This is a genomic window from Kiloniella antarctica, assembly GCF_042682825.1.
GTDB classification, from domain to species: Bacteria; Pseudomonadota; Alphaproteobacteria; order Kiloniellales; family Kiloniellaceae; genus Kiloniella; species Kiloniella antarctica.
The window spans coordinates 57,672-173,014 of the sequence record NZ_JBHUII010000007.1 but is presented as its reverse complement, the minus strand read 5'-3'; the positions used below and the strand labels follow the sequence as shown (position 1 = coordinate 173,014).

Sequence of the window (115,343 nt, the reverse complement as noted above, 5' to 3'; positions counted from 1 at the left end):
GTGCAGCCATGACTGAATCTCAAGCATTTACCCATCGGCCTTATTGGTGGGCAGACTCTCAATTTGAACCTGACTTTTTTTCTCAAACTGATGCTCCTCCTGAAAAGGCGGATGTTGTCATTGTAGGTGCTGGGTATACTGGTTTATCAGCGGCAATTACCCTGGCGAGAGCGGGTCGTGATGTTGTTGTGCTGGATGCAGAAAGACCCGGGTGGGGGTGTTCTGCTCGAAATGGAGGTTTGCTCGGGCCCAGCTTTCACAAGCTAGGTCTCAAAGGGCTTTCTCAAGCTTATGGCAAGGAAAAGGCCGGAGCAATTATGCGCGAAAGTCTGGATTGTATGCGCTCGCTCGTTACCTTTATCCACGAGGAAAAAATTGACTGCAAGCTTACAATGCGAGGACGCTTTAGAGGTGCTGCACACGCTAAACATTATGAGAAACTGGCCCGTCAAAACGAGCAGATGCAAAAAGAGCTTGGTTTAAAAACATATATGGTTTCAAGGGCCGATCAATATAAAGAGATAGGCTCCGAATTCTACCATGGAGGTGCTGTCTATGAAGAAGATGGGACATTACAACCAGCACTTTTGTTACAGGGGCTATTGGCAAAAGCAACAGAGGCCGGTGCGCGGATTTATGGTGGACAAAATGTTCTAGATATTTCCGGTTCGGATGGGAACCTCATGGTTTACACCGGAGTATCTGTACTGAGGGCAAAGAATGTTATCGTTGCCACGAATGGATATACCCCAAAACATCTCAAATGGTTTAGACGCCGTTTGATCCCCATTCGATCGGCAATAATATCGACTGAAGAACTATCAAAATCAAAAATTTTAGAATTATCACCTAAACTTCGCGGTCATGGTGATACGCACAGACTGGTGTTTTACTATCGCCCCTCTCCAGATGGTAAGAGGATGGTATTTGGTGGCCGGGCCGAAAGTCTGAAAGAAAACCCTGCTCAATATGTCAAGCATCTGGGGACTGCAATGCGCCGTATTTTTCCACAGCTTGAAACCACCAAAATCGAATATGGCTGGTCAGGTGTTGTGGCTTATACTTTTGATCATGCGCCCCATGTCGGTAAAGTAGAAGGTGTTCATTATGCAATGGGGTATTGTGGCTCAGGTGTAGGACGGGCGGTTTATTTTGGCCGGAAAACGGCGCTCAAGGTCATAGGTGATCCCGACGGACACACTGAACTGGACAACTTGTCTTTTGACAGCCGGCCTTTTTATAACGGCAATCCATGGTTTATGCCCACGATGATCCGTTGGCACGATTTTGCAGATCGAATGGGGTGGTAGATGGGCTGTGTGGCATTATTGTGATTGTTCTTGGCGTAATTATCGTTGAGCGGAAGCCAATAGAGCGCCAAAGCCGACAAAGGTTGCGCCAAGAACACGACGTACAATACGAATGCGTCTGATATCACTCATGAAATTACGAAGTCGTCCTCCCATAAGTGCAATTACCAGATGGTTCAGGAAACAAAGTGCTGCGTAGGTAATTGAAAGAACTGTGGCCTGGAGCAGAGCATTCCCTTCTGGTGATATAAAAGGTGGAAACAGAGCAAGGATAACGACGATTGCTTTGGGGTTAGTCACAGATACGAATAAGGCTGTTGAAAACAGTTTGTATTTTTTCGGAGCACTATCTGATCCATTGTTTTGAACCATCGTACTTTTGTCGCGCCAGGTTTTTATACCAAGCCAGATCAGATAACCCGCACCGATAAATTTCAAAACAGTAAAGGCCATTGCTGAAGTGGCCATGAGTGCGCCGAGCCCAACCGCTGACGCTAAGCCTATTATCATAAGGCCTATGGCATTCCCGGCTGCAGACCAGATCGTGGCTTTGCCTCCGTACTTAATCGTATTGGATAGTGCAAGAAATACCGCTGGGCCAGGACTGATCGCAGGCACAAAACTGATCGCAACAAAAAGAAGCCAAGTTTCTATAGGCATATGAGGGTTTCCAAAATGAGGCGTGATTGAGAAAAAATATTCTGCACTTGCCTTGGTTGCATTACAAGTGGTTGAATTGATATAAATATTCTAGGCGCTGTTTTGAAATTGCAGAAAAAGCATTGTTGATTGAGACTCTAAAGGATGAAATTGGCATATATTTTATCAATTAATTTTCAACCTAAGTTACTTTTTGGAAAGAGAATTACTCTGAAATAGTATTTTTTATATCGAATTTTCACAAAGCAATACTATTAAGCTGATTCACCTTCTAGGTATGATTGAAGTCAAGGGTACGTGAATGCGAAAGTATGGAGTTATTGAGAGAAGAGTGGCTTTTGCATTAGCGATGTCATTCTTTTTAGCATCTATTGCCGGCGGGCTATTGATAACATCTGTATTTTCTTTACGTGATTTTGAGGAGTCTGGTTATCAGAATACCGGATGGGATATTTATAATGTTCAATCAGAATATTATCGACTTCTGAATAACCTTTATGACGCGGATCCCCATAGTGACGGTACGCGAAAAGCGATAGACAATCGCTATGGCGTCTTTGTGATCAAAGTTGAGGCCATCAAAAAGGGAATAACTCGCCAAACTTTGGAGGGTGAAGCTTTTTTCTCAAATGGTATCACGCGGTTAGATCGGCTTACCGCGCGGTTAAATCAGTTCTCTGAGAATCAGGAAATTCCCACGGACCGTTATATAACAACGATGATCAGTGAGTTGAGCTCCTTTGACAGTGTTCTTCGAAATTTTGTCTCTGATAGCCGTAAGGTCCTGAAGCAGAATAATTATAAAGGGCGGGCAAAAGTTGCGCAACTTTATGGTTGGGTGCTGGTCTCCATCGTTTTGTTATTTGGTGTTTTGGCCATTATGTTTTTCCTGATGTTCCGACAGATGCAAACCATTCAGGGATCGAAGGAAGTTGCTGAACGGGCTAACTTGGCCATGAGTGAATTCTTGGCAACCATGAGCCATGAAATACGTACGCCTATGAATGGGATCTTGGGAATGACCCACGTTCTCTTGGCCGAGGAACCGGATACACGCTTGCGAGAACAATTGGAGATTATTCGGGAATCTGGAACAGTTCTTATGGGACTGCTGAACGATATCTTGGATATTTCCAAGATTGAAGCAAAACTTTTGAAAGTTGAAGAACGGGATTTCGATTTTTTGGCTCTGGTTGAAGCCGCATACACCTTATGGAAGCCAAAGGCTGCGAGTAAATCTTTAGAACTTGAGTTCTCAATCGTGGATGATATGCCTCGTCTGCTCCATGCTGATCCTCTGCGACTGAGGCAAATTCTGTATAACTTGGTGAGTAATGCCATAAACTATACAGAAGAGGGGAGTGTAAAGATTGCGGTGTCCTATCAACCAAGAGACGATGGGCGCATAGATTTAATGATGTCAGTACATGACACTGGCCCCGGTATTGCTAAAGAAGAGGTGTCGCGGCTATTTAACAAGTTCACACAAGGGCATGCGCAACATGCGCGGAGATTTGGCGGCACGGGGCTTGGTCTGGCGATTTGTAAAGAGTTGGCAAAACTGATGGGCGGAGACATTTTGGTCGAAAGTAATTTGGGGCAAGGGAGTACCTTCACTCTCGTTTTGCCTTGTGCTCGCGGTGATCGGAATGCAGTGATTATAGATAAAGAAGAGAACCTAAATGTCATATTGCAGCCAGAAGTGAATCAACCTTCTTTGCGTGTTTTGGTGGTTGAGGACAATGAGATCAATCGATTTGTTTTAAGTACAATGCTTAATAAAGCAGGTCATGATGTGGATTTGGTCGTTAACGGTGTTGAGGCTGTAACCGCCGTACAAAATCGTAGTTATGATATGATTTTCATGGACATTCAAATGCCAGAAATGGATGGCATTGAAGCGACTGAGAAAATACGGAGTATGGAGCTAAATTCGACGGGTGTATTTATCGTCGCACTTACCGCAAACGCCATGCAAGGTGATAGAGAGAATTATTTGGCTGCAGGCATGGATGATTATCTTTCTAAACCTATATCTCCAGGGGATTTGCGCAAAGTTTTACGTGCTGCAACAGATAAAAATCGAAATTACTATGCTACAGATGAAGTTGCTGCAGGGTAAAAAAGCGATTGCGATTTAAAGGGCGGATTATTTTTCGATGGGGCGCCTGTCATGGTCATAGATGTAAAAATAGACGCTGGTTCTTTGATTTTATTGCCTTCTTTTCATTATTTTAGCGCTCACGGCACAATTCCTAATCCGACTTTGAGCTTTTTGATCAAGTCACTTCAGCGTAATCTTTTCCTCAAATTTATTAGTTATAATCGATTGAGGGGTTCTATTCATGGCTGGTCGTAATTCTCTTTTCATTCCAGGTCCAACGAACATGCCAGAGCATATTCGCTTGGCAATGGATGTTAATACTGAAGATCATCGGGCATCTTCCGCACCGGAATTCATGGTGCCACTCTTTGAAGATCTGAAAAAAGTCTTCCGTACAGAGAAGGGTGAAGTGGTTGTCTTCCCTTCATCGGGTACCGGAGGATGGGAAGCGGCGATTACAAATACTTTGTCCCCAGGTGATAAAGTTTTGACTGCCCGATTTGGCCAATTTTCAAGCCTTTGGATTGATTCCTGTCGTGCGTTGGGCATTGAAGTAGAAGATATTGATGTGCCGTGGGGGGAAGGTGCTCCTGTCGGAGCTATTGCGGCGCGTTTGGCCGCAGACACTGATCATGAAATCAAAGGCGTTGTCGTTTGCCATAACGAAACAGCGACGGGTGTCACATCTGATGTTAAAGGAGTGCGCCAAGCGATGGATGCTTCAAACCATCCAGCGTTACTTTATGTTGATGGTATCAGCTCTATCGGTGCGATTGAATTTGAGATGGATGCCTGGGGTGTTGATCTCGCAGTTGCCGGTTCACAAAAAGGTTTTATGCTGCCCACAGGTCTAGGCATTGTTGGGGTGAGCCAAAAGGCATTAGCGGCGGGTGAAAATTCTACATGCCCGCGGTTTTATTTCGATTTCAAAATGATGATTAATCAAACCCGTACGGGGTTTGGCCCTTATACACCTGCCATGGGACTTCTCAGAGGGCTAAGAGCTTCTGTTGATACGCTCCTCGCCGAAGGCATGGAGAACGTCTGGAATCGCCACAAACGGCTGGCGGAAGGCGTGCGTCGTGCGGTGACTGCTTGGGGGTTGAGCACCTGTGCCAAAACACCTGAGTGGCAGTCTGATACCGTGACGGGAGTAATGGTGCCAGATCATATCGATGGGCAAGAGATCGTTAAACGCGCGTACGCAGATTACAATCTGTCCCTTGGAGGGGGCTTGGCTCTTGTCGCGGGTAAACTGTTTCGTATTGGACACCTTGGAGATCTGAATGAATGTATGCTTTTCAGCGCGCTTGGCGGCGCAGAGATGGTGATGCGCGATATGGGGATGGACATTGAACCTGGGAGTGGTGTTGGTGCTGCGATTGAATATTGGAGCAAAAATAGATAACATTCACCGCATGTAATTTTTTTGTTACGAAAATGGCTGCCGAAAGGTGGCCATTTTTGGTTTGATCGCTTGCTAGTTTTACAAAGGAGACTTAGAACGAGTATTGTCGTTTTAGGGTAAAAGCGACAATACCAATATGTAAGAATGCCTATTAACGGGAGTGATAGAGAAAATGTTTCCAGAGCCAAAAGAAGGATTTACCCGTCGCGTTGGATTTTTACTTTTGCCTGGGTTTTCTATGAACTCGTTCACCTTTGCAATGGAGCCGCTGCGAGTTGCCAACAAAGTCGCCCGCAAAGAACTCTACGATTGTCCTGTCTATTCTTTAGATGGGGAAAATGTGGAAGCTTCGAATGGCTTACGTTTGGAAGTATTGGGTAATCTCCATGAAGCAGGTGAACCGGAAAATATCATCCTGTGTGGAGGCCACAATATTTCAGCTTTTGAATCTGAAAATTTGATTTCATGGCTAAGAACACTTGGGCGGCAGGGAAAAATCATTGGTGCGCTCTATACTGCTTCTTATTATTTGGCCAAGGCTGGATTGATCGATAATACGAAATGTGCTGTGCATTGGGAGTACCTCTCAGCCTTTAACGAAACCTTCCCTGAAATCGAGACCTCGAATGAGCTTTTCGAAGTCAGCCCCAAGGGGTTCACATGTGTTGGGGGAACTGCTGGATTGGATATGATGCTGAATTTCATATCTGACTTACATGGCTTCGAATTGGCAAGAATGGTTGCTGATCAGTTTGTCCACGAACGGATCCGCGATCGCCGTGAATTCCAGTACTTTGGCCTTTCTGCACGTTATTCTATTCAAGATCAACGGCTCTTGCGGGTCATTCAGATTATGGAAGACCATCTGGAAGAGCCATTGGGATTGGAAGAGCTTTCAAAAATTGCGGGATCTTCTCGTCGCCAGTTGGAGCGGATGTTCAGTAAACAATTTAATAAATCACCCGCCAGATATTATAGTGAGCTTAGGCTTTATCGAAGCCGCCAACTTATCATGCAAACCAAGATGAGAATTATCGAGGTTGCTTTGGCGTGCGGGTATAATTCTTCTGCACATTTTTCCCGCTGCTACCGTAATTTTTTTGGGTGTACGCCTCTATCTGAAAGAAAATTGCCTGCCGCTGGAGAACAAATTTAGGTACGGGAAGTTAGCTTAAGTAATAAGTACAATCACTGAATCCTATTTTAGCCGCTTTTTCTCTATACTGTACCAAATAAAGAAAATGAAAGCCAAATAAAGGGATTGTATTGATGCAAGGTTCTAAGTTGAAAGATCTAAGTGCTGTGATGGTTGCCTTTGCTCTCGGGCTCGCTGTTTCAAGCCTATCAGGCGTGGTCCCGGCTCAAGCATCACAAGCTTCTCAAGAGCAGGTTTTGGAAGATGTCATTAGCGATATAGAAAAAACGGTTATCAATCGTTATTTTGGCAAAGATGAAGTCTCTACCGATAAATCCAAAAAGCATAAGGGGAAGAAAAAAGGCTTACCTCCTGGGCTTGCAAAGAAAGGGAGTTTACCTCCAGGCCTGCAAAAACAGCTTGATGAAAAGGGAGTTCTACCTCCAGGGTTGGCAAAACGTGACCTGCCTTCAAATTTAAGGAGTAGCTTGCCAAGGCGTGCAAATAGTAAATTTGTTATCGTTGATGATGATGTTGTTCTCATCGATATTCTTACCAATAAGGCCTTGGACGTTCTTGAAAATGTTCTGACTAAATGACATTAACATGCTTCGTTGATAGATAATCTTTATATTTGAGAAGGGGTTTGCATTGCTTTTCGTTGTTTTAAAAAGCGCCCCAGAGTCCCGTGATTGGGTGCAAAAATCATAGATATCCCTTGAAGGATACAGGCGATGACAGCAATCATTCCCGCAGCATTTAAAGCATAGTCTGCACCGAGTAGAAATGGACCAAAAGCTGCAAAAAGATATCCTAGTGACCCAGATAGAAGAGCAAACCCGGCGGAAAGAATTAACTGTGAGCTAAGACGATCAGTCCACATCCGAGCTGTGGCCGCGGGACATATAAACATTGCAATGACCAAAATTGATCCGACAGCATCAAAGGCTGCAACGGCCGAAGTTGCTGTGACAACAATCAGCCCAATAGAGATGTACTTGGCGTTAAATCCCAAGGATGTTGCCATGGCAGGATCAAAGGTTGAGATTTTTAATTCTTTGAAGAAGATTATGATGACGAGAAGAACAGCTAGGGTGACAAAGGCCAAGCGGCGAATACTTCCTGGCATTTGTTCCAGACCTTTTGTCGTGAAAATATCTGACCAGTTATTCAAACCAAACCACAGAGTAGATTCTAAATTACCGTAAAGGGCGTGTTCCACGTCAAGATGAACTCCTGATGCGCCAGTTTGTTCAAGGATAAGAACACCGAGGGCAAACATTGAGGTGAAAACTACCCCCATTGCCGCGCCGGGTTCAACATTACCAAGGCGCCGAATAAGCTCGATTAGCAAAGCCGAAATAAGTGCTGCGGCCAAAGCTCCAAGCAGCATGGGGATTGTGTCCAGTGTCCCGGAAAGAAGATAGCCGACCACAATCCCAGGAAGTACCACATGGCTCATGGCGTCGCCGATCAGGCTCTGTTTTCTTAAGACCAGAAAATTTCCTGGTAAGCCGCAGCATAACCCGGCAAGACAGGCAACAAGTAGGGCAGGGAAATCAATCTGAAGGAAATCAGCGAGAGGCAGATCCATTAGCTGATATCCTTTTGTAAGCATCCGGGGATACTTTGATGAGAGATCGAGTCTTCCAATTCTTTTATCAAATCAATCGAAAGTACATCTGTAATCATTGCGAGCGACCATTTATTTTGAGCAAAGGCCTCTTCTGGATAATCGCTCAGATATTGGTTCCAGAGAGCTTGATCGTGAGCCATCTCGGTTACTGTTTGCTGCCCTCTAATTGTTAGTTCTCCAGAATTTTGAATAATTCCTTCTCTTTTTAACAGTAGGTGTTGAGAAAGAGGAAGTATCATTTGTCCTTTATGGAGAGAGAGTAACGCCCGCCGCCGGGAGATTTTTAAGCGAAATGATAATTGGCGTAAGGCGACAGCAACGACGCCCCGCTTGGGAGCAAAAAGAAGAGACAGCGTGAAAATAGACGTGGCTGTCAGTACGATAGTTGCTCCAGAGGGAAGGTCCGGGGTTAGCGCCGATAGCGCTGCGCCGAGATAGCAACTTAAACCACCTGTGAAAGCAGAGATGGCAACCATCAAGCCCAAACGATCCGTCCAAAAACGTGCCGCAACTGGTGGGATAATAACCAAGGCGATGATAAGAATGAGACCAACCGTTTTTAGGCCAATTACCACTACAGCCAAAAGTAAGGCCATCATCATAAGATCAATTTTGTTTACCGCCCAACCACGAGAAGCTGCATAGTCTGGATCAAAGCATACCAGTCCAAATTCTTTCATGAACAGAATTGCGAGCACGGTTATTGCAAGAGCAGAAAAAGCAATCATTTCAGCTTCACTTTGAAGCATGCTGGCGGTAGAACCCAAAAGGTAACTTTCCAAACCAGCTTGGCTTCCGCTTTTAAGGGTTTGGATATAACTCATCAAGACCACACCAAGGCCGAAAAAAGAACTGAGGACAGTTCCAATTGCAGAGTCTTCTGGAAGGCGGGTGTTGTCTTTTATCCACTGTACCAAAAGCACGCCGATTATCCCGCTCAAGGTTGATCCAATCATAAGGAAAGGGAGGCTTTTTCCTGTTCCTGTAAGCGCGAGAGCAACGAGAAAGCCCAAGGTAATCCCCGGCAGGGTCGCGTGACTGATTGCATCACTTATAAGGGCGCGTTTCCTCAAAAGGGAAAATACCCCAACAACCCCGCCTGCAGTTCCCAATAAGCCGGATCCAAGCAAAACAACATTGGTGTTATAGCCGCTTTGGAAGCTTAAAATTTCAAAGAGATCGTGAAGCACTGACACACCTTAATAAACACACAAAATGGAATGGCTCTAATGGAAAGAGTTATTCACTCGCCATCGAAACAAGGCCTGAAAGTTCTGAAGGTGCCAAACGCCCACCATAGGCGCGTTGTAAATTCTCAGAGGTGAAAGCTTCAGCCATTGGGCCGCTTGCAACAGGACGTACGTTAAGGATCAGTGCGTGATCAAAATAATCAGGGGCCGATTGCAAATCATGGTGGACGCAAATAACGGTCTTACCCTGATCTTTTAATCTTTTGAGGATATTGATGATTGCACGTTCTGTTGCTGCATCTACACCAACAAAGGGCTCATCCATGAAGTACAGCAAAGCATCCTGCGCGAGGGCCCGGGCGAGAAAAACACGTTGTTGTTGGCCACCTGATAGTTGGCCAATTTGTCGATCAGCAAAATCCGCCATGCCGACCTTCTCCAAATAGGACAGAGCTTCTTGCTTGTGGGCTTTGCGTACGGGTCGTAACCAACCAATCTTGCCATAGAGGCCCATTGTTACGACATCGAGAGCTGACGCTGGGAAATCCCAATCGACGCTACCACGCTGAGGGACATACCCAATCAACTTGCGTTGTTGATCGACAGGTTTGCCATAAACAGTTATTTCCCCAGATAATTTAGGGATAAGTCCAAGGGCAGCTTTGATGAAGGTGGATTTTCCTGCGCCATTGGGGCCGACGACAGCAACGAGGCCCTGCTCTGGAGCGACAAAAGAGAGATCCCAAACTACAGGTTTATGATGGTAGGCAACAGACAGTCCTTCAATGGCAAGCGGCGCCCGCTTTGCTTCATCGGATGTTAGCGACTTAGGCGGTTGGAGCTTTAGAAGTTTTGCGATCATCAAGAAAATCCTCTCGCCTTATTCGGCGGCGCTTTGCGCAAGAGTTAACTGTTCACTCATTCCGGCAACAGGCGCTACCCCACCCAGCGCGCGGCTGATTACAGTGGAGTTGTGATCAAGCATACCAATGTAGGTACCTTCATATGTGCCTGCCGGTCCCATGGCGTCTGAAAAGAGGGTGCCGCCAATACGAATGGAGTGCCCCCGGGCTTGTGCGCCTTCTATCAGGGCACGTACATTACGATCTGCGACGGAACTTTCAACAAACACGGCTTTGAGTTTGCGTGATACAATTAGGTTAACAAGGTTTTCAATTTTTTTGAGTCCAGCTTCACTGGCTGTACTGAGACCTTGGATGCCGATGACTTCAAAGCCATATGCCTCGCCAAAATAATTGAAAGCATCGTGTGCAGAAATAACCACACGCTCGTTTTCAGGAACGGAGGCGAGGACTGTTTCTACATAACCGTTAAGCTGTTCCAACTTTACGAGATAAGTCGCAGCGTTTTTGTCATAGAAGCCGGCGTTTTCAGGATCAAATTTTTTGATAACTTCAAGCGCTTTGGTCGTTACCGCCATCCATTTGCGCACATCCATCCAAACATGAGGGTCGTTTTTGTTGGTGTAATCCTGACTTTTTAGGAGAAGGGATTTATCGATGGATTCCGCTAGGGCGATGACAGGTTTTTTTGTTGCCATGCGTTCGAGAGCATCTTCCATCTGTGCTTCAAGATAGATGCCATTGTAAAGGACAATATCTGCTTTCGTGAGGGCAGCAACGTCGTAACGGTTCATACGATAAGTATGTGGGTCAACGCCTTCACCCATCAGGCTGTCGACGATCATTTTGTCTCCGACAATTTGACTGGCAACGTCGGCAATCTGGGCAATCGTTGTCACGATTACAGGTTTTCCAGTTATAGATTTTTCAGCCACAGTTTTGTCAGATAAGGCAGTCGTGCTTAAGGCGAAGCTTGCAAGGGTACCCATTAGAAGTGCCGTTAAAAATGTAAGCCGTAATCTGGGCATTTTTAAATTCTTTTCCTGTATTCCGTCTTGTAGACGTTGTCGCGGGGTGTAATTGTTGTCTTGTGAATATTTTGTAGCTTAGGCTACATTTGTAGTCAATGGCAATAAGTAACTTAATCATCTTTGTTTCAAAAAGAGATTTTTAGACACGTTAATTCTGCGAATAAGAGGTTGCTTTAAGATTACATACAAAATGGTATTGGCGTTATTTTTGTAAGTTGGGCAAGAATTATGCAAAGGATCTGTCCTTTTACATCTTGGGATCTTTCCTGTAAGTAGGGCGTTAAAAGCAAGACGAGTTAATAAATTTGGCTCTATCCCGACAAAGGCGAAAGGTTTTATACAATTTATGACCTCAAATTCTGATCTTAGTACCTCTGAATTAGAAGATGCTGGGCGACAGGCGGCTAAGTTCGAGCGAGTCCGTGAAGCGCACAAAACTGAAGTTGCTGAAGATTATGTCGAGTTGATAGACGATCTTATTAATGCGAACGGCGAAGCGCGGGTTGTTGAACTTGCAGAACGTATGGGCGTAAGCCACGCCACTGTGAATAAAATTATCGCCAGATTGCAACGCGAAGGGTTGGTTATTTCAAAGCCCTATCGATCAATTTTTTTGACCGATCAAGGGCGAGAAATGGCGACAGCTGCACGCCGACGACACGAAATTGTCGTTCGCTTTCTAAAGGCTGTAGGTGTCAGGGATGAAACTGCTGAGATTGATGCTGAAGGTATTGAGCACCATGTTAGTGAAGAGACTCTGGACTGCCTGTCTGCCTTAACGTTAAAAATAGAGAAATAGACCTTTAATCTACGTTGAATGATCCACATATTAGATTTTTCGCTTTGGCTTTTTCCTGAGAATAAAAAATGAATATCACTTTTCGTAAGATTTTCGCTTTTGATGCTAAGGAAAAAAGAGCTAAAGTGCGGCAGAAAATTGTATAAATCCAAGATTATTTTGAATTGGGGAATGACTCATGGCTCTAGAACTACCAGCTCTTCCATATGCTTACGACGCTTTGGGACCTTTTATGTCTTCTGAAACTCTCGAGTTTCACCACGACAAGCACCACAATGCCTATGTGGTTAATGGTAATAAGCTTCTTGCTGGTACCGATCTTGAAGGCAAGTCTTTGGAAGAAATCGTTAAGGGTTCTTTTGGCGACGCCTCGAAAGCGGGCATTTTCAACAACGCAGCTCAACACTGGAACCACGTTGAGTTCTGGAACATGATGAAGCCAAATGGTGGCGGCTCGATTCCTGGTGAATTAGAGAAAAAGATCGTCGAAGACTTTGGCAGCGTTGACCAGTTCAAGGCTGATTTTGTAAACGCTGGTGTTACGCAATTCGGTTCTGGCTGGTGCTGGTTGGTACTCGATGATAACGGTAAACTTGCTGTAACCAAAACGGCGAATGGCGAAAACCCACTTGTAACGGGTGGTCATGCGCTACTTGGTTGTGATGTGTGGGAGCACTCTTACTACATCGATTATCGTAACGCTCGCCCTGATTATGTCAAAGCGTTTGTTGATAGTCTGGTTAATTGGGAATATGTCGCGGAACGCTTTGCAAAAGCTGTTTAGCATCCTAAAGCGCTTAACTATGAAAAAACGGTCCGAATTTCGGACCGTTTTTTCATGGTGGATCCACATTAAAACGTATGGGATGACACGTACAATAACAGAACACATATCTAGGTGGTTTTCTTTCCTTAGCGATCCTGTTATTTTGCGTTAGATTTTGACTGGGCAGATTGTTGAACTGGGGCGTATCTTCCAGTTTGTACGGCGGGCCTGAAACAGGAAAGTATGTTAGATGAGAGCATTACAGCGGGTTGCTGGATCGATGGTAGCCTTCTTGGCTGGTGTTAGCTCAATGTCATTAAGTGTTCAGGCGCAAGATGTTGGTACTGAAGTTGCTCCAAATCAACTCATTGCTTTTGATGGGAAAGAGTACTCGGGGGCGGCGAAAGTATTTAGTCTCGCTGAAGGGCAACTATACTCTTTTGTTCCTTCATTAGGTGATCTTGCCGGGCGTATTTCCTCATTTAAACTCGGCTCACAAGTTGGGGCGATTCTCTTTGACGAACCCTTGTTTCAGACGACGGACAAATCTTGTACGCCTCTGCTCGGAACCAGAGAAGAACCTCACCTGTTATGGCAAGGGGCTACTGTAGATCTCTTGCCGACAAAGCGTGCCGATGATACGGCATTGGCTTTTGCTGCCCCAAAGGACGATACGTATTCTTCTATGATTGTTTACCGCCGGGATGTGGGGCCACCACCAGGCGTATTGATGCTGCAACGGCTTAATACATACAGCCGTGGCTGTGCAAACGTTTTAGACCAATTAAATTATCGCCGTGCTTTTGTCCCTGCCTGGGAAGGTGGAAAAACAGGTTATTGTCAAAACCTCGTCGGCCCGGAAACTTATGAGAGCGCGCGCGGTACCTATCGTTTTGATAACAGTGATCAATTGGTTTTTATGCATCCTGAAGCTTATGATAAAGCCTACCAGACCGTTAAACACAACGTCAGAGCAACGCTCTATGATTTTCCGGATTGTCAGGGCAATCATGTGACTTTCCCCTTTAAAGCCAAGAGTATCCACAAGTTTAATTTGGCAGATTACGGTTATAAAGGTCGGGCGCGCTCTGTAAAAGTTGAGTATGTTTCTGGCCCTGCTGCTTCAGTTGGAGGGCTTGCTGTGGCATCGGCGCTACCGACGACTGCAATTGTTAAACCTGTCGTATCTGCGCAGCCTTCTGTCCCTGCCGTGGTTGAAACGCCACCTACTCCGATTGTTAAGCCAGCACCGCTGGTTAAGACCGTTCCTGCTACACAAAGTTTACAGGCTGCTCCAACTACAGAAACGGCACCTGTGGCTTCATTGCAATCTCCAAGTCAGTCGTCTGTCGGGCAAACGTCTCCAAGTCAGGTATCCGCGGGGCAGGTCCCATCTCGGCAGGTGCCAGTATATAGTGGTGCAGACGCGGACCTAGCAGCGGCTGGTATTACCCCGGCCGGAGATGATTCTCTTGTTCCTAAGCCTTCGGTTGCTCCTGAAGGTGAGGTTCAACGGCAAGTGATTACTTCAGAATCGCAAAACCCATTGTTTACCCCTTCTTATCAACTATTCGAAGGGCAGGCTGAAGAAAACGTTACTACTCAATCTTTGGGAGCGTCCAGCGGTAGCTCTTCAAATGAAAATTCTTTGGGGAGTCTGCCGACAGAGGCGGCCGCACAAGTCGCTAGTCGTCCAGCCGGGGGAACAACCTTTGAATACCCTGTCTATGATGCCTATCGTTTGAACTATTGTTTGACCCCGGGAACGAATTGTGGGGAACCTGCGGCACGAGAATGGTGTACGAAAAAAGGCTTTTCTAAAGCACTGGCCTGGGTTCGTGATGATAATATTGGTTCGTTGTATCCCACTATGAATATGGGATCAAAACAGGTCTGTTCCAGTTATCGCTGTGACGGATTTAAAGAGCTGACTTGCGGAAATTAAAATTTCTAACCTAAAGATAAACCGTTTGTGACAAAAACAGGGGCAGATGTGAATCTGCCTCTGTTTTTATATAGAGGTCTATTTTTCCGAAATAGTATTGTATATTTCTTGTAATAAGGAGTGGTGTTTTGCAATCGCCTCAGGCCCTTGTTCTGCTCCATGATAAAGATCGAGCTTTTGTAATAGAATAAAAAAACCTGGACGAGGAATTACTGGTTCTCCACGACTAACAGCAAGAGGTGCGAGAGAAATATCACCTTTTAGATGGTCGTCTTGAAATATTTCTTCGAGACAGAGAGTTAACTTGTGGATAGCTTGCGGGCCGGGTATTTCTGCTTCTATCGCCAGCATGCGATAACTGATTACCGTTTTTTGTTTGGCAACAGTTCGTAATGCTTTTTTGATGCGAAATTTAAGATCATCATTCATGATTATAGTTACTCCGGTAATAAACCCAAAAGACCTTCTGTCAGGAACACTGCAGGGTAAAAATTACTGCTTAAGGGGATGCCTCGCTCGGAATTCTTACTTGAATTGAGGGTGGGGACTCTGTACCACTTCCTTAACTAAAAAACGACCTGGGCGCCAGATGTCATTAAAGAATAACAGGAAGTAATCATGAGCCAGTTTAAAACAATTGACGATCTCGAATTGACAGGTAAGCGCGCCTTAGTCCGTGTGGATTTTAATGTTCCCATACGCGATGGAAAAATTACAGATAACAGTCGTATCGTTCGAGTGTTGCCTACAATACAAGACCTTAAAGCCCAAGGGGCTAAAATTGTATTGATGGCGCACTTTGGCCGCCCAAAGGGGACCGTTGTCCCTGATATGAGTTTGGCTTTGGTCGCCAAAGGTCTGTCTGATGCTCTCGGGGGCGAAATAGTTGCCTTTGCAGTAAACTGTATTGGATCTGATGTCGCTACGCTTATTGGAAAAATGGATAACAGCGATATTTTACTTTTGGAAAACTTACGGTTTCATGCTGGCGAAGAAGCAAACGATCCACAGTTCGCGACGGAACTTGCCAAGCTTGGCGATGTTTATATCAACGATGCTTTCTCGGCAGCACATCGTGCGCATGCCTCAACGGAAGCCTTAGCACGTTTACTTCCCGCAGCTGCAGGCCGATTGATGCAAACTGAATTAGAGCACCTTGAGCAGGCGCTTGGTCAACCAAAACGCCCGGTGGCGGCACTGGTTGGGGGGGCGAAAGTTTCGACTAAACTTGAATTGTTGGGAAACTTGGTTGGAAAAGTTGATGTTCTTGTAATTGGCGGAGGTATGGCGAATACCTTTTTGAACGCCCAAGGTATAGAGGTGGGGCGTTCTCTTTGCGAAGTAGATTTGGCTGATACCGCAAGAGCTATTTTAGAAGAGGCAGCCGCGAAGGGATGTAAAATATTACTTCCGAGCGATGTTGTTGTGGCAAGTGACTTGGCGCCAGGTGCGACTGCTTTGACCGTTGCCGCGAATGCTGTACCAGCTGACCAGATGATTTTGGATGCTGGTGTTAACACCGCATTGGAAATTTCAAAGGAGTTGAAAAGTTGTAAAACACTTGTTTGGAACGGCCCTCTTGGTTGTTTTGAAACGGAGCCTTTTGATGCTGCTACTAATGTCGTTGCTCAATGTGCTGCCAAACTCACAAAAGAGGGTTCTCTTCTAACTGTCGCAGGAGGGGGAGACACTGTGTCTGCTTTGATCCATGCCGGGGTGGTTGATGATTTTAGTTATATATCGACGGCTGGTGGAGCTTTCCTAGAGTGGCTTGAAGGCAAAACTCTTCCGGGTGTCAAAGCACTGGAAGATGCAGCTTAAACAAGGTTCTAATTTACGTTGTTTTATAAAAACTGGGCTTCCTATAAGGGGCCCAGTTTTGCCATTAATACCAAAGCGGCCGCTCCGGAAGCAACTCCTGCAAGCAGGTTTCTTCGGGTTAGAAAGAAGACCGCGAGTGATATGGCTGTCGCGCCTGCGCGCTGGCCCATACCAAGTTCTGCCAATGGGCCAATTGGTAAAAGAATCATACGGGCGATCAATCCAGCAAGTAGGGCATAAGCTACACAGGTAACCCATCTGAAAAGTGCTGAATCTTTATCTATTTTACCTGAGACTGCGACGCCCATACCTCTCCAGAAATATGTAACGGCGGCAGCTACCCCAAGAGCGGCCATGGGAGCCATAAACTCTGGTGAAAAGAAGTTTTGAATTTCAGGCATCAGATATTTTTTTTCCGTGGTAAGTATTCGCTGACGATAAATGCAATTGTACCTGCGAACAGGCCTGTTATAAGCAAACTCCAGTTCGGGGTCAGCAGGTAAGTAACCGGGCCGAGTAACGCCCCCAAAATGAGAGCTGTCGGCCTACCTGGTTGGCTGAAATCGGCTAAAAATACCAACATGAAATAGACCGGGTTTAGAAAGACGAGGCCCATTGTAATTTCTGCAGGGAGAATTCCTGGGAGGTGATACCCAATCCAAGTGGAGAGCATGCAGATGCTCCACAAAGGGACGACAAAACCAACAAAATAAGGAAGGCGTTGCTCTTCAGGTAATTTAGGACACTGCTTCATAGCAGCAGCCCATCCTGTGACGGCTATGAAGTTACAGAGAAAATAATAGACGATTTTTGGTGTGGTTTTGTTTTTGATAAAGGGCAATAAAACAATTGTCATAGGCATTAGGCGACAGTTAATCAGGCCAACTGCGACAGCGATAGATAAGAGGGATGCATTAATCGCATAAAGTTCCATCGTAGCGATCTGGCCAGGAATGGCCCAGTTCACAGCTGTCGAAATTAAAGCGTGCCAAACTTCTAGACCTGTTTCACTGACCAGTGCCCCAAAACCCATGTAAGTACTGCCTAGGATGATAGCAGGTATCGCGATGGCATCTTTGCACCCCTTAATATAGGCTGCCTGTTTAGAGCCTAAATCGTCTCTAAATTCTTGTTTTGTTTGGCTTTGCATAGGTTGGTATGGACTCCGGTAGTAAACACAGGAGGGCAAAACTTAGCACAGCAAATTATGTAGCGGCAGGTTTTTTACTTCGCAGATACAAAAAAATATTGCGACGCAGCAATATACAAATTTGGAATAAGACAAATATTGAAATTTATGCGGGAAGGATGCGTGAAGCGGGAAGAACGCACTTAACAGTGGTGCCTTTTCCGGGCTTGCTGGTCATGGAAAGCTCACCACCGTGAAGTCGTACCAATCCCAAAGCGAGAGGAAGACCCAAACCTGTTCCATCAAACTGTCGGCTAAGGGTACTGTCTATCTGGGCGAAGGGCTCAAATGCCTTTGGGATATCTTCTTCTGCCATGCCGATACCCGTATCCATAACGATAAATTCAAAGTCGCCGTCATCATTAATGCCTCCGGACAATTCAACAATCCCGCCAGAAGGAGTGAATTTGACTGCATTGGCCAGAATATTGATAAGTACTTGCTTCATTTTGCGTTGATCAGCGTGAATCATAGGAAGTTTAGAAGGCAGGGATAGTTTTAATTTAAGGCCCGCATTCTCAGCACGCTCTATCATCAGGCGCTGGACCGAAACCGCTAGCTGGAGTGGGTCGGTGGTATCTTCAAGTAACTCAAGCTTCCCGGCTTCAATCTTTGCGACATCCAAGATGTCATTAATAACACTGAGTAAATGCCGTGCAGAGGCATGAATGTCATGAGAGTATTCGTGGTATTGTTTGTTTCCTAACGGGCCGAGAAGTTGTGACGACATCATTTCAGAAAAGCCAATGATTGCATTGAGAGGCGTTCGCAACTCATGGCTCATGTTTGCCAGAAATTCAGATTTTGCCCTGTTTGCAACTTCGGCATGCTCTTTGGCGACACGTAAGGCACCTTGTTGGTATTGTTGTTCGGTTACATCTCTGGCACTACCGCGATAGCCAGCGTACTCTCCGGTGTCATTAGTATAAAATGGCAATCCGCTAACAAGAAAAAGACGTTCTTCATCAATGCGATTTTTGATGGTGAGTTGTTGATCTCTAAAGGGTTGGCGGAGGTCTTTAATCTTTATGTCACCAAACAGATAAGTCTCTTCTGTGATGATGTCTTTGATGTTTCGCCCGAGCAATTCGCTTGGGTGAAATCCCAAGGCTTTTTGAACTTGAGGAGAGGCGTAAGTGATTCTCAGATTTTTATCAGTTTCCCAAGTCCAGTCTGAAACCAGCCGTGACATATCTGTGAGCCGGCTTTGCAGGGCCGCCAATGTATCTTTGATTTGCACATTTTCGTCATTGGAACGTAGGACAACAGCCGTGGCTCCGGGTTGATTGTTTATGCTATCGATGAAGTGATAAGACGCAAGGTAATGCTTTACCTTGCCATCAGCTAAAATGGTATATTCATCAGGATTTGCCCCGCCGGCCTGTTTTATAGCTTCAATTTCTGCAGGGCTATAAGGAGGGGCAATAGCGTTTTCAATTAATCCGGTGTCAGCGATCGCATCGGCAATTTTTTCGAAAGCATCATTGGCAAAGATTATTTGGCCTTCATAACTGATGACGCAGGTCGGAGGGCCATTGTGGACGATATCGTTTTTTAATACCGATATAGCTTCGAAAGCCCCACTTAAATTATGAGGTAACCCGACCATCTTTTTCTTTTGATCCAGGTCTTTCTGCAATTTGACAATGCGGCCTTTAGTTTCTTTTGCCATCAAGATGCTCTGGCTCCAGCTGCTGATTTTTCAGATAAAGCTGTCTGTTCAATGTCTTTGACGGCCTCTTGGTATTTAGGATCCATCTTCCAACTGTCTGCAATCAGCTTGGCGTCTTCTTGTTTAACTTTATCATAGATCAGCATAGCTCTTGATAAGTCCCGAGGGTCGGTTTTCATCCCTTGGGGACTTCCTTTTCGGCTCAAGAGGAATATGGAGGCGAACGTCTGTTTGGGAATGCTCATGGAAAGGCAAAGAATAGCGATTCCTTCACCTTTCGTTTTGTAGAGCGCTTTTTGTATTCCGGCGGGACGAAAGCCACTCATTTCACAAAACATTGTTTCGAAAAGTTCGATTTCGCCCTGTCGTAGAGCTTGGACCAATGCATCCGAAGTTAATAGATTATTTTTTTGTAGGCTGTGTGCGAGCTTGATCGCTGGAGTTTCCTTTTGGGCGACCAGTTTGTCATGATCAACCAACTTGTGAACGCCAGCCTGGATTTTATTATCAAGATCCTGAATGTCGACGGGGAAATTTCGAACAATATGGGCTCGTAAGGAAGCCGATACCCACCAATACATACGCTCGGCAAGGTGGGGAGGTAAGTCATCACGATTAATAAGTGGTTCTTGGAAATCATCAATTCGACGGGATTGGTCTGTCAGATATTCAAGGGTTAGCTCTGACACCGCGGCATTTTGATTCTCTAAAAGCATCTTGATGACATCTTTTTTCCCCGTATTAACGAGAGCGTCTGAGACATCAGCACTGAGTTCGTTTCGCATTGCTATGGAAAGTTGGTGTTGATGTGTCCGTGTTTTGATAATGTCGACCAAATCCTGATCTTCAACAATGCTACTTTCGAGAAGAATAGGTCGGGCAACTTCAATATCATCATTCGCGAGCATTAGGATTAATTCGTGAGGAACGGTTTTTGTTGCCGATAATTCTTCGCTTAATGCCTTGCGGACGACAATTTCGATGTCACTGATAAGTTTACCGAGAATGTCGGTCATAAGCGCGCGCTCAAGCTCAGATAAGGCACGTTCTTCTTCTGAGAAGAGTTTCCCTATGGTACGAGCAAGCGCTTCGCGGCCTTTGACCGAGCGGTCCAAAGCCATCGAAAGTAATTTCTGCAGGTTCGTATCTTGGTCCTTTGGCAAAGGAACCCCCGCTTTCTTTAACCCCGTTTGCGCTACATGCGCGTTAACAACCATTATTGGTTGATTATTTTTCCAGTAATAAAGAGAATCCGCGCTCAGGCAGTTTCATTTATGATGGAAAACTACGATGGAATTTATGAACATAACCTTAATTTATATCAAAACATATAAGTATGGTGCTGTTCAGTTATTTGGGGAATTAAATATGTAGGTATGCATTAGTACGAATCGTTAAGTATATAAACTTAACAAAACTGTCACATCTTGGTATGGCTTCAAGTAATCGTTGGTAAATGAAACAATCTGACTCTCCTTTTTTGATTTTGGTATTTGTGGTTTAAGTTTTTCACCCATAAATAGTTACGGGCTATTTTAATGAAGGTTTGATTTGGTTATTACAAAGGTTAACTGATTTTTTACTCAAGAATGGCAATATTCGCTTTATGAAAGTTACAAATAAACAAGATTTTAACGCTCAAAATCTCGATGCATCAGGTCGAGTATCGTTGGATCGAGGCAATAAGTTACCGAGTAAATCACTCACCACGCAGGCTTTTAAAAAAGAAGATCCTGCGACGGTAAGAACTGTTCCAAAAATTCTGAAGCCCTTTACTGGTGACCTCAGAGCGCTTGGGGTTAGGGAATTGCTCAAAGAGCTTTTTGATGCGGCGAAAGTGGCTGCTGAATCAGGCCGGATCCTTCGACGTGGTTCATTTCTAAATATTACGGTATAGAAATTGAAAGTTAATATCGTTCTTTAGCGTAAGCACCTGTCGGTTACTTTGGGCTGCAACGCGTAAACTATGCATTACGCCGAACTTAATAGAATGCAGATTTCGTCGTTGGAGAACAAAGGTGGCTACCGGTATTGTTTGAAGTAAATAATTGCCCATCTTCGAAATTATCAAATCAATCTTGAAACTGTAACCAAATCTGGAATTTTTAATAACTCGCTGGACAATAAGCTTGATGGATGGAGACGGCCTCGGCAAACTGAGGATATGAGTGATGATCATCTCCATATCCCTGTCGATGCGGCGTTTTCGCGCCGCGTACCTATCCATGACGACCGAGAACGTTTGGTTTGTGATTCTTGTGAGTATGTTATCTATGAGAACCCCAAGATAGTTGTTGGGGTCGTGGCTACTTGGCAAGGTAAAATTTTGTTGGTTAAGAGGGCGATTGAGCCTCGTAAGGGCTTTTGGACTCTTCCTGCGGGTTATTTGGAATTGAATGAATCAGCTGAAGACGGTGCTTGTCGCGAGGCATGGGAGGAAGCAAGGGCAAAATTGGTTATCAACCAGGTTATGGCCGTTTATTCAATTCCTCGGATAAGTCAGATTCAGATTATCTATCGTGCAGCTTTGACGACACCAGATATTGGACCGGGACCCGAAAGCCAAGAAGTTGGCCTTTTTACTTGGCAAGATATTCCTTGGGATCAGATTGCTTTTCCTTCGGTTCATTGGGCGCTGCGGCAATACGATCAGATTAAAAATCAAAAGGCTTTTCCTTCATTTACAAACCCAACGGGAGAAGGTGAGGTGATTTGAAAAATGGCAAGATGTTAATAGGCCTGATCATATATGGAGGATTACATACTTATGGTTATCTACAATGGCTGTAAATTTAACGTATAGGCAGTAATTATAATTACTATAGGTTAAAGCAATGATTATTGTCGTTTGTAGTAAAACCATAATATGAATTCGATATAAGTTGTTTTTTTTATTTAATTTTAGTTTTAATCATTTTGTTAGTTACTTGTTAAATTTTTTAGTCATACCTTCCATACTGGCAGGAGAAATGAGTTCGCCTTAAGTCCGTTGGTATGGAGTATGTAAATGTTGTCTAGAGCCCTTACAATTCGCAACAGCCTGTATGCAGTTGCTTTAATTTTGACAGGTCTTGTTATCTATCAGGCCGCCAGTTCTTTTCTTCGGGACTGGGGAGATTACCAAGATGCTCAGGCAACTCTTGAATACAATCGTGTCGAAGGACAGCTAATTACTGCGGCAAAATTCTGGGCAGAAGAAAGGGCGCTTTCTTCTGTTGCGATTGCATCAAGTAAAGAGATTACCAGTACAGAGCAGCAGGTTATTGTTACGGCACGAGCAAAAGCGGATGAAAATTATCTGCAAGCAATCGACTGGTTACAAGCGAATGCTGTTTTTGCTGATAAAGAGGCCGTTTTACAAAAAGCCCAGAGTATACATGGCGGGCTTCTAGAAATTCGCCCCTTGATCGATACCTACGTATCAGTTCCTAAATTTCAAAGAGATCGTAAAGTTGGAACGGCGGCCGAGCCCGCGATAACCGGTATGATTATGGCCTCAAAAGAATTGCGTGAACGTGCTGCCTTTCAACCAACTAAATCAGGGGCAGACTTTAATACGGTTCAGCAACTTAAAGACAGTGCCTGGATCATGAGTGAATATGCCAGTCGAGAAAAAGCGGGTTTGGCTTATGCAATCTCAAAAAAAGTTAAATTACGTGGAACTCGGCTCCAGAATTTTTATACGGATCGGGGGCGGTTGGAGATCGCATGGCAAGACTTCTTGGCGTATGCAGCGAAACCGAGTGCGACAATTGAGATCGTAGATGTTGTCAAAACATTAGAGGGAAGCTTTTTTAGCCCTGATGATTATCAAGCCCTCAGAGAGGATATCTTTAAGAAGGGCATTCGGGGTGATGATTATCCTATGGATGAAACGAGTTGGTCGAAAAAATCAGAAAGCTCGATCGCGCCGATTTGGGCGTTAGTGGATCTGACAACCACGAGTTCTGTGAGTTTGGCAAATGAAGCTGCTGCTGAGAGTTGGAATAGGATGATTGCTGCTGCGGTCATTCTTTCGATTGGGGTCGCTGCGGGACTGTTGTCATTCTGGATTGTTACTGTTCGGGTTATTTTTCCCGTGAAATCGATTACGTCGTCGATGCAAGAGCTGGTCGATGGTAATCTTGAAGTGGAAATTAAAGGGGCGAGTGGCCACGATGAAATCGCAGAAATGGCCCGTGCGGTTCTGGTTTTCCGTGATAATGCTGCAGAAGTGAAAAAGCTTGAAGAAGAGCATGCTGCGGTCGCCAAACGAAATGAAAAAGAAAAGCGTCAGGCCATGATTGATTTGGCAGATCGTTTTGAAAATGAAGTCAAAGGCATTGTGCAAACAGTGTCTTCTGCGGCGACGGAAATGCGTAGTACATCTGAGGGGATGCAAGAAACTGCAGGAAATACCTCTCAACAAGCTGTTGCGGTAACGTCTGCATCAGAAAATGCTTCTGGTAATGTGCAGACAGTTGCAGCCGCGGCGGAAGAGCTTTCAAGTTCTATTAATGAAATCAGTCGACAAGTCAGCCAATCTACGTCGATTGCTCAAGATGCTGTTGCAAGGGCAGATGATGCCAACCAGCAGGTCAGCGGACTTCTTGAAGCTTCAACAAAGGTCGGGGAAGTTATTAAACTAATTTCTGATATTGCTGAACAAACAAACCTGTTGGCATTGAATGCGACGATTGAAGCCGCACGAGCTGGTGATGCAGGGAAAGGTTTTGCTGTTGTTGCGAGTGAAGTAAAGAACCTTGCGACCCAAACTGCAAAAGCGACCGAGGACATTGCTCAACAAATAATGGGTATCCAAGGGGCAACAGACACAGCTGCTGATTCGATTGGCAAAATTACAGGCACGATAGAGCAAATCAATGAAATTACGGCTTCGGTGGCTGCGGCTGTTGAAGAGCAGGGGGCTGCGACATTGGAGATTTCCCGAAATGTTCAAGAGGCTGCGGTTGCCACAGGCGAAGTTTCAACAACCATATCAGATGTGACCAGTGGCGTTGAGGAAACGGGTCGTGCCGCACAGGATGTTTTGAGCGCAGCATCTGAACTTTCAAAACAATCGGAAATGCTCAATGCTCAGGTTGATGATTTTATTCACCAAATTAGAGAGGCTTAAAGCCGATCCAATCTAATCTAATCTAATCTAATCATATAAAGCTTTTGTGAAGGCTTCAATCTCTCATCTAGAGAAGGGTTGGAGCCTTTCTCTATGAGCATTGTTTCTTCTCAGGAGAAACAATGCCCTTCAAAAAGGCGCGTAGTACCGGGGAAGGATGAGTTCCTGCGCGGGATGCTATTTCAAAAGTTGATATATAGCTCTGACTTTGAGGGTAAAGAGATTTGATCTCCCCTGAATTGACCCATTTTTCTGCATAGTGATCTGGTAAGTGGGCAAGAAAATGCCCTGACAGAACCAGATATACCAAGCCTTCCATATGATAGGATATGGCTCCTGATGGCGCAGTGTTCAAATTAGAGGGGTGTGGGCGCCCCGCTGTGTAGCCTCGCTGGGCAATCCGATGTTCTTTCAAATCGATTGTTTGTAACTCTTTTTCTTTCATCGCAAAGAGAGAATGTTTCGATCCGCAATACAGGCTCTGGCGTTCATCAAACAGTGGCTGATAATTGATGCCTTGCAGGTGACGAGGAAAAGCGCCAATGACAATGTCCAGGCGTTGTTCTAACAGTTCTCTCTCTAGCAAGTTGGGGGAAAGAACATTGATCAATATTTCTATTTCTCCCTCCATGTTGAACAATTTTTCGAGTGCTTGTGTAATGGGAGAGGTTGGATGTGTAACGAGATTATCTGCAAGCCCGAGGGACAGTTTACCGCTGAGCTCTTGCCTCAAATCATACACTTCATTGTTGAAGCCATCAATTTGACGGAACAAGGTTTGGGCTGCTTTATAAACTCGTTCGCCATCTTTTGTCAGAGAGAAACCACTCCGTCCTCTTTGGCACAGTCGAAGTCCCAAGCGCGTTTCCAAATCTGACATTTGGGTGCTGATCGTGGAGACGCTGATATTAAGTTCGGCCTGAGCAGTGGAAAAGCCTCTACAATCGGCGACGGTGAGGAAAACGCGCAATTGTCTGAGGTCTATAGTGTCTAACCGCATAGTTTGAAATTTCCAAAAGTTATGTTCATTACATTTGAATTTATAGAAATTAAGGAATGATCAAAACTAAAGAATGAGATTTCGTGAAATAGGGAAAATTAAATAATGAGCACCAATACTGTATTGCCGCCGGACGGTATGGATTTACCGCGGTTTAGTGGTATCGCAACTTTCATGAGACTGCCCCATGTTACTGAATTTGAAGGCTATGATATTGGCATCATTGGTGTTCCTTGGGATGCTGGTGTGACCAATAGGCCTGGAACTCGGCATGGTCCACGGCAACTACGCGATATGTCCAGCCTTATTCGTCGATATAATGGCGCGACGTGGGTCGCACCGTTTGACGATTGTAAAATAGCAGATTTTGGTGATGTAAAAATCAACCCAGTCGATTTGGATATGACCATGCAGCGGGTTACAGACTACATGGCTGAAATTCGTAGAATGGAAATTATGCCAATGGTTGCGGGAGGTGATCATATGATTTCCCTGCCCATTCTAAGAGGACTTGTTGGGGATAGTGGGCCTGTCGGGATGGTCCATTTTGACGCCCATATGGATGTTAACGACAGTTATTTTGGTGGTAGTAAATTGACTCACGGCACGCCTTTTCGACGGGCCATAGAAGAAAATCTTCTCGATCCTAAAAGATTGGTTCAGATCGGCATTCGCGGATCGCGCTATGATCGTTCAGATGAAGAGTATGCGAAGGAGGTGGGGATCCGAGTTATCACGATTGAGGAATATTTTGATATTGGTATCCAAAAGGTCATCGAAGAGATTCACCGGGTAGTTGGTGATGAAAGGACCTATGTGACCTTTGACATTGATTGTCTAGATCCTTGTTATGCACCGGGTACAGGGACGCCAGAAATTGGGGGCTATACGCCTTTTGATGCACAAGTCATGATCCGCAGTCTGGGCGATTTGAACTTAATTGGTGCGGACTTGGTAGAGGTCTCTCCCCCATTTGATCAATCCGGTGGTACGGCGATTGTTGGGGTAAACTTGATGTTTGAATTGATCTGTGTGCTGTCGCAAGCAAGGTGTCGTCAGAGATAAATAATGAAAGAGAGCAATTAGTAATTTATCCCTAGGGCAGATATTTACATGAGGATTATCCGGATTAATAGTATTTGAAATAACTTTATTTGGTGGCAAAGGCCAAACGGGCTTGTTTCATCAATAATCTGGTAAGTTGCCAGCCTTGGAGTGCTTGTTGGCGGGTGTCGTCTCCACATACACTTTGGGGTTGGTTACTTGTTGTTTGATAGGCTGTTGAAATTGCGGCTATGCCTGGTTCAAAAGCGTAGAGATTTTCATAGGATTTTTTCAAGGCAGCGTGCCCAACACGGAGCTGTTCGTCGTACTCTGGCAACAGGTGATTGCACACTGAGTTTGATCCCGCGGCAGCGGCTATAATAGTTATGCGTTCTTGATCAAAAAGCTGGTCACTGACGTTGGCTTCAAAAATTTGTCCGTTCAACTCTTTATTGAGATCGCGCGCTCTTTGTAGAGAACTATCAATAAATTTTTTGGATTCTCCATCACACTTAAAGCGTTCATTGTGTGAGGTTTGGAGAGCGCTGCCTTGAACCATGCCCAAGACAGGCGTTCCTGTGAAAAGCTTGTTCAGAGCGATGTCGAGGATAAATTGGTGCCAGTAATACTCTCTGGTTTCTTGAGGGGGAAGCAATAAACAGCGTTCCTCAAGGGCAAGGCCCGTGGCAATTTTACCGTACTCTCGAATAAGGTCATTCGAGTTGAGTTTTTTCGGTTCTTCGGCGGCACTCGGTGACAAACCTATAGATGATAGTGTTGCAAAGCTTAGGACGCAGAAAAACGAGAAACCAAAAATAACCTTCATCGTAGCAACCCTAACCATTCCATATTATTTGTCTTAGTCTGAAGCATTCTCTAAGCCCATAAGGGACCTGGAAAAATCTTTTGCCGTGAAGGGGCGTAAATCGTTGGCAGTTTCGCCAACACCAATTGCATGTACGGGAAGACCAAATTTTTCTGCAAGGGCAACCAGAATTCCGCCACGCGCAGAGCCATCAAGTTTTGTCACAATAAGGCCTGATATCTCGATAAGCTCTTTGAAAGTACCTACTTGAGATAATGCATTTTGACCGGTTGTTGCGTCGAGAACCAGCACGGTGTCATGTGGGGCGTTCTCATCCAGCTTACGGATAACGCGGATTACTTTTTGCAACTCAGCCATAAGGTCTGACTTGTTATGGAGGCGTCCGGCGGTATCGATGAGAACGACGTCAGCCTGTTGTGCGCGGGCGCGTTCAATGGCTTCATAGGCGAGACCTGCGGCATCTGCTCCGGTTTCCTTGGCGACAACTTCGCAACCAGTGCGATCGCCCCAGATTTGGAGTTGTTCGACGGCTGCTGCGCGGAAAGTGTCTCCGGCTGCGAGCACGACCTTTAGGTCCTGGGCTTTGTAATGGGTAGCAAGTTTGCCAATCGTTGTTGTCTTACCACTGCCGTTAACACCCACCATAAGGATGATGTGAGGGGATTTTGTCCGGTCGATTTCGAGTGGCTTGGCGACAGGGTCGAGGATAGCTTGGATATCAGCTGCGAGTGCTTCGGATACTTCGCGGGGTTCGATATCTTTGTTGAATCTTGTTTTGGCCAAATTACTGGTAAGCTTGGCAGCAGTTGCGACACCTAGATCCGACGTGATTAAAAGATCTTCTAGTTCTTCGATACTCTCGTCGTCGAGCTTCTTTTTGGTGAAGATCCCGCCGATGCCATCGCCCAGTTTCGATGATGAGCGGCTTAAGCCTGCCTTGAGGCGAGAAAACCAACCACCTTTTTTCTTTTCGTCACTCATTCTCGGACCGTTCTTTTATCAGGAGCTGTTAGTTTGGTTGTAATAGACGTTTATTCGTGGCCGACGTGCTTTGCTCTGGCTTCTTCGGCTGCTTGTGTGCCCAGCGGGTATGCGAGGAGCTTCCCGTCGTGAATATCGGCAATATAAACCGGGACGATTTGACCAGATAAATCGCCCTCAAGGGCTTCGACCTGAACGGGGGCATAGTGTTCGCTACGCCCAAAGCCGTTCTTTTCGATTAGAACCTGCGCGGTTGTTCCGATCCGGCTTTGCAGGAAGTATTGTTCTGAAGTCGCGCCAGCTGAGCGCAAACGTCCGGCTCTTTCTTTGCGAATATTACCGGGAACCTGTGGCATCTTTGCGGCGGGCGTTCCTGGTCTCTCAGAATAGGGGAAGACGTGGAGATAAGTTAGGTTAAGTTCGTTCACCAAATTGTAGGTGTTCTCGAACATTTCATCGGTTTCGGTTGGAAATCCGGCGATAATATCCGCGCCAAAGACCACATCAGGACGCAGCGCGCGGGCGCGTTCAACCATCTCGACAACATGTTTTCTGAGATGTCTTCGTTTCATCCGTTTTAATACCATATCGTCTCCGGCCTGCAGAGAAATATGAAGGTGTGGCATTACCCGGGGTTCTTCGGCAAAGAGACGATAGGTATCTTCATCAATCTCTACGGGATCGAGAGAGGAAAGGCGCAAGCGTTTCAGATCAGGAACCAGCGCAAGAAGGCGTCGGGTCATCTGACCAAGTGTTGGCGTGCCGGGTAGGTCTAAACCGTAGTCCGTAATGTCGACCCCGGTAAGGACGACTTCCTTTACGCCATTGTCGACCAGCAGCCTGACCTGTTCAGTGATGGCACCGATAGGAACGGATCTGTTGTTGCCACGACCAAAAGGAATGATGCAAAAAGTGCAACGGTGATTGCAACCTTGCTGGATTTGAACAAAAGCGCGGGTATGTTCCTCGAAGCCATGAACAAGATGGGCGGCCGTTTCCTTGGCTTCCATGATGTCATTGACGGCAACAGACGCTGCTTCTCCCAAGTCGAAGCTTTCGCGCTTTAATTTTTCCTCATTGCCCATAACATGGTCGACTTCCTCCATGTCAGCATATAGCGCAGGATTAATTTGGGCCGCGCAGCCTGTCACGATAATTTTTGCGTCGGGATTGTTTCGGCGCGCTTTACGGATACTTTGCCGTGCTTGTCGCTCTGCTTCGGTTGTAACCGCGCAGGTATTGAAAATGATGGTATCTGACAGTCCTGCCTCGCGGGCATGCTGACGCATCACCTCGGACTCATAAGTGTTGAGGCGGCAACCAAAAGTGACAATCTTCGGGTCTGTCTGTGGCTTAGTCATTTCGGTGTTATGGACTAACAAAAAGCCCTTGTCCAGATACGCATGTGCAAGTCAGCTATGAACGAGATAAATTACGTCGTATTCTGGGATGGTTAGTTTTGGGATATCAGTTTCGGGGGAGAATTTATGCGTTGTTGAATGTAGCTCCAAATTTTTGGCGTTTCTTTTTCTCTGAAACAGCGGCTCCAAGGGTAGCCATGAGGGTCCCTAATTCCACAATTTTCAGGTTTTTGGACGATGAGCGTGATGTTTCCCATCTCGCTCATGAATTCAAGGTCTTCAGGAGGTGCATAGGTATCTCCTTCAAACGCATATACTAATCCATCTTTCTTGTTAGCTTTCTTCAAACCAGCCTTCCAAGCCTCATAATGGGGTGCTAGGCTCTTTGATTTCCGGCTTCTACCTGTATAGGCAAAGCCGTATCCTGGAGCCGAAACCACAAATCCGTTAAAAGCTTCCGGAATATCTGCCGCGGCAATAAGAGTGGTTGATGCTCCGCCAGAATGTCCAAGAAGGAAGGTTCCGTCGGCAGTAATACCATGCATTTTGAAAATTTTAAGAATACGGAGAATCTCAGTGCTACGTCGAAAATACCTTTGTTTTTTTGGGTCTCCGTCTACATTGACCCCGACTTCCTGAGAACAAAGATAATATATTATCGTTTCAGAGTGTTGCCTTACGATTGCTCTGGCATAGGAAGGGATGGAATCTGGAAAGCACTCTTGTCCATGGCCACCGTTTTCTGTGCCGTGGTTATATATAAAGAGGATTGTTTTTTCTGGATGAGGAATGTTCCGGACCAATGCCAGTTCAAAATTATCTTTTGTCACAGTTTCAAAGTTATCCCCTATTGCAAAAGCTCCGTGCGGATCGTCTATTTTTTCAGGTTTGATCGTCTGACAAGAAGCTAGAATAGAAAACGCGAGTATGACAAAAGCAAAGCGCATAATGGAACATAGATCTCTTATTATGAGGACGGTTGTTTGAGGCTATCTAAAATAAACTGTGTAATATTCTCTTTGTTTTTATCATGGAAACAATTGTCAGTGTAACTCACTTTTTGGCTGCTATCGCAGGAGCCACTAACTACAAATGACCAGTGATTATTTTCTGCAACGTTCTTTAAGGGGTTTTCTTTGAGGAGTTCTTTCTTTGAATATATTAAACCGGGTGCATTGCTTGCAATTCTTGCAGCTTCATCGCGATCCTTGACGAGTGCGTCAACCGTGTCAAAAAAGACATGAGGGCGCTTTAAAAGAACATCTCTATCTGGAAATAAAGAGATGTGACTGTTGAATTTATTTCCGAACTCAAATGCCGCCAAAATATTGGTTGTTGCGCCATAGTTGTCGCCAACAAGAAAGATATTTCCGGGCTTTACGTGCTTGTCTTTTAGCTTGTTAAGTATTGTTTTGAGCTCTGAAAGTCTGGTTTTATTGTGAAGAGTATCGGTCGTTTTTTTGTTAAGTGAATTGATGGTGTCAGGGGCGCAGAAGCTGTAAACCACGTAACGGGCATTAAAGCTAATGAGGTTTCGAAGATAAAAAGGTAAATTTGTTGGATCGCATCTGTTCGCTGCCCCTTCGTTTGTTAGGTCGTGATTATATACAAAGACGACGGTTTTTTCGGGGGAGCGATTTTTAAAGGTGGCAGAAAATTTTTCTTCAAACGATTTGTTTGTTGGATAAGTGCCAAAATGTTTGCGGTGGGGATTGTCCTGGGATGTGTAAAAAATTCCGTGTTTGGGATGGTTGATACCTTCATGTTTAACGGTTTGGGGCGGCGCAGAGACGGTATATTCTGTTCTGGTACTTTGAATATACTTCAAAATATCCAAAGTTTGTTCTTTTGCAAAACAATCAGTCCAAGGATAAGCATGAATTTCTTCTATGCCGCAGCCTTGTTCATCTTCTGCAGTTAACACCCGATAGTCGATATTCTTCATGGATTTCATGAAGTCGAGATCTTTTGCGGGCGAATATTTGTCTCCGGGAAATGCATAGACAATTCCCTTGGATTTTTTGCCCCGCTGGATGACAGTTTTCCAGTTATTGTAAAGGTTGCCATAATTCAGATGTTGTCTGGCCCCACCAAGGTAGGCGTACCCATAACCCGGTGCCGTAACGATATAGCTATTGAACTGGTTTGGGCTTCTACTGGCCGTCATTAAACTCGCCGAGGCACCACCTGAATGCCCCATAAGAAATATATTGTCTTTGGAGATGCCGAGTCCTTGAAATTTTTCAGATAATCGGGCTATTTCAACACCCCTTTTATAGTGGATTTGATTGACAATACTATCTCCTGAATTTCCCCCAGCTTCCTGAGAACAAAAATAATAAGCGATGATGCTGGGGTCTCTAAGGGTGAGAAGTCGCACATAACTGGGCATCCAGTCTGTATGACATTTTTGATGGATGCCAGAGCTAACAGTTCCGTGATTATAAATTAGAAGGGTTGTTTTCTTTGGGTCTCTGTTTAGGAGGACGTTGTTTGTGTCAGCGGTAAATCCATTCACAGTGCCACTGTCGGATTGATGGCCATTAACATAGTAAGCACCATGTATTTTTCCGGATGAATTTTTTGTGGTCTGACAGGCTGTAAGTGTTGCGAGTAGCAAAACAGCAAATATTAAATAACGCATTTTTCCCCCTGAATTTCATAAGAAAAATGCACACCTTCGGGTGGAAGATCAACAGGGAAATGATCAGTAAGGAAATTTTTGTCTAATGCGTTAAAATTGAAGGTTTATTTATTTTCATGAAGCAACTCAGGAGAAATGTGCCCTTCAAAGGCGGTGGATACGGGACCCGTCATTAAGACGGTCCCATCTTCTTGCCAATTAATGAAAAGCGGGCCGCCGTCGAGATCAACGCGAATTTTTCTGCTGGTTAGTCCTCGACGAGCTGCGGCAACGCCTGCGGCACAGGCTCCTGAACCACAGGCTGAGGTAATACCAACGCCACGCTCGAAAACGCGTAGGCGGATATGGTCTTCGCCGATAAGAGAGGCGACGCTTATATTTGCGCGTTCAGGGAACATTGGGTGATGCTCAAGCCGAGGGCCTAAAGCTTCAAGCTCAATGGCTTCAGCATCTTCAACAAAAAACACGGCGTGCGGGTTGCCCATGTTAACGCCTACCGGATTTCGTAGAGGAGGGAGCTTAATGCCGATATTTAGAGTATCTCTTTCCTCAGAAAGGGGGATGTCTTGCCAGTTGAGGCGGGCTAACCCCATATTCGCAGCAATTAACCCGTTCGCTTCTCTTTTTGTGTGAAGGAGACCAGCCAGTGTTTCGACTGTGACATTGTCCTTATCAGTTTCGTTCATGAGAAGAGAGGCGATGCAACGAGTAGCGTTGCCACAGGCACCAACTTCGGAACCATCGGCATTTTTGATACGCATAAAGGCGTCGGCATCAGGGTGTTCACTATTTTCTATAATGATGAATTGGTCACAGCCAATTCCAAATCGACGATCGGCAATTAATCTGGATTGCTCTTCAGTTGGGATGAAGGCTTCTTTACGGGCATCAATGACAACGAAGTCGTTACCAAGACCATGCATCTTTACAAAAGCTCTACCGCTCATACTGTTTTGCTCTCTTGCGAATTCATTATTCTGTGCTGAGAGGTAATCTGCGACACTCTCTGATCTTCAATAGTTACAGGCTAGCATGTGCGTGAGTCTATAAAAATTGCGATTGCTCTTCCCAGACGAAGCTAAAGTGGTTCATGACTTCGTTTCGCAGCATTAAATTTCAAGTGAAGTTTAGCGTTCGACTTTTGAACGACTCCATGTGAAAGTTAAGTGTGTTCGAATCAAAAAACAGTATAAGTGTGCTGTAAGTGTTGGGTCGTTGGAAATAGCTTGACCACAGGGGCTGTTTTCAATAAGTTCCGGATCAAATATCTGTCATGGGTCAAAGCATCCAGCTCTAAGGAGCTCCGCCAGTCCGCGAGTATCGCGCACTGGCGTAAATTGCGTTTGGCCTATGTGATTATCGTTTCCAGCCTTATTTGCTGGTTGTTTTGGAAAGAGGAACAATATGTTCGATAGCCTTCAGGAACGTCTGGGTTCAGTCTTTGACAAGCTGAAACGCCGCGGCGCATTGAGTGAAGCTGATGTGACAGCTGCTCTGCGTGAAGTGCGCGTTGCATTGCTTGAGGCTGACGTGGCACTTCCTGTCGTCAAAGACTTTGTAGAAAAGGTCAAGACTGATGCTGTTGGACAAGATGTTCTGAAATCGGTTACGCCGGGTCAGATGGTGGTCAAGATCGTTAATGATCACCTCGCAGAAATGCTTGGTTCTGACCATGTTGCTCTTAATCTTCAGGTGACACCGCCTGCCGTTATTATGATGGTTGGTCTACAGGGTTCTGGTAAGACAACATCTACGGCTAAAATTTCCAAACGTTTAACCGAAAAAGATCGCAAGAAAGTCTTAATGACTTCTCTTGATGTTCAACGTCCTGCCGCGCAGCAACAACTTGCTATTCTTGGTGCTCAGATAGGCGTTCGGACTTTAAACATTGTTCCGGGTGAACAACCGGTCGCGATTGCTAAACGTGCGGTTCAAACGGGCGCGCTTGAAGGTTTCGACGTTGTTATGCTCGATACCGCAGGTCGTCTGGCTATTGACGAACAGTTGATGGTTGAGGTCGCAAGTGTCCGTGATGCTGCGAAGCCCGCTGAGATATTACTTGTCGCCGATGCAATGACGGGGCAGGACGCGGTTACTGTTGCCGATACCTTTAATCAAAAAGTTGGTTTAACGGGTATTGTTATGACCCGAATGGACGGTGATGCACGTGGTGGTGCAGCACTTTCCATGAGAGCTGTTACTGGCTGTCCTATCAAGTTGATGGGTGTTGGTGAAAAGCTAGAAGAACTCGAAGACTTCCATCCTTCTCGTGTCGCTTCCCGAATTTTGGGTATGGGCGATGTGGTGTCGCTGGTTGAGAAAGCTGCAGAATCCTTTGATGAGGAAGAAGCAGAAAAACTCGCCGCGAAAATGAAGAAGGGCAAGTTTGATCTAAATGATTTGGCAAGTCAGCTTAAGCAGATGCAAAAGATGGGCGGAATGTCCAGCTTGATGAATATGCTGCCTGGGATGAATTCTGCCCAAATGAAGAAACTGAAAGACGCCAAGGTTGATGACAAGATCATTAATCGTCAATTGGCGATCATTTCATCCATGACACCTCAAGAACGCGAAAAACCTGAAATTATCAAAGCAAAACGACGTACTCGTATTGCTGGTGGTTCGGGAACTTCTGTTCAAGATGTGAATAAGCTTCTCAAGCAGCAACAAGAAGCTGCCCGCATGATGAAAAAAGTCCAGAAGATGGGCAAAAAAGGCATGATGCGTGGTGGATTGCAAAATTTGATGCCACCCGGAATGGGCTTCCCTAAGTAGTCGGGAACCCTATGAAAGAAGGCTTCTAAAGTAAGTAGTAAAGTAAGTTTAGTTTAGTGTTTAACAAGAGGAACTCAAATGGCTGTTAAAATTCGCCTCGCCCGCGGCGGCGCCAAGAAACGTCCATACTACCGTATCGTAGTTGCTGACGTTCGTGCTCCACGTGATGGTCGGTTTATCGAAAAAATTGGTGCCTACAATCCAATGGTACCAAAAGATCACCCGGATCGTTTGAAATTGGACGAAGACCGTGTGAAGTATTGGCTCTCTACTGGTGCGCAGCCAACTGATCGTGTTGCTCGCTTCTTGGGTGATCTTGGTCTTGCGGCAAAGCCCGCTATTCCTGCACATACCAAGAAAAATCAGCCGAAAGCAAAAGCTAAAGAGCGTGTTGAAGAAAAGCGTATGGCTGCTGAAGCCGCCGCTGAAGAAGCTGCTGCAGCTTCTGCCGAAAGCGCTGCTGAGTAACTCGGCTGTATAGGATTTCTTAAGCTCATGGCATTAAACCACGAAGATAGAGTTTGTGTTGGCGTGATCGCTGGGGCGCACGGAGTGCGTGGCCAGGTGAAGATCAAAAGCTATACAGAAGTTCCAGAAGATGTGGCGGCTTTCGGACCAGTGGTTGATGACGCGGGAAACCGCTATAAAATCGCTATTACGGGCTATGCTAAGGGTACCGTTCTTACGCGGCTTGAGGGTGTGACGGATCGTGATCGCGCCCAAGAAATGCGGGGAACAAAATTGTATGTGAACCGTGATCTTTTACCAAAACTGATAGAAAACAATGAATACTACTACTCTGACCTTGTTGGCCTAACGGTCGAAAGTCCCAAAGGTGAGGTTCTTGGCACTGTTAAAGGTGTCTTTGATTTCGGAGCAGGTGATATTCTTGAATTTGACAGTGTCGGTGGACAATCGGAAATGGTTAGCTTTACTGAAAGCTCTGTTCCCGTGGTGGACCTTGAGGGAAAACGTATCGTTGTCGATATGCCCGAAGTGGTTCTGGGTCGGGAAGACTAAGGGCTGGATTTATGATCTGGTGTTTAAGTCTTTCAAACCGGGTTGCTCGACAGGATGTTGGATAACGTGACGACCAACTGGACAGCAACAGTACTTTCACTCCATCCGGAAATGTTTCCGGGCTCTCTAGGGTTATCCCTGGCGGGCAAGGCCCTTGAAAAAGGAATCTGGGAGTTGAATAAGGTGGACATTCGCGACTTTGCGCATGACAAACACCGTACTGTTGATGCGATCCCTTTCGGGGGTGGTGCTGGCTTGGTAATGCGTCCTGATATTGTTGATGCAGCTTTGAACTCTGTGGCTGGCAAAGCTGGCCCGGTTATCTATCTCTCGCCGCGTGGACGGCTTCTGGATCAAAGTTTGGTCAAGGAGCTTGCGGCAGGACCCGGAGTGACACTCCTTTGCGGGCGTTATGAGGGGATCGACCAGCGGGTCTTGGACGCGCATGAGGTGATAGAGGTTTCGGTTGGCGATTACATTTTGTCTGGTGGTGAACAGGCAGCACTTATCCTTATGGATGCTGTTATTCGCTTATTACCAGGGGTTATGGGAAACCGGGAATCTGCAGACGAGGAATCGTTTGAAACTGGCTTATTGGAGTATCCGCTCTATACGCGACCTGCCGAATGGCAAGATCGCAAGGTACCGGAGGTTCTTTCCTCTGGACACCATGGGAAGATAAAACAGTGGCGTCAGGAACAAGCGGAAGAGATTACCAAGAAAAAGCGTCCCGATTTATGGGGCAAATACTTGGATAAACGCAACGATACCAAATTGGGCCGTTAGGTCCGTTGAAAAGCTAAACGGGTCATTGGCCCCATAAGAATGGTAGAGGATAGAAACATGAATGTGATCGAGAAGCTAGAAGCTGACCAGATTGCCAAGCTTACTGAAGGCAAAAAAATCCCTGATTTTTCTGCTGGTGACACCATCCGCGTAAACGTTAAAGTTGTTGAAGGTACACGCGAGCGTATCCAGGCTTTTGAAGGTGTATGTATTGCACGTAAAAATGCTGGTTTGAACTCTGCTTTCAACGTACGTAAGATTTCTTACGGCGAAGGCGTTGAGCGTATTTTCCCACTTTACAGCCCACGTGTTGATTCAATCGAATTGATCCGTCGTGGTGACGTACGTCGCGCAAAACTTTATTATCTGCGTGATCGTCGTGGTAAATCTGCTCGTATCGCAGAAAAAACCACTGGTGCTGCTGGTAAAGCTGCTGCTGTTGAGCGTGCAGATAAAGCCGCTATTAAAGCTGCTGCAAAGAAAAAGTAATCTAAACATTGATGTGACCGCGACTTTTCCTGGTCGCATCAACTGTTATAAAAAGGGCGCCACGTGGTGCCCTTTTTTGTGTCTAAAATACAGTACGGAATCATCAGGTGAAGATTAAGTTTTGTTGCTATGCCTGTTGTCCTGTGAAGTTGGGTGTGACCCTCAAGATCCTGCCGATGCTGTTGCGACTACAGGGACAGCATTTAGATCCCAATCATATCGGTGGCTTTCCAACGACCTGACATTCATTAAGCGTTTCTTTTTCTTTTTGGATGCAAAAGTGCGCATGTGATCCAGAATGGCAGCATCGCTGCCGCCAAAATCTTTCTTGAACCAGATATAAATGCTTGAAACGACCGCTTCATTGTTTTCGGGGATGGTGATCGCTCTGGGGTGATCTATGAAACGTGTTGCGGCAAGGCTAAGCTGGTTCTCACTGTCTTGAGCTGTCAGTGCTTTTTTGGGGATGTCAGGACAACCAAGAGAAGCACAGTTTAGGACGTAATGTATTCTTGGATCTTTCCAACCCGGACGGAGTATGCCGTGTTCAATGTCATTGAGGGAAAGCTTCTCACCTTCCACGCGTAAAATTTTCTTGTCCCAAGGGCCGGAGGCAAAGAGCCCTGGGGAGATGTCAATGTCGCGAATACTTTCAATTGGCATATGCTCTAGAACGAGCTGAACTGTTGTCGCGTTGTAGAGATTAACCCAATAGGCCAACTGTTCTTTGCGATTGAGTTTACTAACCGAGATACCCTGTAGTTGACGTATGTAATCCCTAAGAACAAGGCGGTCATTGAGTGAAATTCGGTGATAGGCAATGCGTGCAATGCCATCATAACTTTCTTCTCGATAGGTCTTGAGGAAGTGATTCCAGTTTCTATTTTGGATCATTGTTGTGCTTTTGGGATCAGAAGCTGTCCAACGTGGGATGGATTCTGCACTTGGAGTAAACAGGGCATCAAAAGAGCCGAAGCCACTGACTAAAATCCCTACCATCACAATTATGGGTAATATGAGGATTCTTAATTTGCGGTTCATGTAATCTGCTCCCAAATTTTACCAGCTAACGCATTGCCGCCGAAAATAATGCTAAATTACCTTGCGGGGGATTTTTGCGGGTATTATGTACACAATGAGGTGATTTTAAGGGTGTTCGTCCAGTAACAAACTTGTGGCAGAAAAGGTCTATTTCGTGAGGGAGTGGGATAATTATTTGTTTTGTAATGAGTTTATCCTGGTGAACGTCGCTGATCATAATGATGCGTTTGGTCGAGTTTACTTGAGCTGACGATTAATATTTAACGCAACCAGAGTGTAGAAAAGTAGCAAATTACATGGTCACTATGAAATTTTCTTATAGAATAGTGACAAAAAGAGATTCAATCGTTCTTTAAACACTTTTCGGCGCAGCGCGGAAGCGTTATGCTCCGCTCGAACTTGGCCCAAATTAGTAAGAATGGTTGCAAGAACGCTTTCTGGCCGCTGTTACTGGTTTTGCCCTTATGGCAAGGCTTGATAGCTGGAGGAAGCCGCCAATAAAAAACGAGGACTTTGTTAGGATGAGTAACCCGCGGACCCTTTTCGAAAAGATTTGGGATAGTCATTTGGTTCATAGTCAAGACGACGGAACCTGCTTACTTTATATCGATCGTCACTTGGTGCACGAAGTAACAAGCCCGCAGGCTTTTGAAGGACTTCGTATGACTGGGCGCAAAGTGCGCCGTCCCGAAAATACACTGGCGGTTCCGGATCATAATGTTCCGACGCAAGGCCGTGCCCAAGGTATTGCAGACGAAGAAAGTCGCATCCAGGTTGAGACACTGTCGAGCAACTGTGAAGAGTTCGGTGTTCAGCTTTTTGGTATGGACGATGTCCGTCAGGGTGTAGTGCATATCATCGGCCCAGAGCAAGGTTTCACGCTCCCAGGAATGACAATCGTTTGTGGGGATAGTCATACGGCGACCCACGGTGCTTTTGGATCTTTGGCTTTTGGTATCGGAACTTCAGAAGTTGAGCACGTTCTCGCGACCCAGACACTGATTCAAAAACCTGCGAAAACAATGCGTATCACTGTTGAAGGCGATCTGCTTCCAGGTGTAACTGCAAAGGATATGGTTTTACACATCATCGGTGTGATCGGTACCGCAGGCGGTACGGGGTATGTAATTGAATACGCTGGTGATGCGATGAGTAAGCTTTCAATGGAAGGGCGTATGACCATCTGTAATATGTCCATTGAGGCTGGTGCTCGCGCTGGCTTGATTGCGCCAGATGAGACAACCTTTGAATACATCAAGGGTCGTCCTATGGCGCCAAAAGCGGGTAATTGGGAACAGGCTGTACAGCACTGGAAAACACTTCCTTCCGATGCAGGTGCAACGTACGACAAAGAAGTTGTGATTAAAGCTTCGGATATTGAGCCACAGGTTACTTGGGGAACCTCTCCTGAAGATGTCGTTGGTATTTCCGCGGTTGTACCAGGCCCATCTGATGGACGGGATGAAAACAAGAAATCTGCGATTACGCGCTCGCTTGAATATATGGATCTTAAAGCTGGTCAGGCGATTAAAGATATTACGATTGATAAAGTCTTTATCGGGTCCTGTACCAATGGCCGGATTGAAGATCTTCGCGAAGTTGCGCGTATTGCCAAAGGCCGTAAGGTTGCTGAAAGCGTGTACGCAATGATTGTACCGGGATCTGGGTTGGTTAAGCTGCAGGCGGAAGAAGAAGGCCTTGATGAGATCTTTATCGCAGCTGGTTTCGACTGGCGTGAGCCTGGTTGTTCCATGTGCCTTGCTATGAATGCGGATCGTCTCTCTCCGGGGGAACGTTGTGCATCAACATCAAACCGTAACTTCGAAGGCCGACAGGGTCGTGGTGGTAGGACACATCTTGTAAGCCCCGCAATGGCAACGGTTGCTGCAATCGCGGGTCATTTTGACGATGTTCGTGATTACGATTAAGCGTAGAAGCTAAAGGAAAACAGAGAATGGATAAGTTTACATCACTCACCTCTGTGGCTGCTCCGCTGCCATTGGTGAACATTGATACGGATATGATCATCCCTAAACAGTTTCTAAAAACTGTTAAGCGCACAGGTCTGAAGGCTGGTCTCTTTTATGAGTTGCGTACGGATGAGGCAGGTAATCCAGTTGACTTTGTCTTGGATGAACCTGCTTACAAAAATGCGCAGATTCTTGTAACCGGCGATAACTTCGGTTGTGGCTCTTCGCGGGAGCACGCGCCTTGGGCACTGTTGGATCAGGGTATTCGCTGTGTCATCGCACCAAGTTTTGCTGATATTTTTTATAACAACTGCTTTAAAAACGGTATTCTACCAATTGCTCTGCCGCAAGAAGACGTCGACAAGTTGATGGATGATGCCAAACGCGGATCAAACGCGGTTGTTTCTGTCGATTTGGAAACGCAGGAGATCAAGGGTCCTGACGGGGGCACGCTTAAGTTTGAAGTGGATGCCCATCGCAAACATTGCCTGTTGAATGGTTTGGATGATATCGGTCTGACCTTCGAAAAGTCCGAGCATATCGATCAGTTTGAAAGTAGACGTAAAGCAACACAGCCTTGGCTGTAAGATGATGTAGGCGGGGACTATTATTAGTCCCCGCCTTTTGACTCTGAGCTTAGGTGATGATGGATTGGGATCTGTTAAAGGTCCAGAGATACTAATTTGGATAGTGTGGGCTGGCATTTGCCAGCCGTCTTTTTGTAAGAAAATGCGAAAGCGGAAAAATGGCATCTAACAAAAATTTATTGATTCTCGCCGGTGACGGTATTGGCCCAGAAGTTATGCGCGAAGTGAACCGCGTTGTTGAGTGGATGGATAAACGCCGGGCTGTGAGCTTTGACATCACCGAAGATCTCGTGGGTGGCGCAGCTATCGACAAGCATGGTGTGCCGCTTGCTGATGAGACAATGGACAAGGCGATGGAAGCCGATGCCGTGTTGTTGGGTGCTGTTGGTGGTCCACAATGGGACAATCTGGATTTTTCTATCAAGCCAGAGCGCGGCTTGTTACGCCTGCGTAAGGAAATGGAACTCTTTGCCAACCTGCGTCCCGCTCTTTGTTTTGATGCGCTGGTTGAAGCGTCGTCTCTCAAGCCTGAATTGGTTTCAGGCCTTGATATCATGATTGTGCGTGAGTTAACCGGGGGAGTTTATTTTGGCGAACCACGCGGGATTGAAACGCTTCCAAACGGAGAGCGCCGCGGTATCAACACGCAAGTTTATACCACGTCAGAAATTCGCCGCGTTGCCGAAGTCGCTTTTGACCTTGCGCGTAAGCGCGATAGTCGGGTTTGTTCCGTGGAAAAAGCAAACGTTATGGAATCAGGCCTGTTATGGCGCGAAGAAGTAACCAAGCTTCACGGTGAAGGTTTTGATGATATCGACCTTTCTCATATGTATGCTGATAATTGTTCAATGCAGTTGGTTCGCACACCAAAGCAATTTGACGTCATTCTGACGGACAATCTGTTCGGGGATATGCTTTCTGATACAGCAGCGATGTTGACAGGTTCTTTAGGCATGTTGCCATCAGCTTCATTGGGGGCAACAGATGCAACGGGTCGACGTAAAGCGATGTACGAACCTGTCCACGGTTCTGCGCCAGACATCGCTGGCGAGAGCAAAGCCAACCCCTTGGCGACCATTCTCTCCTTCGCAATGAATCTTCGTTATTCGTTTGATATGGGGGATGAAGCAGATTTGATTGAAAAAGCTGTGACCAAAGTTTTGTCATCAGGAAAACGTACTGGCGACATTATGGCCGCAGGCTGTGAATTGGTCTCTACCGAAGGTATGGGTTCGGCTTTACTTCGTGAACTTGATGAGCAGGCTGCTTAAAATATAAACATACTTTTAAAAGGGCTGTAAGTGAAAATTTACAGCCCTTTTTGTTTGTCTGGATTCTCAAGAATACTTAATAAGTATTGGTTCAGAATTAGATTTCTATCGTGAGTTGCTATCTGAAATAAAAGGCTAAATTTATGTTAACAAAGCAATATATTAATGATAATGAGTCGCATTATCATTAATATATAAAGGTTTCATAAAATGCCTAAAAGAACATCTCTGACCGTTGGGGGAACCAGAACGGTTTTAGCTCTGTTTATTATGTCTTCTACATTCCTAAGCAGTACTTGGGTAAATGCAGAAGAAAATACTGTATTGGAACCAGGGCCCTCAAAAAAATGGGGCGCACATATTGAATTCGAGGGAAAGTACGGGACAGATCGGCATATTGGGGAAAGTAGTGTTTTTGTTCCGCTTTATCAGGACGAGAAGGAAATGCTTTTCCTCGATATTCGCGGAAAAATGGATAACCACAAATCAAGAGAAGCCAATGTTGGTCTGGGCTATCGCCGTATTATTGATGAAGATTGGTTAATTGGTGGTTATGGGTTTTATGACCGAAGACGTTCACCTGAAGGCAATAGCTTTAATCAAATGACGTTTGGTGCTGAGATCATGTCGGGTGATTTTGATCTAAGAATGAATGGTTATGTTCCTTTTGGGGATACGATAAAGACCTCTGCTCAGCATGACAGTGTTCAACTAAACGGTAGTTCAATCACAATGAAAGAAGGTGAAGAGCGTGCGATGAAGGGGGGGGATGTCGAAATTGGCCACACACTTCCCTGGTTGTCTCTAACAGAAGACGGCTCTGATGAGTTTAAGCTTTATCTTGGCGGGTATCATTTTTGGGAAAATGATTTAGATAGCGTAACCGGTCCTAGACTAAGGGCGGAATATAGACTGAACGATGTCTTAATGGCTGGTACGCGTGTTAGCTTCAATGGGGAGTTCCAAAGGGATAGTCCTCGTGGAAAACAAGGCTTCATTGGTTTGAAATTCCGAATACCGTTACAGCCCGATATTGCGAAAAAGCGTGCTCGACTTTCTAAGATTGAAAGGCGAATGACAGAGACAATTGTCCGCGATATTGATGTTGTGGCGCAAGCTGGAAGCTTTGGAGCGGAAGTTCCGGCCATTGATATGGAAACAGGGCATGAGCTTGTTAATTTGAATGTTATTGAGGGCAAATCAGGTGCTGAACTGAAGGCGGCAATTGAGGCTGCGTCCGTGGGTCAGGTGAGTTTTGTAAATGGACAAGGACAGATTTTGAACGTTAGTGATACAATTAATCTGCAATCTGGCCAACGTGTACAGGGACAATTTAACGTTGTGCATCCGAACACTGGTCGACAAATGAGTTTTGGTCAAACGCATGTTAATGGAACTGATGTAAATAAGAACGTTTTTGAAATGAATGATAATTCTACACTTTCTGGGATGACAGTATCGGGTGGGGCGCATGGTATTCATTCTGATGGTAAAAATAATGTCCGTATCGAGAAGGTTAATATTAGGAAAACAAGTCAGGTAGGGTTGAACTTTGAGAATGGAACTGGCCTAGATGTGGTTGATCTGGAGGTCAGTAATCTTGATTTTGATAATGCAGATGGATTTTCAAATGCAAATCCAAATAATACGGTTACTGCTGTCGGGGTTCGGTTGGTTAGTTCAAGCGATATTGATATCGATAACTATACCGCCGACTACGTTGGAACGGGATTGTTTTCAAATGCTGTGACTGATTTGAATGTTCGTAATTCGAGGATCTCTCGTTCCCGTAAAGAGGGGATGGTGCATCATTACCTTCACGATGCCACTTTTGATAACCTTTCAATTGATAAGACCGGGGCTGACGGTGCGGCTTTTATTGTTTCCGCCGATGTTAACTTTACAAATTCTACTCTCACAAATCTGGGAGCGATGAATTCTCTGGGGCAATATAGCGGTGTGAATATCAGTGGGTTTTCGAGTGATGGTTCAATTATTGTGGGGGCGACTGAAAATAAAAATTATAACTTTGAAAACATTACAATTACGAATGCTTCGAATAGCGGTATGATGCTTCAGGAAATAAAGGATTCAAATTTTAAAAATATTGATATTGCGAATGTTAATATTATTGGTGTGCAATTGATGAGAATGATGCGTGATGTTGAAAACCTGACTTTCGACAATGTCGATATTGACAATGCGGGAAATGCCGGATTTTGGATGATGGGTGACTTTCGTAATATTGATGCTGACATCACAACAACCAACACTGCTGTCCCTTGTGGAAAGTCAAAGTTTATGCCGACAAACTTAACTCAAAATGGTGGACAGGAATTAATAATTAATGGAGATGTTTTTGCGCCTGCTGATATTAGTGCTAGGTGCGCTGATGCATCGAATTTTTAATTTGTTCAGATACATTGTTTGAATATTTCTGGTATCACTAACTTTGTTGGCTCTGTTTGAGTAAACATGAAAAACGTAAATTTCATTGTTGACCGAGTAGATAAAGCTGACTACGTTAGCGACCGAGTTAATACCCGAGTGGACTAGGTTTTTATGTATAATCACGTTGCACATAACGCACCGCGCGCTGCACACACTGCGAAATCTCTTCGCCGTGCGTTCATTGCTGCGCGTCCAGTTGCAACCGTGACAACGACCTGGACCATGATTACCACCACGCCTGTCACCACCATTAAGGTGAAGATGGGTGGCTTACGGTAAATCCTCTCGGGAATAAAGGCTGATAAAAGGGCCGTCCCATTGAGGGGCGGCCCTTTTTCTTTAGGGCTTCTATTTCTGCCAAAACGCAGATGGAATGCAAAGATATTTAAAACGGCCTCACTATGAGGCCCGCAACTGAAAGAACGTAGGCTAAAGCCATGGGTCACAAGATTGCAGTAATGGGTGCTACTGGCGCCGTAGGTCGTGAAGTTTTAACAACTTTGTCTGAACGCGGATTTGATATCAAAGATATTACAGTTCTGGCTTCTAGCCGTTCCGCTGGCACAAAGGTGTCTTTTGGCGATGTTGGTGAACTGACGGTCAAAAAACTGGCTACATTCGATTTTAAGGGCATCGATATTGTTCTGTCCTCTCCGGGCGGGGCAGTGTCTGCTGAATATTCTCCGAAAGCTGCTGCAGCTGGTGCGATTGTCATCGATAACACATCTCATTTCCGTATGGATCCTGATGTGCCATTAATCGTGCCTGAAGTGAACCCGGAAGATCTCGGTGGTTATAAAAAACGTAACATCATTGCGAACCCCAATTGCTCAACCATTCAGATGGTACACGTATTGAAGCCTTTGCATGATGCTGGCGTGATAAAGCGTGTGGTTGTGTCAACTTACCAGGCGGTTTCTGGTGGTGGTAAAGATGCAATGGATGAGCTTTTCAACCAAACACGTGGCATTTTCGTAAACGATCCTATCGTTAAAGAGTGCTTTACCAAACAGATCGCTTTCAACGTGATCCCACACATCGATGTTTTCATGGATGACGGCTACACCAAGGAAGAATGGAAAATGATGGTCGAGACCAAGAAAATTCTCGATCCTAAAATTAAAGTGACCGCAACTTGTGTGCGTGTTCCTGTCTTCATTGGTCATGCTGAAGCGATATCTGTTGAGTTTGAAAAAGAAGTTACCGTGGAACGTGCGCGTGAGCTTTTAAAAAATACACCTGGTATCACAGTTATCGATCATCGTCAGGATGAGGGTTATGTTACTCCGCAAGAAGCTGCGGGTGAAGACGCAACGTTTGTCAGCCGCGTACGCACAGACCCAACTGTTGATTACGGTTTAAGTCTTTGGGTTGTTGCTGACAACCTCCGTAAGGGCGCTGCCCTGAACGCAGTTCAAATTGCTGAACTGCTTATTAAGGATCACCTCAGCTAAGCTGGCAGTATCCTTAATGTCCTCCTCTGTCGTACTTGCGGGGCTCGGAATTTTTCCGAGCCCTTTTTTTTGAGTCAAAATTGTTTCGCGAAAGATTTCAATTTTAGCGACAAGTTATCCTTTAACGATTGCACAGTAATTACATTAGTTTTCTGCGGGCCCAAAGTGCTGTATATATTCTGTCGTGGTGATGCCTAAGTGCCGGGTGAAGCTGCGACGCATTTTTTGTAAATCGCCAAAGCCACAGAGTCCGGCAACCTGTTTCATAGATACCCCCTTGGATAAGAGAACTCGGGCTTGGTTTAATCTGGTGAGTTCAACAAACTGAACCGGGGAAGTATTGAGTGTTTGATTGAATTTTCGATCCAACGTCCTCGGGCTCATATTCGCCTGGTTCGCAAGCGCGGATAAGGTCCAGTTTTGAGCTGGGTTACTGGTAATTTTATCAACGAGTTGGAGCAATTTGGGCTCTAACTTAATTTGAGCTTCTAATAGGTGAGAGAATTGACGTTGTCCTCCAGTGCGTCTGAGGTAAACCACCAGCTCTTGTGCGACATTTAGGGATATGCCCGTACCGTGATCTTCTTCGATAATAGAAAGCGCGAGGTCTATGCCAGTTGAAACACCAGCAGAGGTATAAATCTGATCTGATTTTGTATAGATAGTATCGAGTTTCCAGATTACATTTGGAAACATGCTCTTTGCCATTTGAGCGCGTGACCAGTGGGTTGTTGCTTCTCGTCCATCCAATAGGCCTGATGCGGCGAGTATTAAGGAGCCAGAGCAGATGGAAATTAAACGGTTCGTACTTGAATTTTTTATAAAGCCTCTTAAGATTTTTGCGAGCTGTTCATTCTTTAGGTGGTTGTCTACACCACAACCGCCGGGAATAAGAAGATCGGCTTGGTCGGCGAGGTTGCTCATAGAGCCTTGTGCAACGATCTCCATGCCGCAGGATGTAATGGCATTTTTCCCATCGAGAGTAATAAAGCGGTGTTTGTATGGAGTTTTCTTTGTGCCTGGTGTGCTATGAAAGGCCTGAACAGGACCGCTGATATCTAATAGATTAACGCCAGAAAACACAAAAACGTCGATCATTCTCGTCTCTATCATCCGGCTCACCTTTGGCTGGTGTCAAATTAGTTTGGCGAAATATGATGCTGAAATATCATTTTGGTCAAGCCTCTAATGTATTAAGGTTATGTTCGTCAAATATATTCCAAAAGGTGTCGTCAAAATGAATTCCCAAACTTTGAGCAAGAGACAAAAATTTAATTTTCCTCTTCTCCTGCTGGGTAACGCCATACTCGGCACCCCAATGCCGATGTTGATCATTCTTGGCGGATTGTCCGGGATCATGCTTGCTCCTGCTACAGAGTTGGCAATATTGCCTGTGTCTTTACAAATGCTCGCTGGGATGCTTTTTGCCGCGCCGATGTCTGTTTTTATGGGAAGGTTTGGGCGGAAAAAAGGATTTTTACTTGGAGCAAGTTTTGCTGCAATCGGCGGTCTACTTGGAGCTTATAGCCTCTTTTTAGGAAATTTCTTTATGCTCTGCCTGGCTCATGCTGCTATGGGGGCCGCGACGAGTTGTTTTGGTTATTTCCGGTTTGCCGCCGCAGAGGTCGTGTCGGAATCTTGGCGACCAACGGCAATCTCTATCACGTTGGGTTCTGGCTTGGTCGCGGCGATTATCGGTCCAGAAATTTTTGTCTATTCGAAAGATTATTATTCCCCAATACCACTTGCTGGAGCGTATGCAGCAATAACGTTGATATCTCTCATCGGGTGTCTTCCTGTTCTTGCACTGGCCCTTCCAATCAAAGAACAAGGTGTTTCAAAAGAAGCGACTATTAAGGTCCCGGTGAGTTCAATACTACGCCGTCGTCCTGTATATACGGCGATTTTATGTGCCGCAGTATCTTTTGGGGTGATGGTTCTTCTTATGGCTCCTACGCCTTTGGCTATGGTCGGGTGCGGTTTTAGTGAAACCCAGGCAAGCGATGTTATTCGTTGGCATGTCATTGCCATGTTCGCACCGAGTTTCTTCACAGGTAGTTTGATCACGCGCTTTGGGTCTGGCCGAGTTGTTTTTTGCGGACTGTTTTTATTGGCTCTCTCCGCTGGTACAGCTATGACTGGGATTGAGCTTGGACATTTCTATGTTTCGTTGATTTTACTTGGAGTTGGTTGGAATTTTGGATTTATTGGTGCCACGAATATGTTGAACGACAACTTAGCGCCAAACGAAAGATCAGTTGTTCAAGGTGCGAATGATACTCTTGTTGCTCTTGTTTCAACTTTGGCTTCTTTTGGGTCGGGCGTCATTATCTCGACATTTGATTGGAACTCAGTGGCTTTGATGTCTTTCCCTCTCCTTGTGTTGGCTGGGGTTGGATTATTTGCTTTGAAAAGAAAGCCGCAACTCGCATAAACTCAACAATTGTGAAGAGTTTATTCTTTCGTATAAAATTTTTGAAGGGTGCGAAAAGTTTCGCATCCTTTTTTATTTTGAATCTCCATAATTAATTCTCGTGACTAGTTTTGCTTTTGTCGAGAAGAGGGAGGCGTAAGGAAGAGAGGTAATATACGGTAATTAAAATTCAAAATTAGGAAATGAAAGGTCTTGTCTGATAAGAAGTTTGATGGAATGATACGTTAAATGCTGCGGTGCACAATAAATTCTGCACTAATAAACATAAGAAAATGCAGGTAAGGAAAAGGGCATGATTTCTATCCAAAGGCCTCGTCGATCTGTTCTCTATATGCCAGGATCAAATGCTCGGGCTCTTGAAAAGGGGCGGGCGCTTGCTACGGATGCGTTGATACTTGATCTTGAAGATGCCGTTTCAACTGTCAATAAAGTCGAAGCACGAGGTTTAGTCGTAAAAGCACTTAATCAAGGGGGGTATGGCAACCGAGAATTAATCGTACGGGTAAATGATCTGGATACGGTTTGGGGGCAGGATGATGTTCGTGCCATAGCAAAGACATCGGCTGATGCTATTCTTCTTCCTAAAGTTGAGACTGCACAACAGATTAAAAGCCTTATTGATTTAATGGATGCTTCTGGAGCGACGCAAACCATGTCGGTTATGTGTATGATGGAAACGCCATTGGGGATGTTAAATGCCAAAGAAATCGCGGCTGCCTCAAACCGAATTTCTTGTTTTATCATGGGAACATCGGATCTGGTTAAGGACCTGCATGCGCAGCATACAAGAATGCGTCTTCCTGTGATTACGTCGCTTGGTATATGCCTCTTGGCAGCACGGGCGTACGGGATCGGTATTATTGACGGTGTATGCTTGGATTTGAACGATGATGAAGGTTTTGAGAAATCTTGCGAACAGGGTTTAGAGCTTGGCTTTGATGGTAAGACATTAATACACCCGAAAACGATTATAACTGCGAACAAGACGTTTGGGCCATCCTCACAGGCGATTGAAAAAGCGCACGAGATTGTGCGGGCTTTTGACGATGCTAATGACAAAGGGCAGGGGGTTGTTGTCTTGAACGGACAGTTGATTGAAAACTTACATGCCGAAGAAGCCAAAAGGCTGATTGCGTTATCTGACATAATCGCCGAGTTGGAACAAAACACATAAAAAGTGTTGAAGGGGAACGTTATGGATGTGCAGAAGGCAATTGTAAGCAAGACCAAATTAGGAAATTTTTTTGAAGACTTCTGTTTGGGGATGGAAATAGCACACGCCACGCCAAGAACTGTGAGTTCTGGCGATCAAGCGTTATACACGGCACTTTATGGACCGCGCTTTGCCCTGTTTTCATCCGATGAGTTTGCACGCTCTCTTGGGCTGGAGCGATCTCCTGTGGATGATTTTCTTGCTTTTCACGTTGTGTTCGGCAAAACAGTCTCTGATATATCACTTAATGCTATTGCTAACCTTGGTTATGCAGAAGGTATCTTTGGGGTGCCTCTCTATCCTGGAGATACGATTACAACGACCAGCAAAGTCATCGGCCTTAAAGAGAACTCAAGTGGGAAGACGGGGGTGGTATATGTTCGTTCTACTGGGTGTAATCAACGGGGCGAAGAGGTTTTAAGCTATGTACGCTGGGTTATGGTTCGAAAGCGTTCAAGTGGTTCTCCTTCACCCAAAACAATTGTTCCTGATTTGAAAAAAGTTGTCTCGGTCGAAGATTTTATTTTGCCGGGCAAGCTTACTATGTCTGGCTTTGATAATACTCTCGCGGGTTCTTCTTTTCGTTGGGATGACTATCACGTAGGTGAGAAGATTGTTCATGTCGATGGCGTGACGATTGAAGAAGCTGAACACCAAATGGCGACGCGTCTGTACCAAAATACAGCCAAGGTCCATTTCAATAATCACACCGAAAGTCAGGGAAGATTTGGCAAGCGATTGATTTACGGGGGGCATGTCATTTCGTTGGCTCGATCACTTTCTTTCAATGGAATGGAAAATGCGGTCAAAATAATGGCCATCAACGGGGGAGCGCATGTTGCGCCGACCTTTGCTGGCGACACCATCTATGCTTGGAGCGAAATTCTCGAGAAAATAGATTTTCCTGAAAGAAATGATCTCGGTGCATTGAGGGTTCGTTTGATTGCCGTTAAAAATAACAATTGCGAGAGCACGCCCTTAATGGATGAGGACGGGAGGTATCATTCTGATGTTGTTCTCGATTTTGACTATACAGTTTTAATGCCAAAATAATTTTCCAAGCAATTATGTTTAGTGGGAATTACAAAGGGTGATGTTTTCTTATCATTAATAAATACAGATTATCATATGCCTTTCTCCTTGAGGTCACGTGATGGTAAAAAATTAAGGAGACTTTTCGTAGATAATCAATTTAGAGATTATCAAAATTGTTTGACGTAGAATTTTGCATCGCAACATGTCTAGGTGAGGTAAAGCTCTTTTGTTGCGAATAAGTGGCATTGGCATTCGTCTTTTGTGACGTAACGTATGGGGCTTTGTCGTTCTTTGATGGGTATTTGTCGCATGACATTGACTAATGCTGCAATGCGGTTTAACGTCGTTAAATCTTTGGGTTCCGCAAAAAATATAAAGCGTGCGAAGTTAAATTGTGGAGCCGGCGCGCTATATCGGGAAAGAAAATATGTCCAGGGGTAACAGACCTCTTTCGCCTCATTTGCAGGTGTATCGTCCTCAATTAACTTCCGTACTTTCAATTTTATTTCGCATCATGGGCGTGGCCACATCCGTTGGCTCTATCGTTCTTGTCTGGTGGCTTGCTGCAGCAGCGAGCGGCCCGGAATACTTTGAGCTTGTGCAATCCTTCTTGGGATCATGGTTCGGCCGACTTATGCTTTTTGGTTGGACATTGGCTCTCATTTTTCACCTTTGCAACGGTATCCGACATCTCTATTGGGATGCAGGTAAAGGCCTCGAGCTTGAAACTGCTTATGCATCAGGTAAAGCTGTAATGGTATTTACAGTTTTGATCACGCTGGGGCTTTGGGTCCTTGCTTATGCCTTGGGAGGTGCTTGATATGTCGCTTCGTTCTCCTTTAGCGCGTGCGCGTGGTCTTGGTTCTGCCAAAGAAGGTGTTTCACATTGGTGGGCACAACGCCTGACCAGTCTTGCTCTTATACCCCTTGTGCTGTGGTTTGTGTTCTCTGTCGCATTGATGACAGGGGCTGATTATCATCAGTTTATCGCATGGGTACAATCGCCTATTGTGGCAGGACTTTTGATCCTTCTCATTTCTGTCGGTCTACTGCATTCGCAGCAAGGCATGCAGGTGGTGGTCGAAGATTATGTTCATGGCGAAGTAAGTAAGGTTGTGACCCTATTCCTGAGTCTGTCTGTCCACGTTGTGTTGGGCCTGACAGGTGTTCTTTCAATTTTGATGATTTTATTCAGGGGCTAGGAAATAAACGATGAACGCTGCTCCATCAAACAAAGCATATGAGTTTATTGATCACACGTATGATGTGGTCGTTGTCGGGGCTGGTGGCGCTGGATTGCGTGCGACACTGGGCTTGGCGGAAGCGGGGCTCAAAACTGCTTGTATAACAAAAGTATTTCCAACCCGTAGTCATACCGTTGCTGCTCAAGGGGGCATATCTGCCTCTCTTGGTAATATGGGTGAAGATGACTGGCGCTGGCATATGTATGACACCGTTAAGGGATCTGACTGGTTGGGTGATCAGGATTCTATCGAATACATGGTGCGTGAAGCCGTGCCTGCGATCGTTGAGCTTGAGCATTACGGTATGCCATTTAGCCGGACCGAAGAGGGCAAAATATATCAGCGTCCTTTCGGCGGTATGACAACCCGTTATGGGGAAGGCATTGCACAGCGGACTTGTGCTGCGGCTGATCGAACAGGTCATGCTATGTTGCATACGCTTTACCAGCAAAGCCTGCGTCGTCACGCGGAATTCTTTATTGAATACTTCGCCATTGATCTGATCATGGAAAATGGGGAATGTCGCGGTGTCGTGGCATGGAACCTTGATGACGGAACGATCCATCGGTTCCGTGCACAAAAAGTTATCATGGCAACCGGTGGTTATGGCCGTGCTTATTTCTCATGTACTGGTGCTCATACTTGTACAGGTGATGGTAATGGCATGGCTTTACGTGCGGGACTTGATTGTCAGGATATGGAATTCGTTCAATTCCATCCCACGGGTATTTATGGCGCTGGTTGTCTTATTACTGAGGGTGTCCGTGGCGAAGGTGGTTATCTGACCAACTCTGAAGGCGAACGCTTTATGGAGCGTTATGCGCCTAGCGCAAAAGATCTTGCCAGCCGTGATGTTGTCAGTCGTGCGATGACCATGGAAATTCGTGAGGGCCGTGGTGTTGGCGCTGGCGGCGATCACATTAACTTGCACATTGAACATCTCGATCCTGCCATCATTGATGAGCGTCTTCCGGGCATTGCTGAATCTGCCAGTATCTTTGCGGGTGTTGATGTTGCAAAAGAACCGATCCCTGTGATTCCGACCTGCCATTACAATATGGGTGGAATTCCATGTAAGTACACAGGCCAAGTTGTCACCAGTAAGAACGGTGATCCCAATGTGGAAGTCCCGGGTTTGATGGCGATTGGTGAAGCAGCTTGTGTTTCTGTTCACGGTGCAAACCGCTTGGGATCTAATTCACTTCTTGATCTCGTGGTCTTTGGGCGTGGTGCAGCACTTCATTGTATTGATACAGTTAAACCTGGTGCAAAACAGGCTGATCTTCCAACAGATGCAGGTGATAATTCACTCGCACGTCTGGATAAAGCACGTTTTGCGAAAGGTTCTATGAAGACATCTGAAGTTCGCTTGGAAATGCAAAAAGCAATGCAAGGCCACGCGGCTGTGTTCAGAACGGGTGAAACCCTCAAGGAGGGTGTTGATGCCCTTGGCGAGATTTGGAAGAAGAAAGACGATATATCGGTCACTGATCGTTCTATGGTTTGGAATTCTGATCTGGTTGAAACCCTTGAATTGGACAACCTGATGTATCAGGCGCGTGTAACAATGTCTGGGGCAGCTAATCGTGAAGAAAGCCGCGGGGCGCATGCACGTGAAGATTTCCCGGATCGCAATGACAAAAAGTGGATGAAACACACCATGGCAAAATGTGCCGATGACGGAACTGTAACCTTTGATTATCGCCCAGTTAATCTGGAGCCGTTGTCAGATGATGTGCAGTCCTTCCCACCCAAAGCCCGCGTTTATTAGTCGGTGCGGTGGGAATAGCGTCAAGGAGAGAATAAAAAATGGTAGAATTTGCACTTCCAGCCAACTCAAAAGTAAACAAGAGCGGCAAAAAGCATCTTGCTCCGGCTGGGGCAACAAAGACCAAGACATTCCGCGTTTATCGTTGGGATCCTGATAGTGGCGAGACGCCGCGTGAAGATGTCTACGAAGTGGACATGGATAACTGTGGCCCGATGGTTCTGGATGCATTGATCAAAATCAAAAATGAGATTGATCCGACCCTGACTTTCCGTCGCTCGTGTCGCGAAGGTGTTTGTGGGTCATGCGCGATGAATATCGACGGCAGTAATACTCTGGCGTGTACCAAATTTTGTAGTGATGTTGAGGGAGACGATGAAGTTAAAATTTATCCTCTACCGCACATGCCTGTAGTTAAAGATTTGGTGCCCGATCTCAATCATGTATATGCGCAGTATGCTTCTATTGAGCCATGGTTAAAAACAACGACGGCGGCACCTGAGAGAGAGCGTCTTCAAACACCTGAAGATCGTAAAAAACTTGATGGCCTCTGGGAATGTATCCTTTGTTTTAGTTGCTCAACGTCTTGTCCGAGCTACTGGTGGAATGGTGATCGCTATCTTGGCCCTGCTGTGTTGCTACAAGCTTATCGATTTATTGCGGATACCCGCGATGAAGAAACTGGATCTCGTTTAGATAATCTAGAAGATCCTTTCAGGCTCTTTCGCTGTCACACGATTATGAACTGTACTAAAACTTGTCCTAAGGGCTTGAATCCTGCCAAAGCGATTGCAGAAATCAAAAAGTTGATGGTCGAACGCAAGGTCTGATCCTGGACCTCTAGAGTTGAATTATCTAAAACAAGGTCGACTTCGTGTCGGCCTTGTTTTTTGTGGAGATAAGTTTTGCCGCATTTACTTCGGATTAGTTTTCCCTATTAATATTAAATTTGATTTTTTGTAGCGTTTTAAATCGAAGAGTGTACCAGTGTCTTATGGTGTTTAAGGGGAGATTAAATAGGTTGGTGAATGGCATGGACTATGGGGAAATTGTTTTGAAATGCAGGATGTAACCGCCGATGCTCTTCGTGCAGTAGTTCTCTTCGTACTTGTTATTGTTGTTTTCCAGCGTCGTCCAGCAAAGGAGCTTTTGTTGCAAGGGTGGGGCTATCTGACTACAGGGGTTGTTCTCTTTGCTTTTGGTGCTTTCTTGGACCTTGTCAAAAGATATGAGCCGTTAAGCAACAGCCTTTCTTATGGCGAACATCAAACGCTTCCTTTGTTGGCGTTGAGTGTTGGCTATGTTGGCGGTTGTATCGCCCTTATTCTTGGTGTTGTAAAAATAGTTCCTTGTCTAAACCGACTTTCCGATAAAATTGAAAAGCTGGAAACTGCTGAGGCGGCAGTCGAGCGGCATAATATTTTTTTGCAGACATTGATAGATGCCATGCCTGCTCAAGTTTACTTCAAGGACCATGAAGGAAAGTTTATCAGTTGTAATAAACTGTTTCTTGAGAATATAGGCATGGAGTTAAATGAAATTGTGGGGAAAACCTCTCACGAAATCTTCCCACAAAAATTGGCCGATGTTTTTATCGAAGCTGACAAAAAAGCAATAGCTGAAGGGCAAACCGAAGAGCAGGAAGCAATTTTTATCCGCAAAGATGGTTCAGATCTACATATTTTGATGCATAAAGCCCGCTTCGATAACCCGGATAGGACGTATGGTGGGTTGATCGGTATATCGGTAGATATCTCTGCACGTAAAAAGGCGGAACACGCATTAAGAGTGAGCGAAGAACGGTTGCGTCGGTTGTCCGAACTGTCAAATGAAGCCATTATTATTCACTCGAAAGAAGGTGTAAGTGACTGTAATGACGCAGCATTAAAGTTGTTTGGGTATGGTTACGAAGAAATGATCTCGCTTGGGACCAAGGATCTGATTGCACCTGAAGCCATGGTGATGGTGCAGGATTATATCTCCAATGCCAGGGAAGGTATTTATGAATCTATTGGAATTCATAAAAACGGTTCTTTTTTTGAAATAAGTATCAACGCAAAAAATAGTGTGCTGGATGGTGAAGCGACGAGGGTTACCTTTATTCGAGATATTTCTACCCAGAAAAAGGTAGAAGGTAATTTGCGAAAACTATCAAAAGCAGTCGAGCAAAATCCTGTAGCAATCGAAATCACTGATCCAAATGGTGTTATTGAGTATGTAAATCCAAAATTCTTGGAAGTTACAGGTTACACAGCGGAAGAGGTTATAGGCAAAAATCCGAATATGTTGAAGTCTGGCCACACAACACCAGAAGAGTATCAGAAATTATGGGAAACTATTTCAAGTGGAAAGGTTTGGAGCGGAGCTTTTAAGAACCGTCGCAAAAATGGCGAATTTTTCTGGGAATGGGCGTCAATTTCAAGTGTTGTTGATGAGCAGGGTGTCATAACAAATTATGTGGCAGCTAAAGAAGATATTACCAAGCAGAGGTTGGCTGAAATTCAATTGATGGAGGCTAAGGAGAGCGCCGAGCTGGCGAACCGGGCCAAATCAGAATTTTTGGCAAACATGAGCCACGAACTTCGAACTCCTTTGAATGCAATTATTGGTTTCTCTGAACTTATGGAACGGGAAATTTTTGGTCCCTTGGGGTCTAGGAAATATCAAGAATACTTAGGGGATATTAAAAACAGTGGTGATCATCTGCTACAGTTGATCAACGATATTCTTGATTTATCCAAAATTGAGGCTGGGGAGTTTTCTCTCAATGAAGAGAGCCTTAATTTGAAAAAATTGATTGAATCCTCGATCACGATCATGCGCACTCGCCTTGAACATGGTGATCTCGATCTCGAAGTAGATACGCCGTCGGATCTTCCCAACGTATATGCGGATGAGCGTGGGGTTAAACAGATATTAATTAATTTGCTCTCAAACGCAGTTAAATTTACCCCAGCAGGTGGGAAAATTCGAATTGTAAGTCAGTCCAACGACGATGGTGTCTCTATCAAAATTATTGATACGGGGATTGGTATTCCTGCAGATAAAATTGAAGATGTAATGAACCCTTTTATTCAGGTTGATGGCACGATGGCACGGCAGAGTCAGGGCACAGGGCTCGGCCTTTCAATTTCTCAAAAGCTTTGTCATTTACACGAAGGATCGCTGGGTCTTGTCAGTATTGAAGGCAAAGGGACGACAGCTTCTGTTTTGCTGCCCGAAAGCCGAATTATCAAATGATAAAGACCTTTAGTAGTCTTTATCATTTGATTTCTGCAACATCAAAATTGGCCTTTAAATACCGGCTAAGTATCTGGCCGTAAATATGTATGCGTATGCTTTCTTGATTTAAGGTTTTGGAGATCGATCTCGATTATGGGATCGTTGACGCCCTGGGCCGGTTCCCCAAAGGGACAGGAAAGTACTACGATCTTCCGGCGGGAGTGTCATGGCGATATCTAGTAGTTTTTCGATTGTTTGGGTATGGATCAAAGTTTGATCGCCAAGGAAGGTTTGAAAGACTTCTGTGAACTCTGAGCGTTCAGTTTTTCCTTTTAGGTTTTCTTTCAGGCGCTTATGTGATGATCGAATCTCTTTAAAACTGGATCTTATTTCAACTTTATGTTCGCGCCAAATATTCTTGAAGAGTTTACGTTGTTCGGGCGTCAGGTTCTTCCACTTACTTTTCTGAACATGAGAGCTACCAAACTCTCCTGCACCACCAAAACTCCGGGCGTGCCAAAGATGCGACCCAATAAGCCCGCCAAAAAAGATATTTAAGGCGAGAGATATGGAGAAAAGTATAGTGAGTGTCTTTTTGGATGGAATAGGCATTAGTTGATTTCTCCTTCCAGAAAATCACTACTGAAACTGGCTTCACTAAAGGCAATGTAGTCTTCTTGAAGTTCGATATTTTCTTGATCGTAAATCCAATTTGGAGAACTGGTTCCAAGAATGAGACCAAATGCACCTGCCATGGTTAGCGCGGATAGAGGCCGCCATAAGCTCTCGTATGGCCACCAATTCCAGAGGAGGCTGCCTTTATTCTTTGCAACGGGAACATCTGCCAAAATAGTTTCCATTAGATGGTCGACATTAGGTTCGGAAGGTGCAAGATCCAAGAGATTATCGAGTTCAATTGCGTTTTGTCGCAATTTTTGAGCCTCTGTGGACTTGTTAAACTGCTCTAACATCCACGTACGCTTTTCTTTTGGCCAATGATGTTCATAAGCGCCGTAACAGTCGAGCAAGAATTGTAATTTTTCTTTATCTTGTCGGTCTAGGGGAGGGCGATCCATCATAATTGAGCTCCTAACAGATCTTCACGTTGTTCCTCTAAAGTAACACGTAAACCCTTCCGAGCACGAGCCAGGAGAGATTCTAAAGCGTCAACTGAAATATCCATTATGCTGGCTGCTTCCTTATTACTTAAATCTCTGTGGTGTACTAACGTGATGGCTGTACGTTGCCGTTCTGGCAAAGAGGATATCGCAGCCTGAACTTGCTTGCTGACATCTTGTCGGTGCCGCTTCTCGGATTGGTTCGTTGTCGTGTCTGCAATTTCAGTCATGTCGCTGTCGGTCACATTTTGGCGTTCTCTTCGTCGAATTACGTCAATAGATAGATTGTGGGTAACTCGGTAAAGCCATGTTGATATTTTTGCTTTTGGCTGCCAGTTTTTACTCTGCTTCCATAGTCGGACAAAGGCTTCTTGGGCAATGTCTTCAGCTTCTGAATTGTTTCGTGTCATTCTTAAAGCCAAACCAACAAGAGGACCAAGGTGGCGCTGCACAAGGAGACGACAAGCGATTGCATCTCCCTGTGCGACCTGGGCCATTAATTTTGCATCCTCTTCAGGGGTATGAAGATGTGTCATTCAAGACCCAAATTTGTTTTAACCATCATAGTTGTATACTTTGGTATGGTGTTTAGCTTTTATGACGACCGTGTTTTGGTATTTCATCAGCGCTAATTACACCATCACTATTTTTGTCGAGATGTTTCATCATCTTATTCATTCTGGCACTAAATTCTTTTGTTGAGAGGCTGCCCGAATTATCAGTATCCATTTTTTCAAACTTTGATTTAGCTCTTTCTAAGACATGTTTGGTGATCGCTTGCTCCATTTCAGGTAAGCTGACCTGTCCATCACTGTTACTGTCGGCTTGATTGAAGTGAGTTGCTTGAGAATTTTGTAACTCTTCCTGAGTAATTTTCCCGTCTCCGTTCGAATCTGCATTCTTTAGAGAGCTGTGCCACTTGCCGCCGCCTGCTGCGAAAGCTGCACTTGCAGTAAGAAAAGCGATACTGGTTGCGACGATTAAAGTTTTTTTACTGATCATAATAATTTCTCCGTTATAAAATGTTCCATGCTCATTCAACGCCAGGAAATATGAAAACCGTCGCTTCGGTATTAAAAAAATTAATCGAGGTCGATTTTACCTGTTATGAGGTGGTCGAGGTTAAGGTCAGGCAACTGTAGTCTGACTGAGACCTGAAGGGGGCCCTTATCATTGAGCTTGTTATCTTCCAGACCCTTGCGGATTACCGCTTCTATTTCTCTTTGGGAGGTGATGCCAACTTTTTTGAGAAACTTCCGAATACTCATATTCAATGTGTCTTCGTTCACTTTCATCCCCTGAATTATGTTGAAACCAAACTAGTATATCTATTTTTGATTGATCTGGTTGTTGAAATAGTAGCCGATTCAGGCTTTTATGATTTTGCGATGCAACATTTTATGCCGAACGGGAGCAGCTAATGACTGGAGTAATAATCATCACAGGGGGGAGCCGTGGAATTGGCGCTGCAATCTCTCGCTCAGCCGCAGCTAAAGGATATTTGGTTTGTGTTAATTATCACAGTGGTGATTCCGAAGCCGAAGCATTAATTGCAGAAATTAATGAATCTGGTGGTCGTGCAATTTCTTGTAAGGCAGATGTCTCTGATCATGTGGAGGTTGAACGTCTTTTCGCTACGACTGAATCTAAACTCGGGCCGGTTACAATGCTTGTAAATAACGCAGGTATCACAGGAAAAATTTGTCGATTTGATGAGGTTGATCCACAAGTCATGAGCCAAGTTATTGCTATAAACACTATGGGAGCGCTTTATTGTTCTCAGGCAGCGGTTAAACGGATGTCGACCAAACGTGGTGGGAAAGGTGGTGTAATTGTTACGGTTTCCTCTATTGCAGCACGTCTTGGCTCCCCCGGGGAGTATATATGGTACGCATCATCCAAAGCAGCTGTTGATGCAATGACAATTGGTTTAGCTAAGGAAGTTGGCGGTGAGGGGATGAGAGTCAATGCCGTCTCGCCAGGTATTATTGATACGGAAATCCATGCCTTAGGTGGTGACCCCGGGCGAGTGGATCGCATTGCGCCAATGATCCCTTTTGGACGGGCGGGGACTGCCCAGGAAATTGCAAATGCTGTTATCTGGCTTGGTTCTGAAGAGGCTTCTTATTGTAATGGTAGCATTCTTGACTGTTCAGGTGGTCGATGATGTTTTTGCACATTAAATTTTTACTGGTGAAGTTGATGTTTGTCGTTTTGGGATATTTTTATGAGTGAAGGCCCGCTTTTTCTTTATCGTGAACTGCGTAATTCAGGAGAGTTGCGCCCGGATCAAACTCAGGAATTGGCAGCCGAAAAATTACAAAGCCTTTATCTTGCCCTTAAAAAGTATCAACCATCGACAGAAGGAAAGAGCTGGAAGGAACGTTTAGGCCTCGGACGGCGAAAGGTTACGCCACCTCAAGGAGTTTATTTTTTTGGCGGTGTCGGTACTGGAAAGTCCACGATCATGGATATGTTCTTTTCGATAGCGCCTGTGGAAAAGAAACGTCGGGTACATTTTCATGCCTTTATGCAAGAAGTTCAAGAACGATTACATAAGTGGCGTGAACGTCATAAAGGAACGCGCTCAGATCCTTTGCCGGATCTCGCGGAAGAATTGGCTGGTGAAGCGCTCTTGCTCTGCTTTGATGAATTCCATGTTGTAAATATCGCTGATGCGATGATCTTGGCACGTTTGTTTGAGGCTTTATTTAATAATGGTGTGGTGGTTGTCGCAACATCGAACTGGCCGCCAGATCGCTTGTATGAAAATGGCCTGCAACGCGAGAGTTTTTTGCCTTTCATCGATATTTTGAAGGAAAGACTCGACGTACTTCAACTGGATTCAGGTATTGATTATCGTTTAGAGAGAATGCGTAATTTACCTGTGTACCATACGCCCTTGGGACCTGTGGCCGAGCAAGCTCTTGAGGATGCCTTTCTTACACTAACAGAAGGAGCGCGTGTCGAGCCGGAAACACTTTTGATTAAAGGGCGTCACCTTGAAATCTATCGGGCTGCTCGAAATGTTGGTTTTGTAAGTTTTGATGAATTGTGTGGGCGGGCCTTGGGGACGGGAGACTATCTGGCAATTGCAGGACATTTTCATACAATTATTATGTCTGAGGTGCCTACTATGGGGCCGGACAATCGAGATAAAGCGCGCCGCTTTATATCGTTGATAGACGCGCTGTATGAACATCGATGTAACTTAGTCTTATCAGCTGCCACAGAGCCGGAGAAGCTCTACCCAGAGGGCGATGGTGCATTTGAGTTTGAGCGGACAGTTAGCCGATTACAGGAAATGCGGTCTCAAGAATACATTGGCTTGGCCCACTTGGGATAACTTCGTGAGTTGATAACGGACTTTTTTTACATGATTGTGGTTGAGTGAAGTTCAGAGGAAATACTTCCTTTTTTTCGTAAATAGTCTTAGGCTTTGAAAGGAGCTGTTTCTCTGGCTGTTGAAGACTCGGAAAATTTGACCAGGAATTTAGTAATTGTTCTCGATATGCCTCAATGACAGATATCGTACGAATGGTGCCATCCCAATAGCAATGACTGAAGGGAGTAAATGCAAATGCTGAATCTGAAGAAAGTTGAAGCTAAACTGGGAGCCCGAATGGAAGATCTTGGTGTTCGGGTTGATCAGATAGAGCATGAGCTACGTGAACCTCATAGTCAGGACTTTGGTGAAAATGCCACCGAGAGCGAAGGTGATGAAGTTCTTGAAGGGCTCGAAGAGGCAGGGTTGGATGAAATTAATCAAATTCGTGCTGCCTTAACCCGAATAAAAAAAGAGAGTTATGGAGTCTGCTCAGGTTGCGGAGAAAATATTCCTGAAGGACGGCTTGAAGCTCTCCCTTACGCGACGACATGTGTAAATTGTGCAAAATAATTTTATATTTCAAATTATTTTCAATGAAATGACTGTTTTCTGAAGTCACTTTTACGTTAATTTCTGTCTTGTTTGTGTGCGTTGCAACAAAGCTCCTTGCCGAAACAGACCATTCGCGTTAGGAATCTCACTATAATTATTGCGTAATTATTGCAGATTATTCTATCTGCTTCGCATGTTGATCGAGGGCCCGATCGGGCCGAAGAAATCCGAATAGGGACAAAAATCATGGCACGTAAAAAAATCGCGCTTGTTGGTGCTGGTAATATTGGCGGGACTCTCGCTTTATTGGCTGGAATGAAGGATTTGGGAGATGTCGTTCTTTTCGATATCGCCGAAGGCATTCCTCAGGGTAAGGCACTTGATCTTGCCCAGCTTTCACCTGTTGAAGGTTTTGATGCTAATTTTAAAGGCGCAAATGATTATGCTGATATCGCTGGTGCAGACGTGGTTATCGTCACAGCTGGTGTTGCACGTAAGCCCGGTATGAGTCGCGATGACCTTCTTGGTATCAATATCAAGGTTATGCAATCGGTTGGCGCTGGCATTAAAGAACATTGTCCAGATGCTTTCGTTATTTGTATCACCAATCCTCTCGATGCGATGGTTTGGGTTCTTCAACAGGCATCTGGCCTTCCGACCAACAAAGTCGTTGGTATGGCTGGTGTTCTCGATTCCGCGCGTTTCCGTCACTTTCTTGCGGATGAGATGAATGTTTCTGTTGAAGATGTAACTGCATTTGTTCTTGGCGGTCATGGCGACACGATGGTTCCTATGGTGCGCCATTCAACAGTTGCAGGTATTTCTCTTCCTGAACTGATCAAGATGGGCTGGATGAGCCAAGAGAAATTGGATTCTATTGTCGATAGAACTAAAAATGGTGGCGCTGAAATCGTTGGACTGTTGAAAACGGGCTCTGCTTTTTACGCACCAGCAGCTTCTGCAATTTTGATGGCTGAGAGCTACTTGAAAGACAAGCGTCGTGTTTTGCCATGTGCTGCTTATCTCGAAGGCCAGTACGGTGTCGACGGTCTTTATGTCGGCGTTCCTGCGATCCTTGGCGAAAACGGTGTTGAACGTATTGTTGAGATTGATTTGAACGAAACCGAATCTGCTCAATTGGCCAGTTCTGTTGAATCCGTTAAGGGTCTTGTCGCTGCTTGCAAAGAAATTCAATCAAAAGCGTAAGGTTAATTGTGCGGCGCACAATTATATCTGCTTAAGATTGTAAAAATTGAAAGGCGTTGAGGATCTTTGGTCCCAACGTCTTTCTTTTATCCGACTAATCGCGTCGTTATATGTCAGTTTTCCGACAAAAATTGTTGCGGTGCGGTTGCGCTCGTCGCAGGTGGTGTTAATCTATCGATAAGTATCACGCAGTATGCTCTTATAATAATTTAGGAGTATGCTGTCATTATCCAGAGCTTTTCGGCTCTATCTAATTCAAAAAATAAAAACCATTGAGGCTTTGTGGCGTCCCATGAACATTCATGAATATCAAGCTAAAGAGCTGCTGAGAAAGTACGGTGTAGCCGTTCCTAAAGGATCAGTTGCATTTACACCGGAAGAAGCAGAGAACGCAGCCCGCGAACTGGGCGGTCCAATCTGGGTTGTAAAATCCCAAATTCACGCAGGCGGACGTGGCGCAGGCCGCTTCACGGACGATCCTGATGGCGATGGCGGAGTGCGCCTCTGCAAAACGCTTGATGATGTGAAAGAAAACGCACGCAAGATGCTCGGTCATACCCTCGTGACCAAGCAGACTGGCCCTGCGGGTAAAGAAGTAAAGCGTATTTATATCGAAGAAGGTTGCGATATTAAGCGTGAACTCTATCTCGGTATGCTTATTGACCGTGTGACCAGCCGTGTAACGATTATGGCTTCGACAGAAGGCGGGATGGAAATTGAAGAAGTTGCTGAAGCAACTCCGGAAAAAATTCTTAAAGTAGCCATTGATCCTGTTGAAGGGTTTATGCCTTACCACGGACGTAACCTTGCCTTTGGTCTGGGTCTTGAAGGTAAGCAGGTCAATTCTGCAGTTAAGTTCATGGCGACCATGTACAAAGCATTTATGGAACTCGACGCGAGCATTGTTGAGATCAATCCGCTCGTGGTAACAGGTGCGGGTGATATTATTGCACTTGATGCCAAAATGAACTTTGATGACAACGCTCTTTTCCGTCACAAAGACATTGCGGGTATGCGCGATGAAGACGAAGAAGATGCCAAAGAACTCGAAGCTGCCCGTCATGAGCTTAACTATATCTCTCTTGATGGTGAGATAGGTTGTATGGTGAACGGCGCTGGTCTTGCTATGGCGACGATGGACATCATCAAACTTTACGGTAGCGAACCAGCAAACTTCCTTGATGTTGGTGGTGGCGCGACGAAAGAACGTGTAACGGTTGCTTTTAAAATCATTCTTTCCGATCCAAACGTAAAAGGCATTCTGGTTAATATCTTTGGAGGCATCATGCGTTGTGATGTGATTGCCGAAGGTGTTGTCGCCGCAGCACGCGAAGTTTCACTGAGTGTTCCTTTGGTTGTGCGTCTCGAAGGCACAAATGTTGATCTTGGTAAGAAAATTATGGCGGAATCCGGTCTGCCGATTATCTCTGGTGACGATCTGGCTGATGCTGCTGCTAAAGTGGTCAAAGCCGTGAAGGAGGCCGCGTAACATGTCGGTACTAGTAAATAAGAATACTCGTGTAATCTGTCAGGGTTTTACAGGTGCTCAGGGAACGTTTCACTCTGAACAAGCTGCAGCTTACGGCACCAAAATGGTTGGTGGTGTAACACCGGGTAAAGGCGGAACAAGTCATCTTGACCTTCCTGTTTTTAACACTGTGGCTGAAGCCGTACACACGACAGAAGCAAACGCCTCTGTTATTTATGTACCTCCTCCCTTTGCTGGTGACGCAATTCTTGAAGCCGTTGATGCTGGTGTTGAGCTGATCGTGTGCATTACAGAAGGTATTCCCGTTCTCGATATGGTTCGGGTGAAACGGGCGTTGGCAGGTTCAGGGTCCCGTCTAATCGGCCCTAACTGCCCTGGGATTATTACACCTGACGAATGTAAGATTGGCATTATGCCGGGTCACATTCACCAACGCGGTAAAATTGGTATCGTTTCACGTTCAGGTACGTTGACTTACGAAGCTGTGGCTCAGACCACTGCTGCGAACCTAGGTCAATCTACATGTATCGGTATCGGTGGTGATCCGGTAAACGGAACAAACTTCATCGATTGCCTAGAGCTGTTCCTCGCGGATGACGAGACACAGGGTATCATCATGATTGGTGAGATCGGTGGTAGTGCAGAAGAAGAAGCCGCAGAATTTTTTGCAGCTTCTAAGGTTAAAAAACCAATCGCTGGCTTTATCGCAGGGGTAACAGCACCTCCTGGACGTCGCATGGGACATGCTGGCGCGATTATCGCTGGCGGTAAGGGTGGAGCTGAAGATAAAATTGAAGCCATGAAATCTGCTGGCTTCCAAGTCGCTGATTCTCCTGCTAGTCTTGGCAGCACAATGCTGAAAGCGATGCAAGGATAACAACCTAATTGAGAGGGAGCCGGACTGGTAACCTCCAGTTCGGTTACGTTTTACATGGCGAACACCAACGTTGGGCATGAAGCCCGCTACTTTGGCCCTAAAGCCGGTGAACTGGCAGATCTTTATGCTCAGTTTCTAAGCAACCCCGCATCAGTAGATGCGGGGTGGCAATCCTTCTTCTCAAACCTTGAAGATGATGCCAAGGACCTCTTGACTGGTATACGCGGCGCAGCCCCCGCTGTTGCGTCGACTGCCCCAATTGCTCCATTAAGCGAAGATGCTAATCGGCAGGCAATTCTCGATTCTATTCGGGCATTGATGCTGATCAGGGCTTATCGTGTTAGAGGGCATTTGGAAGCGAATTTAGATCCTCTTGGATTGAAAAAAATTACACCACACCCTGAACTTGACCCCAAAGCCTACGGCTTTGGTGATGGTGATATGGATCGTCCTATTTTTATCAATGGTGTTCTCGGGCTCGAAACAGCAACTTTACGTCAGATAGTAGAGCGAGTGCGCAGAACTTATTGTGGTAAAATTGGCGTTGAGTTTATGCATATTCAGGAGCCCGAGCAGAAAGCTTGGATTCAAGAGCGCATAGAAGGCATCAATAACCGCACGGATTTTACCTCAAAAGGTAAGCAGGCAATTCTTGAACGCTTGGCTGCGGCAGAAATATTCGAACAATTCCTCGGTAAAAAATACACTGGTACCAAGCGTTTTGGCCTTGATGGGGCAGAGACGATGGTTCCTGCCTTAGAGCAAATCCTTAAACGTGGTTCTGCGCTCGGTTTGGAAGAAGTTGTTCTTGGGGTGGCTCACCGCGGTCGCTTGAACATTCTCGCAAACCTGATGGGTAAGCCTTTTAGGGCTATTTTTAACGAGTTTAAAGGAGGGGCAGCTAACCCCGAAGATGTTGGTGGTTCTGGTGATGTGAAGTATCACCTAGGTACTTCTTCAGATCGCGAGTTTGATGGCAACACGGTTCACTTGTCTTTGACGGCTAATCCGTCTCACCTTGAGGCAGTTGATCCTGTCGTTATTGGTAAAGTTCGCGCAAAACAAGACCAAAAGAACGATGTTGATCGCACCAAAATTATGGGCATCTTACTCCATGGGGATGCGGCGTTTGCTGGGCAAGGCCTTGTCCCTGAGACTCTCGATCTTTCAGAGTTGGATGGCTACACAACAGGTGGAACAATCCACTTTATTGTTAATAATCAGATCGGCTTTACGACAGATCCTGTTCATTCGCGTTCTGGTCCATATTGTACGGATGTTGCAAAGTGCATTCAGGCACCGATTATTCATGTTAATGGTGATGATCCAGAAGCCGTGGTTCATGTGGCGCGTATCGCGATTGAGTATCGTCAGACATTCAAACAAGATGTTGTTATTGATATGTTCTGTTATCGCCGCTTTGGCCATAACGAAGGCGATGAACCTACCTTTACGCAGCCACAAATGTATCAAAAAATTGCTCAGCAACGCTCTGTGCGTGATCTTTATGCTGAGCAGTTGTCTGCAGAGGGCATGGTTACCAAGAGCGAGATAGACGCAATAAGTAAATCCTGGTGGGATAAGCTTGAAGAAGAGTTTGCAATTTCTGAAGGTTACAAACCTAATAAAGCTGATTGGCTTGAAGGAAAATGGGCTCATATGGGTGCGGTTCGTGGTTACGATGCGCGTCGTGGTACTACAGGTGTCGACTTAAAGCTTCTGAAAGAAGTTGGTGCAACGCTTTGCAAGGTTCCTGATGATTTCAATATCCATCGGAAATTAACGCGCCAACTCAAAGCAAAGCAGGCGATGATTGATACTGGTGAAGGAATTGATTGGGGAACAGCTGAAGCTCTTGCCTATGGGACTCTTCTTGTTGAAGGTCATCCAGTTCGTTTGTCTGGACAAGATTGTAATCGCGGGACTTTCTCTCATCGTCATGCTGCTTGGATTGATCAAAAAAATCAATCTGAATACAAGCCCTTGAATCATATTCGCGAGGGTCAGGCTGACGCTGAAATTATTAACAGTCCGCTTAGTGAGTTGGCTGTTCTTGGTTTCGAATACGGATATTCACTTGCAGAACCGGACGCTCTTGTTCTTTGGGAAGCGCAGTTTGGTGATTTTGTGAACGGTGCGCAGATCATTATTGATCAGTTCATTGTTTCTGGTGAATCAAAATGGTTGAGAATGTCCGGTCTTGTGATGCTGCTCCCTCATGGCTATGAAGGTCAGGGACCGGAGCACTCTTCAGGTCGGGTAGAGCGGTTCTTACAATCTTGCGCGGAAGATAATATTCAGGTTGTTAACTGTACAACGCCTGCGAATTATTTTCATGTATTACGTCGCCAGATTCACCGTGGTTTTCGTAAGCCACTCATAATTATGACACCGAAATCTCTTCTGCGTCATAAAAAGTGTGTCTCAAATCTTGAAGATATGTTGCCTGATACATCATTCCATCGTGTTTTGCCTTGTGATATTACGGTGAACCCGCCGAACAAGATTAAGCAAGTCGTGCTCTGTACAGGTAAAGTTTATTATGACCTTGTTGATGAGCGTGAAAAGCGCGGTATGGATAATGTGCATCTTATCCGTTTGGAACAGCTTTATCCCTTCCCGGCAGAAGCTCTTTCTCAAGCTTTAAAAGGCTATGAGCATTGCGATCTTGTTTGGTGTCAGGAAGAACATCGGAACATGGGTGCATGGACCTTCGTATCAACCTTCATCGAAGAAGTTGCAGAGGAAATGGGCTTTGCGCACATTCGACCTCGTTATGCTGGTCGTAAAACGGCTGCTTCTCCAGCAACAGGCTCAGGTAAAAAGCATATTCTACAATTAGAATCGTTGCTTGAAGATGCCTTTACACTTGGCAAAAAAGCGATGAGTCGTATCCAAACTCGTAAAGCCGAAGAACTTGAAGCGCGAGATGCGGCTGCAACTAAAGTTGAAAAATTACGTCCGGTCAAAAAGAAAGCCGGAAAATAATTGAAGAGGGTGGTCCTATAAAGGGATCACCCTTTTTTCTGAAGTCCTCGGGCGTCAGGCGAGAAGATCTCGTAGATAATCAAACATAATAGACAAACTAATATAGAGACAAAAAATGGCCACCGAAATTGTAGTTCCGGCACTTGGAGAATCTGTTACAGAGGCGACTGTTGCTAAATGGCTTAAACAGCCCGGCGACGCTGTTGCTATGGATGAAGCGATCGTTGAGCTAGAGACTGACAAGGTCACGTTAGAAGTAAATGCCTCGGTCGCAGGCGTTCTTTCGGGAGTGTTCGTTCAAGAAGGTGAGGATGTTGAGGTTGGTGCTGTGTTGGGATCGATTGGCGAAGGTGAAGGCGCCGTCGCCCCTGCAGCAACTAAAGCTGCTGCGCCTAAGGCTGAAGCTCCTGTTGAAACAGAGAAAACAGCAAGTGCACCAGCTGTGCAAGTTGCTGGAGATCCAGTAGAAATTCCGGTACCCGTTCTTGGTGAGTCCGTAACAGAGGCGACCGTTGCACAGTGGATGAAATCTGTTGGCGATAGTGTTGCACAGGATGAAGCTATTTGTGAACTTGAAACCGATAAGGTGACTTTGGAAGTCAACGCGCCAGTTGCGGGTGTTCTGACGGCTATTAATGCCGAAGCGGATTCAGATGTAGGTGTGGGTGCTATTCTTGGTGTGATTACACCTGGAACAAGTGGGGGAGCGGCTGCTTCAGACCAGTCGGCTCCAGCAACAACTTCTGCAGCACCATCCGTTTCTACAACATCGGATTCTACGGCAGCAAGCTCTGTTACAAAGGGTGGTGGTTCAACATTGGATCCAGCTAAAATTGCAGGCACGGGCACAGGTGGAAAAGTTACTCAGGCAGATTTGCTGTCTTTCTTGGAAACAAGTTCAGTCTCTTCCGCGATGACCCTTCCTCCATCTGTTGCGAAACTGATTGCTGAAAATGATCTCAATCCCCACCAAATCAAAGGAACCGGTAACGATGGTGCTTTGACCAAGGGAGATGTTCTCGAACATTTGAAAAACCCTCCTGCGGCGCCAACACCAATTGCTCCGACCTCTGCGCCTGCAGCTTCGGCTTCAGTTTCTGCTACAGCGGCGCCTGTAAGAGAAACCCGTGAGAAAATGTCTAAGATGCGTAAGACGATCTCACGTCGCCTGAAAGAAGCTCAGAATACAGCGGCGATGCTGACGACTTTCAACGAAATTGATATGTCAGCGGTTATGGATGTACGCAAGCAATACAAAGAAGGTTTCGAAAAAAAGCACGGGGTACGCCTTGGTTTCAACTGCTTCTTTGCAAAGGCTGTTGTTCAGGCAATGCAGGATGTTCCTGCTGTTAATGCCCGTATCGACGGTGATGATATTGTCTACAACAAGTTCTTTGATATTGGCATGGCAGTATCAACACCTTCTGGTCTGATGGTGCCAATTATTCGTGATTGTGATAAGAAAAGCTTTGCCGAGATTGAGGGGAGCCTTGGTGATCTTGCGAAGAAAGGCCGGGATGGTAAGTTGGGCATGGATGATATGACCAACGGCAGCTTCACCATTACAAATGGCGGCGTATTTGGATCTTTGCTTTCCACACCGATTCTCAATATGCCGCAAGGTGGTATTCTTGGTCTTCACAAGATTGAAGAACGTCCTGTTGCTGTGAACGGTCAGGTTGTTGTGCGGCCAATGATGTATACGGCGCTTAGTTATGATCATAGGTTGATTGATGGTCGCGAAGCGGTAACTTTCCTTGTGCGAATTAAAGAATGCATGGAAGATCCTCAACGACTCTTACTTAGTATGTAAGCGATTGTGATTAAAGGGAGGCTTCGGCCTCCCTTTTTATTTGTGGTAGAGAATTCGTCAACTTCTTGGTGCTGTAACGTTTTACAGATATGATAATTGCCAAAGGTAAAGAATTTCCCGACATAATTGGGTTTAGGATTGGGGTGGCTATGGATGATGCATCACTGAACTTTAACGATCTAATTGACCGGAGTGGTCATGCTGACTTTGAGCTTGATCTTACGGGATTAGATTTGAGGCATGCACTTGAATCTATTCGTCAGATGATTGATCGGCAACGCCGTCGCCGCCGCGTGCGCTCAGTACTTATCCGTTTAGATCCACCTGTCCCTGGTAATGGAGAGACTTTGTTTCGACCTGTTGGAAAACATTTAGTCGAGCTTCTAAAAAAGGAAATGGTTTCGCGAGTGAAGCCGTATGCAGATGATGAGTGTTCGGGGTTCGTTGTTCATCTTCCTGCTGGAAAAGATAATGGCCATGAAGACGAAAAGAATTTAGATGAATAAAAAACCTCTGATACGAAAAGATATCAGAGGTTAAGGACCTCACCCGGGTAGGGTGAGGCGTAGGCAGTTAAAGGGTACCGTATTACAGGGAGTCAATGAATACTCCGCCCTTTAAGCCTAAGAAATTTATGGTTAAATCCTAAAGTTAAACTCCAGAATTTTGTGATTCTTCATCTAGCTCTTCATCTGCGCGTTGTTTTGCGAAATACTCTTTGGTCAGCTTGAAAACAACAGGACTGAGAAGGAGTAAGGCGATGAGGTTTGGCAAAGCCATCATGGCGTTTAGGGTATCAGATAATAGCCAGACGAAGTCGATTTTCAAATAGGCGCCAACTAACACAGCGATACACCATACAACTCTAAAAGGTGTGATTGCTTTCACTCCAAAGAGGAAAGTGATGCACTTTTCTCCATAGAAGCTCCAACCGAGAATAGTTGTAAAGGCAAAGACAGATAGGACGATTGCTATCATGTAACTGCCCACGCCTGGAAGCGCAGTTTCAAATGCGAGGGCTGTTAGGGGAGCCCCGGTTTCGCCACTGGTCCACGTACCGCTGGTGATAATGGCAAGACCAGTAATCGAACAAACGATGATGGTATCGATGAAAGTGCCGAGCATAGCAATCAAGCCCTGCCGTACTGGGTCATTTGTGGTTGCTGCTGCATGTGCAATCGGAGCACTACCTAAGCCAGCTTCGTTAGAGAAGACGCCACGTGCGACACCAAAACGAATAGCCAACCAGACAGTCGCGCCTGCAAAGCCTCCGGCACCGGCTATTGGTGTGAAAGCGTGGGTAAAAATCAGGTCAAGGGCTGTTGGGATCTCGGCAGCATTGATAAACAGTACAACAAGCCCACAGGCAACGTATATGATGGCCATGGCAGGTACAAGCTTACCTGCAACAGAGCCAATGCGTTGGATTCCTCCAAGGATAACCGCAGCAGTTAAGACGAAGAGCACAATACCCGTAATCATACTTGGTACGCCAAAGCTTGTTTCAATCGCTGAAGCAATGGAGTTGGACTGAACCATGTTGCCAATACCAAAGCCGGCAATGGAGCCAAAAACGGCGAAGGCCGGTGCCAGCCAGTACCAGCCTTTACCAAGACCGTTTTTAATATAATACATGGGGCCGCCAACGTGATTGCCGAGATCATCGACTTCACGGTATTTCACAGCAAGAACGGCTTCGGCGTATTTTGTTGCCATACCGACGAGAGCGGTACACCACATCCAAAATAAAGCACCGGGACCGCCAATGAAAATCGCTGCGGCAACCCCTGCGATGTTTCCGGTACCAATTGTTGCTGACAAAGATGTCATCAGAGCATTAAAGGGACTGATTTCTCCTTCGCTTGAAGACTTCACTCTTCCTTTCCAAAGTAAGGAAAAGCCAAAGCCAATTTTGCGCAGTGGTAGAAAAAGCAGACCCGCTTGCAGGAATAAACCTGTAAGAAGGATCAGGGCGAGCATCGGTACGCCCCATACAATACCATTAATTTCGTTTAATATAGTTGTGAGTGATTCTAAAAATTCCATAGCGGTCCCCTCATTCATCTTTTTTTAAGACAAACGAATTTATTTGATGTGCTTAGTTTGCTGGAACGGTGCACATGCAAGCGTTGATATTGGATACTCTGCTGGGAGCTATTCTTTAAATCGTTGTTCGATTTCTAAATTTTCGAATTTTTATCCTATCGGAAATATTTTTGCAATATAAGAATTAATGTTTGGGCAGTAAAAAATATGTGTAAATTTCGTGATTATATTAATATTCGATATATATCAGTAAGTTAATAAGGGTGCGGCGTGGAAACCCATATAATGACAGCATCCTTTTTACTTGTTGAAACACAGGCGTGGCCCATTCCACTGTCGTAATACAGGCTATCGCCTTCTGAAAGGGTAATAGGTTCATAAAATTCAGAGTAAAAAATCAACTGTCCTTCAAGCACATAGAGGAATTCTTCCCCATTATGTCGCACCAATTCGCCGAAGTCTTCCATGGATCTTGCGTGGATTGTGCTTTTAAAGGGAATCATCCTTTTGTTGCTAATTTCTGTACAGAGAAGTTCGTGTTCGTAGGTGGCTGTTGGGTGCTCTTTACCTTCACCTTTTCTGGTTACGGCCCTTCGGCCGACATTCTTCTGTGTATCGCCCTTGGTAAAGAGTTGGGGGATATCAATCTCCAGCCCTGAGACGAGCTTTTGTACCACTTCAAAAGTGGGTGACATTTGATCATTTTCGATTTTTGATAAAGTCGAACGAGCTAATCCTGTACGTTTTGATGCTTCTTCCAGGGTCCAATTTCTTCTTTTTCTCACGTCGCGAAGTCTCGTGCCGAGCTTCAAGGGTTCAAGCGTTTGCTCTGCCCCAGAGATCGTAGCTTTGGGTTCTATAATTTTGTGTGTATCTTTTTTGTTCATCCCCGGCCTACTTCCCCGATTTTATATCTTTTTGTTGTTTTTGATTATACCAGAAAAACCATATTAAGTTTCCTATAAGAAATATTTGATTGCTATAGGAATATTAGCTAATCTTACCTTGTATGTGAACGTTTTTTATTTCTACGCTTTATACAGAATAAACTTGGCCTTGAATCGATCAGTCATGATTTCTGTTATTTTTATTACTTCAAGACTATGTGCAACAGGTTTCCTATGCTATCCAGATTGACGAAATCAAATAGCTTATAGCCGACCTGGCGCTTTCTCGGCGTGTCATGGTTAGGAGGGGAAACCCTCAGGATACTGAAAGGATCTATAGTAAAATGAGTGAAGCTCTCTACGATCTGGTCATTATTGGTGGTGGCCCGGGTGGGTATGTTGCCGCAATTCGTGCAGCACAGTTGGGGCTCAAAACTGCGTGCGTTGAAGGCCGCGGAGCTTTGGGTGGTACGTGTTTGAACGTTGGGTGCATGCCATCAAAGGCGTTGTTAAACTCATCTGAAAAATATGTTGATGCTCAAAACCATTTTGCTGATCATGGTATTAAAACCAGTGTTGAACTCGACCTGGAAACGATGCTTGGACGTAAAGACAAAGTTGTTGATGACCTTACAAAGGGCGTTGAGTTTCTTCTTAAGAAGAACAAAGTTGATTACATCAAAGGCTGGGGTTCTATACCTAAAGCAGGTGAGGTTCTTGTTAAGGGAGAAGAGGGCGAACAGACTTTAATGACCAAGAATATTTTGGTCGCAACAGGATCAGAATCTACGCCGCTTCCCGGTATCGAAACTGACGAAGATCAAATCGTGACTTCAACAGGGGCGCTTTCCCTTAAGAAGGTGCCAGAGAACATGGTGGTGATTGGTGCTGGCGTTATTGGTCTTGAGCTTGGCTCTGTCTGGTCGCGTCTTGGTGCCAAGGTTACTGTTGTTGAATTTCTTGACCAAATTCTTCCTGGCATCGATGAAGAAACAGGCAAGCTTGCTAAGCGTGTTCTGACGAAACAAGGATTGAAGTTCAAGCTCGGAATGAAGGTTACAGGTGCAGAAAAAGCAGATGGTAAAGTCAAGCTGACTATGGAATCTGTTAAAAAAGGTAAAGTTGAAGAGCTTGAAGTTGATACTGTTCTCGTCGCAATTGGCCGCCGGGCTTATACAAAAGGCCTTGGTCTTGAAGAGCTGGGCGTTGCTATGGAGCGCGGGGTTGTTCAGGTTGATAACAGCTTTAAAACTTCTGTCGACGGTATCTACGCTATTGGAGACTGTGTGCCGGGACCAATGCTTGCGCACAAAGCCGAAGAAGATGGTATCGCGTGTGTGGAAACATTGGCTGGTCAACATGGGCATGTGAACTATGCCTTGGTTCCTGGCGTTATTTATACACATCCAGAAATTGCATCAGTTGGTAAAAGCGAAGAAGCCTTGAAAGAGGCCGGTGTTGCTTACAATATTGGTAAATTCCCATTTAGTGCCAACAGCCGCGCACGTTGTATGGGGGAATCAGATGGGCAGGTCAAAATCCTCTCCGATGCAACAACGGACAAAGTTCTCGGTGTTCATATTATTGGCCCTGTCGCTGGTGAACTTCTTTCCGAGGCTGTTGCGGTGATGGAATTTGGCGGCTCAGCTGAAGATATTGCCCGGACGTGCCATTCTCATCCGGGTTTGAGCGAAGCCGTTAAAGAAGCTGCTATGGCGGTGGATAAGCGCGCAATTCATATGTAACCCCAGTCAGAATTTAATTGTTCATAATGCAAAAAGAACAGAAAGGGGGAACAAATTGTTCCCCCATTTGCTTTGTATTCAATAGAAATTTGACGACCTGCTCGTATTTATTTCTGGACAAATTGTTGACTTCACCGTTGATCATTTTCCCGGATAATTAAGAGGGTTTGAGATGAGATTAGACGGTAGTACTCCCAAAAAAGCGACAGCGCTTATTGCCGTCATGTGTCTTTCTCAAGTTCTCGGCATGCTCGATAATGCGACTTTTTCAGCTCTTATCATTTTATTTCAACAAAAATGGTCTCTGACTAACACTGAAATTGGTTGGATCAGTGGTATTTATTACGGGGGGTATGCCGCAGCAGTTCCTCTGCTGGTTGCGCTTACAGATAGAGAGGATGCGCGGCGTATTTATCTCTACTCAATGGCTCTAGGTGGTTTTGCGGCCTTTGGTTTTGCTCTTTTAGCCGAAGGTCTCTGGACTGCAATGCTCTTCCGTCTGTTTGCAGGTGTTAGTCTTGCCGGTACTTACATGGTTGGGCTAAAACTGCTTACGGATCTTGTGAGTGAGAAAAAACAACAAAGCCGAGCGGTCGCCTATTATACGGCTCATTTCGCTATAGGCACAGGGGTGTCGGTTTTCGTCGCTGGAGAGGTTTGGCAATTATGGGGCTGGCAGTGGTCTTTTCTTGTTGCCGGAATTGGCAGTCTCTTTGCTTGGGCCGTGGTTCTACTCTTTGTTTCGACAGGCCACAAACCTGAACATCACATTCCGCTTAAAGAGCTTATTGATTTTCGTCCCGTCATCGCCAATCGCCCAGCGCTTGGATATATCTTCGCCTATGCTGCTCACCTATGGGAACTCTTTGCATTCAGGGCGTGGTTGGTGGCTTTTCTGGTCTTCTCGTTGTCTCTGCAGCCCTCAGGTAGCTTTGAGTGGAGTCCCACTCAAATAGCGTCCTGGGTCTTTCTGCTGGGTTTGCCAGCAAGCGTGATTGGGAACGAATTCTCGGTACGGTTTGGCAGACGAAGGCTTTTAACCTTTGTTATGATTCTATCAGCTGCGGTCGCTTTTTCAATAGGGTTTTCCGCAAGTTTACCCTTTGTTGTCGTAATCGCGGGCTTCACGCTTTATGGAATTACAACAACTGCTGACTCATCTTCTCTTACCTCAGGAATTGTTGCCAATTCTGACCCTAAACGCAAAGGGGCGACCATGGCGTTGCAATCTTTGGCGGGTTTTGCCGCGGGTTCGCTTTCTCCAATCGTTTTTGGTGCGGTACTTGATCTGTTTGGTGGATCTGAAAATAGCCTCGCTTGGGCTGTAGCCTTTTCTACGATGGGGATGGGGGTTTTATTGGGGCCAATATTTATTCATAAGCTTGGTAGAAGTAAGCCTTTATCTTCTGGAACTTCTGTCTCATAAGAAGCGCCTTCGAGTACGGTTCATTTGTTTCGTACTTGAGCAATGTGATTACATATGCTGCACTGTTTGAATTGATATCGCAGCGTTCTAAAACACATCGTCCAAGACCCACAGTTCAAAAGTCAGGAACTATTCCATGAGGCTGAGAACTATTCCAAAGGGAACGTGTTTAATATGATCCGCAAACTATTACCCATCAGTGCACTTCTGCTTGGGGCTGGTTTTCTCTTCTTTGCTGGTGGTATCAACGCCCTGATTTTACCTGTTCGGGGTAATATGGAAGGCTTCTCTGCTTTCTCTTTGGGGTTGCTTGGTACCGGGTGGGCCGTGGGTTATGTAACAGGTTGTGTCATTACACCGCGATTTGTGGCTAAGGTCGGCCATATCCGGGCGTTTAGTGTGATGGCTGCTTTTGCAGCCTTTGCCATTTTGGCTTCGTTGCTTTTGATTTCGCCTTTTGCCTGGATTCCGTTGCGGGCGATATCTGGGTTTTGCTTCGCGGGCGCTGCCATGATCGTCGAAAGCTGGTTAGGGGAGCGGGCTGATGCGAACTCCAGAGGGCGGGTCTTTGGAATTTACACAATGGTTACACTGGCTGCGACAACTTCAGGACAGATGGTTCTGCCTTTAGGTGATAGTGCGGGTTTCCTGTTTTTTGTGCTCGGGGCGATGTTTTATTGTCTGGCTCTGGTGCCAACGGCGGTATCGTCGAGTGCTTCGCCCAACCCTTTGGCAAAGGTAAGCCTCGATATTAAAGGGCTTTGGAAGAATTCTCCAGTCGCAGTCTTTGCTGTTTTTATGGTGGGTATTTCAAACGCTTCGTTTGGGACGTTGGCGGCGGTGTATGCTGATCGTATTGGTCTTATTTTGACGAGCGTGGCTTTGTTTACCAGTATTCCCATTCTCACTGGTGCCTTAGTTCAGATTCCGGTTGGACATTTTTCAGATAAGATGGATCGCCGTAAAGTACTACTGGCCATTGCGTTGGCCGCAATTTTGGTGGATCTCTCGTTCATCCTGCTTGAGCCTCAATCACAATTGGTAAACATGATCCTTATCGGCTTCTTCGGAGCTGCGATATTTAGTATGTATCCTGTCATTGTGGCGCATGCCAATGATCACGCCTCAGATGGGAACTTTATCCAAGTAAGCGGTGGGTTACTTTTGGTTTTTGGTCTTGGATCAATTATCGGGCCGTTAGTGTCCGGCTTTACGATGGCACAAATCGGAACTTCGGGCTTATTTATGACATCCCTCGGAGCTCATATCTTGATCGGGCTTTATACCATCTGGCGGATTGCTCAACGTGCGCCGGTTGCCGCGGCAGAAAAGGGGACGTACGTTTCGTCGCCCCCTGCGCGGGCTTCAACTCCAGAGACAGCAGCGATGCAAGTCGAATAGATATCAATACCTAGAGATTACTGGGAAATAGCTTTTTATAATACAAAAGGCGCGTTTTTTGTTTTGAACAAATTGGGATGTTATTTTTGTGCCCTAGGGTGTGCCTTGTCATACACTTTTAGTAACTCTTCTGTATCCACATCTGTATAGCGCTGAGTGGTAGACAGAGAGGCGTGGCCCAATAACTCCTGGATTGCGCGAAGGTCTCCCCCATTTGAAAGAAGATGAGTGGCAAAACTGTGACGCAAGGCATGGGGGGTGGCCGTCTCTGGTAATCCGAGTATTGCGCGTAACTTCTGTGTTTGTAGCTGAATAATTCGAGCTGAAAGGCGATTGCCTTTGGCCCCAAGGAATAGGGCGTCGTTCGTTTTTTTGCTATAAGGACAGGCGTCTTGATAGGTTGCGATTGCCTCTATGACGATGGGTAGAAGTGGGACCAATCGCTCCTTTTGTCCTTTTCCGACAATACGAAGGATTTCTTGTTTAGGACCGGGGGCGTCTTCTTGATTTAAAGAGAGAGCTTCAGAAATGCGTAGGCCACAGCCATAAAGTAAAAGTAAGACGGCCTGATCTCGTAATCCGATCCAGCTATCGTCGTGGAGTTTGCTGCTTTCATGCATAACTCGCCGGGCTTCGTCTTTGGTGAGGGCCTTTGGGACAGTGTGTGGGCGTTTTGGGGTTCGTAAAATATCCAGGGCATTATTTTTGATAAGCTCGCGTCGATTGAGCCATTTGAAGAAGCCTCTGACAGCGGATAACGACCGGGCGGTTGATGTCTTACTGAATTCTCGTGCCGCACGCGCCGCAAGCCACGACCTGAAATCTCGTGTTTCCAAAGAAGTGAGAGTTGCCAGGGTTGTTATCTCGCCGTTGTGATCGGCAAGAAAATAAAGAAAACCTCTGATGTCGTGGCCGTAGGCTTCGAGAGTTTTATCCGATGAGCGTTTTTCTGTCGCATGCCATTTGAGCCAGCCCTCAAAGGCGGACTGAATTTCATCATCCCAAGGGATCGGAGTGAAATCCAGTTCGACTGTTTTCTTCGTTTGGTCTGGATTTTGGGGGGGAGGAACGTTCCTTATTCCGGGAGCTTTAGCCATGTCCGGATTGTATTTTCTATGACAGAGCCGATAAAACGGATCAATTCCGTTCCTTGGCCGGGTTCAAATTGATCGTCGAGTTGTGACCCAAATGCGAGCATAGCAGGGGGAGTTGTCGACGATATATGTAGTCTCACCAAGGCATCTGACTGGATGAGGGGGGCCATGGTGCCGTAGAGGCAGACATCGCCCTCGATATGGCTGCGAAGAATTGCGGGTTGTCCGGCTCCGATCAAACCGTCGACCATTCCGGGGAGCAGGCAAGAGATACCTTCCACCGGAGCGGCGATATCTGCTTCGCCGGGCTGTTCTACACCGATTGAAATAGCATCCATTCCCATAATGATAGGGAGCTCTGTGCTGATGATGTCGATGAGATGTTCAAAATTTTTGGCTGATATCAGGGCTTTAACTGCGCGGTGTGTTCTGTCTTGGGTTAACTTGTTGTGGTGACTCCGGGTGATGACGAGATCTCGCTCTCGCGTTACGAGATCAAGTTTATTACGAAGTTTCTCGATCATATATTGCTGAAGATCAGCAAGGCCGCGCCCTTCTGTTTTTCCGGGTATTTCGAGAGAATCGATAATTTGTGGATTCTGCACCAGAAAATCCGCGTGCTGACGTAGATATTTCTCTACATGACGCGCAGTGATAAGGGGCTCTTTTTCTGAAGCCGTCTTAACATCCTGAGAAGGGCTGCTCATGGTCTTGGTTCCTAGTGTGGGTCTTGGTGCCTAGCGTCGTCGCTTATAGTATTGTCTGACCGGTTTTTTCCCAATCAGCCATAAAGGCTTCGAGGCCACGATCAGTAAGCGGATGCTTAAACATAGCACGAAGAACGGCTGGTGGGATTGTTGCTGTATCAGCCCCCATTTTAGCAGCCTCAACGATATGTAGTGGACTACGTGTGGAAGCAACAAGCACTTTGGTTGTCAGATCAGGATAGGCATTATAAATTTCGACGATATCAGCAATTAAGGTCAGGCCGTCCTGAGCTAGATCGTCCAGTCGTCCAATAAATGGAGATACGTAAGTTGCGCCGGCTTTGGCTGCCAACAGGGCCTGTGCGGCAGAGAAACAAAGCGTTACGTTTGTCGAAATACCTTCATCTGAGAAAGTCTTACAGGCTTTCAATCCATCCGGAGTGAGTGGCAGCTTGACGACGATGTTATCTGCAAGGGCTGCAAGTTTACGTCCTTCGGCAACCATGCCACCGTATTCAAGAGACGTAACCTCAGCGCTGATTGGGCCTGAAATAATTTCGGCTATTTCTTTGATGACTTCAATAAACTGGCGGCCGCTCTTTGCGATCAGGGACGGATTAGTTGTTACGCCATCCACCAGACCAGTTGCTGCTAGTTCGCGAATTTCGTTGATATCCGCAGTGTCGATAAAGAATTCCATCAATAACCTCGTTATAAATCTGGTTCTGCTTGTTGAGACCAAGGGGCAGGTCGTCACGATATGCAGAAAATATGTCTGCCCCAAGATAACGCCTCGACGCCTGAGGTCCAGAGGTTCCATGCGAAATAAAGTTGTCTATTTAAAATGAAGGCATAATAAGGGGCGCGAGAACTTTTATTTTGGTTTAGAAGATTTAGATGTTTTCTCTCTTGTCATAGCGGAGACAATTGGCAGTGTTAAAGTTAATTTCATAGGTATGAGGGTAAAGATTCGTGTTTGAAAGTGGCCACGATCTGACATTGTTTGATCAGAACACTAAAAAGCCGCTTCGTTGTCGAGTGCAGGTTATCTTACCTATTGATCGCCCTTATGATTATATCTTGCCCTATGGACCTGACGGCCAGCAAATCAATCTTGAGCCAGGTCAAATCGTTCAGGTGCCCGTCGGACGCCGGATTCTTCCCGGTGTAGTGTGGGATGGTGCCGCGGATGAAGATGTTCCTCTGAAGAAGCTGAAAGAAATAATCAGTGTTTCTGAAGCGATTCCTCTAAAGGCAGAGCTCCGAAAATTTGTCGAGTGGGTTTCCTCTTATACACTGTCGCCGCAAGGCTCGGTTCTTAAAATGGCTTTGTCTGTTCCTCAGGCTCTGGAAACAATTGTTGGGCAAAAGCTCTATCATTTGGTTGTAGGAAGAGAGCCTCAAGAGGGGTTTCGGATAACAGCGGCGCGTCAACGTGTGCTTGATTTGGTTAGTGATAGTGGTGGTTGGGTCCTTGGAGATCTTGCCAAGGAAGCTGCTGTATCGAGTTCTGTTATCAAGGGGTTGGAGCAGGCGGGTTTGATTGAAAGCTACTTTGATCGTCCAGATTTTTCCTTTCCGGCTCCAAAGTCGGATATCAAAGGCCCCGAGCTTTCGCATGGACAAAGGGAAGCTGCTGACGATCTGATGGCCCGTGTTCGAGAGCATGTGTTTTCTACTGTTCTCCTTGATGGAGTTACGGGATCAGGAAAGACCGAGGTTTATTTCGAAGCTGTCGAGGCCGCTATGAAAGAGGGGCGGCAGGTTCTGGTTTTGCTTCCTGAGATAGCTCTTTCTAGTCAGTGGCTTGATCGTTTTGAACAACGATTCGGGGTGGCTCCTGCAGAATGGCATTCAGAACTTTCGCCTGCTCTTAGGCGGAAAACTTGGCGTGCGGTATCAGAGGGCAAGGCGTCGGTCGTCGTCGGGGCGCGATCTGCTTTGATCCTACCTTATGATAACTTAGGCCTTATTATCGTCGATGAGGAGCATGAGGGGTCTTTTAAACAGGAGGATGGAGTATATTACCATGCTCGTGACATGGCGGTGGTTCGGGCGAAGTGTTGTTCTTGTCCTGTCGTCTTGGCCTCGGCCACACCCGCGCTTGAAACCATGATTAATGTTCAAAATGGGCGTTATGATCGTCTCATTCTTCCCGGGCGACATGGTGGTGCGGGAATGCCGGATGTTGAATTGATTGATTTGCGGTTTGATAAGCCAGAGCGGTTAAATACAGGGCCAGGTTGGCTGTCTCAGGCCTTGCGTGGCGCCATTAGAAAGACATTGGACGCTGGTGAGCAGGCTATGCTCTTTCTGAATAGGAGAGGGTATGCACCACTTACGCTTTGTCGAACTTGTGGGCATCGCATGCAGTGTCCACATTGTACCGCTTGGCTTGTTGAGCATCGACGTTTTGCAAGATTACAATGTCATCACTGTGGTTTTAATACTGCGTTACCGAATGCATGCCCTTCTTGTGCCGCAGAAGATACTTTGGTGGCTTGTGGGCCGGGTGTGGAACGTATTGTTGAAGAGGCAAAAAAGTTATTTCCTGATGCGAATGTTGCCTTAATGGCAAGCGATACTATGACATCTCCTGCTGCGACTCGCGAAATGGTAAAGAGCATACAAAATAGAGAAGTGAATTTACTTGTAGGTACACAGGTCGTAGCCAAAGGTTATCATTTTCCCTATTTGACATTGGTGGGTGTTGTCGATGCTGATCTTGGTTTATTTGGCGGTGATCTTCGGGCCGCTGAGAGAACTTTTCAGCTCCTTCATCAGGTGGCTGGTCGTGCTGGCCGTGCTGAACATAAGGGGCGGGTGCTTCTTCAGACTTCAGATCCTAATCACCCCGTCATGCAAACTCTTAAAGCGGGCGACCGTGATAAGTTTCTTGAACAAGAAGCTGAGACGCGCGCAAGAGGGCATTTGCCTCCCTTTGGACGCTTGGCTGCTATTATCGTCTCTGGTCCGGATGAATCCGAATTAGATAATTTTTGTGCAAGCCTAGCGCGGGCGATCCCGCAAATCGATGGCGCGCAAATTTTAGGACCAGCACCGGCACCACTTGCTTTGCTGCGAGGAAAGTTTCGACGTCGATTCCTTATTATGTCAAAACGCTCTATTGCACCTCAGGGGATTGCAAAAGAGTGGCTCAGTCGGGTCAAGCCTTCTTCTCGCATCAGGGTTGTTGTTGATATCGATCCTTATTCATTTTTATAGAGTGATTCTTATGGAGCCGGTCTGTCACGCTGAATCTGGAAGTTTGGGATTTCCCTATTTGAGAGATTCTTAACTGGATGGCTTGATATATTTTACATATTGGAAAAGTTTTTTTCGATACGAAAGATTGTCTAAAAACAGAATTTTAACCGGGTATTTTTAAGGATAAACAGGGACTTCCCATGGTTTGGGTATGTCTATGTTAGGTGTGTCTGTAAAAAAGAGTGCAATAAAAGCTCGAATCTTTCATCTGACTCGCTTGAAACCCTGTTATGTCTGTGATACCTAACCCGCGCCTGATGATTAGTACGGTTTGTACTTTTCGTATCGAAAGAATTTCGGCTTCACTGAAATGCGACCTGTTCGGGCAGGGTCAGTTTCTGGCTTATCTTGGGGGCAATCGGCTTGGCAGGCGAAAACACTAGCTTGAATGGCTTGGCAGGGCGCTATGCATTAGCGCTGCTGGGAATTGCCGAGGAAAAATCTGCATTAGATGCAGTGGCTGAAGATCTGGTTGGTCTGAAACAACTCGTTTCAGGTAGCTCTGAACTTCAGGATTTGCTCAGCTCTCCGCTCTATACACGCGACCAGCAGGTAAAAGCGTTTTCTGCAATACTCGACAAAGCAGGTGTCAATGTTGTGACACACAACTTTGTACTGGTTGTTGCTGAAAACCGTCGACTTGCTGTTTTGGCAGACATGGCAGACGCTTATTTGGCGGAACTGGCGCGTCGCCGCGGCGAGGTTCAGGCTAAAGTAACAGCAGCACATGAATTAACTAAGGCACAACAGAAAGCAATTGCAGATGCTCTTCAGGCTTCTGTAGGTGGTTCTGTTGAAGTTGACGTAACTGTCGATGAAACATTAATCGGGGGCATGATTGTGCAGGTTGGTAGCCGCATGGTTGATAGTTCCTTGCGTACAAAACTTCAGAGACTTGAACTGATGATGAAAGGGGTTGGGTAATGGATATCCGCGCCGCTGAAATCTCTACCATTCTCAAAAAACAGATTGAAAACTTCGGTGCAGACGCCGATGTTGCCGAAGTCGGCCAAGTTCTTTCTGTGGGTGATGGTGTAGCTCGCATTTACGGTCTGGACAATGTTCAGGCTGGCGAGATGGTGGAATTTGCTAACGGTATTCGGGGCATGGCCCTTAACCTTGAGGTCGACAACGTTGGTGTCGTTCTGTTTGGTGATGACCGAGGTGTTAAAGAAGGCGATACAGTCAAACGTACCGGCTCTATTGTTGACGTACCTGCAGGTAAAGGCCTGCTTGGTCGCGTTGTCGATGGTTTGGGTAACCCGATTGACGGTAAAGGCCCTCTTAAGGACGTTAAGCTTACACGTGTGGAAGTAAAGGCCCCTGGCATTATTCCACGTAAGTCTGTTCATGAGCCGATGCAGACCGGTATTAAGTCTATTGATAGTCTTATTCCTATTGGTCGTGGACAGCGTGAGTTGATCATTGGTGACCGTCAGACTGGTAAAACTGCGATTGCTCTAGATACGATTTTGAATCAAAAAGTAACTAACGATGCTGCTTCTAGCGAAAGCGAAAAGCTTTTCTGCATCTACGTTGCTGTTGGTCAGAAACGTTCTACTGTTGCACGTTTGGTTAAGACACTCGAAGACAATGGCGCTATGGAATATTCCATCGTTGTTGCTGCGACAGCTTCTGATCCTGCACCACTTCAGTTCCTTGCTCCATATACTGGCGCAGCGATGGGTGAGTACTTCCGCGACAATGCAATGCACGCTGTGATCGTTTATGACGATCTTTCAAAGCAGGCTGTTGCCTATCGTCAGATGTCTCTTCTTCTTCGTCGCCCCCCTGGACGTGAAGCTTACCCTGGTGATGTTTTCTATCTTCACTCCCGTCTTCTTGAGCGTTCATGTAAATTGAACGACGATCACGGTGCTGGTTCTTTGACCGCGCTTCCAGTGATCGAAACTCAAGGTGGTGACGTTTCTGCGTTTATTCCGACAAACGTGATTTCTATCACAGATGGTCAGATTTTCCTTGAAACGAACCTCTTCAACAAAGGTATCCGTCCAGCTGTGAACGTTGGTCTATCGGTTTCCCGTGTTGGTTCTTCTGCGCAGATCAAGGCTATGAAGCAAGTTGCTGGTAGTATTAAACTTGAGCTCGCTCAGTATCGTGAAATGGAAGCTTTCTCTCAGTTCGCTTCTGATCTCGATGCCGCTACTCAGCGTCTGTTGGCTCGTGGTTCTCGTTTGGTCGAGCTCCTCAAACAGCCACAGTACAAACCGCTGACTGTTGAAGAGCAGGTTATTGTTATTTACTCCGGCGTGAAGGGTTACCTCGACGCGATTGACGTGAAAATGATCAGTCACTTCGAAGAAAAACTTCTCTCTGAAGTTCGTGGCAATGGCCAGGACATTCTGGATGCTATCCGTAAAGACAAAGCCCTTTCTGCTGATACAGAAAGCAAGCTGAAATCATTCATGGATAATTTTGCCAAGACCTTTGTATAACGGATTGGCAGTCCAGAGTTTAATGGCTGTGGGAAACGAATAACGACATGGCAAACTTAAACGATCTGAAACTTAGGATCTCTAGCGTTAAGTCTACGCAAAAGATCACTTCGGCCATGAAGATGGTTGCTGCAGCTAAGCTGCGCCGTGCACAAGAACAAGCTGAAGCATCCCGACCATACGCAGAGCGTATGGAACGGATGTTAGGTTCTCTTGCTGTATCTGCGGGTAAACAGCCTGGTGCATCTCCTCTTCTTGCTGGAACAGGTAAAGATGACGTTCATTTACTCATCGTAGCCGCGGCTGACCGCGGACTTTGTGGTGGTTTCAATACAAATATTGTAAAGGAAGCACGCAAGAAAGCTCACGAGCTGATCAAAGCTGGTAAAACTGTAAAGTTCTATTGCATTGGTCGTAAATCTCGTGATCAGCTACGACGTGAATTTGGATCAAGCATCGTCGATACAATTGAAGATGTCGCAAAGCCTAGCTTAGGTTTTGATAAGGCAACGACAGTATCTGATTACGTGCTGAGAATGTTTGATGCTGGTGAATTTGATGTTTGCACGATCTTCTATGCGAAGTTCAAGTCTGTAATCGTTCAAATTCCTTCTGCTCAACAGTTGATCCCGTTTGAAGCTGAGGGGGATGCTGATGCATCTGGCCTGGCTGATGGCAGTATCTACGATTACGAGCCATCGGATGAGAAAATCTTGAGAGATCTGTTGCCTCGCAATATTTCGATCCAAATTTTCAAAGCGATGCTCGAAAATGCCGCTAGTGAGCACGGTGCTCGTATGTCCGCTATGGACAGCGCGACACGTAATGCTGGCGAGATGATTGATCGACTGTCGATTCAGTATAACAGAACGCGTCAAGCAAACATCACAAACGAGTTGATTGAAATTATCTCCGCCAAAGAAGCTCTCTAATTTTAGAGAGCTCTGGCAAGCGCACTGGCTAAGGAGTGACACTAAATGGCTGATAAGAATATCGGTAAGATCACACAGGTCCTCGGACCGGTGGTTGACGTTCAATTTTCAGGTGGAAACCTTCCTGAAATTTTGGGCGCTCTAGAATTACAGAATGACGGCAAACGCCTTATTCTTGAAGTTGCCCAGCATTTGGGTGAGAACACAGTTCGTACTATTGCGATGGATGCTACTGACGGCCTTATGCGCGGTCAGGAAGTAACGGACACTGGTGATGCTATTAAAGTTCCTGTTGGTCCAGAAACTCTGGGTCGTATCATGAACGTAATTGGTGAGCCAATTGATGAACGTGGCCCTATTGGCAACAAAGCCGCTTTCCCAATTCACCGTGCTGCTCCAAAGTTTGACGAACAGGCTACTGACGCCGAGATCCTGGTAACAGGTATTAAGGTTATCGATTTGCTTTGCCCTTACTCCAAGGGTGGTAAAATTGGTCTCTTCGGTGGTGCTGGTGTTGGTAAAACCGTGACAATCATGGAATTGATCAACAACATCGCGAAAACACACGGTGGTTACTCTGTGTTTGCGGGTGTTGGTGAGCGTACTCGTGAGGGTAACGATCTTTACCACGAAATGATTGAAGGTGGCGTTATCAACCTAGAAGGCGACAGTAAATGTGCGCTTGTCTATGGTCAGATGAATGAGCCTCCAGGAGCACGTGCACGTGTTGCCTTGACAGGTCTTACTCAAGCGGAATATTTCCGTGATGAAGAAGGCCAGGACGTTCTGTTCTTTGTGGATAACATTTTCCGTTTCACACAGGCTGGTTCTGAAATTTCAGCTCTTCTAGGTCGTATTCCTTCTGCGGTTGGTTATCAGCCAACTCTTGGTACTGATATGGGTGCCATGCAGGAACGTATTACGTCTACGAAGAAGGGTTCTATCACATCCGTTCAGGCCGTTTATGTTCCTGCGGATGACTTGACTGACCCTGCACCTGCAACAACCTTCTCTCACTTGGATGCGACAACTGTTCTGTCTCGTCAGATTGCTGAGCTTGGAATCTACCCGGCTGTGGATCCTCTCGATTCAACTAGTCGTATTCTTGAGCCTTCAGTCATTGGTGAAGAGCACTATTCTATTGCTCGTGAAATCCAACGTGTACTTCAGTCTTACAAAGACTTGCAGGATATCATTGCGATTTTGGGTATGGATGAGCTATCCGAAGAAGATAAAATGACTGTTGCGCGTGCTCGTAAGATCCAGCGTTTCTTGTCACAGCCATTTGACGTGGCTGAAGTCTTCACTGGCTCACCTGGTGTTCAGGTTGCTCTAGAAGATACCATTAGCGGTTTTAAAGGCATTCTTGCTGGTGAATATGATCACCTTCCAGAAGCAGCTTTCTACATGGTTGGTACCATTAGTGAAGTTGTTGCCAAAGCTGAAAAAATGGCCGCTGAAGCCGCTTAAGGCTTCGTGAATAGTTTAATTGTCGTAAGACCGGTAGCAGGAAGAGATTGATGGCCAACCAACAGGTGGAATTCGAACTCGTATCACCAGAGAAACTACTTCTCTCCAAGAGCGTCGACATGGTTGTCGTTCCTGGTGAAGATGGCGACTTTGGTGTGCTGCCGCGTCACGCACCGATGATCTCCACAGTCCGCCCTGGCGTGATCGCGATCTACTCTGGTAAAGAGATTAGTGAGCGTATCTTCGTTGCAGGCGGCTTTGCTGAGGTGACCACCGAACGCTGCACAGTTCTCGCTGAAATTGCTCAGCCAGTTAGCGAGCTAGACAAAGCAACCGTTCAACAGCAGCTTCAAGATGCAAAAGAAGATTATTCTGATGCAAGTGATGATGCTGGACGTGACGCTGCAAGTAAACAGATCGAATTGTCTGAAGCCCGGCTTAAAGCCATCGGTTAATCAGACAGTTTCATGAATATAAAAAAGCCCGGTGCCATATTGGCCCGGGCTTTTTTTTGATATTTTTTGTGGCTTTATCTAGAGGGAAGCAAAAATTATTGGGTATGTTGCATCACAGCTAAAGATATTTAACTATTATAATCTTAATTCATTTATTTATTTTTCTTAGCAGTAAAGATCTCTCATGGATAATTTAATAGCTCTGGCGAATGAACCAGCAACCTGGATGGCTCTGTTTACTTTAATTGTGATGGAGATTGTTCTGGGGATTGATAACCTCATCTTTATTTCTATTCTAACAAATAAGCTGCCAGAAGAACGCCGGGCAAAAGCGCGCTCTATTGGCTTGGGGTTAGCGTTGATTTTCAGGTTAGCGCTCTTGGGGACAGTGGCTGTCATCGTTCAGTTGGTAGAGCCGATCATTACCATTTTTGATCAAAGCTTTTCATGGCGAGATATTATCTTAATTACCGGAGGTTTGTTTCTGGTATGGAAGGCGACAAAAGAAATTCACCACAACGTTGAACAAAACGAAGCTGGTCCGAAAAGCGACAATATTGTTGTGGCGAGTTTTACGACAATAATTGGACAAATACTCGTACTAGATCTCGTCTTTTCGATCGACAGTATTATCACCGCCGTGGGTATGACCGATCACATCCCTATTATGGTGATTGCAGTTATTACGGCAGTCCTGGTTATGTTGCTTGCAGCGGGACCACTTTCACGTTTCATCGAAGCGAACCCAACCATCGTTATGTTGGCCTTGGGGTTCCTTCTGATGATTGGTATGACGCTAATTGCAGATGGTTTTGGTGTTCATGTGCCTAAGGGCTATATTTACGCGGCAATGACTTTTTCTGCCTTTATCGAAGGCTTGAATATGTTAACTCGTAAAAGAAAAAAAACAAAATAAAATGAATAAATAAGGGGGAGTAAACAGATGATTTGTTTGCCCCCCTTATAATTAATTGTTGTATCTGGGAATTATGATTTTTTAACAAACTTAGTCAGAATGACAATTTGTTGTCCACTGACACGACCTTCTATCTGTTCGGCGTTATCTTGTACCAGAGATATACCGCGTACAGCTGTACCACGTTTGGCAGTGAAGCCACCGCCTTTTACGTTTAAGTCCTTAATCAATGTGACAGTGTCTCCTGCTTCGAGTAAAGCACCATTGGCATCAAGATGTTTAACAGCATCGTCATCAGATGCTTCTTCTGTCTCAGATTGCGCCCAAGCGAGAGTTTCTTCATCTAGATAGAGCATGTCCAAGAGATCTTGTGTCCAGCCTTCGCTTCTCAACCGGTTGAGCATACGCCATGCCATTACTTGAACTGCGGGTACTTGGCTCCACATACTGTCATTAAGGCAGCGCCAGTGATTAGCGTCTACTTTTTTGGGATTGTTGATTTGGTCACGGCAGGTGTCACAAATATAAATGGATTGATCTGCACTGCCGTCAGAGTTGGGGGAGATCTCGAAGTGTGCAAGATTTTCTGAAGCACTGCAAAGTTCACACTTTGATTCACTGCGTTTATTTAGGTCTAGTTCTATCGACATTATATTATGCTCATGTTGGGTAAGTGTTTGGCCTAACTTATTTTCAAGTCTAGTGCACACAATTTTCTAAGGCACAATATCAGTCTAGATCTTAAGGAACAACTTAACTTCAGTTATTGTTTTGTTGAGTACTTTGTAGATATTATTACGCACCGGATAATTCCACGCTTATAGATGGCGAAAGTAATCTGAGAAGGATCAGGAATGCCTTTTATGGAGATCGTGTTACTTGAGGATGGCCGAATAATAAGACCTTGCGGCGTTGATGATCTTGTCGGTGTGTCGGAGATGGTTTTAACAGAAGCCAAAAGAAGTATAGCCGATGACTTTGATGATACAGGTTGGGAGGGTTTTAAAGAATACCTTTCCGATGATCAGCTATTGAGACGGTTGGTAACAGGATCCAAAGCACTCGTTGTCCAAGAGGGCGATGATCAAATCGTGGGTTATCTTGAGATCTCACAAAACCAAGTTCTGTTGCTGTTTATTGCCAAACAAGCCCAAGGGCTTAACCTTGCGTCCCGACTTTTACTTCGTATGCAGTCTACACTAGATTTCGAAGAACTTTATGTAAACTCGTCCTCAAGGGGATATCAGTTTTATAAGGAGCATGAATTTGAACCTCTTGACGATTGGCAAGAAGAGGCCGGGGTGAAATTTCGACCGATGAAGTGGCTGAAAGAACAATAATTAGGAATACAAAAATTTTCTCGCAGGTTCCTGTGTAGATATGCCCGATTAGATTTTCAGTTCCAAACACTGTCCAAACCTTTATGTTTGAGTGATAACAATATGTGTTTAAACAATTTTTAGGAATTTAGCCATTGCCACATTGTATTATTGAGTATGCAGCACCTTTAGAGAATATCATTGATATTTCCAAGTTGGTTGATGAGGTTTTTAGAGCAGCGGACGAGACAGGATTATTTGATACTGCAAGCATTAAGGTTCGGGCGTTACCTTTTACTTCCTTTAAGACCGGGGCTGATCAACAGCTATATGTCAGTACAATCGTAAAGCTCTTGCCTGGGCGGACACAACAACAGAAGGAAACATTGGGTAAGACGGTTTTAGCTTCAAAACAGACCTTACTCGAGGGAAAAGCGCTTTTTTTTGTAGAGGTAGTTGATATCTCGGCGTCCTATTTCAAATAAATTATTTTATGAGATAGGAAAACTCTTCAACGAGTTTTGTGTATAGACTACGTTTGAAGGGTACTATGATATCAGGAAGACAGGACATATCTACCCATTTCCATTCCGAGAATTCAGGAATTTCTGTATCGATATTGATCTCGCTATCTAGCCCCTTGAAACGAAAAACGAACCATTTTTGTTTTTGTCCACGGTAACGCCCGTCCCATATTTTAGGAACAAGATCATGCGGCAGATCGTATGTCTGCCAATTTGATGTCTGTGCTACGAGTTCTGCATTTGCAGTACCAGTTTCTTCTTCCAGTTCCCGTAATGCGGCTTTGAGCGGTTCTTCTTCTTGTTCAATCCCTCCTTGAGGCATTTGCCAAGCAGTACCAGGATTATCTATCCTTTGTGCAACAAATACCTGATTTTTGGCATTTAAGAGCATGATACCAACGCAAGGCCTATAGGGAAGGACTCGAATCTCGTTATCCGTTAGTTTAAAATTAGTGGTCACTGGTATTCTCGTCACTTTTTTCAGGAGCATGGGCGCTCGCGGTACTTGCTTTTACTTGTTTATCAGAGGTTTCAGTCGGATTTTTAGGGACGGATGCTACAGCTGTAATCGGAACCAGTTGAAAGCCTTTGTTCTCTAGATCATGAACCCAAGTTGCAATACGTTCCAGAGTTACTGGATAGGGGCGGCCAGTAGCGATGGCAAAACCATTCTTCAAAGCAATTTGTTCGACCTGAGCAAGTCGAGAGTCAATCGCCAATCTACTGAGTTGTGCTTCATCAATGGCGCGCTGGTTTGTCACGACGGGCACACCGTATTCAGCCCCTAGGCTCGGCGCCAGACTGGCTTGATTTTTGCCATTGTCGAGGAAAAGGAGGCCATGATCTTTAAAGTATTTTATGACGGGTATCATCTGCCGTTCCGACGTAACAAACCTATCCCCCATATAAGCGCTCATGCCAACAAAGCCTGATCCTCTATTCGCAATCCAGGCAAGATTGTTAATGTTGCCTTCTGGTTGTCTGCCGGTGAGTAGGGCCTGTGGTCCAGGGTCATCAGAAGGGTAGGTGAGAGGTTCCATTGGCAGGTCTAAGAGCACCTCATGATGGTGAGAGCGTGCCAAGGCTATCCAACTTTCAAGATCCCGGGCGTAGGGAGTAAAGGATAGGGTGATTGTTGGGGGAAGCTGTCTTATCGCGGCTTCTGTGGCTGCGCGGGAGAGACCTAAACCTGTCAGTACAATCGCAATTTTGGGACGCCCATCCGCAACAGGTGGTTTTTGAGCATATCGTTTCCAGCTTGGGATATTACTCAGAGCATTGTCATTTATGGGAGAGTTGTCATGTGTAGAAGGGGCCGTTACGGATGTTTCTTGGGGTAGGCTGGATACTTCTGATGTAGCGGGAAGTTCTGTGGATTTCGATGTGTGCTCAGGTGCAGGAGTTTGATCTTTGTCACCAGTAGTCTCATTCTCGCCGGATGTTTTATTCTCTGAATTTAAAGGATCTGTTATTGCAGCAACTTCTTCATGTTCACTAGAAGATGGGGCGTCTTGGCCAGATGTGTGAGCCATGACTTCTTCAGATGAATGAGGCTCTGGCTGAGGATGAGCTGCTGTCTCTTCAGTTATAGGAGGTGTCTCTTCTCCTGTTATCTGGTCGTTACCGGATACTTCAGGGGCTTCGGTGTGTTCTGTTGCTTTATCATCGGCATGAGTATCAGGTGCTTTCTCTCCGGTGTGTTCTTCCGGTTGGATGGGGCTTTGATCCTCTGACGCAGAATTCGGTGTGTGCTCGTTTCCGTCGGTATGTGTTGTTTCTGTTTGTAAATTCGCATCAGGAAGATTCCCTTCCGTTTCAGGATGGGGATCTGTGGTTAAGGTGTCTTCTGTATAAATATAAGGAAGCGGAGCAGGTGGTCCGTAAATTGTATAACCAGCTGCAGCGCCGATCACAGAGATCAGCGCCACCCAGCTAATAATAAGGACTATTTTGTTCCAGTTCACAGCTATCTCAACTGTTTCATTTTGGGTTTGATAGACTGTTTAGTTATTTGCACTATTGTTTGAGCTGTACAATGAAATTCCCTGGAGTAAATCTACAGCTCGGTCGAGCTGATAATCCAATGCTTTCACATCTTCAGCATTCTCATCTTCAGCTTCGTTGGTTTCATCCCCATTAGTGCCGCCTTTGTTTTCCAATGCTCCGCGTAAATCAGCTTCGCGTCGTAGATTTTGATTTTTCAGAGTTTCAAGTTTTGCTTGTTCTACGATGATATCTGGGGCGATACCTTCGGCCTGGATCGACCGGCCTGAAGGCGTATAGTAACGACTGGTGGTCAACCGCATTGCGCCATTGCCAAGTAGGGGCATGATGGTTTGAACGGAACCTTTACCGAAAGATCTTGTGCCCATGATAATTGCTCTACGGTGATCTTGAAGGGCACCTGCGACAATTTCAGAGGCAGAAGCTGACCCACCATTGATTAAGACAACAAGTGGTTTACCGTCGATCAGATCGCCAGAGCGAGCATTAAATCTTTGAGCATTAGAGTTATCTCTGCCGCGGGTAGAGACAATCTCTCCTTGTTCAAGGAAAGCGTCGGATACCGAAATTGCTTCAGTCAGAAGTCCACCAGGGTTGAGGCGTAGATCAAGAACAAGTCCGATCATTTTATCACCAAGTTCGTCCTGAATTGCCTTAATGGATTTCTCCAGACCTGGAGTGGTTTGTTCGTTGAAAGAAGAAACGCGAACATAACCGACGTTACCTTCAACGCGGTGACGTACTGATCTTACTTTGATAACTGCGCGTTCTAGTGTCACGTCAAACGAGTCAACACCTTCACGGCTAATGGAGATTTTTAGTTCACTACCAACTTTGCCGCGCATTTTTTCGACGGCTTCTTGCAAGGTCAGGCCAAGTACAGCTTCGCCATCAAGGTGCGTGATGAAGTCTCCGGCTTCAATCCCTGCTTTTGCGGCAGGGGTATCATCAATAGGGGATACGACTTTAACAAAACCGTTTTCCATGGTGACTTCGATACCAAGACCTCCAAACTCGCCACGGGTTTGAACGCGCATGTCTTTGAAAGAGTCTGGTGTAAGATAGCTGGAATGAGGATCAAGGCGGGTAAGCATACCGTGTATAGCTGATTCAATCAGCTCTTCATCGGATACTTCTTCGACATAATCTGCTTTGATTCGTTCAAAAACATTGCCGAAGAGTTCCAGCTGACGATAGGTGTCTCGCCGCGGATCAACGGATGCATCAGCTACGAGACTGGTGGGTAGTGCAATAGCAAAAGCTGTTGTTAAGAGCACTTTTTTGAGACTGAGCATTAACCGTTCACCTTATTGATATTTAAAGTCTTTGTTTCTGTAAGTATCCAGGGGGCTGGATTGATAGGTTGTCCGCTGCGGCGGAGCTCGAAATAAATTTCTTCGTGTTCCAGCTTATGGTCACCCATTCGAGCAACTGGCTCACCTGCAAGAACCCATTGTCCTTCTGCCACATCAATCCTTTCAACGCCTGCCAATAGTGTATGATATCGTCCAGAGTGTTCAATGATCAAGATTCTCCCGTACCCACGAAAATCTCCTGCATAGGCCACGCGTCCATCAAATGGTGCAATAACTTGCGCTGATGGGCGTGTTGCGATCACTAACCCTTTGTCGAATGATACATTGGTCCCCTTTTTTTGCCCGTACTTACTTATCACTCTTCCGCGAGCTGGATATAAAAGTACACGTTTCTGGCGAGAAGGGAAGTCCCGTATCTGTGATGGGTCAGGGATTACAGCTAGTTGAGTGGTTGGTTGAGGGCTTGATTCGATTTTTGTAGCAGGAGGATTCGGTATACTTGTTGTCGAGGGAGGAGTTGGCTTTGATTTAGGTATAGGGGCTGCAAGCGCAAGTTTTTTACGTTCAGCTTCCAGCTTTTTGACTAAATCCTTCATATTCCGCGCCTGTTGAGCCAGTTTTTTGACCCGCGCGCCCACCGATTTTTGGGACGAAGCTGTTTGGGATTGAAGGGTTTGTTTTCTTTTGATGAGAATATTTAAACCATCTTTCTCGCGTTTAAGGTTTTTTTGTGAAGACAGCAATGCCGTACGTTCGTACTCGATTCGGCTTTTGAGTTCAGCGAGTTCGGCTAAATCGGATCTCAGGTTTTCAACCCGCGTTTCAATTTCAGGAACAGCAACTTTGAGCAGCATGGCTGATCTGATCGTGTCGAGTGGTGAACCTGGGGCTGCTGCCAAAGCTTCTGGGGGAAGTAAGGCAATGCGTTGAATGGCTGACAAAGTTTGGCTTAAACGTTCACGATCAGATGTCAGACGGATGGTTTTTGCTTCGGCCTCTTCTTCAAGCGATATCAATGTATCTTCAATAGCAGTAAGGTCGCTTTCGTAATCTTGGATCTTTCTGGCTGCAACAATAAGCTGTCCGCGCAGTCCTGAAAGCTCTTTACCGAGGCGTGTTGATGTTTTGGATAGTTTTTCAGCCTCTTTTGTTCCTTGAGCGGCCTTTTGTTCGAGCGTCTGAATTTCTTGTTTTGTATTTTGGGCAAAGGTAAGTGAAGAAAGACAAACGATCGGTAAGAATAAAAGAAGGGCTACCTGCGTTCTTATCTTTAGTATAGAGGTTCTGAGCAACTCGTTTAAGTAGTCGGGACGCATACCAATAAAACCCGGTAAGAAAGGTGGTTTGGTTATAGCGAGATTGGTACGCGAGCTCTTCACAGGATGCCTCAGCTTTGTCCTTTAGTCTTCGTCTCTTCGAATTAAAGATTTACCATCCATTTCATCAGGTTGCTCGAGGTTGAGTAAATCCAGTATTGTCGGCGCAATATCAGCAAGGCGCCCATTAGCGATTTTGGTTACATTGTCTGGGCCATTAATCAGTAAAATGGGCACAGGATTAAGTGTATGAGCTGTATGTGGCAAACCTGTGATGGGATCCAGCATCTCTTCGGCATTACCATGGTCGGCTGTTATTAGTAAGCGACCTCCGACAGACAATGTTGCGGCATGAATATCCTGCAAGCAACGATCCACGGTCTCTGCAGCTTCGATTGCTGCGTTGAGATCGCCTGTATGACCGACCATATCACAGTTTGCAAAGTTACAGATAAGCATCTCATACTTTCCACTAATAATCGCTTCACAGAGCCTTGCATTTACTTCCGGGGCTGACATAGAGGGCTGGAGATCATAAGTCGCTACTTTGGGGGATGGAACAAGAACGCGATCTTCTCCTAAAAGAGGCTCTTCAACACCGCCATTGAAAAAGTAGGTTACGTGTGGATATTTTTCAGTTTCGGCAATTCTAAACTGACGGAGCCCCGCTGCGGAAACGATTTCTCCTAAGGTCTTGGTTAGATCCCGTGGTGAAAACATAACGCCCATTGATTGCGACAATTCATTTGAATAGGCAATCATGCCAAGGAACGAGCAGCATTTGGGATGAAAAGTTCGATCAAATTCGGAAAATTCTATGTCGATAAGGGCATGAAGAATTTGACGCGCCCGATCAGCCCGGAAATTGGTCATGATGATAGCATCGCCATCTTTCATGCCGTCATAACCATCCATCACGCAGGGAATGATAAACTCATCCCAAATTTTTTGATTATAACTTCGCTGAATGATTTCTTCTGGATTGGAGGCATTTTCGCCTTTGCCAGAGGTAATAGCATCATATGCAAGCTTTACCCGTTCCCAACGATTATCACGATCCATGGCGTAATAGCGACCAAGAACGGTGCCAATGATAACACCCGGGGTTGTTCTCTCAAACTCCTTGATGAAGGTAGAGGCGCCTTGTGGAGCGGTGTCACGGCCATCCAAAATGGCATGAACAATAACTGGAATTCCTGCACTTTGAAAAGCACGTACCAAGGTTGATGTTTGGACTTGATGTCCGTGGACGCCGCCATCTGATATAACGCCAAGTACTTGGGCTGTTCCACCTGATTTTTTGAGTTTGTCGATAGTATCTAACAGAGCAGGATTTTGAACAAAGGTTCCATCTTCAATGGCAGTGTCTATCCTCGGAAGACTTTGCATGACAACGCGCCCGGCACCAATATTCATATGACCTACTTCAGAATTTCCCATTTGTCCGTCTGGAAGGCCAACATCTCTACCGCAAGTAGCGAGGTATCCCAAGGGAGCTTCTCTGCTTAAACGATCCACCAGCGGAGTTTTCGCCAGATTGATTGCGTTGTTATCATCTTCTTTTCGAAAGCCCCATCCATCAAGGATACAAAGAACAACTGGTTTGGGTTTATGAGCGGTCGGGGACATGGATGTAAAACGCTTTCGTAGATTGGTGAATAATGATCAATAGTTAGGTTATGATTAGGGCGATAAAAGAATATATAAATGTAGCGTCCTTTTAAGATAAACTCACGATCTTGTTTGGATTATTTTTAATGAATTTTGTGTATGGATGCTCAATTTTCTAAACTCAACCAGTACTTATTCGGTAAGTTTAAGGTTTCTGGTGTTAAGAAATTGTTTTGCATGAAAAAAATACGGCTGTTTTGATATTGAGTTAAGGGAAAGGCTGAACGTGTAGCGGGATGTTCTTTCATGAGTTGGAGCAAACTTCCATCATTGAGCATTGTTTCAAGGCCTTTTTCAAAGCGTAGAGCCAATTGTTCATCTTTTTTGTTAACAAAAAAATACATCGGAAAACGGTAGGCAAGTAACAACTTGTCGTAAGCCAAAAATTTGTTTGTGCCAAAATGTTCGGTTTCTCCATAGCCCTCACTAATTGCTCTAGGGAAATAATCACAACGTTTCTTGTCTATCATAGTCCACATGAATTCAAATCGGATCGTACGATCAACCGTGTAGCCATTATCCTCAAGAATATCACTGTCCGGCCAGTGTTGACCCTGACAGGCGATTAATTTTTTTAATTGTTGGGGAGTTGTAATCTGGTCAAATTCGGTGCGGCGGCCCTTTTTTATCACCAAGAGCCGATACCCGAGTAAGCCAAGGTTTAAAGGAATTCTGATTGCGCGCAAAGTGCGTTCACGTTCTTTGTTAGTTCCGGCCCAATCCAGATCGATTTCTTTTCCTATTTCAACAAAATGTAGTGAACGTTTTTGGGTTAAGTTTTCAACACTTACTTTCAGCTCTGAAGAACCATATTCTTTTTCAGTTCGATGTAAAACTTCGGAGATGATTTGTGAAAAATAACTATGGGCAATATCGCCATCGCCTTGGGAATGCCGAATTTGGATGGTTTGTTGTGATAAAGCCGCTTGAGGACGGTAGAGAACGAGTATGATAAGAACAAGAACAGCATATGTTATCTTTGTACGAAAGAATGAGTGCTGATTGCCAAAAGTCATTCACTTTGCCTCAGATCATAGGAGTTCAAGGGCCCTCAAAGGCGTTTATGGCTACGTGCTAAAGGTTGAGATTTAGCTCAGGTTGACTTTTGAGGAGCAATAAAAATTTCCGTTTCTTAGTATGCACTGGTTCAATCATTATCACCCGTGTTTTGTGACTTCGTAATTAACACGAATTGAAATTATTTGTCTCAAGCACAAGTCGATAGTATCGGCGAAAGATACCGTACTGATTATTGACTTCTGGTTAACCTAAATTAACCGTGATATTTTCTTGGGAAATAGCATCAGGGGATGAGCTGGCTGATATTGTATGTATCAAGTCTAAGCTGTGACCTAGTCGCGATGATAAGGATGCCCTGTTAAAATACAGGAAGAGCGATAGATTTGTTCTGCAAAAAGTCCGCGCACAAGCATGTGTGGCCAGGTTAAACGTCCTAAGCATAGACTTTGTTGTGATTTTCTTTTTACGTCGTCGGATAAACCGTCAGCACCGCCGATCAGGAATATAATATCCTGTTCGCCGCTATCTTGCCATTTACCGAGTAGTTCGGAAAGTTGAGGACTGGAAAAATCTTTTCCCCGTTCATCCAGCGTTACAATTTTAGCCCCTTTGGGGACAGCGGCGAGGAGCAGTTCGCCTTCACGCTGCTTTAGTTGGGCAGCAGGCAAATTTCTCTTTTCCTCAACTTCTCGAAGTTCAAGACTCCAGTTGAGGCGATTACCTGCCAAACGTTTGCAATAGAGTTCAAAAAGTTCCCTTGCCGGTCCAGCTTTCGCTTTTCCGACAGCAACTAAGGTTATGCGCATCTAAGGCCGTTTCTCGTATAGATCAGGCGTCTTTAGATGCAAAAGGTTGTGCTGATTCAGGTAGCTCCAGGCCCCACATTTTCTCCAAGTTATAAAACGCTCGGACTTCTGGGCGGAAAAGATGAACCACAACATCGCCAGCATCGACCAAAACCCAATCACCACGTTCTTTACCCTCGGCAATGATACTTTTCATGCCAGAGCTTTTAAGTCCGCGAAGAAGGTGGTCAGACATGGCTGATACTTGACGGCTAGAGTTACCACTAGCAATGATCATGTAATCAGCAATACTGGATTTACCGGCAAGTTCGATAACGACAATATCTTCAGCTTTGTCGTCCTCTAGTGAGTTTCGAACTAATTCAAGCAGGTTACGGCTGTTGCCTGTAATATCCTGCATAGTGGCCTCAGTGGCCGTAGATTCTCGTGGTATGATCGGTCTCCGTCAATTGAACCTACTCGTGGGATCACGACTTCTCACTGCAGGCTGTTATCATATGTCCTGTAATTATCGCTATACAGCACGTCTAGTCATGCTCGTAACTTTAGCACATCAAGGCGGCGCTACCCTATATGTTAATGCCCTAGGTTACAATAAGGGGATTTTTTGATATATTTTTTATGAATTTTTTCCCACTTTGTGTCCGTTTCTGATCTTTGTTGAGGACAGCTTAGATTGATGGCCGTGGATCAAAATCCAGGCAGGACCTTGGACGTTACATAGATTGTGAGATAAATTTTCAGAAATTCTTGTGTGCTTAAACCGTTGCGCTGCCTTCGATGCAGCCGCTTGCAGGGAATAACCGGGGCGGGCGAAAACCGCAATCTTCACTGAGCGAAAAATTTCTGGCCAATTTCTCCATAGGGAAATTTGACTTAAATTGTCGGCACCCATTAGCCAAACGAACTCAACCTTAGGGAATCGAGCAGTAAGAGTACTCAGCGTATTGGAAGTATAGACTGACTCCAGTTGACTCTCGATTGTTGTAATACGGATCCGGGGATGTTTATTGAGTAAAAGGGCGCTGGCAACTCGCGCGGAAAGAGGTGCCATTTCTTTGGTGTCTTTGAGTGGGTTTTGGGGGGAGACCAGCCACCATACCTCATCCAGGTTTAATTTTTTCAGGGCATCAGTTGAGATTTGGTAATGAGCAGCGTGTGCAGGATTAAAGGACCCACCGAGAAGACCAACTCTCTGTCTGGCTGAGGGCAAAGTGCCACCAAGACTTTTGGCAAGACTTCTTGACGTCACGATTTTATCGAACTCAAGGCTTGGGATGTGCTGTGGCTTCATCGTGATATAATCTGGGTTATTGCAACGAACCGCGCCTGTGGTCTCAAGGGCGGGCATGCCCGTTGCCGCGAACAAGATATTTATAGCTGGTCAATTGGTTGGCGCCTACGGGGCCACGGGCGTGCAGTTTACCTGTAGAGATACCAATTTCTGCGCCCATACCAAACTGTCCACCATCAGCAAATTGAGTAGAGGCATTATGGATCACGATACCTGCATCGACTTCTTGTTGGAACGCGGCCGCAGCTGAGCTGTCTTCAGTTATAATTGCTTCCGTGTGATGAGAGCCGTGACGGTTAATGTGCGCGATGGCATCAATAAGCCCATTTACTTTGCGAATCGAAATAATTGCATCTAGGTATTCTGTATCCCAATCAGCCTCAACAGCTTTGTTTATGCGCTTATCCAGAGCTTGAATAGCTGTGTCGCCTCTAATCTCGCAGCCTTTGGCGATTAACCTCTTAAGAATGGGCTTTAGATCGTCATCGGCAAAAGCATCATCCACCAAAAGAGTTTCTGTTGCACCACAAACGCCTGTACGACGCATTTTAGCGTTAAGAACAACCTCTAGGGCCATCTTTGGATCTGCCGATTTGTGTAGGTAGGTATGGCACAGGCCATCAAGGTGCGCTAAAACGGGGACACGGCTTTCCGTTTGAATACGTTCTATCAATCCGCGTCCACCGCGTGGGATAATGAGATCGACATAATCGTTCATGGTCAACAAGTGCCCAACGGCGGCGCGATCTGTTGTTGGGACGCGCTGGATCGCGGCGATAGGTAAGCCTGCGCTCTCTAACCCGATTTGCAAACATGTTAATATCGCACCTGAGGAGTGAAAACTTTCTGATCCGCCACGCAGGATAGAGGCATTTCCTGCCTTCAGGCAAAGGGCGCCCGCGTCGGCTGTTACGTTGGGTCGGCTTTCATAGATAATGCCAATTACCCCAAGAGGTACAGATACTTTCTCGAACTTTAGACCGTTGGGCTGTTCCCAGCTTTCCAAGGATTTACCGACGGGATCCGGAAAGGCGGCGATGGCTTCTAGGCCTTTCGCCATGGCTTCAATACGATCAGGATCGAGCGCGAGGCGGTCCAGCATGGCACTGCTGATGCCTTTGGCTTCTGCTGCGGCCATATCTTTTTTATTTGCTTCCAGTATTGTCGGGAGTTGAGCGCGCATAGCTTGTGCCGCAGCTTTCAAGGCATTGTTTTTTGCCTCTGCTGGGGCGAGAGCCAGATCCTGGGCTGCTGCTTTTGCAGCTTTGCCGAGCTGATCCATTTGTGCTTTGAGTTCGCTCATATCCTTAAATATTCCTGTTGCGAGGCAGTCCCTAATACTGCGTTGTTATATCCCATTAGGAATTTGATTATATTGTTTCTTTTTAGTGAAGAACAAGGTCGTCGCGGTGTATTAGTTCTTCGCGGCCCAGATATCCTAAACGATTTTCGATTTCCGAAGATTTCAGACCGACAATTTTGCGAGCATCCCCGTTGGAGTAAGCAGCAAGACCTCTGGCAATTTCCCGGCCATCCGGTGCCTTGACCAAAATGGCGTCACCGCGCTGGAAATTTCCTTCAACAGCAGTAACTCCGGCAGGGAGAAGGGACTTCCCGTTTTGTAGGGCCTTCACGGCGCCTGCATCAACGGTGACTGTACCCAGAGGTTTTAAGCTTCCGGCGATATAGCGTTTACGGGCTGTTTTGGGCTCAACGGAAGCTTCAAAGACAGTCGCGCGGCTACCCTCTATAATGCTTTGTAAGGGGTTGAGCTGATGCCCGTTGGCGATGATCATGCTACACCCAGCACCTACCGATATTTTAGCGGCTGAAATTTTTGTAATCATGCCACCAGAACTGTAACCCGGTAGTGCTTCGCCTGCCATGGCATCAATTTCGGAGGTGATTTCGCTCACAACAGGTAGGAATTTAGCGTCGGGATCTTTTTTGGGATCTGCGGTATAGAGGCCATCAATATCAGATAGCAAAACCAAGAGGTCCGCGTCGACCATGGCGCCAACACGGGCAGCCAGGCGGTCGTTGTCGCCAAAACGTATTTCACTGGTCGCTACGGTATCGTTCTCATTGATAATTGGAACTGTGTTCAGTCTGAGTAAGGTTGTCAGAGTGTTGCGTGCATTAAGGTGCCGACGACGCTCTTCTGTGTCTCCCAGAGTGAGGAGGACTTGAGATACTGTCGTGTCATGCCTTGCCAAAGCTTCTTGATAAGCGTGTGCCAGAACGATTTGTCCAGTTGCTGCTGAAGCCTGTTTTTCTTCAAGGCGCAGGTTTTGTTTGGTGAGGCCGAGGTGATTACGACCAACAGCAATAGCACCAGATGATACCAGAATTACCTCTGCACCCCTGTCTCGGAGGTTGGCAACATCGTCCGTTAGGGCATTGAGCCAAGTAATGCGTGGCTTGCCCGTTTCGTCATCTACCAAAAGTGCGGAGCCGATTTTGATGATAATTCGTTTGGCGGAACGAAGGTGTTCAGCGGCAGAAAGACCTGTTACGGGCGTTTTGTCGTTCATTGTTTTGCACCACGTTTAGATCGGAGAGTAGCCCTGAGGGCCTTCTTCTGCTTCGATCTCTTTGACTTCTTCTTCACGGGCATCCAAAATATGATCCAGCATCGAGGCGAGGACTTCTTTGACGCCATCTTGGCTGATTCCAGATAGAAGATGAACTTTTTGGCCAGATAGCTCTGCAAGCGCCGCGCGGCGTTCTTCTGCGATTTCGTCTGTCAGAGCATCGGACTTGTTCAACGCGAGGACAGAAGGCTTCGTATCTAGACCTTGGCCGTAAGCTGCGAGTTCTCCACGGATAACCTTATAGTCGTTGAGATAGTCATCGGATGTGCCATCAACGAGGTGCAAGAGGGCCCCACAACGCTCAACGTGACCAAGGAAACGCGTTCCCAAGCCATGTCCTTCGCTCGCGCCTTCGATCAGGCCGGGAACATCAGCAATGACAAACTCTTCCCCTCGGCTATACACAACGCCAAGGTTCGGGTGAATAGTGGTAAAGGGATAATCCGCAATTTTTGGCTTGGCCCGAGATACCACTGAAAGGAAGGTTGATTTTCCCGCATTTGGCATGCCAACAAGGCCGGCATCAGCAATCAGCTTTAGACGTAACCAGATCCACAACTCTTCCCCAGGCCAGCCCGGATCAGATCGTCGGGGTGCTCTGTTGGTTGATGTTTTGTAGCGTGCGTTGCCAAAGCCACCATCGCCGCCTTTACAGAGGATGACTTGTTGGCCTTCTTCTGTAATGTCAGCGATGACTTGTTCTTTTTCTTCATCAAGAACAACTGTGCCAACGGGTACTTTAATAATTAATGGTTTTGCTGCGGCTCCAAACATATCACTGCCGCGACCGTGGTCGCCACGTTTGGCTTTGAAGTGCTGTGCATATCGAAAATCAATAAGGGTATTTAGGCCGTGAGCGCCCTCTACAATAACGTCACCACCACGTCCGCCGTCTCCGCCGTTGGGCCCGCCGAATTCAATGTATTTCTCACGTCGGAAACTGGAACAGCCGCCACCGCCATCGCCGCTTTTAAGGTAAACTTTGGCTTCATCAAGAAATTTCATCGTCGTGCCTGTTCTTTATCGTAACCTAGATACCAATAAAATATCGTGGTCGGGGTGACCTGTATCTAGAGTATCTGGCTGCTATACTAATATGAGTATAACCAACCCTTGATCCAGTGGGAAGTTTGGCTGGGTAACGTGGCCAAAATGGGTCTTGTGCGTTGAATATGAAAAGGGGGGAATGGTAAGCCATTCCCCCCTAAACCATTTCAATCCAGATACGAGACCTGGATGGCGGGGCCGTTAGGCCGCCGGCAATACAGAAATGTATGTGCGTCCACCAGCTCTTTCGCGGAAAACAACGTTTCCTTCGACAGTGGCGAAGATCGTGTGATCTTTACCCATGCCAACGTTATCGCCAGGATGGAATTTAGTGCCGCGCTGACGTACCAGGATGTTGCCTGAGATAACGTGCTCGCCACCGAATTTTTTTACACCAAGACGTCGACCTGCTGAGTCGCGTCCGTTGCGGGATGAACCGCCAGCTTTTTTATGTGCCATGAGGTCTTATTCCTCTGCTGCTTTTTTAGGAGCTGCTTTTTTAGGAGCTGCTTTAGCCTTAGGAGCTGCTTTCTTTGCTGGAGCTTTTTTCTCAGCAGTTTCTGCAACGTCTGCTTTGGCTTTCGGAGCAGCTGCTTTTTTAGCAGGCTTCGAAGCGCCATCGGCGAGAATGTCAGTGATCTTGATGACTGTGAGATCCTGGCGATGGCCGTTCTTACGGCGATGGTTCTTACGACGCTTCTTTTTAAAGATGATGACTTTGTCACCACGCGTCTGTTCAACCACATCAGCCTTTACCACGGCGCCGTCCACTACTGGCGCGCCAATGGTTGCCTTCTCATCGTCACCGATCATTAGAACGGAATCGAAATCAATAGAAGCACCTGCTTCAAGATTGATTTTTTCGACGACCAGAACATCGTCCTTGCGAACTTTGTACTGCTTGCCGCCGGTTTTGATTACTGCGAACATATTTTCGGTCACTTAGCTGTTAATTAGGCATTGAATTTATGCACTGTTGGTTATTCATGCATACTTGGCCGCACGGAATCCGGGCAGCCAGTGATTGCTGGAATATAGCGGTGCTTTGTCAGGAGTCAACGGCTTTGTGTTGTGGCTGGCGAAGATAAGCCAGAATGAAAATTTATTTCATCTTCTGATCGTCTGGTTAATAGAATTCCAAGCTTCATTTCTTATGGCTTCTAAAGAAGATCCAGATCGTGTAGTAGAGACAGTAATAAATATAAAATACCGCTGGAAATCAAATAAGGAAAAGAGATGGCACGTATTCACTGGTTGGGCGCAGGCCTTTCAACAGTACCGGGTATTCGTCGGCTGATCGAACGTGGTCATAGTGTGACGGTTTGGAATCGCACGCTTGAAAAAGCTGAAGCTGCAACAGCGGGGCTTTCCGGGGATTTTGATCTCATGGCTTTTACACCTGATGCCTTTGCTGATGAGCTGAAAGAAGGCGATCTTGCGGTTTCAATGCTTCCCGGTGATTTCCATGTTGCGATCGCCGAGCTTTGTTTGGAGGTTGGTGCGAACTTTGTTTCAAGTTCTTATATCTCGCCAGAGATGCGGGCGTTAAATACGGTGGCGCGGCAAAGAGGATTGGCGCTGGTGAACGAGGTAGGCCTTGATCCCGGGATCGATCATCTGATGGCCCACGTTCTGATGGATGACTATAGAAACTCACCAGTTTTTTCCAAAGGTAACGTGCATTCTTTCAGATCTTATTGTGGCGGACTTTCGGAAGAGCCAAATGATTTTTGCTATAAGTTTAGCTGGGCGCCCCTTGGCGTGCTTAAAGCACTTAGGTCGCCATCCAAAAGTTTACGTGATGGCAAGGTGTACGATGTGAGCCGTCCTTGGGATGCCGTTGAATCCTACGATGTTACTTTGGAAAAAGGTACAGAGACTTTTGAGGTCTATCCCAATCGTGATTCCTACCCTTTTATGAAACAATACGGTTTTGGTGATGACTGGAACATGGAGCTTTTTGTTCGTGGTACTTTGCGGCTCGGCGGGTGGTCCAAGGCATGGTCAGAAATTTTCACGGAAATTGAAACTTTAGAAGGCGAAGCCGGGGACAAACGTTTGGCTGAAATCTCTGCTGAGTTGTGGAATAAATATTCCTTAAAAGAAGGTGAGCACGATAGGGTTGTTCTCAGCGTTGATCTCTGGGCTGAACGCGATGGTAAACGGGTCTATGATAAGTCTTATGTTATGGATGCATATGGTGATGATAATCATACGGCAATGGCCCGTTTGGTTTCAATTACTGTGAGCTACGGTGTCGAAGCTGTGCTTAACGGTGAAATTGCACCGGGGGTATCTGCTGCACCTCGCGATATTGATGTTGCTGGTAAGTGGTTAGAAGATCTTCAAGCCAGTGGCGAAAAAATGGCGATTGTGGATCATCTCAAGCATTAAGATAATTGAGGCGAGAGGGCCAGTTTCTCTCTCGCTTCCGATTTCCCTGTCTTAAGCTTGGGAATCCTCAATTGAGGCCTTAATCCATTTGAGTCGCGGTTCTGGAATGAGGCCGTAGTTATAAAAATTGATTCCATCTGCACCTGCCGTTATAGCGGCTTGTATCCGTTGGCGTAGATCGTCACTGGATTGGGTGTGCTCATAAAAGGCGCTGGCGCCAAAGCCCAAGTAGTTACTTTCTCCGAGTTTTTCTCTCGTACGCTTTACTGTTTCTGTGATCATTTTTGGATTTGCCGAATAAGCGCAAAGGATCATCCCGTCGCAAACTTTGCCGACAGCTTTTAAATCAAAGCCGTCGCGCCACGCGTTTTCGCCCTCGATCAAGAGTATTTTACTGTCTGGGTGGGCTGCGTTTTTAATGCTCTCAAGTAACGATGTTACAGGCTGTGAGCGCCACTTCAAATAATCGTAAAGCGCGGGGAGATCCTTGAAAGTTGCGATGCCATCTTCTGGGAAATTGGGAAATATGGGCGAAGGAATATCTCTCGAACAGGCACTTTCAATGAGCTCTTTTACCAATTTTTGAGCGCTAAGGGCATCGACCCCGTTGCGGGCCGCTGTTTGTGTACAGTGATCGCAAAAACACAGTGAGAGTAAAAATGTATCTTCCGGGGTGAGGCCAATGCCATCTTTCTCGTGATGATAACCATGGTCGAAACCCATAAACCCAGTGGTTTCAAGCTCAACCATATCTGGCCGGTAGTTGTGTGTGAGATCGGCGATCAAGGTGGTGACATAACTACGTGCCGCTGGGCTACTGGGGCACAGGCTATAAAAGCTGGGATCTCCAAAAGCATTTCGGGTCACATGATCTGGGTGCTGCATGCCAAGACGGGTGTTGTGGAGACAAACGGTCCAACAGGAAACTGCCAAGCCATGCTTTTGGCGATCCTTTATCAGGGCGGAGAGCATGTCTCCTTTTTCATGGAGGTTATCGGCAACAAGAGGCTTTATCTCTTGATCATCCCACCGGTTTTGTTCTGGGGTGAAATAAATCGTGCCGTCTTGGGGGAAATAGGATTTTCTGTGGGGACTGCGGGGCTGTAAAAAGCGCCCCGCGTGATAAGAAACGGCAAGGCTGATGCTGTTAACACCAGCCTTGTTGTGGTATTCATCGTAGGTGGTCTTTAGCCCTAAATCTTGTAGATCCCAAGGATAAGCCCACATTGAATACCGCATTTTTCTCTCCTGGTTAGGCTTGATTTATACCGCTGCGACAGCCGTCATTTCAACAAGGATCATTGGATCGGCCAATCGGGCTTCCACGCAAGCACGCGCAGGTGGGTTTTTGAGATCAATCCAGGCGTCATAGATTTCGTTCATCTTATCAAAATCAACGATTGCAGGGAGAAAGACATCAATGGCGAGCAGCTTGGATTTATCAGTTCCGGCTTCGGCAAGCAGGTGTTCGATTTTTTGTAAAACAGACTGTGTCTGGGTTTGAAGATCCGCTGTTCTATCGTCTGCGACTTGGCCTGCAATATAGACAAAGCCGTTATAGGATACGGCTTGGCTCATTCGACTGCCGACTTGGAAACGTTTAATCATGGTGCTTTCCTTATACTAGAAGCTTGTGCATGTGTGGAAATTAATATGTACATAATAGTAGGCATTATGTTTTTATTCGGGACATTGCCGATGATACAAATATTCCAAAGGAAAGCAAGGCGTCGCAAAATGATATATGGGTTTCTAGGGATATAGATGTTTTAAATGAAATCTGGCATTGGCGCTGCTTCCAAGTGCAGTACAAGTTCACTCGCCGCCTTTTTTAGACTATTTAGATACATCTCTTTGTTGCTATGGCCGTCATCTCTAGGGGTAACTAGGCATAGAGTCGCAATGCATTTGTGATTTTTGTTGAAAACGGGCACAGCAAAGCAATGGGTGTAGTTGTCGACGATACTATCAAAAGTGAAGTGCCCGTCTTTACTTGCTTGTCTAACTTCTTTTATGAAGAGGTTAGGATGAAGCCTTTCCCCATTAGGAAGGTTGAAGTCGTCGTCATCAAGAAAGTCCATTATTTCCTGATCGTTGAGGTGGCCGAGGAGTAATCGTCCTGATGCGGTGCTTGGTATGGGAACCAACTCGCCGACATTTGATGAAATCCGGAAAGGACGATTGCCCTCTTTCATTAAAGCGACGGTATATTTTGATCCTTCAAGTTTGCAGAATTGAGCTGTCTCAGAAGTTTCATTCACAATCTGCCCAAGCAAGCGTTCAGCGCTCTCATAAAAACTGACTTTGTTATTGTAGGCGCGACCGAGGAAGTACAGGCGACTGCCAAGGAATACCTGACCATCATTACCGCTGTTTTCCAGCACTTTCATTTCAAGCAGTAGCCGGACAAGTTCATAGACAGAAGATCGGGGAGCACCCATTTGGGTCGCAATTTCATTTGGTCGCATGCTTCGATTTTGACGGCGTAGCAGGTCGAGAATATCAAATGCCCGCTCTAACCCTCGCGCACGTTGATTTGTCCCCTTAATTTCTGCGGCCATTTTTCTACCTTATGCGTTCAAATTTTGTTGTCTCATGTTAACTAGCTTATACAAGACAAAGCTTCTTCAACCAACTGCATTCTGGCAAGCCAGGGTCGTGGCTGCTTTATTCCAATATGTTAGATAAGGCATTGATGAACGATGATATTTGCTTTTTGTTCCCGATGGTAATGCGCAATGTACCGTTCTTGTCGGGCCAGGAGAGCGCTTGTACAAGAAAGCCGGCTTTAGCCAACGCATCTTGTATTGGCTTTGCTGCAACCGGTGGTGCAATCGTCAAAAAATTGGCTGACGAGGGGTAAACCTTACATCCCATCTCTCTCATCGCATTAGCAAGTCATTCTCGTTGGGCGATAGTATTGCTTAAAATATTCTCCAAATGTTCCTTATCACCAAGGGCTGCTGTTGCCGCAGCAAGCGCGATACGGTTTGTATTAAAGTTTGCCCGCAGCTTCCAAATTCCGTCGTTGATAGGTTTTTCGCTAGAGATGGCATACCCAATTCTCAAACCGGAAAGGGCATAGGCCTTTGAGAATGTGCGGGTGACAATCCAAGGGCCTTGTCGATTTGACAGTGATTTCAAAACATCTGGAGCGCCCTCGTATTGTGCAAACTCGAAATAGGCTTCGTCAATGACCAAGAGACAATTGCCTGGAACCTGAACAATGGCTTTGTCCAAGTCCGCTTGGGAAAGTATGCCGCCAGTTGGGTTATTTGGGGTGCAAAGATAAAACAGACGTGTGCGTTCCGTAATGACACCCAACATGGCGTCGACGTCACAGATACCGTCTTTGGTAACGGGTACCGATACGACCTTGCCGCCAGATAATTCCACACCTTTTCCACAAGTAGGGAAGGTTGGTGCCGGGAATACAGCTTCGTCACCTTCTTCGATCACAAGCATACCTGCGGCGATGAGAAGCTCTCCAGAACCATTGCCGAAACTAAATTGCGCCGTTGGAATACCCGTCTTTTCAGACAAGGCGTTTACAAGGGCAGTACAGCCGTGATCAGGGTAAAAATTCACGCTCCTGATTGCGGATTGCATGGCGGCTATGGCACGGGGAGAAGGAGAATAGGGGCTTTCATTTAGATTGAGGCGAATGGGCGTATCGCTGGGCCTCCCTTCTGGCTCAGCAAGTATGGGCGGCGCAGGAAAGGCAAGGTTTTCAACGCGCGTTGCCAGAAGGGATCTCCTCATGAATGATGCCTCTTTTTAAGTGTGTGACCAGTCATTGGGGTCATCGGAGTTATTTGGTGAGAGGCCGATGATGTCACCTTTGGTCGAGCAACCCAAGCCCAGAACTGTCCGATTTGCATAATTGAAGTAAGCCGAGACCTGATTGACCTCAAGTATTTCACCGTCTGTGTAACCTGCTTCGCGCATGGCGATTACCATTTCTTCGGTGGTGCTCGCAGGCGACAAAGTCAGAGCTTGAGCGTAAATCATGGCCAGTTTTTGTTTGTCGTCAAGGGGAGCGATATCGATGTTTCGCTCATCGATGGCTTTGCGGATACCGGAGGATTTTACCTCGTCGTTTAAAAGCCGGACGAGCCCCCCAAAGTGATGATCAACGCAATAGCCACAATCGTTAAGGGAACTGACCCATACGCCAAGCGTTTCAAGAAACCATTTCGGGATTGTATTGTTGGAATGGTGCAGGACGTATTTGTAAATCGCCATGTGCCCTTCCATGCTGTGCGGGCGCAGCGAGTGCATCATCATGATGTTGTCTACATTGTTATCTGGTCCTTTTACTCGGTCGTACAGGCGACGTAGCTTTCCATCTGATTCTTCGTAAGGGACGGTTTCAATCCAAGGCATTTATAGTACTTTCTTTATGAGGTTTACCTATAGGGTAAAAAATGAGATAAATATCCCGTATTATGGGACTTACATGCCATATAGTGGGATTTTGATTTGATTGATGTCAAGAAGCAATCACAAGTTGGCGTTGGTCTCATTCAGAAGACCTTCCAAGTTTTAGATCTATTTCAACTGGATAGACCTGATTGGTCGCAGTCTGAACTAATTTTGGAAACAGGTATGAGCCGATCGACAGCGAGTCGACTGGTGCGCTATCTCGTCGACACGGGGTATTTGGTTCAGCACCCCTCTTCTGGACGTTATATGCTGGGCGTTGCCGCTGCGGATCTTGGACGAAGAGCTATGGCAGGGTTTGATTTGAAAGCAATATGCCAACCAGCATTAGAGCAGCTTTCAGAAATAACAGATGAAACCATTCTTTTGACGTCACTGGATCGTTCTGCACAGGCGGTTATTTGTGTTGACCAAATCGAAAGTCGATGCGGTGGTTTACGGGTTTTTGAAAAAATTGGAGCATCATTCCCTTTACATGCTGGGGCTGCTCCGAGGGCGGTTTTGGCTCTTTTGCCTGTGGCTATGCAAAATGCTTATCTCCAGTTGCCGCTGAAAAAATTCACAGATCACACCATGGCCTCTGAAGTAGAGTTACGTCGGGAAATTAAGAAGATACGTGACGCTGGTTATTCAATATCTGTGGAAGAGACCTATGAAGGGGCTGCAGGCATTGCCGCGCCCTTTGTCGGCCCGGATGAATACCCGTGGGGGAGCATTGCAATAGCCTTTCCATTGAATAGACTAACCGAAAACGAACGGGAAGATATGGGTAGAAAAATGGCAGATATATCGAAGCGTATATCAATACTATTGCGCAAGCCTGAAGGATGACTGATTAAATACTTAACGTGTTTTTTGTTGGGAACAGTGTCCGTAAAACAATTTATGTTCGTTTCGAACGGGATTGGACGAAGTATAAAAAGTCAGACATCGAAAGTACGTAAATATCTCAAGCATAAGAGGGTAAAAATGAAAAGGTGGGTTTCCTCAAACACTCTTGGTATCCAAGGAATGAAATTCATAGACGAAAGTTGGGCCCCCTCTGATCCGACAAAGCTGGTCGTGCGCGTACATGCTGCGGCCTTGAATTTTTCTGATCTCTTAATGGTAGAGGACAAATATCAAGTTCGCCCGCCGCGCCCCTTTACGCCTGGTCAGGAAGTCGCTGGGGTTATTGTTTCTGCTCCTAAAGGTAGTGGCTGGGGTATTGGCGATAGGGTTGCGAGTAAGGTGATATGGGGAGGGTTTTCCGAGCTGGTTGAAGTGCGAACTGATATGGCTTTTCGAGTCCCTGATAATATCACTTTTGCCAAAGCCGCTGCTTTACCTGTTGCCTACATCACTTCGATGGTCGCTTTCTTTGATAGTACAAAGGTTCAACCGGAAGACACCGTACTGGTTCATGCTGCTGCGGGCGGTGTTGGGTTAGCCGCAGTTGAGATTGCAAAGGCAATTGGGGCAAGGGTAATTGCGACAGCAGGTAGTGACGATAAGTTGGATTTGGCACGAGAACATGGTGCAGATGTTGGTATTAACTATCATGATAAAAATTGGTTTCAGACGGTAAAAGAAGTGACTGATGGCAAGGGGGTTAATGTAATCTATGACCCAGTTGGAGGTGATATCGGTATCAATAGTCTGCGGTGTATTGCCCGTGACGGTATTTTGCTTGTTGTCGGCTTTGCTTCGGGGGTGATTACTAAGCTACCTGCAAACAGATTGATGTTAAAGCGGGCATCTGCCAAAGGCGTTTATTGGAACCATGATTATGATGGCGCAATGCTTGGAGAAATGACCCGTAAGTTGTTTCTTATGCTAGAAAAAGGACAGATTAATCCTGTGGTTCACGAAGGACAGTCTCTCGAAAATTTGCCAGACGCCATGGCGTTATTGCAAAGCCGTAAGACTACGGGGAAGGTGATTCTAAATATCCCGGAATAAAGTCCAAACCTGTTCTTGCTGTATTGAGGATGATGCTCTGGAATAAATCACGCTTTTTTATGTTTTGGGTACGAGAATTTATCTCTTTTTGCTTCTGTATTTAGATGATCTATCCAAAAATCTTATGCCACTATACCAAAGAATAGAGTGTGTATTTATGGGTATGTATTAGAGGGTGGGATGTCTTCTTTATCAGAAAATTTAACAGCATCAGTTGAGCTAAATTTTACACGCGCAGAATATGCTGAGAGATTGGCAAAAACTCGTCGGGCAATGCAAGCAGCTGACCTTGATAGCTTGATTGTTACAGATCCAGCCAATATGGCTTGGTTGACGGGTTATGACGGTTGGTCTTTTTATGTGCATCAGTGCGTGATTGTGACCTTAGAGGGTGAACCAATTTGGTATGGCCGTGGTATAGATGCCAATGGAGCCAAGCTTACTTCATACCTTTCTCATGATAATATCATCGAGTACCCCGATCATTACGTGCAATCGACCGAACGCCATCCGATGGATTTCCTGTCTCAAGTTATGACAGGAAAGGGTCTTGATAAAGACACTATCGGTGTTGAAATGGATAACTACTATTTCTCTGCGGCGGCCTTTGCTTCTCTTACAAAAAATCTTCCCAACGCAACTTTCAAAGATTGCCAAAATCTTGTGCATTGGCAACGATCAGTAAAGTCTGAGCGTGAACTTGATTATATGCGTAAGGCTGGAAGAATCGTCGAAGCAATGCACAAACGCATCCGTGAAACTGTGCGCCCAGGTTTACGTAAACACGAACTGGTCGCCGAAATTTACGATGCAGGCTTGCGCGGAGTTCCTGAATACGGTGGTGACTATCCTGCCATTGTTCCTTTGTTACCTTCAGGGGCCGATGCTTCTGCGTCTCATCTAACCTGGAATGATAAGCGGATGGTATCTGGAGAGGGGACTTTTTTTGAAATCGCGGGCGTGTACAAACGCTATCACTGTCCGTTGTCTCGGACGGTCTTTTTAGGCAAGCCAGATCAAAAATTTCTCGATAGCGAAAAGGCTGTGCTGGAAGGTATGGAAGCGGGCCTTGAGCAGGCAAAAGCAGGAAATTTCTGTGAAGATATTGCCAACGCCTTTTTCGCCGTTTTGAAAAAACACGGTATCATCAAAGACAGTCGCACAGGCTATTCAATCGGACTTTCGTATCCACCTGATTGGGGCGAGCACACCATGAGCTTGCGTAACGGAGACAAGACCGTGATGAAGCCGGGTATGACTTTCCATTTCATGACGGGGCTCTGGCTTGACGATTGGGGATTGGAGATTACCGAAAGTATTGTTATTGGTGAACGTGGACCTGAGTTACTTTCAAACGTACCCCGCGAGTTGGTTATTATTCCATGACAAATACCCCGACCCAGATTTCGATCCTGACTTCGACCAAAGAAATCCTCACCCGCCTTGTTGCTTTTGAGAGTCTGTCAGCGCTCTCTAATCTTGATATGATCGCCTATATCGAAGGTTATCTTAAAGAACACGGGATCTCGTCATCGATTAGTTATGATGAAACGGGTGAGCGCGCTAATCTCTACGCGAGAGTGGGCCCAGAGGTCGATGGGGGTGTTGTTCTTAATGGTCATACGGATGTGGTGCCTGTTAAGGGCCAGCCATGGACCGAAAATCCTTTTACTCTGATCGAACGCGATAATCGTCTTTATGGTCGCGGTTCTGTGGATATGAAAGGGTTTCTTGCCTGCACATTGGCAATGGTTCCGGAATTTAAATCTTACGATCTTAAACGCCCTGTGCACTTGTCCTTTTGTTATGATGAAGAAATCGGGGGTTTTGGCGCGCCTGTTCTTGCCGATGATATTATGTCTAAATCTATAACCCCATCTGTTGTCATCGTGGGTGAGCCGACCAATATGCAGTTGGTGACGGGGCACAAAGCGGGATTTGAGCTTCGGACTGAATTCGATGGTCTTGAAGTTCACTCTTCTGACCCCAGAAAAGGCGTTAATGCGGTCGAATTTGCAGCACGTTTTATCTTTAAAATTTTAGAGGTTGGCGCTGAACTTGCGGCTAATCCTCTGGAGGGCTCCCCTTTTGAGCCGCCCTATTCGACATGTAATGTTGGTCAAATAGAAGGCGGGATTGCAACGAACATCACCGCAAAAAGTTGTGCTATAAATTGGGAAATTCGTCCGATACCCGGTGATGATGGCCACGCAATCCTGG

At 45.7% G+C, this 115,343-nt stretch carries 107 protein-coding genes and 1 pseudogene (1 of these 108 only partly in view); 59 read left to right on the top strand and 49 right to left on the bottom strand.

Translation table 11 applies throughout. The features are described from left to right. The first annotated feature begins 8 nt into the window (after nt 1-8). Entirely contained in the window at nt 9-1,310 is a 1,302-nt protein-coding gene (locus ACFSKO_RS14420; RefSeq protein ID WP_380252835.1) for an NAD(P)/FAD-dependent oxidoreductase, read from the top strand. A gap of 39 nt (nt 1,311-1,349) precedes the next feature. Here ACFSKO_RS14420 and ACFSKO_RS14415 read toward each other — a convergent pair whose 3' ends face one another. Next, nucleotides 1,350-1,970, bottom strand: a complete 621-nt coding sequence (locus tag ACFSKO_RS14415; RefSeq protein WP_380252833.1) for a LysE family translocator — start codon at nt 1,968-1,970, stop codon at nt 1,350-1,352. A gap of 301 nt (nt 1,971-2,271) precedes the next feature. On the opposite strand from ACFSKO_RS14415, the gene ACFSKO_RS14410 reads away from it, so the two are divergent. The 4 genes from ACFSKO_RS14410 to ACFSKO_RS14395 all read left to right on the top strand — a co-directional run bounded on the left by ACFSKO_RS14410 (nt 2,272) and on the right by ACFSKO_RS14395 (nt 7,216). Further along, a complete protein-coding gene (locus ACFSKO_RS14410; protein ID WP_380252831.1) occupies nt 2,272-4,092 on the top strand; it encodes an ATP-binding protein in 1,821 nt (606 codons plus the stop codon). A gap of 223 nt (nt 4,093-4,315) precedes the next feature. Continuing rightward, nucleotides 4,316-5,482 (top strand): aminotransferase class V-fold PLP-dependent enzyme, encoded by a 1,167-nt coding sequence (locus tag ACFSKO_RS14405; protein WP_380252829.1) that lies wholly within the window; start codon nt 4,316-4,318, stop codon nt 5,480-5,482. Between the two features lie 172 nt (nt 5,483-5,654). Beyond that, nucleotides 5,655-6,638: a GlxA family transcriptional regulator gene (locus ACFSKO_RS14400; RefSeq protein WP_380252827.1), complete on the top strand. Its 984-nt coding sequence runs from the start codon at nt 5,655-5,657 to the stop codon at nt 6,636-6,638. Between the two features lie 113 nt (nt 6,639-6,751). Further along, on the top strand, nt 6,752-7,216 hold the full coding sequence (locus ACFSKO_RS14395) for a hypothetical protein (protein ID WP_380252825.1): 465 nt from the start codon (nt 6,752-6,754) through the stop codon (nt 7,214-7,216). Between the two features lie 29 nt (nt 7,217-7,245). On the opposite strand, the gene ACFSKO_RS14390 is transcribed toward ACFSKO_RS14395, so the two are convergent. The 4 genes from ACFSKO_RS14390 to ACFSKO_RS14375 are packed head-to-tail and all read right to left on the bottom strand — an operon-like array spanning nt 7,246 to nt 11,334. Further along, nucleotides 7,246-8,211, bottom strand: coding sequence for a metal ABC transporter permease (locus ACFSKO_RS14390; RefSeq protein ID WP_380252823.1), 966 nt, complete (start codon nt 8,209-8,211; stop codon nt 7,246-7,248). Beyond that, nucleotides 8,211-9,443 carry a metal ABC transporter permease gene (locus tag ACFSKO_RS14385; RefSeq protein ID WP_380252821.1) on the bottom strand — a complete coding sequence of 411 codons (1,233 nt, stop codon included), beginning with the start codon at nt 9,441-9,443 and terminating at the stop codon, nt 8,211-8,213. Before ACFSKO_RS14385 ends, ACFSKO_RS14390 begins: the two co-directional genes overlap by 1 nt. A 49-nt stretch (nt 9,444-9,492) precedes the next feature. Beyond that, nucleotides 9,493-10,305, bottom strand: coding sequence for a metal ABC transporter ATP-binding protein (locus ACFSKO_RS14380; RefSeq protein ID WP_380252819.1), 813 nt, complete (start codon nt 10,303-10,305; stop codon nt 9,493-9,495). 18 nt (nt 10,306-10,323) lie between these two features. Further along, nucleotides 10,324-11,334, bottom strand: a complete 1,011-nt coding sequence (locus ACFSKO_RS14375; protein ID WP_380252817.1) for a metal ABC transporter solute-binding protein, Zn/Mn family — start codon at nt 11,332-11,334, stop codon at nt 10,324-10,326. A 349-nt stretch (nt 11,335-11,683) separates the two neighbouring features. On the opposite strand from ACFSKO_RS14375, the gene mntR reads away from it, so the two are divergent. From mntR to ACFSKO_RS14360, 3 genes are all read left to right on the top strand, one after another. Beyond that, a complete protein-coding gene (mntR, locus tag ACFSKO_RS14370; RefSeq protein ID WP_380252815.1) occupies nt 11,684-12,136 on the top strand; it encodes a manganese-binding transcriptional regulator MntR in 453 nt (150 codons plus the stop codon). 178 nt (nt 12,137-12,314) lie between these two features. Next, nucleotides 12,315-12,920: a superoxide dismutase gene (locus ACFSKO_RS14365; protein ID WP_380252813.1), complete on the top strand. Its 606-nt coding sequence runs from the start codon at nt 12,315-12,317 to the stop codon at nt 12,918-12,920. A 232-nt stretch (nt 12,921-13,152) separates the two neighbouring features. Continuing rightward, nucleotides 13,153-14,847 (top strand): hypothetical protein, encoded by a 1,695-nt coding sequence (locus tag ACFSKO_RS14360; protein ID WP_380252811.1) that lies wholly within the window; start codon nt 13,153-13,155, stop codon nt 14,845-14,847. Between the two features lie 78 nt (nt 14,848-14,925). On the opposite strand, the gene ACFSKO_RS14355 is transcribed toward ACFSKO_RS14360, so the two are convergent. Next, on the bottom strand, nt 14,926-15,276 hold the full coding sequence (locus ACFSKO_RS14355; protein WP_380252810.1) for a hypothetical protein: 351 nt from the start codon (nt 15,274-15,276) through the stop codon (nt 14,926-14,928). 189 nt (nt 15,277-15,465) lie between these two features. On the opposite strand from ACFSKO_RS14355, the gene ACFSKO_RS14350 reads away from it, so the two are divergent. After that, nucleotides 15,466-16,668, top strand: coding sequence for a phosphoglycerate kinase (locus tag ACFSKO_RS14350; protein ID WP_380252808.1), 1,203 nt, complete (start codon nt 15,466-15,468; stop codon nt 16,666-16,668). Between the two features lie 41 nt (nt 16,669-16,709). Here ACFSKO_RS14350 and ACFSKO_RS14345 read toward each other — a convergent pair whose 3' ends face one another. From ACFSKO_RS14345 to ACFSKO_RS14330, 4 genes are all read right to left on the bottom strand, one after another. Then, entirely contained in the window at nt 16,710-17,069 is a 360-nt protein-coding gene (locus ACFSKO_RS14345) for an AzlD domain-containing protein (RefSeq protein WP_380252806.1), read from the bottom strand. Further along, complete coding sequence (locus tag ACFSKO_RS14340) at nt 17,069-17,818, bottom strand: AzlC family ABC transporter permease (protein ID WP_380252804.1); 750 nt, start codon at nt 17,816-17,818, stop codon at nt 17,069-17,071. Before ACFSKO_RS14340 ends, ACFSKO_RS14345 begins: the two co-directional genes overlap by 1 nt. A 145-nt stretch (nt 17,819-17,963) precedes the next feature. Continuing rightward, complete coding sequence (locus tag ACFSKO_RS14335; RefSeq protein ID WP_380252802.1) at nt 17,964-19,529, bottom strand: PAS domain-containing sensor histidine kinase; 1,566 nt, start codon at nt 19,527-19,529, stop codon at nt 17,964-17,966. Next, nucleotides 19,529-20,692: a DUF2336 domain-containing protein gene (locus tag ACFSKO_RS14330; RefSeq protein WP_380252800.1), complete on the bottom strand. Its 1,164-nt coding sequence runs from the start codon at nt 20,690-20,692 to the stop codon at nt 19,529-19,531. The genes ACFSKO_RS14335 and ACFSKO_RS14330 overlap by 1 nt, the downstream gene beginning before the upstream one ends. Nucleotides 20,693-21,135: 443 nt before the next feature. Between ACFSKO_RS14330 and ACFSKO_RS14325 the strand changes: the two genes are divergently transcribed. From ACFSKO_RS14325 to ACFSKO_RS14315, 3 genes are all read left to right on the top strand, one after another. Then, a complete protein-coding gene (locus tag ACFSKO_RS14325) occupies nt 21,136-21,426 on the top strand; it encodes a hypothetical protein (RefSeq protein WP_380252798.1) in 291 nt (96 codons plus the stop codon). A gap of 267 nt (nt 21,427-21,693) precedes the next feature. Beyond that, nucleotides 21,694-22,245 (top strand): NUDIX hydrolase, encoded by a 552-nt coding sequence (locus ACFSKO_RS14320; protein WP_380252796.1) that lies wholly within the window; start codon nt 21,694-21,696, stop codon nt 22,243-22,245. Between the two features lie 291 nt (nt 22,246-22,536). Next, nucleotides 22,537-24,645 carry a methyl-accepting chemotaxis protein gene (locus ACFSKO_RS14315; protein ID WP_380252794.1) on the top strand — a complete coding sequence of 703 codons (2,109 nt, stop codon included), beginning with the start codon at nt 22,537-22,539 and terminating at the stop codon, nt 24,643-24,645. Between the two features lie 91 nt (nt 24,646-24,736). Here ACFSKO_RS14315 and ACFSKO_RS14310 read toward each other — a convergent pair whose 3' ends face one another. Beyond that, nucleotides 24,737-25,645 carry a LysR family transcriptional regulator gene (locus ACFSKO_RS14310; RefSeq protein WP_380252792.1) on the bottom strand — a complete coding sequence of 303 codons (909 nt, stop codon included), beginning with the start codon at nt 25,643-25,645 and terminating at the stop codon, nt 24,737-24,739. A gap of 105 nt (nt 25,646-25,750) precedes the next feature. On the opposite strand from ACFSKO_RS14310, the gene speB reads away from it, so the two are divergent. Then, a complete protein-coding gene (speB, locus tag ACFSKO_RS14305; RefSeq protein WP_380252790.1) occupies nt 25,751-26,710 on the top strand; it encodes an agmatinase in 960 nt (319 codons plus the stop codon). Between the two features lie 85 nt (nt 26,711-26,795). On the opposite strand, the gene ACFSKO_RS14300 is transcribed toward speB, so the two are convergent. The 6 genes from ACFSKO_RS14300 to dapF form a co-directional block, all read right to left on the bottom strand. Then, the gene (locus ACFSKO_RS14300) at nt 26,796-27,515 is read right to left on the bottom strand and encodes a hypothetical protein (protein ID WP_380252788.1); all 720 of its coding nucleotides are present in this window, start codon (nt 27,513-27,515) and stop codon (nt 26,796-26,798) included. 33 nt (nt 27,516-27,548) lie between these two features. After that, complete coding sequence (ftsY, locus tag ACFSKO_RS14295; RefSeq protein WP_380252786.1) at nt 27,549-28,496, bottom strand: signal recognition particle-docking protein FtsY; 948 nt, start codon at nt 28,494-28,496, stop codon at nt 27,549-27,551. A 50-nt stretch (nt 28,497-28,546) separates the two neighbouring features. Continuing rightward, nucleotides 28,547-29,857: a tRNA (N(6)-L-threonylcarbamoyladenosine(37)-C(2))-methylthiotransferase MtaB gene (gene mtaB / locus ACFSKO_RS14290; RefSeq protein ID WP_380252783.1), complete on the bottom strand. Its 1,311-nt coding sequence runs from the start codon at nt 29,855-29,857 to the stop codon at nt 28,547-28,549. 92 nt (nt 29,858-29,949) lie between these two features. Continuing rightward, nucleotides 29,950-30,804, bottom strand: coding sequence for a hypothetical protein (locus ACFSKO_RS14285; protein ID WP_380252781.1), 855 nt, complete (start codon nt 30,802-30,804; stop codon nt 29,950-29,952). Nucleotides 30,805-30,824: 20 nt separating this feature from the next. After that, a complete protein-coding gene (locus ACFSKO_RS14280) occupies nt 30,825-32,501 on the bottom strand; it encodes a hypothetical protein (protein WP_380252779.1) in 1,677 nt (558 codons plus the stop codon). A 104-nt stretch (nt 32,502-32,605) separates the two neighbouring features. Then, entirely contained in the window at nt 32,606-33,448 is an 843-nt protein-coding gene (gene dapF, locus ACFSKO_RS14275) for a diaminopimelate epimerase (protein ID WP_380252777.1), read from the bottom strand. 457 nt (nt 33,449-33,905) lie between these two features. Here dapF and ffh point away from each other — a divergent pair, with 457 nt between their 5' ends. From ffh to rplS, 5 genes are all read left to right on the top strand, one after another. Next, nucleotides 33,906-35,276: a signal recognition particle protein gene (gene ffh, locus ACFSKO_RS14270; protein WP_380252775.1), complete on the top strand. Its 1,371-nt coding sequence runs from the start codon at nt 33,906-33,908 to the stop codon at nt 35,274-35,276. 78 nt (nt 35,277-35,354) lie between these two features. Beyond that, nucleotides 35,355-35,744 (top strand): 30S ribosomal protein S16, encoded by a 390-nt coding sequence (gene rpsP, locus ACFSKO_RS14265; protein WP_380252773.1) that lies wholly within the window; start codon nt 35,355-35,357, stop codon nt 35,742-35,744. 27 nt (nt 35,745-35,771) lie between these two features. Beyond that, nucleotides 35,772-36,296 carry a ribosome maturation factor RimM gene (gene rimM / locus ACFSKO_RS14260; RefSeq protein WP_380252771.1) on the top strand — a complete coding sequence of 175 codons (525 nt, stop codon included), beginning with the start codon at nt 35,772-35,774 and terminating at the stop codon, nt 36,294-36,296. A gap of 66 nt (nt 36,297-36,362) precedes the next feature. Beyond that, nucleotides 36,363-37,082 carry a tRNA (guanosine(37)-N1)-methyltransferase TrmD gene (gene trmD / locus ACFSKO_RS14255; RefSeq protein WP_380252769.1) on the top strand — a complete coding sequence of 240 codons (720 nt, stop codon included), beginning with the start codon at nt 36,363-36,365 and terminating at the stop codon, nt 37,080-37,082. Between the two features lie 57 nt (nt 37,083-37,139). Then, a complete protein-coding gene (rplS, locus tag ACFSKO_RS14250; RefSeq protein ID WP_380252767.1) occupies nt 37,140-37,571 on the top strand; it encodes a 50S ribosomal protein L19 in 432 nt (143 codons plus the stop codon). Between the two features lie 162 nt (nt 37,572-37,733). Here the strand turns inward: rplS and ACFSKO_RS14245 are convergent, their stop codons facing one another. Continuing rightward, nucleotides 37,734-38,612, bottom strand: coding sequence for a DUF547 domain-containing protein (locus tag ACFSKO_RS14245; RefSeq protein WP_380252765.1), 879 nt, complete (start codon nt 38,610-38,612; stop codon nt 37,734-37,736). 521 nt (nt 38,613-39,133) lie between these two features. On the opposite strand from ACFSKO_RS14245, the gene leuC reads away from it, so the two are divergent. The 6 genes from leuC (at nt 39,134) to ACFSKO_RS14215 (ending at nt 46,345) form a co-directional block, all read left to right on the top strand. Then, nucleotides 39,134-40,540 carry a 3-isopropylmalate dehydratase large subunit gene (gene leuC, locus ACFSKO_RS14240; RefSeq protein WP_380252763.1) on the top strand — a complete coding sequence of 469 codons (1,407 nt, stop codon included), beginning with the start codon at nt 39,134-39,136 and terminating at the stop codon, nt 40,538-40,540. A gap of 26 nt (nt 40,541-40,566) precedes the next feature. Beyond that, on the top strand, nt 40,567-41,169 hold the full coding sequence (gene leuD / locus ACFSKO_RS14235; protein WP_380252761.1) for a 3-isopropylmalate dehydratase small subunit: 603 nt from the start codon (nt 40,567-40,569) through the stop codon (nt 41,167-41,169). Between the two features lie 158 nt (nt 41,170-41,327). Further along, complete coding sequence (gene leuB, locus ACFSKO_RS14230) at nt 41,328-42,440, top strand: 3-isopropylmalate dehydrogenase (protein ID WP_380252759.1); 1,113 nt, start codon at nt 41,328-41,330, stop codon at nt 42,438-42,440. A gap of 210 nt (nt 42,441-42,650) precedes the next feature. Further along, nucleotides 42,651-44,849: an inverse autotransporter beta domain-containing protein gene (locus ACFSKO_RS14225; RefSeq protein ID WP_380252757.1), complete on the top strand. Its 2,199-nt coding sequence runs from the start codon at nt 42,651-42,653 to the stop codon at nt 44,847-44,849. Between the two features lie 153 nt (nt 44,850-45,002). After that, nucleotides 45,003-45,170: a hypothetical protein gene (locus ACFSKO_RS14220; protein ID WP_380252755.1), complete on the top strand. Its 168-nt coding sequence runs from the start codon at nt 45,003-45,005 to the stop codon at nt 45,168-45,170. Between the two features lie 158 nt (nt 45,171-45,328). Then, the gene (locus ACFSKO_RS14215) at nt 45,329-46,345 is read left to right on the top strand and encodes an aspartate-semialdehyde dehydrogenase (RefSeq protein WP_380252752.1); all 1,017 of its coding nucleotides are present in this window, start codon (nt 45,329-45,331) and stop codon (nt 46,343-46,345) included. 144 nt (nt 46,346-46,489) lie between these two features. On the opposite strand, the gene ACFSKO_RS14210 is transcribed toward ACFSKO_RS14215, so the two are convergent. After that, the gene (locus ACFSKO_RS14210; protein WP_380252750.1) at nt 46,490-47,443 is read right to left on the bottom strand and encodes a GlxA family transcriptional regulator; all 954 of its coding nucleotides are present in this window, start codon (nt 47,441-47,443) and stop codon (nt 46,490-46,492) included. Between the two features lie 139 nt (nt 47,444-47,582). Between ACFSKO_RS14210 and ACFSKO_RS14205 the strand changes: the two genes are divergently transcribed. The 8 genes from ACFSKO_RS14205 (at nt 47,583) to ACFSKO_RS14170 (ending at nt 57,279) form a co-directional block, all read left to right on the top strand. Then, nucleotides 47,583-48,779 carry an MFS transporter gene (locus ACFSKO_RS14205; protein ID WP_380252748.1) on the top strand — a complete coding sequence of 399 codons (1,197 nt, stop codon included), beginning with the start codon at nt 47,583-47,585 and terminating at the stop codon, nt 48,777-48,779. Nucleotides 48,780-49,071: 292 nt separating this feature from the next. After that, entirely contained in the window at nt 49,072-49,953 is an 882-nt protein-coding gene (locus ACFSKO_RS14200) for an HpcH/HpaI aldolase/citrate lyase family protein (protein ID WP_380252746.1), read from the top strand. Between the two features lie 21 nt (nt 49,954-49,974). Further along, entirely contained in the window at nt 49,975-51,045 is a 1,071-nt protein-coding gene (locus ACFSKO_RS14195) for a MaoC family dehydratase (RefSeq protein WP_380252744.1), read from the top strand. Between the two features lie 409 nt (nt 51,046-51,454). Then, on the top strand, nt 51,455-51,847 hold the full coding sequence (gene sdhC / locus ACFSKO_RS14190; protein WP_380252742.1) for a succinate dehydrogenase, cytochrome b556 subunit: 393 nt from the start codon (nt 51,455-51,457) through the stop codon (nt 51,845-51,847). Nucleotide 51,848: 1 nt separating this feature from the next. Next, nucleotides 51,849-52,229: a succinate dehydrogenase, hydrophobic membrane anchor protein gene (gene sdhD, locus ACFSKO_RS14185; RefSeq protein WP_380252740.1), complete on the top strand. Its 381-nt coding sequence runs from the start codon at nt 51,849-51,851 to the stop codon at nt 52,227-52,229. A gap of 10 nt (nt 52,230-52,239) precedes the next feature. Beyond that, nucleotides 52,240-54,042, top strand: a complete 1,803-nt coding sequence (gene sdhA / locus ACFSKO_RS14180) for a succinate dehydrogenase flavoprotein subunit (RefSeq protein WP_380252738.1) — start codon at nt 52,240-52,242, stop codon at nt 54,040-54,042. Nucleotides 54,043-54,080: 38 nt separating this feature from the next. Continuing rightward, nucleotides 54,081-54,869 (top strand): succinate dehydrogenase iron-sulfur subunit, encoded by a 789-nt coding sequence (locus ACFSKO_RS14175; protein ID WP_380252736.1) that lies wholly within the window; start codon nt 54,081-54,083, stop codon nt 54,867-54,869. 229 nt (nt 54,870-55,098) lie between these two features. Further along, the gene (locus ACFSKO_RS14170) at nt 55,099-57,279 is read left to right on the top strand and encodes a PAS domain S-box protein (RefSeq protein WP_380252734.1); all 2,181 of its coding nucleotides are present in this window, start codon (nt 55,099-55,101) and stop codon (nt 57,277-57,279) included. A 108-nt stretch (nt 57,280-57,387) separates the two neighbouring features. Here ACFSKO_RS14170 and ACFSKO_RS14165 read toward each other — a convergent pair whose 3' ends face one another. The 5 genes from ACFSKO_RS14165 to ACFSKO_RS14145 all read right to left on the bottom strand — a co-directional run bounded on the left by ACFSKO_RS14165 (nt 57,388) and on the right by ACFSKO_RS14145 (nt 59,674). Beyond that, nucleotides 57,388-57,873: a periplasmic heavy metal sensor gene (locus ACFSKO_RS14165; RefSeq protein WP_380252732.1), complete on the bottom strand. Its 486-nt coding sequence runs from the start codon at nt 57,871-57,873 to the stop codon at nt 57,388-57,390. Beyond that, nucleotides 57,873-58,340: a hypothetical protein gene (locus ACFSKO_RS14160; protein WP_380252730.1), complete on the bottom strand. Its 468-nt coding sequence runs from the start codon at nt 58,338-58,340 to the stop codon at nt 57,873-57,875. The genes ACFSKO_RS14165 and ACFSKO_RS14160 overlap by 1 nt, the downstream gene beginning before the upstream one ends. Further along, complete coding sequence (locus ACFSKO_RS14155) at nt 58,337-58,915, bottom strand: RNA polymerase sigma factor (protein WP_380252728.1); 579 nt, start codon at nt 58,913-58,915, stop codon at nt 58,337-58,339. The genes ACFSKO_RS14160 and ACFSKO_RS14155 overlap by 4 nt, the downstream gene beginning before the upstream one ends. Nucleotides 58,916-58,967: 52 nt before the next feature. Next, nucleotides 58,968-59,381, bottom strand: coding sequence for an EF-hand domain-containing protein (locus tag ACFSKO_RS14150; protein WP_380252726.1), 414 nt, complete (start codon nt 59,379-59,381; stop codon nt 58,968-58,970). An 80-nt stretch (nt 59,382-59,461) separates the two neighbouring features. Continuing rightward, the gene (locus tag ACFSKO_RS14145; protein WP_380252724.1) at nt 59,462-59,674 is read right to left on the bottom strand and encodes a DUF6494 family protein; all 213 of its coding nucleotides are present in this window, start codon (nt 59,672-59,674) and stop codon (nt 59,462-59,464) included. A gap of 125 nt (nt 59,675-59,799) precedes the next feature. On the opposite strand from ACFSKO_RS14145, the gene ACFSKO_RS14140 reads away from it, so the two are divergent. From ACFSKO_RS14140 to ACFSKO_RS14100, 9 genes are all read left to right on the top strand, one after another. Then, nucleotides 59,800-60,546, top strand: coding sequence for an SDR family oxidoreductase (locus tag ACFSKO_RS14140; protein WP_380252722.1), 747 nt, complete (start codon nt 59,800-59,802; stop codon nt 60,544-60,546). 60 nt (nt 60,547-60,606) lie between these two features. Continuing rightward, nucleotides 60,607-61,725, top strand: coding sequence for a cell division protein ZapE (gene zapE / locus ACFSKO_RS14135; RefSeq protein WP_380252720.1), 1,119 nt, complete (start codon nt 60,607-60,609; stop codon nt 61,723-61,725). Nucleotides 61,726-61,959: 234 nt separating this feature from the next. After that, nucleotides 61,960-62,277: a TraR/DksA family transcriptional regulator gene (locus tag ACFSKO_RS14130; RefSeq protein WP_380252718.1), complete on the top strand. Its 318-nt coding sequence runs from the start codon at nt 61,960-61,962 to the stop codon at nt 62,275-62,277. 228 nt (nt 62,278-62,505) lie between these two features. After that, on the top strand, nt 62,506-63,465 hold the full coding sequence (gene mdh / locus ACFSKO_RS14125) for a malate dehydrogenase (protein ID WP_380252716.1): 960 nt from the start codon (nt 62,506-62,508) through the stop codon (nt 63,463-63,465). A 292-nt stretch (nt 63,466-63,757) separates the two neighbouring features. Continuing rightward, the gene (gene sucC, locus ACFSKO_RS14120) at nt 63,758-64,954 is read left to right on the top strand and encodes an ADP-forming succinate--CoA ligase subunit beta (protein ID WP_380252938.1); all 1,197 of its coding nucleotides are present in this window, start codon (nt 63,758-63,760) and stop codon (nt 64,952-64,954) included. Between the two features lies 1 nt (nt 64,955). Further along, a complete protein-coding gene (gene sucD, locus ACFSKO_RS14115; protein ID WP_380252714.1) occupies nt 64,956-65,831 on the top strand; it encodes a succinate--CoA ligase subunit alpha in 876 nt (291 codons plus the stop codon). Between the two features lie 54 nt (nt 65,832-65,885). Beyond that, a complete protein-coding gene (locus tag ACFSKO_RS14110) occupies nt 65,886-68,819 on the top strand; it encodes a 2-oxoglutarate dehydrogenase E1 component (RefSeq protein ID WP_380252712.1) in 2,934 nt (977 codons plus the stop codon). 115 nt (nt 68,820-68,934) lie between these two features. Next, the gene (odhB, locus tag ACFSKO_RS14105) at nt 68,935-70,632 is read left to right on the top strand and encodes a 2-oxoglutarate dehydrogenase complex dihydrolipoyllysine-residue succinyltransferase (RefSeq protein ID WP_380252710.1); all 1,698 of its coding nucleotides are present in this window, start codon (nt 68,935-68,937) and stop codon (nt 70,630-70,632) included. A 149-nt stretch (nt 70,633-70,781) separates the two neighbouring features. After that, nucleotides 70,782-71,138 (top strand): hypothetical protein, encoded by a 357-nt coding sequence (locus ACFSKO_RS14100; protein WP_380252708.1) that lies wholly within the window; start codon nt 70,782-70,784, stop codon nt 71,136-71,138. Nucleotides 71,139-71,283: 145 nt separating this feature from the next. Here the strand turns inward: ACFSKO_RS14100 and ACFSKO_RS14095 are convergent, their stop codons facing one another. After that, complete coding sequence (locus ACFSKO_RS14095) at nt 71,284-72,678, bottom strand: alanine/glycine:cation symporter family protein (RefSeq protein ID WP_380252706.1); 1,395 nt, start codon at nt 72,676-72,678, stop codon at nt 71,284-71,286. A gap of 254 nt (nt 72,679-72,932) precedes the next feature. Then, on the bottom strand, nt 72,933-73,565 hold the full coding sequence (locus ACFSKO_RS14090) for a helix-turn-helix domain-containing protein (protein ID WP_380252704.1): 633 nt from the start codon (nt 73,563-73,565) through the stop codon (nt 72,933-72,935). Between the two features lie 344 nt (nt 73,566-73,909). On the opposite strand from ACFSKO_RS14090, the gene lpdA reads away from it, so the two are divergent. From lpdA to ACFSKO_RS14075, 3 genes are all read left to right on the top strand, one after another. Next, the gene (lpdA, locus tag ACFSKO_RS14085; protein WP_380252702.1) at nt 73,910-75,310 is read left to right on the top strand and encodes a dihydrolipoyl dehydrogenase; all 1,401 of its coding nucleotides are present in this window, start codon (nt 73,910-73,912) and stop codon (nt 75,308-75,310) included. Nucleotides 75,311-75,482: 172 nt separating this feature from the next. Further along, the gene (locus tag ACFSKO_RS14080; RefSeq protein ID WP_380252700.1) at nt 75,483-76,736 is read left to right on the top strand and encodes an MFS transporter; all 1,254 of its coding nucleotides are present in this window, start codon (nt 75,483-75,485) and stop codon (nt 76,734-76,736) included. A 174-nt stretch (nt 76,737-76,910) separates the two neighbouring features. Next, entirely contained in the window at nt 76,911-78,137 is a 1,227-nt protein-coding gene (locus ACFSKO_RS14075; RefSeq protein ID WP_380252698.1) for an MFS transporter, read from the top strand. Nucleotides 78,138-78,217: 80 nt separating this feature from the next. On the opposite strand, the gene ACFSKO_RS14070 is transcribed toward ACFSKO_RS14075, so the two are convergent. From ACFSKO_RS14070 to fsa, 3 genes are read right to left on the bottom strand one after another with little or no spacing between them, the layout of a single operon-like run. Further along, complete coding sequence (locus tag ACFSKO_RS14070; protein ID WP_380252696.1) at nt 78,218-79,234, bottom strand: tyrosine recombinase XerC; 1,017 nt, start codon at nt 79,232-79,234, stop codon at nt 78,218-78,220. Continuing rightward, nucleotides 79,213-79,938 (bottom strand): DUF484 family protein, encoded by a 726-nt coding sequence (locus ACFSKO_RS14065; RefSeq protein WP_380252694.1) that lies wholly within the window; start codon nt 79,936-79,938, stop codon nt 79,213-79,215. The genes ACFSKO_RS14070 and ACFSKO_RS14065 overlap by 22 nt, the downstream gene beginning before the upstream one ends. 43 nt (nt 79,939-79,981) lie before the next feature. Then, a complete protein-coding gene (gene fsa, locus ACFSKO_RS14060; RefSeq protein ID WP_380252692.1) occupies nt 79,982-80,638 on the bottom strand; it encodes a fructose-6-phosphate aldolase in 657 nt (218 codons plus the stop codon). A gap of 272 nt (nt 80,639-80,910) precedes the next feature. On the opposite strand from fsa, the gene ACFSKO_RS14055 reads away from it, so the two are divergent. The 7 genes from ACFSKO_RS14055 (at nt 80,911) to ACFSKO_RS14025 (ending at nt 89,434) form a co-directional block, all read left to right on the top strand. Further along, nucleotides 80,911-83,163, top strand: coding sequence for a primosomal protein N' (locus tag ACFSKO_RS14055; RefSeq protein ID WP_380252690.1), 2,253 nt, complete (start codon nt 80,911-80,913; stop codon nt 83,161-83,163). Between the two features lie 405 nt (nt 83,164-83,568). Beyond that, nucleotides 83,569-84,129, top strand: a complete 561-nt coding sequence (locus ACFSKO_RS14050) for a F0F1 ATP synthase subunit delta (RefSeq protein ID WP_380252688.1) — start codon at nt 83,569-83,571, stop codon at nt 84,127-84,129. Continuing rightward, entirely contained in the window at nt 84,129-85,661 is a 1,533-nt protein-coding gene (gene atpA / locus ACFSKO_RS14045) for a F0F1 ATP synthase subunit alpha (protein WP_380252686.1), read from the top strand. The genes ACFSKO_RS14050 and atpA overlap by 1 nt, the downstream gene beginning before the upstream one ends. A 47-nt stretch (nt 85,662-85,708) precedes the next feature. Beyond that, the gene (locus tag ACFSKO_RS14040; protein ID WP_380252684.1) at nt 85,709-86,593 is read left to right on the top strand and encodes a F0F1 ATP synthase subunit gamma; all 885 of its coding nucleotides are present in this window, start codon (nt 85,709-85,711) and stop codon (nt 86,591-86,593) included. A gap of 45 nt (nt 86,594-86,638) precedes the next feature. Beyond that, the gene (atpD, locus tag ACFSKO_RS14035) at nt 86,639-88,063 is read left to right on the top strand and encodes a F0F1 ATP synthase subunit beta (RefSeq protein ID WP_380252682.1); all 1,425 of its coding nucleotides are present in this window, start codon (nt 86,639-86,641) and stop codon (nt 88,061-88,063) included. Nucleotides 88,064-88,113: 50 nt separating this feature from the next. Beyond that, a complete protein-coding gene (locus ACFSKO_RS14030) occupies nt 88,114-88,518 on the top strand; it encodes a F0F1 ATP synthase subunit epsilon (RefSeq protein WP_380252680.1) in 405 nt (134 codons plus the stop codon). 184 nt (nt 88,519-88,702) lie between these two features. Next, nucleotides 88,703-89,434, top strand: a complete 732-nt coding sequence (locus ACFSKO_RS14025; RefSeq protein ID WP_380252678.1) for a TerC family protein — start codon at nt 88,703-88,705, stop codon at nt 89,432-89,434. A gap of 71 nt (nt 89,435-89,505) precedes the next feature. Here the strand turns inward: ACFSKO_RS14025 and ACFSKO_RS14020 are convergent, their stop codons facing one another. Beyond that, entirely contained in the window at nt 89,506-90,084 is a 579-nt protein-coding gene (locus ACFSKO_RS14020; protein WP_380252676.1) for a PhnA domain-containing protein, read from the bottom strand. A 213-nt stretch (nt 90,085-90,297) separates the two neighbouring features. On the opposite strand from ACFSKO_RS14020, the gene ACFSKO_RS14015 reads away from it, so the two are divergent. Then, nucleotides 90,298-90,774, top strand: coding sequence for a GNAT family N-acetyltransferase (locus tag ACFSKO_RS14015; RefSeq protein ID WP_380252674.1), 477 nt, complete (start codon nt 90,298-90,300; stop codon nt 90,772-90,774). A 134-nt stretch (nt 90,775-90,908) separates the two neighbouring features. Beyond that, entirely contained in the window at nt 90,909-91,238 is a 330-nt protein-coding gene (locus ACFSKO_RS14010; RefSeq protein ID WP_380252672.1) for a 5-carboxymethyl-2-hydroxymuconate Delta-isomerase, read from the top strand. A gap of 1 nt (nt 91,239) precedes the next feature. Here ACFSKO_RS14010 and ACFSKO_RS14005 read toward each other — a convergent pair whose 3' ends face one another. The 14 genes and pseudogenes from ACFSKO_RS14005 to rplU form a co-directional block, all read right to left on the bottom strand. Continuing rightward, nucleotides 91,240-91,737: an RNA pyrophosphohydrolase gene (locus ACFSKO_RS14005; protein WP_380252669.1), complete on the bottom strand. Its 498-nt coding sequence runs from the start codon at nt 91,735-91,737 to the stop codon at nt 91,240-91,242. Next, the gene (locus ACFSKO_RS14000; protein WP_380252665.1) at nt 91,727-93,241 is read right to left on the bottom strand and encodes a divergent polysaccharide deacetylase family protein; all 1,515 of its coding nucleotides are present in this window, start codon (nt 93,239-93,241) and stop codon (nt 91,727-91,729) included. The genes ACFSKO_RS14005 and ACFSKO_RS14000 overlap by 11 nt, the downstream gene beginning before the upstream one ends. Before the next feature lie 39 nt (nt 93,242-93,280). Further along, nucleotides 93,281-94,576, bottom strand: a complete 1,296-nt coding sequence (locus ACFSKO_RS13995) for a S41 family peptidase (RefSeq protein WP_380252663.1) — start codon at nt 94,574-94,576, stop codon at nt 93,281-93,283. Then, nucleotides 94,576-95,976, bottom strand: a complete 1,401-nt coding sequence (locus tag ACFSKO_RS13990) for a murein hydrolase activator EnvC family protein (RefSeq protein ID WP_380252661.1) — start codon at nt 95,974-95,976, stop codon at nt 94,576-94,578. The genes ACFSKO_RS13995 and ACFSKO_RS13990 overlap by 1 nt, the downstream gene beginning before the upstream one ends. A 21-nt stretch (nt 95,977-95,997) precedes the next feature. Continuing rightward, entirely contained in the window at nt 95,998-97,542 is a 1,545-nt protein-coding gene (gene gpmI, locus ACFSKO_RS13985; protein WP_380252659.1) for a 2,3-bisphosphoglycerate-independent phosphoglycerate mutase, read from the bottom strand. Nucleotides 97,543-97,691: 149 nt separating this feature from the next. Further along, nucleotides 97,692-98,600, bottom strand: a complete 909-nt coding sequence (locus ACFSKO_RS13980) for a hypothetical protein (RefSeq protein ID WP_380252657.1) — start codon at nt 98,598-98,600, stop codon at nt 97,692-97,694. Nucleotides 98,601-98,936: 336 nt separating this feature from the next. Beyond that, on the bottom strand, nt 98,937-99,410 hold the full coding sequence (rlmH, locus tag ACFSKO_RS13975) for a 23S rRNA (pseudouridine(1915)-N(3))-methyltransferase RlmH (RefSeq protein ID WP_380252655.1): 474 nt from the start codon (nt 99,408-99,410) through the stop codon (nt 98,937-98,939). A gap of 22 nt (nt 99,411-99,432) precedes the next feature. Beyond that, nucleotides 99,433-99,810 (bottom strand): ribosome silencing factor, encoded by a 378-nt coding sequence (gene rsfS / locus ACFSKO_RS13970; RefSeq protein ID WP_380252653.1) that lies wholly within the window; start codon nt 99,808-99,810, stop codon nt 99,433-99,435. A 219-nt stretch (nt 99,811-100,029) separates the two neighbouring features. Then, nucleotides 100,030-100,761, bottom strand: coding sequence for a nicotinate-nucleotide adenylyltransferase (locus ACFSKO_RS13965; protein ID WP_380252651.1), 732 nt, complete (start codon nt 100,759-100,761; stop codon nt 100,030-100,032). Then, complete coding sequence (locus tag ACFSKO_RS13960; RefSeq protein ID WP_380252649.1) at nt 100,748-102,007, bottom strand: glutamate-5-semialdehyde dehydrogenase; 1,260 nt, start codon at nt 102,005-102,007, stop codon at nt 100,748-100,750. Before ACFSKO_RS13960 ends, ACFSKO_RS13965 begins: the two co-directional genes overlap by 14 nt. A gap of 82 nt (nt 102,008-102,089) precedes the next feature. Further along, on the bottom strand, nt 102,090-103,238 hold the full coding sequence (gene proB / locus ACFSKO_RS13955) for a glutamate 5-kinase (protein ID WP_380252647.1): 1,149 nt from the start codon (nt 103,236-103,238) through the stop codon (nt 102,090-102,092). 15 nt (nt 103,239-103,253) lie between these two features. Further along, nucleotides 103,254-104,303, bottom strand: coding sequence for a GTPase ObgE (gene obgE, locus ACFSKO_RS13950; protein WP_380252645.1), 1,050 nt, complete (start codon nt 104,301-104,303; stop codon nt 103,254-103,256). Between the two features lie 243 nt (nt 104,304-104,546). Further along, the gene (rpmA, locus tag ACFSKO_RS13945; protein WP_380252643.1) at nt 104,547-104,804 is read right to left on the bottom strand and encodes a 50S ribosomal protein L27; all 258 of its coding nucleotides are present in this window, start codon (nt 104,802-104,804) and stop codon (nt 104,547-104,549) included. A gap of 162 nt (nt 104,805-104,966) precedes the next feature. Further along, nucleotides 104,967-105,275 (bottom strand): annotated as a pseudogene (gene rplU, locus ACFSKO_RS13940) (50S ribosomal protein L21); the annotation flags it as partial. 306 nt (nt 105,276-105,581) lie between these two features. Between rplU and ACFSKO_RS13935 the strand changes: the two are divergent. After that, entirely contained in the window at nt 105,582-106,739 is a 1,158-nt protein-coding gene (locus ACFSKO_RS13935; RefSeq protein WP_380252641.1) for a saccharopine dehydrogenase family protein, read from the top strand. Nucleotides 106,740-106,790: 51 nt separating this feature from the next. On the opposite strand, the gene ACFSKO_RS13930 is transcribed toward ACFSKO_RS13935, so the two are convergent. The 3 genes from ACFSKO_RS13930 to ACFSKO_RS13920 form a co-directional block, all read right to left on the bottom strand. Further along, nucleotides 106,791-107,978, bottom strand: a complete 1,188-nt coding sequence (locus tag ACFSKO_RS13930) for an alpha-amylase family protein (RefSeq protein ID WP_380252639.1) — start codon at nt 107,976-107,978, stop codon at nt 106,791-106,793. A gap of 24 nt (nt 107,979-108,002) precedes the next feature. Then, nucleotides 108,003-108,347 carry a RidA family protein gene (locus ACFSKO_RS13925; RefSeq protein ID WP_380252637.1) on the bottom strand — a complete coding sequence of 115 codons (345 nt, stop codon included), beginning with the start codon at nt 108,345-108,347 and terminating at the stop codon, nt 108,003-108,005. A gap of 161 nt (nt 108,348-108,508) precedes the next feature. Continuing rightward, nucleotides 108,509-109,300: an IclR family transcriptional regulator gene (locus ACFSKO_RS13920; protein ID WP_380252635.1), complete on the bottom strand. Its 792-nt coding sequence runs from the start codon at nt 109,298-109,300 to the stop codon at nt 108,509-108,511. A 134-nt stretch (nt 109,301-109,434) separates the two neighbouring features. Between ACFSKO_RS13920 and ACFSKO_RS13915 the strand changes: the two genes are divergently transcribed. Then, nucleotides 109,435-109,602 carry a hypothetical protein gene (locus ACFSKO_RS13915; RefSeq protein ID WP_380252633.1) on the top strand — a complete coding sequence of 56 codons (168 nt, stop codon included), beginning with the start codon at nt 109,435-109,437 and terminating at the stop codon, nt 109,600-109,602. A 35-nt stretch (nt 109,603-109,637) separates the two neighbouring features. Here the strand turns inward: ACFSKO_RS13915 and ACFSKO_RS13910 are convergent, their stop codons facing one another. Both ACFSKO_RS13910 and ACFSKO_RS13905 read right to left on the bottom strand, forming a co-directional pair. After that, nucleotides 109,638-110,501, bottom strand: coding sequence for a pyridoxal phosphate-dependent aminotransferase (locus tag ACFSKO_RS13910; RefSeq protein WP_380252631.1), 864 nt, complete (start codon nt 110,499-110,501; stop codon nt 109,638-109,640). A gap of 15 nt (nt 110,502-110,516) precedes the next feature. After that, nucleotides 110,517-110,984 carry a carboxymuconolactone decarboxylase family protein gene (locus tag ACFSKO_RS13905; RefSeq protein WP_380252629.1) on the bottom strand — a complete coding sequence of 156 codons (468 nt, stop codon included), beginning with the start codon at nt 110,982-110,984 and terminating at the stop codon, nt 110,517-110,519. A 237-nt stretch (nt 110,985-111,221) separates the two neighbouring features. Between ACFSKO_RS13905 and ACFSKO_RS13900 the strand changes: the two genes are divergently transcribed. From ACFSKO_RS13900 to argE, 4 genes are all read left to right on the top strand, one after another. Then, complete coding sequence (locus ACFSKO_RS13900; protein ID WP_380252627.1) at nt 111,222-112,013, top strand: IclR family transcriptional regulator; 792 nt, start codon at nt 111,222-111,224, stop codon at nt 112,011-112,013. 138 nt (nt 112,014-112,151) lie between these two features. Beyond that, on the top strand, nt 112,152-113,123 hold the full coding sequence (locus tag ACFSKO_RS13895) for an NADPH:quinone oxidoreductase family protein (protein WP_380252625.1): 972 nt from the start codon (nt 112,152-112,154) through the stop codon (nt 113,121-113,123). A 180-nt stretch (nt 113,124-113,303) separates the two neighbouring features. Further along, nucleotides 113,304-114,509, top strand: a complete 1,206-nt coding sequence (gene doeA, locus ACFSKO_RS13890; RefSeq protein ID WP_380252623.1) for an ectoine hydrolase DoeA — start codon at nt 113,304-113,306, stop codon at nt 114,507-114,509. Next, a protein-coding gene (gene argE / locus ACFSKO_RS13885) for an acetylornithine deacetylase (RefSeq protein WP_380252621.1) crosses the window boundary here: on the top strand, nt 114,506-115,343 show its 5' portion. The gene runs 344 nt beyond the window's last position; 838 of the gene's 1,182 nt are visible here — the first part of the coding sequence; it begins with the start codon at nt 114,506-114,508; the stop codon falls past the right edge of the window. The genes doeA and argE overlap by 4 nt, the downstream gene beginning before the upstream one ends.

Bases quoted from the DNA above. Each gene is read 5' to 3' on its own strand.
- ACFSKO_RS14335 (WP_380252802.1), bottom strand. From the start codon at position 19,529: ATGGCAAAAGAAACTAAAGGCCGCATTGTCAAATTGCAGAAAGACCTG.
- zapE (WP_380252720.1), top strand. From the start codon at position 60,607: ATGAGTGAAGGCCCGCTTTTTCTTTATCGTGAACTGCGTAATTCAGGA.
- ACFSKO_RS14390 (WP_380252823.1), bottom strand. From the start codon at position 8,211: ATGGATCTGCCTCTCGCTGATTTCCTTCAGATTGATTTCCCTGCCCTA.
- ACFSKO_RS14310 (WP_380252792.1), bottom strand. From the start codon at position 25,645: ATGCGGTTAGACACTATAGACCTCAGACAATTGCGCGTTTTCCTCACC.
- rsfS (WP_380252653.1), bottom strand. From the start codon at position 99,810: ATGCAGGATATTACAGGCAACAGCCGTAACCTGCTTGAATTAGTTCGA.
- ACFSKO_RS14245 (WP_380252765.1), bottom strand. From the start codon at position 38,612: ATGAACCGCAAATTAAGAATCCTCATATTACCCATAATTGTGATGGTA.
- lpdA (WP_380252702.1), top strand. From the start codon at position 73,910: ATGAGTGAAGCTCTCTACGATCTGGTCATTATTGGTGGTGGCCCGGGT.
- mtaB (WP_380252783.1), bottom strand. From the start codon at position 29,857: ATGACTAAGCCACAGACAGACCCGAAGATTGTCACTTTTGGTTGCCGC.
- ACFSKO_RS14065 (WP_380252694.1), bottom strand. From the start codon at position 79,938: ATGAGCAGCCCTTCTCAGGATGTTAAGACGGCTTCAGAAAAAGAGCCC.
- ACFSKO_RS14220 (WP_380252755.1), top strand. From the start codon at position 45,003: ATGTATAATCACGTTGCACATAACGCACCGCGCGCTGCACACACTGCG.
- ACFSKO_RS13895 (WP_380252625.1), top strand. From the start codon at position 112,152: ATGAAAAGGTGGGTTTCCTCAAACACTCTTGGTATCCAAGGAATGAAA.
- rplS (WP_380252767.1), top strand. From the start codon at position 37,140: ATGAATGTGATCGAGAAGCTAGAAGCTGACCAGATTGCCAAGCTTACT.
- ACFSKO_RS14350 (WP_380252808.1), top strand. From the start codon at position 15,466: ATGAGCCAGTTTAAAACAATTGACGATCTCGAATTGACAGGTAAGCGC.
- rpsP (WP_380252773.1), top strand. From the start codon at position 35,355: ATGGCTGTTAAAATTCGCCTCGCCCGCGGCGGCGCCAAGAAACGTCCA.
- ACFSKO_RS14285 (WP_380252781.1), bottom strand. From the start codon at position 30,804: ATGCGCTTTGCTTTTGTCATACTCGCGTTTTCTATTCTAGCTTCTTGT.
- ACFSKO_RS14355 (WP_380252810.1), bottom strand. From the start codon at position 15,276: ATGAATGATGATCTTAAATTTCGCATCAAAAAAGCATTACGAACTGTT.
- ACFSKO_RS14170 (WP_380252734.1), top strand. From the start codon at position 55,099: ATGCAGGATGTAACCGCCGATGCTCTTCGTGCAGTAGTTCTCTTCGTA.
- ACFSKO_RS13995 (WP_380252663.1), bottom strand. From the start codon at position 94,576: ATGCTCAGTCTCAAAAAAGTGCTCTTAACAACAGCTTTTGCTATTGCA.
- gpmI (WP_380252659.1), bottom strand. From the start codon at position 97,542: ATGTCCCCGACCGCTCATAAACCCAAACCAGTTGTTCTTTGTATCCTT.
- ACFSKO_RS14110 (WP_380252712.1), top strand. From the start codon at position 65,886: ATGGCGAACACCAACGTTGGGCATGAAGCCCGCTACTTTGGCCCTAAA.
- fsa (WP_380252692.1), bottom strand. From the start codon at position 80,638: ATGGAATTCTTTATCGACACTGCGGATATCAACGAAATTCGCGAACTA.
- doeA (WP_380252623.1), top strand. From the start codon at position 113,304: ATGTCTTCTTTATCAGAAAATTTAACAGCATCAGTTGAGCTAAATTTT.
- ACFSKO_RS14175 (WP_380252736.1), top strand. From the start codon at position 54,081: ATGGTAGAATTTGCACTTCCAGCCAACTCAAAAGTAAACAAGAGCGGC.
- ACFSKO_RS14145 (WP_380252724.1), bottom strand. From the start codon at position 59,674: ATGAAAGTGAACGAAGACACATTGAATATGAGTATTCGGAAGTTTCTC.
- ACFSKO_RS14155 (WP_380252728.1), bottom strand. From the start codon at position 58,915: ATGACACATCTTCATACCCCTGAAGAGGATGCAAAATTAATGGCCCAG.
- proB (WP_380252647.1), bottom strand. From the start codon at position 103,238: ATGAACGACAAAACGCCCGTAACAGGTCTTTCTGCCGCTGAACACCTT.
- ftsY (WP_380252786.1), bottom strand. From the start codon at position 28,496: ATGAGTGACGAAAAGAAAAAAGGTGGTTGGTTTTCTCGCCTCAAGGCA.
- ACFSKO_RS13960 (WP_380252649.1), bottom strand. From the start codon at position 102,007: ATGAGCGAACTCAAAGCACAAATGGATCAGCTCGGCAAAGCTGCAAAA.
- ACFSKO_RS14165 (WP_380252732.1), bottom strand. From the start codon at position 57,873: ATGCCTATTCCATCCAAAAAGACACTCACTATACTTTTCTCCATATCT.
- ACFSKO_RS14215 (WP_380252752.1), top strand. From the start codon at position 45,329: ATGGGTCACAAGATTGCAGTAATGGGTGCTACTGGCGCCGTAGGTCGT.
- leuB (WP_380252759.1), top strand. From the start codon at position 41,328: ATGGCATCTAACAAAAATTTATTGATTCTCGCCGGTGACGGTATTGGC.
- leuC (WP_380252763.1), top strand. From the start codon at position 39,134: ATGAGTAACCCGCGGACCCTTTTCGAAAAGATTTGGGATAGTCATTTG.
- ACFSKO_RS14100 (WP_380252708.1), top strand. From the start codon at position 70,782: ATGGATGATGCATCACTGAACTTTAACGATCTAATTGACCGGAGTGGT.
- ACFSKO_RS14160 (WP_380252730.1), bottom strand. From the start codon at position 58,340: ATGATGGATCGCCCTCCCCTAGACCGACAAGATAAAGAAAAATTACAA.
- sucD (WP_380252714.1), top strand. From the start codon at position 64,956: ATGTCGGTACTAGTAAATAAGAATACTCGTGTAATCTGTCAGGGTTTT.
- ACFSKO_RS13925 (WP_380252637.1), bottom strand. From the start codon at position 108,347: ATGATTAAACGTTTCCAAGTCGGCAGTCGAATGAGCCAAGCCGTATCC.
- ACFSKO_RS14345 (WP_380252806.1), bottom strand. From the start codon at position 17,069: ATGCCTGAAATTCAAAACTTCTTTTCACCAGAGTTTATGGCTCCCATG.
- ACFSKO_RS14325 (WP_380252798.1), top strand. From the start codon at position 21,136: ATGAAAGTTACAAATAAACAAGATTTTAACGCTCAAAATCTCGATGCA.
- ACFSKO_RS14075 (WP_380252698.1), top strand. From the start codon at position 76,911: ATGATCCGCAAACTATTACCCATCAGTGCACTTCTGCTTGGGGCTGGT.
- ACFSKO_RS14400 (WP_380252827.1), top strand. From the start codon at position 5,655: ATGTTTCCAGAGCCAAAAGAAGGATTTACCCGTCGCGTTGGATTTTTA.
- ACFSKO_RS14130 (WP_380252718.1), top strand. From the start codon at position 61,960: ATGCTGAATCTGAAGAAAGTTGAAGCTAAACTGGGAGCCCGAATGGAA.
- ACFSKO_RS14070 (WP_380252696.1), bottom strand. From the start codon at position 79,234: ATGGCTAAAGCTCCCGGAATAAGGAACGTTCCTCCCCCCCAAAATCCA.
- ACFSKO_RS14140 (WP_380252722.1), top strand. From the start codon at position 59,800: ATGACTGGAGTAATAATCATCACAGGGGGGAGCCGTGGAATTGGCGCT.
- sdhD (WP_380252740.1), top strand. From the start codon at position 51,849: ATGTCGCTTCGTTCTCCTTTAGCGCGTGCGCGTGGTCTTGGTTCTGCC.
- ACFSKO_RS14315 (WP_380252794.1), top strand. From the start codon at position 22,537: ATGTTGTCTAGAGCCCTTACAATTCGCAACAGCCTGTATGCAGTTGCT.
- ffh (WP_380252775.1), top strand. From the start codon at position 33,906: ATGTTCGATAGCCTTCAGGAACGTCTGGGTTCAGTCTTTGACAAGCTG.
- sdhA (WP_380252738.1), top strand. From the start codon at position 52,240: ATGAACGCTGCTCCATCAAACAAAGCATATGAGTTTATTGATCACACG.
- ACFSKO_RS14095 (WP_380252706.1), bottom strand. From the start codon at position 72,678: ATGGAATTTTTAGAATCACTCACAACTATATTAAACGAAATTAATGGT.
- ACFSKO_RS14415 (WP_380252833.1), bottom strand. From the start codon at position 1,970: ATGCCTATAGAAACTTGGCTTCTTTTTGTTGCGATCAGTTTTGTGCCT.
- ACFSKO_RS14320 (WP_380252796.1), top strand. From the start codon at position 21,694: ATGAGTGATGATCATCTCCATATCCCTGTCGATGCGGCGTTTTCGCGC.
- dapF (WP_380252777.1), bottom strand. From the start codon at position 33,448: ATGAGCGGTAGAGCTTTTGTAAAGATGCATGGTCTTGGTAACGACTTC.
- odhB (WP_380252710.1), top strand. From the start codon at position 68,935: ATGGCCACCGAAATTGTAGTTCCGGCACTTGGAGAATCTGTTACAGAG.
- speB (WP_380252790.1), top strand. From the start codon at position 25,751: ATGAGCACCAATACTGTATTGCCGCCGGACGGTATGGATTTACCGCGG.
- ACFSKO_RS14030 (WP_380252680.1), top strand. From the start codon at position 88,114: ATGGCCAACCAACAGGTGGAATTCGAACTCGTATCACCAGAGAAACTA.
- rlmH (WP_380252655.1), bottom strand. From the start codon at position 99,410: ATGCGCATAACCTTAGTTGCTGTCGGAAAAGCGAAAGCTGGACCGGCA.
- ACFSKO_RS13965 (WP_380252651.1), bottom strand. From the start codon at position 100,761: ATGCCCGCCCTTGAGACCACAGGCGCGGTTCGTTGCAATAACCCAGAT.
- mntR (WP_380252815.1), top strand. From the start codon at position 11,684: ATGACCTCAAATTCTGATCTTAGTACCTCTGAATTAGAAGATGCTGGG.
- ACFSKO_RS14025 (WP_380252678.1), top strand. From the start codon at position 88,703: ATGGATAATTTAATAGCTCTGGCGAATGAACCAGCAACCTGGATGGCT.
- atpA (WP_380252686.1), top strand. From the start codon at position 84,129: ATGGATATCCGCGCCGCTGAAATCTCTACCATTCTCAAAAAACAGATT.
- atpD (WP_380252682.1), top strand. From the start codon at position 86,639: ATGGCTGATAAGAATATCGGTAAGATCACACAGGTCCTCGGACCGGTG.
- ACFSKO_RS14420 (WP_380252835.1), top strand. From the start codon at position 9: ATGACTGAATCTCAAGCATTTACCCATCGGCCTTATTGGTGGGCAGAC.
- ACFSKO_RS14205 (WP_380252748.1), top strand. From the start codon at position 47,583: ATGAATTCCCAAACTTTGAGCAAGAGACAAAAATTTAATTTTCCTCTT.
- ACFSKO_RS13980 (WP_380252657.1), bottom strand. From the start codon at position 98,600: ATGACTTTTGGCAATCAGCACTCATTCTTTCGTACAAAGATAACATAT.
- ACFSKO_RS14395 (WP_380252825.1), top strand. From the start codon at position 6,752: ATGCAAGGTTCTAAGTTGAAAGATCTAAGTGCTGTGATGGTTGCCTTT.
- ACFSKO_RS14410 (WP_380252831.1), top strand. From the start codon at position 2,272: ATGCGAAAGTATGGAGTTATTGAGAGAAGAGTGGCTTTTGCATTAGCG.
- ACFSKO_RS14195 (WP_380252744.1), top strand. From the start codon at position 49,975: ATGGATGTGCAGAAGGCAATTGTAAGCAAGACCAAATTAGGAAATTTT.
- ACFSKO_RS14225 (WP_380252757.1), top strand. From the start codon at position 42,651: ATGCCTAAAAGAACATCTCTGACCGTTGGGGGAACCAGAACGGTTTTA.
- ACFSKO_RS13920 (WP_380252635.1), bottom strand. From the start codon at position 109,300: ATGGCCGCAGAAATTAAGGGGACAAATCAACGTGCGCGAGGGTTAGAG.
- ACFSKO_RS14090 (WP_380252704.1), bottom strand. From the start codon at position 73,565: ATGAACAAAAAAGATACACACAAAATTATAGAACCCAAAGCTACGATC.
- mdh (WP_380252716.1), top strand. From the start codon at position 62,506: ATGGCACGTAAAAAAATCGCGCTTGTTGGTGCTGGTAATATTGGCGGG.
- ACFSKO_RS14150 (WP_380252726.1), bottom strand. From the start codon at position 59,381: ATGATCAGTAAAAAAACTTTAATCGTCGCAACCAGTATCGCTTTTCTT.
- ACFSKO_RS13930 (WP_380252639.1), bottom strand. From the start codon at position 107,978: ATGCGGTATTCAATGTGGGCTTATCCTTGGGATCTACAAGATTTAGGG.
- ACFSKO_RS14020 (WP_380252676.1), bottom strand. From the start codon at position 90,084: ATGTCGATAGAACTAGACCTAAATAAACGCAGTGAATCAAAGTGTGAA.
- ACFSKO_RS14300 (WP_380252788.1), bottom strand. From the start codon at position 27,515: ATGAAGGTTATTTTTGGTTTCTCGTTTTTCTGCGTCCTAAGCTTTGCA.
- ACFSKO_RS14210 (WP_380252750.1), bottom strand. From the start codon at position 47,443: ATGATCGACGTTTTTGTGTTTTCTGGCGTTAATCTATTAGATATCAGC.
- ACFSKO_RS14200 (WP_380252746.1), top strand. From the start codon at position 49,072: ATGATTTCTATCCAAAGGCCTCGTCGATCTGTTCTCTATATGCCAGGA.
- sucC (WP_380252938.1), top strand. From the start codon at position 63,758: ATGAACATTCATGAATATCAAGCTAAAGAGCTGCTGAGAAAGTACGGT.
- ACFSKO_RS13910 (WP_380252631.1), bottom strand. From the start codon at position 110,501: ATGAGGAGATCCCTTCTGGCAACGCGCGTTGAAAACCTTGCCTTTCCT.
- obgE (WP_380252645.1), bottom strand. From the start codon at position 104,303: ATGAAATTTCTTGATGAAGCCAAAGTTTACCTTAAAAGCGGCGATGGC.
- ACFSKO_RS14015 (WP_380252674.1), top strand. From the start codon at position 90,298: ATGGAGATCGTGTTACTTGAGGATGGCCGAATAATAAGACCTTGCGGC.
- ACFSKO_RS13915 (WP_380252633.1), top strand. From the start codon at position 109,435: ATGAACGATGATATTTGCTTTTTGTTCCCGATGGTAATGCGCAATGTA.
- ACFSKO_RS13935 (WP_380252641.1), top strand. From the start codon at position 105,582: ATGGCACGTATTCACTGGTTGGGCGCAGGCCTTTCAACAGTACCGGGT.
- leuD (WP_380252761.1), top strand. From the start codon at position 40,567: ATGGATAAGTTTACATCACTCACCTCTGTGGCTGCTCCGCTGCCATTG.
- rimM (WP_380252771.1), top strand. From the start codon at position 35,772: ATGGCATTAAACCACGAAGATAGAGTTTGTGTTGGCGTGATCGCTGGG.
- ACFSKO_RS14340 (WP_380252804.1), bottom strand. From the start codon at position 17,818: ATGCAAAGCCAAACAAAACAAGAATTTAGAGACGATTTAGGCTCTAAA.
- ACFSKO_RS14040 (WP_380252684.1), top strand. From the start codon at position 85,709: ATGGCAAACTTAAACGATCTGAAACTTAGGATCTCTAGCGTTAAGTCT.
- ACFSKO_RS14280 (WP_380252779.1), bottom strand. From the start codon at position 32,501: ATGCGTTATTTAATATTTGCTGTTTTGCTACTCGCAACACTTACAGCC.
- ACFSKO_RS14360 (WP_380252811.1), top strand. From the start codon at position 13,153: ATGAGAGCATTACAGCGGGTTGCTGGATCGATGGTAGCCTTCTTGGCT.
- ACFSKO_RS14365 (WP_380252813.1), top strand. From the start codon at position 12,315: ATGGCTCTAGAACTACCAGCTCTTCCATATGCTTACGACGCTTTGGGA.
- rpmA (WP_380252643.1), bottom strand. From the start codon at position 104,804: ATGGCACATAAAAAAGCTGGCGGTTCATCCCGCAACGGACGCGACTCA.
- ACFSKO_RS14380 (WP_380252819.1), bottom strand. From the start codon at position 10,305: ATGATCGCAAAACTTCTAAAGCTCCAACCGCCTAAGTCGCTAACATCC.
- ACFSKO_RS14405 (WP_380252829.1), top strand. From the start codon at position 4,316: ATGGCTGGTCGTAATTCTCTTTTCATTCCAGGTCCAACGAACATGCCA.
- ACFSKO_RS14375 (WP_380252817.1), bottom strand. From the start codon at position 11,334: ATGCCCAGATTACGGCTTACATTTTTAACGGCACTTCTAATGGGTACC.
- ACFSKO_RS13905 (WP_380252629.1), bottom strand. From the start codon at position 110,984: ATGGCGATTTACAAATACGTCCTGCACCATTCCAACAATACAATCCCG.
- ACFSKO_RS14080 (WP_380252700.1), top strand. From the start codon at position 75,483: ATGAGATTAGACGGTAGTACTCCCAAAAAAGCGACAGCGCTTATTGCC.
- sdhC (WP_380252742.1), top strand. From the start codon at position 51,455: ATGTCCAGGGGTAACAGACCTCTTTCGCCTCATTTGCAGGTGTATCGT.